Annotated in this window: 105 protein-coding genes, 1 tRNA gene, 1 other RNA gene and 2 pseudogenes (1 of these 109 running past the window's edge); 67 read left to right on the forward strand and 42 right to left on the reverse strand. The window is 65.0% G+C overall.

All coding sequences use genetic code 11. The features are described 5' to 3' along the window. Nucleotides 1–204: 204 nt before the first annotated feature. From JQ621_RS19730 to JQ621_RS19750, 5 genes are all read right to left on the reverse strand, one after another. Nucleotides 205–1,143: a dihydrodipicolinate synthase family protein gene (locus tag JQ621_RS19730; RefSeq protein WP_212236339.1), complete on the reverse strand. Its 939-nt coding sequence runs from the start codon at nt 1,141–1,143 to the stop codon at nt 205–207. A 130-nt stretch (nt 1,144–1,273) separates the two neighbouring features. Continuing rightward, entirely contained in the window at nt 1,274–3,355 is a 2,082-nt protein-coding gene (locus JQ621_RS19735) for a methyl-accepting chemotaxis protein (protein WP_212236340.1), read from the reverse strand. A gap of 122 nt (nt 3,356–3,477) precedes the next feature. Further along, a complete protein-coding gene (locus tag JQ621_RS19740; RefSeq protein ID WP_212236341.1) occupies nt 3,478–4,248 on the reverse strand; it encodes an enoyl-CoA hydratase in 771 nt (256 codons plus the stop codon). Next, a complete protein-coding gene (locus tag JQ621_RS19745) occupies nt 4,245–4,736 on the reverse strand; it encodes a MarR family winged helix-turn-helix transcriptional regulator (protein WP_212236342.1) in 492 nt (163 codons plus the stop codon). Before JQ621_RS19745 ends, JQ621_RS19740 begins: the two co-directional genes overlap by 4 nt. 303 nt (nt 4,737–5,039) lie before the next feature. Further along, nucleotides 5,040–6,710 (reverse strand): tannase/feruloyl esterase family alpha/beta hydrolase, encoded by a 1,671-nt coding sequence (locus tag JQ621_RS19750; protein ID WP_212236615.1) that lies wholly within the window; start codon nt 6,708–6,710, stop codon nt 5,040–5,042. 292 nt (nt 6,711–7,002) lie between these two features. On the opposite strand from JQ621_RS19750, the gene JQ621_RS19755 reads away from it, so the two are divergent. From JQ621_RS19755 to JQ621_RS19770, 4 genes are read left to right on the forward strand one after another with little or no spacing between them, the layout of a single operon-like run. After that, complete coding sequence (locus tag JQ621_RS19755; protein ID WP_212236343.1) at nt 7,003–8,061, forward strand: toxic anion resistance protein; 1,059 nt, start codon at nt 7,003–7,005, stop codon at nt 8,059–8,061. Nucleotides 8,062–8,116: 55 nt separating this feature from the next. Continuing rightward, nucleotides 8,117–9,703: a substrate-binding domain-containing protein gene (locus JQ621_RS19760; protein WP_249125409.1), complete on the forward strand. Its 1,587-nt coding sequence runs from the start codon at nt 8,117–8,119 to the stop codon at nt 9,701–9,703. After that, entirely contained in the window at nt 9,704–10,360 is a 657-nt protein-coding gene (locus tag JQ621_RS19765; RefSeq protein WP_212236344.1) for a 5-bromo-4-chloroindolyl phosphate hydrolysis family protein, read from the forward strand. Beyond that, on the forward strand, nt 10,360–11,469 hold the full coding sequence (locus JQ621_RS19770) for a hypothetical protein (protein ID WP_212236345.1): 1,110 nt from the start codon (nt 10,360–10,362) through the stop codon (nt 11,467–11,469). The genes JQ621_RS19765 and JQ621_RS19770 overlap by 1 nt, the downstream gene beginning before the upstream one ends. Before the next feature lie 80 nt (nt 11,470–11,549). Here the strand turns inward: JQ621_RS19770 and serA are convergent, their stop codons facing one another. Further along, the gene (gene serA, locus JQ621_RS19775; RefSeq protein ID WP_212236346.1) at nt 11,550–12,794 is read right to left on the reverse strand and encodes a phosphoglycerate dehydrogenase; all 1,245 of its coding nucleotides are present in this window, start codon (nt 12,792–12,794) and stop codon (nt 11,550–11,552) included. Between the two features lie 9 nt (nt 12,795–12,803). On the opposite strand from serA, the gene JQ621_RS19780 reads away from it, so the two are divergent. The 3 genes from JQ621_RS19780 to JQ621_RS19790 all read left to right on the forward strand — a co-directional run bounded on the left by JQ621_RS19780 (nt 12,804) and on the right by JQ621_RS19790 (nt 16,003). Beyond that, the gene (locus JQ621_RS19780; protein ID WP_212236347.1) at nt 12,804–13,547 is read left to right on the forward strand and encodes a D-glycero-alpha-D-manno-heptose-1,7-bisphosphate 7-phosphatase; all 744 of its coding nucleotides are present in this window, start codon (nt 12,804–12,806) and stop codon (nt 13,545–13,547) included. A gap of 95 nt (nt 13,548–13,642) precedes the next feature. Beyond that, on the forward strand, nt 13,643–14,794 hold the full coding sequence (locus tag JQ621_RS19785) for an FAD-dependent oxidoreductase (RefSeq protein WP_212236348.1): 1,152 nt from the start codon (nt 13,643–13,645) through the stop codon (nt 14,792–14,794). Further along, nucleotides 14,795–16,003, forward strand: a complete 1,209-nt coding sequence (locus JQ621_RS19790) for a class I SAM-dependent methyltransferase (RefSeq protein ID WP_212236349.1) — start codon at nt 14,795–14,797, stop codon at nt 16,001–16,003. A gap of 6 nt (nt 16,004–16,009) precedes the next feature. On the opposite strand, the gene JQ621_RS19795 is transcribed toward JQ621_RS19790, so the two are convergent. Next, nucleotides 16,010–16,792, reverse strand: a complete 783-nt coding sequence (locus JQ621_RS19795; RefSeq protein ID WP_212236350.1) for a TylF/MycF/NovP-related O-methyltransferase — start codon at nt 16,790–16,792, stop codon at nt 16,010–16,012. Between the two features lie 379 nt (nt 16,793–17,171). Between JQ621_RS19795 and JQ621_RS19800 the strand changes: the two genes are divergently transcribed. The 11 genes from JQ621_RS19800 to JQ621_RS19850 all read left to right on the forward strand — a co-directional run bounded on the left by JQ621_RS19800 (nt 17,172) and on the right by JQ621_RS19850 (nt 27,774). Next, complete coding sequence (locus tag JQ621_RS19800) at nt 17,172–17,756, forward strand: SIS domain-containing protein (protein WP_312015427.1); 585 nt, start codon at nt 17,172–17,174, stop codon at nt 17,754–17,756. 165 nt (nt 17,757–17,921) lie between these two features. Then, entirely contained in the window at nt 17,922–18,692 is a 771-nt protein-coding gene (locus JQ621_RS19805) for a transaldolase (protein ID WP_212236352.1), read from the forward strand. Nucleotides 18,693–18,707: 15 nt separating this feature from the next. After that, the gene (locus tag JQ621_RS19810) at nt 18,708–19,700 is read left to right on the forward strand and encodes an NAD-dependent epimerase/dehydratase family protein (protein WP_212236353.1); all 993 of its coding nucleotides are present in this window, start codon (nt 18,708–18,710) and stop codon (nt 19,698–19,700) included. Beyond that, a complete protein-coding gene (locus JQ621_RS19815) occupies nt 19,697–20,707 on the forward strand; it encodes an NAD-dependent epimerase/dehydratase family protein (RefSeq protein ID WP_212236354.1) in 1,011 nt (336 codons plus the stop codon). The genes JQ621_RS19810 and JQ621_RS19815 overlap by 4 nt, the downstream gene beginning before the upstream one ends. Next, nucleotides 20,704–22,263: a PfkB family carbohydrate kinase gene (locus JQ621_RS19820; RefSeq protein ID WP_212236355.1), complete on the forward strand. Its 1,560-nt coding sequence runs from the start codon at nt 20,704–20,706 to the stop codon at nt 22,261–22,263. Before JQ621_RS19815 ends, JQ621_RS19820 begins: the two co-directional genes overlap by 4 nt. 7 nt (nt 22,264–22,270) lie before the next feature. After that, on the forward strand, nt 22,271–23,200 hold the full coding sequence (locus JQ621_RS19825) for a Gfo/Idh/MocA family protein (RefSeq protein ID WP_212236356.1): 930 nt from the start codon (nt 22,271–22,273) through the stop codon (nt 23,198–23,200). Then, entirely contained in the window at nt 23,197–24,471 is a 1,275-nt protein-coding gene (locus JQ621_RS19830) for a nucleotide sugar dehydrogenase (protein ID WP_212236357.1), read from the forward strand. The genes JQ621_RS19825 and JQ621_RS19830 overlap by 4 nt, the downstream gene beginning before the upstream one ends. A 19-nt stretch (nt 24,472–24,490) precedes the next feature. After that, on the forward strand, nt 24,491–25,147 hold the full coding sequence (locus JQ621_RS19835; protein WP_212236358.1) for a class I SAM-dependent methyltransferase: 657 nt from the start codon (nt 24,491–24,493) through the stop codon (nt 25,145–25,147). A 15-nt stretch (nt 25,148–25,162) separates the two neighbouring features. Next, the gene (locus JQ621_RS19840) at nt 25,163–25,978 is read left to right on the forward strand and encodes a transketolase (RefSeq protein ID WP_212236359.1); all 816 of its coding nucleotides are present in this window, start codon (nt 25,163–25,165) and stop codon (nt 25,976–25,978) included. Beyond that, nucleotides 25,975–26,886, forward strand: coding sequence for a transketolase family protein (locus JQ621_RS19845; protein WP_212236360.1), 912 nt, complete (start codon nt 25,975–25,977; stop codon nt 26,884–26,886). The genes JQ621_RS19840 and JQ621_RS19845 overlap by 4 nt, the downstream gene beginning before the upstream one ends. 9 nt (nt 26,887–26,895) lie before the next feature. Beyond that, the gene (locus JQ621_RS19850) at nt 26,896–27,774 is read left to right on the forward strand and encodes an NAD-dependent epimerase/dehydratase family protein (protein WP_212236361.1); all 879 of its coding nucleotides are present in this window, start codon (nt 26,896–26,898) and stop codon (nt 27,772–27,774) included. Nucleotides 27,775–27,860: 86 nt separating this feature from the next. Here JQ621_RS19850 and JQ621_RS19855 read toward each other — a convergent pair whose 3' ends face one another. From JQ621_RS19855 to JQ621_RS19870, 4 genes are all read right to left on the reverse strand, one after another. Continuing rightward, nucleotides 27,861–29,006, reverse strand: coding sequence for a radical SAM protein (locus tag JQ621_RS19855; protein ID WP_212236362.1), 1,146 nt, complete (start codon nt 29,004–29,006; stop codon nt 27,861–27,863). A 164-nt stretch (nt 29,007–29,170) separates the two neighbouring features. Beyond that, nucleotides 29,171–30,403, reverse strand: a complete 1,233-nt coding sequence (locus tag JQ621_RS19860; protein ID WP_212236363.1) for a rhodanese-like domain-containing protein — start codon at nt 30,401–30,403, stop codon at nt 29,171–29,173. A 77-nt stretch (nt 30,404–30,480) separates the two neighbouring features. Then, complete coding sequence (locus JQ621_RS19865) at nt 30,481–31,701, reverse strand: PepSY-associated TM helix domain-containing protein (RefSeq protein ID WP_249125410.1); 1,221 nt, start codon at nt 31,699–31,701, stop codon at nt 30,481–30,483. A gap of 2 nt (nt 31,702–31,703) precedes the next feature. Further along, on the reverse strand, nt 31,704–34,034 hold the full coding sequence (locus JQ621_RS19870; protein ID WP_212236364.1) for a TonB-dependent siderophore receptor: 2,331 nt from the start codon (nt 34,032–34,034) through the stop codon (nt 31,704–31,706). Between the two features lie 403 nt (nt 34,035–34,437). On the opposite strand from JQ621_RS19870, the gene JQ621_RS19875 reads away from it, so the two are divergent. The 4 genes from JQ621_RS19875 to JQ621_RS19890 are packed head-to-tail and all read left to right on the forward strand — an operon-like array spanning nt 34,438 to nt 37,053. Next, a complete protein-coding gene (locus JQ621_RS19875; RefSeq protein WP_212236365.1) occupies nt 34,438–34,890 on the forward strand; it encodes a MarR family winged helix-turn-helix transcriptional regulator in 453 nt (150 codons plus the stop codon). A gap of 29 nt (nt 34,891–34,919) precedes the next feature. Continuing rightward, nucleotides 34,920–35,489: an isochorismatase family protein gene (locus JQ621_RS19880; RefSeq protein WP_212236366.1), complete on the forward strand. Its 570-nt coding sequence runs from the start codon at nt 34,920–34,922 to the stop codon at nt 35,487–35,489. Then, nucleotides 35,486–35,815 carry a hypothetical protein gene (locus JQ621_RS19885; RefSeq protein ID WP_212236367.1) on the forward strand — a complete coding sequence of 110 codons (330 nt, stop codon included), beginning with the start codon at nt 35,486–35,488 and terminating at the stop codon, nt 35,813–35,815. Before JQ621_RS19880 ends, JQ621_RS19885 begins: the two co-directional genes overlap by 4 nt. Then, nucleotides 35,812–37,053: an MFS transporter gene (locus tag JQ621_RS19890; protein WP_212236368.1), complete on the forward strand. Its 1,242-nt coding sequence runs from the start codon at nt 35,812–35,814 to the stop codon at nt 37,051–37,053. The genes JQ621_RS19885 and JQ621_RS19890 overlap by 4 nt, the downstream gene beginning before the upstream one ends. On the opposite strand, the gene JQ621_RS19895 is transcribed toward JQ621_RS19890, so the two are convergent. Continuing rightward, nucleotides 37,050–37,934, reverse strand: a complete 885-nt coding sequence (locus JQ621_RS19895; protein ID WP_212236369.1) for a dihydrodipicolinate synthase family protein — start codon at nt 37,932–37,934, stop codon at nt 37,050–37,052. The two genes, JQ621_RS19890 and JQ621_RS19895, sit on opposite strands and share 4 nt — an antisense overlap. 176 nt (nt 37,935–38,110) lie before the next feature. Here JQ621_RS19895 and JQ621_RS19900 point away from each other — a divergent pair, with 176 nt between their 5' ends. Both JQ621_RS19900 and JQ621_RS19905 read left to right on the forward strand, forming a co-directional pair. Further along, entirely contained in the window at nt 38,111–39,523 is a 1,413-nt protein-coding gene (locus JQ621_RS19900) for an FAD-binding oxidoreductase (RefSeq protein ID WP_212236370.1), read from the forward strand. Nucleotides 39,524–39,531: 8 nt separating this feature from the next. Then, nucleotides 39,532–40,197 (forward strand): GntR family transcriptional regulator, encoded by a 666-nt coding sequence (locus JQ621_RS19905; protein ID WP_212236371.1) that lies wholly within the window; start codon nt 39,532–39,534, stop codon nt 40,195–40,197. Nucleotides 40,198–40,203: 6 nt separating this feature from the next. Here JQ621_RS19905 and JQ621_RS19910 read toward each other — a convergent pair whose 3' ends face one another. Continuing rightward, nucleotides 40,204–40,404, reverse strand: a complete 201-nt coding sequence (locus JQ621_RS19910; RefSeq protein WP_212236632.1) for a hypothetical protein — start codon at nt 40,402–40,404, stop codon at nt 40,204–40,206. A gap of 200 nt (nt 40,405–40,604) precedes the next feature. Here JQ621_RS19910 and JQ621_RS19915 point away from each other — a divergent pair, with 200 nt between their 5' ends. Next, nucleotides 40,605–42,626, forward strand: coding sequence for a YgiQ family radical SAM protein (locus tag JQ621_RS19915; protein ID WP_212236372.1), 2,022 nt, complete (start codon nt 40,605–40,607; stop codon nt 42,624–42,626). Between the two features lie 330 nt (nt 42,627–42,956). On the opposite strand, the gene JQ621_RS19920 is transcribed toward JQ621_RS19915, so the two are convergent. From JQ621_RS19920 to JQ621_RS19930, 3 genes are all read right to left on the reverse strand, one after another. Further along, nucleotides 42,957–43,172, reverse strand: coding sequence for a ferredoxin (locus JQ621_RS19920; protein ID WP_212236373.1), 216 nt, complete (start codon nt 43,170–43,172; stop codon nt 42,957–42,959). A gap of 76 nt (nt 43,173–43,248) precedes the next feature. Further along, the gene (locus JQ621_RS19925; protein WP_212236374.1) at nt 43,249–43,713 is read right to left on the reverse strand and encodes an SRPBCC family protein; all 465 of its coding nucleotides are present in this window, start codon (nt 43,711–43,713) and stop codon (nt 43,249–43,251) included. A gap of 28 nt (nt 43,714–43,741) precedes the next feature. Then, entirely contained in the window at nt 43,742–44,929 is a 1,188-nt protein-coding gene (locus JQ621_RS19930) for a cytochrome P450 (RefSeq protein ID WP_212236375.1), read from the reverse strand. A 66-nt stretch (nt 44,930–44,995) separates the two neighbouring features. On the opposite strand from JQ621_RS19930, the gene JQ621_RS19935 reads away from it, so the two are divergent. Beyond that, nucleotides 44,996–45,688, forward strand: a complete 693-nt coding sequence (locus tag JQ621_RS19935; RefSeq protein ID WP_283813203.1) for a GntR family transcriptional regulator — start codon at nt 44,996–44,998, stop codon at nt 45,686–45,688. A 104-nt stretch (nt 45,689–45,792) separates the two neighbouring features. Here JQ621_RS19935 and styB read toward each other — a convergent pair whose 3' ends face one another. From styB to styA, 3 genes are read right to left on the reverse strand one after another with little or no spacing between them, the layout of a single operon-like run. Further along, nucleotides 45,793–46,278 carry a styrene monooxygenase NADH-dependent flavin reductase subunit StyB gene (gene styB / locus JQ621_RS19940; protein WP_212236377.1) on the reverse strand — a complete coding sequence of 162 codons (486 nt, stop codon included), beginning with the start codon at nt 46,276–46,278 and terminating at the stop codon, nt 45,793–45,795. Nucleotides 46,279–46,280: 2 nt separating this feature from the next. Then, nucleotides 46,281–46,580, reverse strand: a complete 300-nt coding sequence (locus tag JQ621_RS19945) for an EthD family reductase (protein ID WP_212236378.1) — start codon at nt 46,578–46,580, stop codon at nt 46,281–46,283. 10 nt (nt 46,581–46,590) lie between these two features. Further along, complete coding sequence (gene styA / locus JQ621_RS19950; protein WP_212236379.1) at nt 46,591–47,841, reverse strand: styrene monooxygenase subunit StyA; 1,251 nt, start codon at nt 47,839–47,841, stop codon at nt 46,591–46,593. A gap of 106 nt (nt 47,842–47,947) precedes the next feature. Between styA and JQ621_RS19955 the strand changes: the two genes are divergently transcribed. Continuing rightward, nucleotides 47,948–48,877 carry a LysR family transcriptional regulator gene (locus tag JQ621_RS19955; protein WP_212236380.1) on the forward strand — a complete coding sequence of 310 codons (930 nt, stop codon included), beginning with the start codon at nt 47,948–47,950 and terminating at the stop codon, nt 48,875–48,877. Nucleotides 48,878–48,907: 30 nt separating this feature from the next. Then, nucleotides 48,908–49,930 carry an LLM class flavin-dependent oxidoreductase gene (locus JQ621_RS19960; RefSeq protein WP_212236381.1) on the forward strand — a complete coding sequence of 341 codons (1,023 nt, stop codon included), beginning with the start codon at nt 48,908–48,910 and terminating at the stop codon, nt 49,928–49,930. 373 nt (nt 49,931–50,303) lie between these two features. Here the strand turns inward: JQ621_RS19960 and JQ621_RS19965 are convergent, their stop codons facing one another. Both JQ621_RS19965 and JQ621_RS19970 read right to left on the reverse strand, forming a co-directional pair. Further along, entirely contained in the window at nt 50,304–50,765 is a 462-nt protein-coding gene (locus JQ621_RS19965) for a hypothetical protein (protein ID WP_212236382.1), read from the reverse strand. A 7-nt stretch (nt 50,766–50,772) separates the two neighbouring features. Beyond that, nucleotides 50,773–50,991 (reverse strand): hypothetical protein, encoded by a 219-nt coding sequence (locus JQ621_RS19970; RefSeq protein ID WP_212236383.1) that lies wholly within the window; start codon nt 50,989–50,991, stop codon nt 50,773–50,775. Nucleotides 50,992–51,143: 152 nt separating this feature from the next. Between JQ621_RS19970 and JQ621_RS19975 the strand changes: the two genes are divergently transcribed. Then, nucleotides 51,144–52,229 (forward strand): AraC family transcriptional regulator, encoded by a 1,086-nt coding sequence (locus tag JQ621_RS19975; RefSeq protein WP_212236384.1) that lies wholly within the window; start codon nt 51,144–51,146, stop codon nt 52,227–52,229. 130 nt (nt 52,230–52,359) lie between these two features. Continuing rightward, nucleotides 52,360–53,235, forward strand: a complete 876-nt coding sequence (locus JQ621_RS19980) for a sterol desaturase family protein (RefSeq protein ID WP_212236385.1) — start codon at nt 52,360–52,362, stop codon at nt 53,233–53,235. A 33-nt stretch (nt 53,236–53,268) separates the two neighbouring features. Here JQ621_RS19980 and JQ621_RS19985 read toward each other — a convergent pair whose 3' ends face one another. Next, entirely contained in the window at nt 53,269–54,588 is a 1,320-nt protein-coding gene (locus JQ621_RS19985; protein ID WP_212236386.1) for an aminotransferase class V-fold PLP-dependent enzyme, read from the reverse strand. A gap of 262 nt (nt 54,589–54,850) precedes the next feature. Here JQ621_RS19985 and JQ621_RS19990 point away from each other — a divergent pair, with 262 nt between their 5' ends. The 7 genes and pseudogenes from JQ621_RS19990 to JQ621_RS20015 all read left to right on the forward strand — a co-directional run bounded on the left by JQ621_RS19990 (nt 54,851) and on the right by JQ621_RS20015 (nt 66,663). Next, nucleotides 54,851–55,948, forward strand: a complete 1,098-nt coding sequence (locus JQ621_RS19990; protein WP_212236387.1) for a glycoside hydrolase family 3 protein — start codon at nt 54,851–54,853, stop codon at nt 55,946–55,948. 203 nt (nt 55,949–56,151) lie between these two features. Next, nucleotides 56,152–57,387, forward strand: a complete 1,236-nt coding sequence (locus JQ621_RS19995) for an efflux RND transporter periplasmic adaptor subunit (protein ID WP_312015430.1) — start codon at nt 56,152–56,154, stop codon at nt 57,385–57,387. A gap of 8 nt (nt 57,388–57,395) precedes the next feature. Then, nucleotides 57,396–60,581: an efflux RND transporter permease subunit gene (locus JQ621_RS20000; RefSeq protein WP_212236389.1), complete on the forward strand. Its 3,186-nt coding sequence runs from the start codon at nt 57,396–57,398 to the stop codon at nt 60,579–60,581. Beyond that, on the forward strand, nt 60,518–63,685 hold the full coding sequence (locus JQ621_RS20005) for an efflux RND transporter permease subunit (RefSeq protein ID WP_212236390.1): 3,168 nt from the start codon (nt 60,518–60,520) through the stop codon (nt 63,683–63,685). Before JQ621_RS20000 ends, JQ621_RS20005 begins: the two co-directional genes overlap by 64 nt. 115 nt (nt 63,686–63,800) lie before the next feature. After that, nucleotides 63,801–64,277 (forward strand): annotated as a pseudogene (locus JQ621_RS35490) (tetratricopeptide repeat protein); the annotation flags it as partial. A 48-nt stretch (nt 64,278–64,325) separates the two neighbouring features. Continuing rightward, on the forward strand, nt 64,326–65,567 hold the full coding sequence (locus JQ621_RS20010) for a tetratricopeptide repeat protein (RefSeq protein ID WP_249125431.1): 1,242 nt from the start codon (nt 64,326–64,328) through the stop codon (nt 65,565–65,567). Between the two features lie 154 nt (nt 65,568–65,721). Then, nucleotides 65,722–66,663 (forward strand): sensor domain-containing diguanylate cyclase, encoded by a 942-nt coding sequence (locus JQ621_RS20015; protein ID WP_212236392.1) that lies wholly within the window; start codon nt 65,722–65,724, stop codon nt 66,661–66,663. Nucleotides 66,664–66,716: 53 nt separating this feature from the next. Here the strand turns inward: JQ621_RS20015 and JQ621_RS20020 are convergent, their stop codons facing one another. The 5 genes from JQ621_RS20020 to JQ621_RS20040 form a co-directional block, all read right to left on the reverse strand. Next, complete coding sequence (locus JQ621_RS20020; protein WP_212236393.1) at nt 66,717–67,220, reverse strand: methyltransferase family protein; 504 nt, start codon at nt 67,218–67,220, stop codon at nt 66,717–66,719. Nucleotides 67,221–67,347: 127 nt separating this feature from the next. Continuing rightward, complete coding sequence (locus JQ621_RS20025; RefSeq protein ID WP_212236394.1) at nt 67,348–67,611, reverse strand: hypothetical protein; 264 nt, start codon at nt 67,609–67,611, stop codon at nt 67,348–67,350. Then, a complete protein-coding gene (locus JQ621_RS20030; protein ID WP_212236395.1) occupies nt 67,608–68,153 on the reverse strand; it encodes an RNA polymerase sigma factor in 546 nt (181 codons plus the stop codon). Before JQ621_RS20030 ends, JQ621_RS20025 begins: the two co-directional genes overlap by 4 nt. A gap of 5 nt (nt 68,154–68,158) precedes the next feature. Then, entirely contained in the window at nt 68,159–68,365 is a 207-nt protein-coding gene (locus JQ621_RS20035; RefSeq protein WP_212236396.1) for a YgaP family membrane protein, read from the reverse strand. Nucleotides 68,366–68,733: 368 nt separating this feature from the next. Beyond that, the gene (locus JQ621_RS20040; protein WP_212236397.1) at nt 68,734–69,627 is read right to left on the reverse strand and encodes a LysR family transcriptional regulator; all 894 of its coding nucleotides are present in this window, start codon (nt 69,625–69,627) and stop codon (nt 68,734–68,736) included. Nucleotides 69,628–69,735: 108 nt separating this feature from the next. Between JQ621_RS20040 and JQ621_RS20045 the strand changes: the two genes are divergently transcribed. Both JQ621_RS20045 and JQ621_RS20050 read left to right on the forward strand, forming a co-directional pair. Beyond that, nucleotides 69,736–70,401 (forward strand): peroxiredoxin-like family protein, encoded by a 666-nt coding sequence (locus tag JQ621_RS20045; RefSeq protein ID WP_212236398.1) that lies wholly within the window; start codon nt 69,736–69,738, stop codon nt 70,399–70,401. A gap of 38 nt (nt 70,402–70,439) precedes the next feature. Next, complete coding sequence (locus tag JQ621_RS20050) at nt 70,440–70,718, forward strand: Rossmann-fold NAD(P)-binding domain-containing protein (protein WP_212236399.1); 279 nt, start codon at nt 70,440–70,442, stop codon at nt 70,716–70,718. 15 nt (nt 70,719–70,733) lie between these two features. On the opposite strand, the gene JQ621_RS20055 is transcribed toward JQ621_RS20050, so the two are convergent. Together JQ621_RS20055 and JQ621_RS20060 are read right to left on the reverse strand one after the other, a co-directional pair. Beyond that, nucleotides 70,734–70,810: transfer RNA gene (locus tag JQ621_RS20055), tRNA-Arg, on the reverse strand. 256 nt (nt 70,811–71,066) lie between these two features. Then, complete coding sequence (locus JQ621_RS20060) at nt 71,067–72,533, reverse strand: sensor histidine kinase (protein WP_212236400.1); 1,467 nt, start codon at nt 72,531–72,533, stop codon at nt 71,067–71,069. Nucleotides 72,534–72,940: 407 nt separating this feature from the next. Here JQ621_RS20060 and rpmH point away from each other — a divergent pair, with 407 nt between their 5' ends. The 11 genes from rpmH to dapE all read left to right on the forward strand — a co-directional run bounded on the left by rpmH (nt 72,941) and on the right by dapE (nt 82,733). After that, nucleotides 72,941–73,075, forward strand: a complete 135-nt coding sequence (rpmH, locus tag JQ621_RS20065) for a 50S ribosomal protein L34 (protein ID WP_008542748.1) — start codon at nt 72,941–72,943, stop codon at nt 73,073–73,075. A gap of 27 nt (nt 73,076–73,102) precedes the next feature. Then, nucleotides 73,103–73,480, forward strand: a complete 378-nt coding sequence (gene rnpA, locus JQ621_RS20070) for a ribonuclease P protein component (protein ID WP_212236401.1) — start codon at nt 73,103–73,105, stop codon at nt 73,478–73,480. 15 nt (nt 73,481–73,495) lie between these two features. Beyond that, on the forward strand, nt 73,496–75,340 hold the full coding sequence (gene yidC, locus JQ621_RS20075) for a membrane protein insertase YidC (RefSeq protein ID WP_212236402.1): 1,845 nt from the start codon (nt 73,496–73,498) through the stop codon (nt 75,338–75,340). A 151-nt stretch (nt 75,341–75,491) separates the two neighbouring features. Continuing rightward, nucleotides 75,492–76,145 (forward strand): ribosome biogenesis GTP-binding protein YihA/YsxC, encoded by a 654-nt coding sequence (yihA, locus tag JQ621_RS20080; protein ID WP_212236403.1) that lies wholly within the window; start codon nt 75,492–75,494, stop codon nt 76,143–76,145. Continuing rightward, nucleotides 76,145–76,504, forward strand: coding sequence for a DUF423 domain-containing protein (locus JQ621_RS20085; protein WP_212236404.1), 360 nt, complete (start codon nt 76,145–76,147; stop codon nt 76,502–76,504). Before yihA ends, JQ621_RS20085 begins: the two co-directional genes overlap by 1 nt. A 255-nt stretch (nt 76,505–76,759) precedes the next feature. Beyond that, entirely contained in the window at nt 76,760–77,647 is an 888-nt protein-coding gene (gene argB, locus JQ621_RS20090) for an acetylglutamate kinase (RefSeq protein WP_212236405.1), read from the forward strand. 155 nt (nt 77,648–77,802) lie between these two features. Next, nucleotides 77,803–78,789 (forward strand): DUF1036 domain-containing protein, encoded by a 987-nt coding sequence (locus tag JQ621_RS20095; RefSeq protein ID WP_212236618.1) that lies wholly within the window; start codon nt 77,803–77,805, stop codon nt 78,787–78,789. Between the two features lie 156 nt (nt 78,790–78,945). Next, on the forward strand, nt 78,946–79,635 hold the full coding sequence (locus JQ621_RS20100) for a pyrimidine 5'-nucleotidase (RefSeq protein WP_212236406.1): 690 nt from the start codon (nt 78,946–78,948) through the stop codon (nt 79,633–79,635). 201 nt (nt 79,636–79,836) lie between these two features. Beyond that, the gene (gene dapD / locus JQ621_RS20105; RefSeq protein ID WP_212236407.1) at nt 79,837–80,682 is read left to right on the forward strand and encodes a 2,3,4,5-tetrahydropyridine-2,6-dicarboxylate N-succinyltransferase; all 846 of its coding nucleotides are present in this window, start codon (nt 79,837–79,839) and stop codon (nt 80,680–80,682) included. A 243-nt stretch (nt 80,683–80,925) separates the two neighbouring features. Next, nucleotides 80,926–81,570, forward strand: coding sequence for a DUF805 domain-containing protein (locus JQ621_RS20110; RefSeq protein ID WP_212236408.1), 645 nt, complete (start codon nt 80,926–80,928; stop codon nt 81,568–81,570). Continuing rightward, nucleotides 81,567–82,733, forward strand: coding sequence for a succinyl-diaminopimelate desuccinylase (dapE, locus tag JQ621_RS20115; RefSeq protein WP_212236409.1), 1,167 nt, complete (start codon nt 81,567–81,569; stop codon nt 82,731–82,733). Before JQ621_RS20110 ends, dapE begins: the two co-directional genes overlap by 4 nt. A gap of 174 nt (nt 82,734–82,907) precedes the next feature. Here dapE and truA read toward each other — a convergent pair whose 3' ends face one another. The 3 genes from truA to def form a co-directional block, all read right to left on the reverse strand. Beyond that, a complete protein-coding gene (gene truA / locus JQ621_RS20120) occupies nt 82,908–83,645 on the reverse strand; it encodes a tRNA pseudouridine(38-40) synthase TruA (RefSeq protein WP_212236410.1) in 738 nt (245 codons plus the stop codon). Then, nucleotides 83,645–84,580 carry a methionyl-tRNA formyltransferase gene (gene fmt / locus JQ621_RS20125; RefSeq protein ID WP_212236411.1) on the reverse strand — a complete coding sequence of 312 codons (936 nt, stop codon included), beginning with the start codon at nt 84,578–84,580 and terminating at the stop codon, nt 83,645–83,647. The genes truA and fmt overlap by 1 nt, the downstream gene beginning before the upstream one ends. A gap of 139 nt (nt 84,581–84,719) precedes the next feature. Then, entirely contained in the window at nt 84,720–85,244 is a 525-nt protein-coding gene (def, locus tag JQ621_RS20130) for a peptide deformylase (RefSeq protein ID WP_212236412.1), read from the reverse strand. A gap of 171 nt (nt 85,245–85,415) precedes the next feature. On the opposite strand from def, the gene JQ621_RS20135 reads away from it, so the two are divergent. After that, nucleotides 85,416–86,615, forward strand: coding sequence for a DNA recombination protein RmuC (locus JQ621_RS20135; RefSeq protein ID WP_212236413.1), 1,200 nt, complete (start codon nt 85,416–85,418; stop codon nt 86,613–86,615). A 142-nt stretch (nt 86,616–86,757) separates the two neighbouring features. Continuing rightward, nucleotides 86,758–88,122: an AmpG family muropeptide MFS transporter gene (locus tag JQ621_RS20140; protein WP_212236414.1), complete on the forward strand. Its 1,365-nt coding sequence runs from the start codon at nt 86,758–86,760 to the stop codon at nt 88,120–88,122. A 129-nt stretch (nt 88,123–88,251) separates the two neighbouring features. Here JQ621_RS20140 and JQ621_RS20145 read toward each other — a convergent pair whose 3' ends face one another. From JQ621_RS20145 to ffs, 5 genes are all read right to left on the reverse strand, one after another. Beyond that, nucleotides 88,252–88,689 (reverse strand): hypothetical protein, encoded by a 438-nt coding sequence (locus JQ621_RS20145; protein ID WP_212236415.1) that lies wholly within the window; start codon nt 88,687–88,689, stop codon nt 88,252–88,254. Between the two features lie 86 nt (nt 88,690–88,775). Beyond that, complete coding sequence (gene recR / locus JQ621_RS20150; protein WP_212236416.1) at nt 88,776–89,378, reverse strand: recombination mediator RecR; 603 nt, start codon at nt 89,376–89,378, stop codon at nt 88,776–88,778. 1 nt (nt 89,379) lies between these two features. Further along, the gene (locus JQ621_RS20155; RefSeq protein ID WP_092226848.1) at nt 89,380–89,700 is read right to left on the reverse strand and encodes a YbaB/EbfC family nucleoid-associated protein; all 321 of its coding nucleotides are present in this window, start codon (nt 89,698–89,700) and stop codon (nt 89,380–89,382) included. Between the two features lie 23 nt (nt 89,701–89,723). Beyond that, nucleotides 89,724–91,565, reverse strand: a complete 1,842-nt coding sequence (locus tag JQ621_RS20160; RefSeq protein WP_212236417.1) for a DNA polymerase III subunit gamma/tau — start codon at nt 91,563–91,565, stop codon at nt 89,724–89,726. A 95-nt stretch (nt 91,566–91,660) separates the two neighbouring features. After that, nucleotides 91,661–91,757, reverse strand: an RNA gene (gene ffs / locus JQ621_RS20165) — signal recognition particle sRNA small type. A 184-nt stretch (nt 91,758–91,941) separates the two neighbouring features. Here ffs and JQ621_RS20170 point away from each other — a divergent pair. The 10 genes from JQ621_RS20170 (at nt 91,942) to JQ621_RS20215 (ending at nt 101,451) form a co-directional block, all read left to right on the forward strand. Then, a complete protein-coding gene (locus JQ621_RS20170) occupies nt 91,942–92,796 on the forward strand; it encodes a transporter substrate-binding domain-containing protein (protein WP_212236418.1) in 855 nt (284 codons plus the stop codon). A gap of 151 nt (nt 92,797–92,947) precedes the next feature. Further along, nucleotides 92,948–93,610 (forward strand): amino acid ABC transporter permease, encoded by a 663-nt coding sequence (locus JQ621_RS20175; protein ID WP_212236419.1) that lies wholly within the window; start codon nt 92,948–92,950, stop codon nt 93,608–93,610. Next, nucleotides 93,607–94,401 carry an amino acid ABC transporter ATP-binding protein gene (locus JQ621_RS20180; RefSeq protein WP_212236420.1) on the forward strand — a complete coding sequence of 265 codons (795 nt, stop codon included), beginning with the start codon at nt 93,607–93,609 and terminating at the stop codon, nt 94,399–94,401. The genes JQ621_RS20175 and JQ621_RS20180 overlap by 4 nt, the downstream gene beginning before the upstream one ends. Continuing rightward, nucleotides 94,401–95,156 carry an SDR family NAD(P)-dependent oxidoreductase gene (locus JQ621_RS20185; RefSeq protein ID WP_212236421.1) on the forward strand — a complete coding sequence of 252 codons (756 nt, stop codon included), beginning with the start codon at nt 94,401–94,403 and terminating at the stop codon, nt 95,154–95,156. Before JQ621_RS20180 ends, JQ621_RS20185 begins: the two co-directional genes overlap by 1 nt. Next, entirely contained in the window at nt 95,153–96,280 is a 1,128-nt protein-coding gene (locus tag JQ621_RS20190; RefSeq protein ID WP_212236422.1) for a muconate cycloisomerase family protein, read from the forward strand. Before JQ621_RS20185 ends, JQ621_RS20190 begins: the two co-directional genes overlap by 4 nt. Nucleotides 96,281–96,555: 275 nt before the next feature. Continuing rightward, a complete protein-coding gene (locus tag JQ621_RS20195) occupies nt 96,556–96,975 on the forward strand; it encodes an HIT domain-containing protein (protein ID WP_212236423.1) in 420 nt (139 codons plus the stop codon). An 11-nt stretch (nt 96,976–96,986) separates the two neighbouring features. After that, complete coding sequence (gene nudC / locus JQ621_RS20200; RefSeq protein WP_212236424.1) at nt 96,987–97,925, forward strand: NAD(+) diphosphatase; 939 nt, start codon at nt 96,987–96,989, stop codon at nt 97,923–97,925. 6 nt (nt 97,926–97,931) lie between these two features. Next, on the forward strand, nt 97,932–98,855 hold the full coding sequence (locus tag JQ621_RS20205; protein ID WP_212236425.1) for a sugar kinase: 924 nt from the start codon (nt 97,932–97,934) through the stop codon (nt 98,853–98,855). Nucleotides 98,856–98,952: 97 nt separating this feature from the next. After that, a complete protein-coding gene (locus tag JQ621_RS20210; protein ID WP_212236426.1) occupies nt 98,953–99,462 on the forward strand; it encodes an Lrp/AsnC family transcriptional regulator in 510 nt (169 codons plus the stop codon). Between the two features lie 519 nt (nt 99,463–99,981). Beyond that, nucleotides 99,982–101,451 carry a methyl-accepting chemotaxis protein gene (locus tag JQ621_RS20215; protein ID WP_212236427.1) on the forward strand — a complete coding sequence of 490 codons (1,470 nt, stop codon included), beginning with the start codon at nt 99,982–99,984 and terminating at the stop codon, nt 101,449–101,451. A 175-nt stretch (nt 101,452–101,626) separates the two neighbouring features. Here JQ621_RS20215 and JQ621_RS20220 read toward each other — a convergent pair whose 3' ends face one another. The 4 genes from JQ621_RS20220 to JQ621_RS20235 all read right to left on the reverse strand — a co-directional run bounded on the left by JQ621_RS20220 (nt 101,627) and on the right by JQ621_RS20235 (nt 107,791). Continuing rightward, on the reverse strand, nt 101,627–103,126 hold the full coding sequence (locus tag JQ621_RS20220; protein WP_212236428.1) for a phosphomannomutase/phosphoglucomutase: 1,500 nt from the start codon (nt 103,124–103,126) through the stop codon (nt 101,627–101,629). A gap of 180 nt (nt 103,127–103,306) precedes the next feature. Beyond that, a complete protein-coding gene (locus tag JQ621_RS20225; RefSeq protein WP_212236429.1) occupies nt 103,307–103,819 on the reverse strand; it encodes a TIGR02281 family clan AA aspartic protease in 513 nt (170 codons plus the stop codon). A 128-nt stretch (nt 103,820–103,947) separates the two neighbouring features. Further along, nucleotides 103,948–106,422, reverse strand: coding sequence for an ATP-dependent helicase HrpB (gene hrpB / locus JQ621_RS20230; protein ID WP_212236430.1), 2,475 nt, complete (start codon nt 106,420–106,422; stop codon nt 103,948–103,950). Nucleotides 106,423–106,474: 52 nt separating this feature from the next. Further along, on the reverse strand, nt 106,475–107,791 hold the full coding sequence (locus tag JQ621_RS20235) for a UDP-glucose dehydrogenase family protein (protein WP_212236431.1): 1,317 nt from the start codon (nt 107,789–107,791) through the stop codon (nt 106,475–106,477). 207 nt (nt 107,792–107,998) lie between these two features. Here JQ621_RS20235 and JQ621_RS20240 point away from each other — a divergent pair, with 207 nt between their 5' ends. The 3 genes and pseudogenes from JQ621_RS20240 to JQ621_RS20250 all read left to right on the forward strand — a co-directional run. Further along, nucleotides 107,999–109,069: an acyltransferase family protein gene (locus tag JQ621_RS20240; protein ID WP_212236432.1), complete on the forward strand. Its 1,071-nt coding sequence runs from the start codon at nt 107,999–108,001 to the stop codon at nt 109,067–109,069. Between the two features lie 202 nt (nt 109,070–109,271). Then, a complete protein-coding gene (gene polA, locus JQ621_RS20245; RefSeq protein ID WP_212236433.1) occupies nt 109,272–112,307 on the forward strand; it encodes a DNA polymerase I in 3,036 nt (1,011 codons plus the stop codon). Nucleotides 112,308–112,313: 6 nt separating this feature from the next. Then, a pseudogene (locus JQ621_RS20250) lies at nt 112,314–112,481 on the forward strand (LysE family translocator); the annotation flags it as partial. A 115-nt stretch (nt 112,482–112,596) separates the two neighbouring features. Here JQ621_RS20250 and JQ621_RS20255 read toward each other — a convergent pair. Continuing rightward, on the reverse strand, nt 112,597–113,223 hold the full coding sequence (locus JQ621_RS20255) for a glutathione S-transferase family protein (protein ID WP_212236434.1): 627 nt from the start codon (nt 113,221–113,223) through the stop codon (nt 112,597–112,599). Nucleotides 113,224–113,421: 198 nt separating this feature from the next. On the opposite strand from JQ621_RS20255, the gene pyrE reads away from it, so the two are divergent. Both pyrE and JQ621_RS20265 read left to right on the forward strand, forming a co-directional pair. Then, complete coding sequence (pyrE, locus tag JQ621_RS20260) at nt 113,422–113,985, forward strand: orotate phosphoribosyltransferase (protein WP_212236435.1); 564 nt, start codon at nt 113,422–113,424, stop codon at nt 113,983–113,985. 209 nt (nt 113,986–114,194) lie between these two features. Further along, nucleotides 114,195–114,782 carry the 5' portion of a DUF2865 domain-containing protein gene (locus tag JQ621_RS20265; protein WP_212236436.1) on the forward strand. Its footprint extends 186 nt past the window's final position, so only the first 588 of its 774 coding nucleotides appear in the window; its start codon is at nt 114,195–114,197; its stop codon lies off the right edge, out of view.

The raw sequence follows: 114,782 nt of genomic DNA on the forward strand, positions 1-114,782 counted from the left end.
CTCACGGCGTCAAGCGCCAAGGACCCAACGGCTTCCCGCCCACTCTCATCATGACAGACTTTCCAGACACAGGGACCCATGACCACAGCGAGAGGTTGTTGGGCGAAGCTGGTAACTCGGAGTCTTCGCAAAACTATTACTACGGCGTATGGATCCCGGATCTGCGCGCGCTTAGGGCGCGCTTGTCCGGGATGACTTTGAGCCCTACTTCCCCCACCGCAGCGCCAGTGCATCGCGCTCCCTGGCGAGTTCCAGCAGCCCCGCGCGCGTCGCTGGATGCAGCGGCTGCAACGGATGGCGGACCGCGTCCGACTTGATCACGCCACCGGCCTGCATCATCGCCTTGCAGGCGATCAGCCCGCATTGGCGGTTCTCGTAGTTGATCAGCGGCAGCCAGCGCTCATAGGCGGCCTTCGCCTTCTCGCGATCTCCCGCGAAATAGGGATCGATGATCTGGCGGATGCCGTCGGGATAGCCGCCGCCGGTCATCGCACCGGTCGCGCCCGCGTCGAGATCGGCCATCAGCGTGATGGCTTCCTCGCCGTCCCAGGGGCCCTCGATGTCCTTGCCGCCCGCCTCGATCAGGCTGCGGAGCTTGGAGGCCGCGCCCGCGACCTCGATCTTGAAATAGCGGATGTTGGAGAGCTCACGCGCCAGGCGCGCCAGCAGCTCGACCGACAGCGGCGTGCCCGCGACCGGCGCATCCTGGATCATGATCGGGATGTTGATCGCGCCGGAGAGCACCTTGAAGAATTCGACGATGCCCTTCTCCGGCACGCGGAAGGTGGCGCCGTGATAGGGCGGCATCACCATGACCATGGCCGCACCGGCGGCCTCGGCCTGCTGGCTGCGCGCGGCGCACACCGCCGAGCTGAAATGGGTGGTGGTCACGATCACGGGCACGCGGCCGGCGACGTGTTCCAGCACCGCATGCATCACGCTCTCACGCTCGGCATCCGTCAGCACGAACTGCTCGGAGAAATTGGCGAGGATGCAGATGCCGTGCGAGCCGGCATCGATCATGAAATCGATGCAGCGGCGCTGCCCCTCGAGATCGAGCTGGCCGTGCTCGTCGAAGATGGTCGGCGCGACCGGAAACACGCCGCGATAGGGGCGCTGGGCCTTGTGTGGGGTAACCGGCATCGCAATGATCTCCCTGTCGTCCTGCCGCTCGTTTTGCTCAACCTGTTAGAGCATGGTACCGCTACCATCTACAGGCCGCACGGACGTGCGGCAATGCCCATCCGCGCACCGTGAAACAGGGAATTAAGGCTCAGGCCGTCTTTACCGCGCCCAGGAAGCCCTCAACCGCGACGCGGAGGCGATCGGCGTCGGCCGACATCTTCGTCACGGACTGGAACAGCACCGTGCCGGCATTGCCGGTCTCCTGGTTGAGCTTGGCGACGCTGCCGATGGTGTCGGTGACCTCGCGGGTGCCCTGGGCGGCATGCTGGAAGTTACGCGAGATCTCGGTCGTGGCCGCGCGCTGCTGTTCGACCGCGGCGGCAATCGCAGTCATCTTCTCGTCGATGCCGCTGATGGCAGCCCCGATCGAACGGATGGCCGCGACCGCCTGACCGGTTGCCCCCTGGATCTCCTCGACCTGGCGCGAGATCTCTTCCGTCGCGGTCGCGGTCTGCGACGCAAGGCTCTTGACCTCACCGGCAACCACCGCGAAGCCGCGGCCGGCTTCGCCGGCGCGGGCCGCCTCGATGGTGGCATTCAAGGCGAGCAGATTGGTCTGGCCGGCAATGGCGTGGATCATCTTCACGACTTCGCCGATGCGGCCCGCGGTCTGGTCGAGGATCTCGACGGTGGCGTTGGTCTGCTCGACCTGCGACACCGCTTCGCGCGCATCGCGTGCGCTGGACTGCACCTGCGCGGAGATTTCGCCGACAGAGGCCGAGAGCTCCTCGGTCGCGGCCGCGATGCTTTCGAGATTGTTGGTGGCCTGCTCGGCCGCGGACGAAACCGCGGCCGTCTGGCTGCTCGATTCCGAAACCAGCGTGCGCACGTCCGTCGCGGTCGCATCGAGCTCTCTGGTTGACGCCGCGACGCTCTGGATCACCGCCTGCACCGTGTCGTCAAAGGTGCGGCACGCCTCGTCGACGGTACCGGAGCGGGCGAGCTGCAACGCCTGCTGCGATTCGCGTTCCTGGCCGAGACGCTCGGCGGTCGCCGCACTCTCACGCAGGCTTTCGAGCGCAGCCGCCATGGTCCCGAATTCGTCGGGATGGCGGGATTGCGGAACCGGCGTCGCGTAGTCGCGCGCGCTGATCTTCGCGATGGCGTCGAGAATCGCGCGCACGGGGCGCATGAGGCGATTGCGCACGACGTACACGCCGGCCAAGGTCACAGCGAGCGCCAGCAGAAAGGCCAGCGACTGCACGACGAGATTGGTCAGCGCCTTCGTCTGAATGGTCTCGGCGCGCGCGATCGACTGGTCGAGCGCCTTCGTCGCGACCCCGACGATGAGCGGGAACGGCGACTGGCAGAGGGTATTCCAATCCGCCGCCGCCATCGCGGGCTTGCCGCTGCCGTCGAAATTCCTGGTGAGATCTCCGATCTGCTTGAGCACGCCGTCGGTCTTGGCCTGCGCCTCTCTTGCGGCGGTGGCCAGTTCCGCGGTCACATCGGGCGCCGCCAGCAACTCTGCCATCCCGGCCCAGCCGGAGGCGATGGTGCCGTCCCATTGCGCCAACGAGCGCTTCTGGGTGTCGTCGAGCGGCTTGCCGCTGTTGACGTTCGAGCGGAGCGCCGAGCAATGGATGCCATAGCGGTCGCGCACCTGCCAGGCGAGGCGGCGGACCTGGATCATGCGGGCGATGAAGGGATCGTTCATCCACGCGCGGTTCGACACTGCGGTGGAGGCGAGATTCGCCGTGTCGATGACCTTGGTGACGGCATCGTACCAGGAATTGGTCCGCTCGATCTTGCGCTCGGCGCGCGGACGCTTGGCCTCGTCGTAGAACAATTGGAACTGCGGTGCGGCATCGGTCCAGCGCTGCTTCAACGTGCTGGCAAGTTCGTCACGCCGGGCGAAGTCGACGCTGGCCATGGCGGCGCTGACGCCTTCATAGCCGCCCTGCTCGGCCTTCTCGGCCTCAGCGAGCTTGGCGCGCGGATCATCCTCGCCAAGGATCGCGCTCTGGGCGTCGCCGCGATTGTTGCGGAGCGCGAGCACACCGTGGAAGATCGCCTTGTCGGCGGCGGCAAGCCGCGCGGTCTCAAGACTGTCATTGTAGCGGCCAAAGGCGCCGACCATCTGGATCGCCGTCGAGGCGAGCGCGCCGGCCGCCAGCAAGGCCATCAACACCAGGAGAAGCGAACTTACCGATTTCTTAAACATTGCCATGAGTCGCGGAGCCTACTCTCTCGGAGAGCCCACCTTGCCCGCGACATGCCAATGTTCCGTTAAGGTTTTAGTCAAATGCCGGGAGTTCCCTGTTTGCCAAGCCCTTAGCCGGACCTCGGACATCACGAAACCTTCGTGAAATCCGGCGGGCGGCGCTCGGCAAATGCCGTGAAGGCCTCGCGCGCCTCGGCGGTGCGCAGACGCTGCGCGAACTGCTCGCCTTCCGCATTCATCTGCGCAACAAGTGCCTCGCCATTGCGCATCAGCTTCTTGGTCGCAGTCAGTGCGCCCGCCGGCTGCCGGGCAAGGCGCTGGGCGAGCGCGAGCGCCTCGGAATCGAGCTTGTCGAGCGGCACCACGCGGTTGGCGAGGCCCCATTCCAGCGCCGACTTGGCCGGCACGGTCTCGCCGAGCGCGAACATCTCATAGGCGCGGGCATAGCCGATGCGCGCCGGCATCAGCAGGCTGGAGGCGGCCTCGGGCACCAGCGCGAGGCTGACGAAGGGCGTCGACAATTGGGTGTTTTCGGCAAGCACGACGAGATCGCAATGCAGGAGCATCGTGGTCCCGACGCCGACGGCGCGGCCCTGCACGGCTGCAACGAGAGGTCGCGTGCAACGCGCCAGCGACTGGATGAAACGTCCGACATTGCGGCTGCCTTCGGACTTGCCTGACGCGACCGCGGCGAATTCGCCGACATCGTTGCCGGCGGTGAACATGTCGCCCTCGCCACGGATCAGCAGCACGCGCACGGACGGATCGGACTCGGCAGATTCGATGGTGTCGGCGAGCTTGCGATACATCGCATCCGTCAGCGCATTCTTCTTGTCGGGACGCGCCAGCGTGATGGTGAGAATTCCGCCGTTGTTCTCGATCCGGACATGCTCGGTCATGGCTCTCTCCTGTTCGTCCTCTGGGTCTCTCGTTGATTCTCTTGTGTTGAATCTCTTGGAAACTTGTCCTGAATGCTCGTCAGCCAGCGCGCGACGATGTCGATCTCGGCGCTGGTAAATCCCGCCGTCAACGTCGCATTGATTTCAGCGGTGGCTGATTTCGCCTGCGCCAGCACAGCGCGCCCCTTCGGCGTCAGCCACACCCGCCAGGCGCGGCCGTCCTCGCGATCGGCGCGCCGCTCGACCAGCTTCGCAGCAGCACTGCGATCGACAAGGCCGGAAATGCCGGCCGGACCCAGATCGAGCGCCGCGCCCGCTTCGCCCATCAGGACGCCGTCCTGCTTGCCGAGGATGAACAGCAGGCCCGCTTGCGCCGGCGTCACGTCATTTTGCGGCTGCGCCGCCATCCAGCGCTGCAACCGCCGTTGCGCGACACTCAGCAGATAGATCAGCCGGTGACGTCTCTCCTCGGGTGATTTGTTTCGCATGCGAAATATATAACCGGACCGCCGCGGCTTGTCAAAGCCTGCCCGCGCAGCCAGCGCGTCACCGCGGTCCGTCGGTTTCCCGGCCAGATGCGAGCGGATGTCCAGGCTGCCATCGATCGACTATTCGCAGCGCTGGTTCGGTGACCCGGCCTCGCCGGGGATCGCCGCCACGAAACCCTACCGATGTCGCGACTGATGCAGGACGATGATCTTGATGCCGATTCCGACTTGCGCGCTCACCAGGCGGCGCACAGGCCATGGCGGCGGGGTGACACCCGCCATGGTGTTCGCGTAAGCGCGCCCCTACGGTGAGCAGGTAAAGCTCGCAGCCTCCGTCACCGGGCCGCTCTTGTAGTGCGGCCAAGTCGGCCAACGGCACAGTGGCATCGCGCGCGTGACAGCGAACGACGGCGCCTCGACCTTCTGCTCGACAACCTCGAGGTCTCCGGGCGCCGTACCCTTCTCGACCCAGTCGACCAGCGCGCTCAGCATGTCGACATTGGCAGGCGCGCCGGAGCCGACATGATCGACGCCGGGCGCGGTGTAGAGCCGCGCGAACTCCGCGGTCTCGGCCTTGCCGAGCTTGCGCTCGACGCTCTCGAAATAGCGGATGCCGGCGTACGGGCTCTGTGCATAGTCGGCCATGTGCTCGAGCATGATCAGCCGGCCGCCACGGGCGCGGAAGCGACTGAGATCGGGGTCGGTCGAATCCATCAGGCTGGAAACCTCCAGCAGCCGCGCCTTGTGGTCCTCCACCTTGTAGGTGGTGACGTCGAGCTTGGGATCGCGCGCGAACACATATTGAATGCCGCCGGCACCATAGACCCAGGCGATGCCGTTGTTGGGCGCAGGCGGCTGCGCCGGCGGAGCCGCGCCGAGCCACCATGCCATCCAGCCGCCGGTCGGCCCCATCGCCGGCGTGTCCTCGCCCGCCACGCCCCAGCCGGGATAGTCGTCGAGACCGTTGGCGAGCGTGAACGGGAATTTGTAGGTCGCGTGCAGCGTGTCGATTGCCTTGATCTGTGCGTCGCTGAGGCACTGATCGCCGCTCTTGCCGTCAGGGCAACGCAACGTCTCGACCTTGAACACCGCCTTGCAGCCCACGGGGTCCTGGACCAGCGCATCGTCGGATCCGTCGGCCTTGTCGCAGGCCGCGCGCACGGCATCACCGACGAGCTTGACCTGCGCCGGATTGATCCAGCCCTCGCCCATGGTGACGAGGCCGGAGCGGGTGCCGGCATGCTGCAAGCCGACCCAATTGATGACGGGGACGCGCGCGAAGATTCCGTCGAAATCGTCGGGATAGCGCTGCGCCATGGTGAGGGCTTCGCGGCCGCCTTCGGACGAACCCATGAAGTACATTTTGTCAGGCTTCCTGCCGTAGGCGCTTTGCATCAGCGCGACCGCAGCATCGCGCACCTTCTTGTAGGCCCGGTGAGCAAAATTCTCGAAAGCCTCGTCGTTGAGGGCGAACAATTGCGGCGGCTCGCCCGGCTTGGACTCATGACCGGAATCGGTGCCGTAGGTGACGAAGCCCCGGGCGAGCGGTGATGGCTTGTCGAAAGGATAGGCCGGCGGCAGTCCGAGGCCGGTGATCAGCACGCCATTGAAACCGCCGCCGCCATATTGCACCGAGCGCCCGTTCCATTCGACCGGCAGGTTGACCTCGAATTTGACCGGTGGCGCTTTCGGATCGGTGGGCTCGATATGGCCGAGCACCTTGCAGAACGCGGGATTGGCGGGCGTGATCCGTCCCGATGGCGTCGGTCCGCGCTCGGCGACCGCAAGCTGAGACGGTGACTGCAATGTCGCAGCGTCGATCTTGAAGGCATCTGCGCCACCGACAAGTCCTTTGCAGACCCTATCCGCGTCCTCCGCCAGCGTCGCGGCCGAGGCGGCACCCGCTCCCGTCGCCGCCGTAGCACCGACAAGCCACACACCCAGCGTCCAGACCTTGCGCGCCATCGTTTCCATCCCCATTGCTTAATTATCGTTCTGCCGACAGGTCGACCAATTCAATGCAACTGACCGCCCGCAGTCAATCGCGGCCCGCACCAAGCGCAAGGCGGCCCGCGCACGGGGCCGGTCCCGCATCTCCTCCGCAAACGACTGAAACTAATGTGAAATTTCATTCCCCCGCCGAACGCGGACGACCTGTCGGCCGACCAAGTCCACAGGCTGTCATCAGTCTGTCAGATGAGCCGGGCTTTCCTGCCTGAACGGCAGCAGAGCCATCGTGAATGCTGCGGGAACCAAGGAGCGAGCGGTGAGCGAAACCATCAATGTCCCGGCACTGCCAACGGATGCGTCGGTCGTCGCGCGTATCAAGTCCGAGATCGACATTTCGGATCGCTCGCGCCTCGTCACCTTCGGCGAACGGGCCCAGCGTTCGGTGGTCGAGTTCGCCGACCGCATCCTTGCCCAGACCCAGAACCGCGAGCTCGGCGCGACTGGAAAACTGCTGACGGACATCCTCGGCAAGGCGCGCGGGCTCGATCCGGCGGATCTCAACGACAAGGGCTTTCTCAGTCGCATGTTCTCGTCGGCGGAGGCGCGGGTGCGCCGCTTCACCGAACAGTTCAACGACGTCGCTTCGCAGATCGATCGCGTCTGCGTCGAGCTCGACCGCAACAAGGAAGTCCTGCGCCGCGACATCGCCCTGCTCGACGACCTCTACGAACAGACCCGGGGCGCGCTCGGCCAGCTGGACATGCACATTGCCGCCGGTAAAGCCTTCACCGAGGAATTCCGCGGCGGCAAGCTCATCGAGATGGAGCGGAACGCCAAGGCGCAGGGCGCGGGTAGCGACACGATGCTCGCCGCGCAGACCTATCAGGATGCACTCCAGGCGCTCGACCGGCTGGAGAAGCGCATCTTCTATCTCCAGCAGGCGCGCCAGATCGGCATCCAGCAACTGCCGCAGATCCGCATTGTACAGTCCGGCGACGAAACGCTGATCGAGAATTTGCAGGCCACGACCGAGCTCACGATACCCGTGTGGAAGCAGAAGATGATCCTGCTGCTCGGCCTTAACAGGCAGAAGTCGGCGCTGGAGCTGCAGAAGACCGTCACCGACGCAACCAACGAGATGATGCGCCAGGCGTCGGAAATGATGAAAACCCAGGCGATCGAGATCGAGAAGCAGTCGCAGCGCGGCATCGTCGATATCCAGACCCTGGAGAAGACCAACCGGGACCTGATCGACACCATCGCCGGCGTGCTGACGGTGCAGGAGCAGGGTCGCAACAAGCGCGCCGAGATCGAGCACCGGATGGCAGAGCTGACGGACGAGTTGAAGACCGCCATCTCCAAGGCCGCGCCCTGATGCGTGCTGCGTTCATGAAGCTTCGTCACAACAGGTTCTGCATGAAGGCTCGCGCATGAGGATCTTCCGTTTCGTGCACCGGATGGCGTTGCTTGCGGCGGTGCCGTTGATGGCCGCACTGCTGTCGGGCTGCAGCGGGCCCGGACCGCAATTCACCATTCTCTCGGGCTCAGAAAACGACGTTCTCGAACCGCTTGTGCAGGAGTTCTGCAAGTCGCGCAACGCAACCTGCACCATGCGCTATCAGGGCTCGCTCGACATCGCCCTGGCGCTGAAGGCCGGCGATCCCGGCGCCGACGCGGTGTGGCCTGCCGCCTCGATCTGGGTCGACATGTTCGACACGACACGGCGCGTGAAAATGGTCAAGTCGATCGTGCAGATGCCGGTCATCCTCGGCGTGCGCCGTTCCAAGGCGCAGGAGCTGGGCTGGATCGGCGCCAAAGTGATCGCGAAGGACATCCTTGCAGCCGTCGAGGGCGGCAAGCTCAAGTTCCTGATGACGTCGGCGACACAATCGAATTCGGGAGCCGCCGCTTATCTTGCGATGCTGGCGGCCGGCATCGGCAAGCCCGATCTGATCGAGGCCGGCGACCTCGACAAGCCCGAAGTGTTGGCAACGGCGCGCGGGTTGCTGAAGGGCGTTGAACGCAGCGCAGGCTCCAGTGGCTGGCTCGCCGATCTCTATCGCGACGGCGAGCGCAGCGGCGCGCACTACCAGGCGATCTGGAACTACGAAGCCGTCATCAAGGAAACCAACGACAAGCTGGTCGCCGACGACCGCGAGCCGCTCTACGCGATCTATCCCGCCGACGGCGTGGCGGTCGCCGACTCGCCGCTCGGCTTCGTGGATCGCGGCCGCGGCAAGGAGGTCGAGAGCTTCTTCACCGACCTGCAGACCTTCCTGCTCAGCGGCGATGCGCAAACCAGGATCGCCCAAACCGGCCGGCGGGTCGAGATCGGGCGCGCCACGCCGCTTGCCGCCGATCCAACGACCAATATTGATCCATCACGGCCGGTCATCGTGATCCGTCCCCCGGAACCCGCGGTGATCCAGAAGGCGCTGCTGATCTACCAGGAAGCGCTGCGCCGGCCCTCGCTGACCGCGCTCTGCCTCGACGTCTCCGGCAGCATGCAGGGCGCCGGGGAAAACCAGCTGCTCGACGCCATGCGCTTCCTGCTCACGCCGGCGCGCACGCGCGAGGTTCTGGTGCAATGGACCAGGTCGGACGAAATCCTCATCCTGCCGTTCAACGATCACGTGCTCTGGACGGCACGCGCCAGCGGCGACGAGAACGAGCAGACCGGCCTGCTCGCGCGCGCGCTTGAATTGCGTGCCGGCGGCGGCACCGACTTCTACACGTGTGGTGCCCAGGCGCTCGCCGCCATGAAGACCCAGCTTGCCGACGGCCAGCACCTGCCGGCCATCGTCATCATGACGGATGGCAAAAGCCAGGGAGCGATGTCGACATTCGAGAGCGCATGGCGTGCCGACGGACATCGCGTGCCGGTGTTCGGCGTGACATTCGGCGCCGAGGTGGATCGCGCTCAGCTGGACAATCTGGCAAAATTGACCGGAGGGCGCGTGTTCGACGGCAGCAAGAGTCTCACCGACGCGTTCCGCGCCGTACGAGGATACAACTGAATGGCCAGAACGCCGGCCGGGCTTGGCTGGATCGCGGGTGGAACGGCGGCAGCGGTGCTGTTGCCGTCGCTGGCGATCGGGCTCGCCATGCCGTTCTGGATCGCACTCGCGATCAGCGCGGCTGCGGGGGTCGGCATCGGCGTGGCGCTTGCGCCGAGAAACCGGTTCGCCGCGCTGGAGGCCAGCGGCATCGCGCGCGGCAAGATCGAATTTGCGAACGAACTGCTGGCCGAGGCCGAACCGCTCGCCGAGCGGATGGAATATACGGCCTCCGCAATCCGCAGCCGCGCGGTCGCCGACCGTATCCGTCACCTGGTGCAGATCGCCCGCGACATCTTTGCTGCCATCGAGAGTGATCCCTTGCGGCTCGACCGTGTTCGTCGGTTTCTGACTTACTACCTGCCGCGCGCAGCCGAGATCGCCGACGCCTACCGCGCGCTGGAAAAGAGCGCCGTGCCCGACACCGCGCGGCTGACCGCCACGGGTGATATGATCGAGCGGCTCGACGGCGCCTTCACCCGCTATGCCGCCAATCTCAGGGATGCCGACCTCGACAAGCTGGATATCGAACTCAAGCTGCTGAAGAGCTCGCTCGACGACGACATCGGCCCAACGTCGCCGGACACGCCGATCGAGACCAAGAGAGGAACATCCTGATGGCTATCTCGCGCCGCGCCTTCGGCATCGGCCTCGTCGCAGCGAGCGCGGCGGCGACCGGCGGCTATGTTTACCTGCGCGAGCATCCCGAGATCGCCGGCCGCTTCGGCGAGGCCAAGCGGCTGTTCGGCTTTGCGGGCGGCGAGAAGGAAGGCTTTCTCGCCAACGCCCGCGTCAAGAATACGCTGGAGCGCCGGTTCGGACTAATCCTCGACGGACGCCGCGCGGGCTCGGTCGAAATGGTTCGCGAGCGCGCGCTGCTGGATCAGAAGCCGCAATTCCTCTGGCCGTCGTCATCCGTGCTGGTCGAAGTGGCGCGGTCGTCGGGCGTCAGGATCTCGCGCGACCAGGTGATCTTCAACTCGCCGATCGTGCTCTATTCCTGGGATCGCATTGCCGACGGCCTGGTCAAGGGCGGCATCGCCCAGCCCGCCGGCGGGCCGCGCTACACCGTGGACCTGTCGAAACTGCTCAAGGCCATCATCGCCGGCGAGAACTGGTCGGCGATCGGCGTCTCCGATCTGTTCGGTCGCGCCCGCGTGGTCTCGACCGATCCGAACAAATCCAATTCCGGCTTCATGTTCGCCGGCCTCGCGGCAAGCTTGCTCTCGGGCGACGTTGTGATGCCGGAGACACTGGGCAAGATCGACGGCGATGTCGGCACCGTGTTTCGGCGCATGGGTTTCAAGCCGCCGTCGTCCGGCAAGCTGTTTGACGATTACGTCGCCGGCGGCGCAGGTGCGCAGCCGCTGATCGTCGGCTACGAGAATCAGCTCGTCGAATGGGTGCTCCAGGATGCGGATCGCTGGAAGAGATTGGAGGCGAGCGCACCGGCCAAGCCCGTGATCCTTTATCCCCAGCCGACAGTGTTCTCCGCCCATCCCCTCATCAGCATCGACCGCCAGGCCGACGATCTGATCGAGGCCCTGACGAGCGAAAGCCTGCTCGAAATGGCCTGGGAGGACCACGGCTTCCGCGGACCGCTCGGCACCATAGGCAAGGCGCGCAACGCGCTGTTGCAGTCGCGCCTGCTCGAACGGATCGACGCGGTGTTGCCCATGCCGGATGCCCCGGTCATGCTGGCCCTGCTCGACCGCCTTGCGACGTAGGCGGCACCGGCTCGCTCCTGCGGTCAGAACGAGCCAAACGCGCTGAGCCTTGGCGCGTGATCCAACCGGAACGTGGCGCTTCAGTGCTCGAACACCAGGCGCGCGCCGACGGTGCCTTCGAGCGCGCGAATCTGCGCCAGCAGCGCGCCTGAATCCGCGCCTCCGAGATCGGCGTCGAGCACGACGTAGCCGAGGTCACCCGCGGTCTCCAGATATTGCGCGGCGATGTTGATGTCGCGCTGGAGGAAGACCTCGTTCAGGCGGCGCAGCATGCCCGGCACGTTGCGATGGACGTGGCTGAAGCGCGCGCCGGAGGGACGCAAATGCAGCTGCACTTCCGGGAAATTGACCGCGCCCATCGTCGAACCTGTAATGAAATAATCGACCAGCTTGCGCGCGACCTCGCCGCCGATACGCTCCTGCGCCTCTTCCGTGGAACCACCGACATGCGGCGTGAGGATGACGTTGTTGAGGCCCTGCACCGGGCTCTTGAAGCGCTCCGAATTCGACGACGGCTCGACCGGGAACACGTCGATCGCGGCGCCTGCGATGTGGCCGTCGCGCAACGCGCCTGAGAGCGCATCGAGATCGACCACTGTGCCGCGGCTGTTGTTGATCAGGAACGAGCCTGGTTTCATCGCTCGCAGTTCCTTCTCGCCGATCATGCCCGCCGTCTCCGGCGTCTCCGGCACGTGCAGGCTGACGACGTCGCTCTGCGCCAGCAGTTCATCGAGCTTCTCGACCGGCTCGGTATTGCCGTGGCGGAGCTTGTCGGTGCGATCGTAATAGATCACCCGCATGCCCATCGCTTCGGCCAGCGTCGAGAGCTGCGAACCGATATTGCCATAGCCGATGATGCCCAGCGTACGGCCGCGCACCTCGCGGCTGCCAGCTGCGGACTTGTCCCAGCCGCCCTCGTGGGCCGATACCGAGCGCGGGAAGATCTGCCGCAGCAGCATCACGATCTCGCCGATCACGAGCTCGGCAACACTGCGGGTGTTGGAGAACGGCGCATTGAACACCGGGATGCCGCGCTTGCGCGCTGCCAGCAGATCCACCTGATTGGTGCCGACGCTGAAGCAGCCGACCGCGAGCAGCCCATCGGCGGCTTCCAGCACCTCGTCGGTGATCTGCGTGCGCGAACGAATGCCGAGCAGCGACACGCCCTTCAGCGCCTCGCGCAGCGCCTCGCCATCCAGCGCCTTGGTGAGGCGCTCGACATTGGTGAAGCCTGCGCCCTTGAACAGATTCACGGCGCTGTCGTTGACACCTTCAAGCAGCAGCGCCTTCGCGCTCCGCTCAGGGCTTTGGCCTGCGGCTGGCATAGAATCTCCATGAATGGCGGCTTTGCCGCAGCACATAGACCGTGGACGCGGGACAGCACAATAGGCATGAAACCCGGATTTCGCTTCGTTCCATCCGGCCTTCGCACTACAAGCATACCAAACCGGAATGTCCGCCCCATGCGCCCAGCCATCTTCTTCGACTGCGACGGCGTGCTGAACCAGGAACCGGGCGGCCACGGCGTGCTGGTGCCGGACGACATCCGCCTGATCCCGGGTGCGGGCGCGGCCGTGCGAGCGGCGCGCGAGGCCGGGTACCTCGCGATCATCGTGACCAACCGCGCCCAGGTTGCGAAGGGCTTTGTCTCACTCGCCGGCCTTGAGACGATTTTCGGACGGCTTCGCCAATTGCTTGCCGAAGATGGCGGCATCGTGGATGCCATCTATTTTTGTCCACACCATCCGGAGCGGACGTCCGGCGGCGCCCCGGACTTTCAGATCGCCTGCGAATGCCGCAAGCCGGGAACGTTGCTGTTGCGCCGGGCGATTGCCGATTTCGACATCGATGTCGCTCGCTCCGTGCTGATCGGCGACAGCTTGCGTGACATTGGCGCCGGGCGCGCGATGGGGCTGGCGAGCTATGGCGTGCGGACCGGCTTTGCCTGCCGCGATGTCGAGCGCTATCCGGATCGCGCGCCGCCGGTGCCCGAACGGATGTTTGCCGACGTCGGCGCGGCCGTCGCATTCTGCGTGACCCATCCGGCGAAACACGGACAAGCCGGCCTGCCCGATTGACGCGGTTCGGCCATTCGCCGATACCGGCATGAATTGTTTCGACACAATCTGCCGATTCGCATCTTGTCGATTCACATGGGGACTGGACCGGACGGATGAAAACAGCTCTGGTGATCGGCGGCGGCATTGCCGGCTGCGCGGCGACGCATCAGCTCATGAAGCTGGGCGGCTGGGACGTCACGATCGTGGAGGCGGCGCCCTTCCTCGGCGCCGGCGTGCGCACCTTCTGGTATGGCGGCCATCCCTACACCTTCGGCCCGCGCCACTTCCTGACCCAGAACCGCGCCGTCTACGACTACATGGACGCGATCGTTCCCTTACGCTCCTGCGCCGACCACCAGTTCATCACCTATGTCGAGCCCGACAACGCCTTTTACAATTATCCGATTCACGAGGACGACATTGCGCGGATGCCCGACCGCGACAAGATCGCCGCCGAACGGCAGTCGTCGCGCGGCGTCGCCGAGGCAAAGAACCTCGAGGAATATTGGGTCGGCTCGGTCGGCCGGACGCTCTATGACAAGCTGATCGACAAGTACAACAAGAAGATGTGGCTGGTCGACGACAACAAGCGCATCGACACGTTCAACTGGTCACCGAAGGGCGTCACCATCAAGAGTGGCTCACGCGCCGCGTGGGACACGGCATGGTCGGCCTATCCGCACGCGGAGGACGGCTACAACCGCTATTTCGATGTCGCGACCGAAGGCGCACGGGTGCTGCTGTCGACCCGCATCGAGCGCTACGATTTTCTGGCGCGCGCGGTGTGGTTCGGCGGCGAAAAGCACACATACGACGTCATCATCTCGACGATCTCGCCGGACGAGCCGTTCGGCCGCTGCCATGGCGAGCTCGCCTTCATCGGCCGCGACTTCCACAAGATCGTGCTGCCGACCGAGCACGTCTTCCCCGAACACGTCTACTTCCTTTACTACGCCAATGACGAAGCGTTCACGCGGCTCGTCGAATACAAGAAGTTCACTCACCACAAATCGCCGACGAGCCTTGTCGGCATGGAGATCCCCTCGCACAACGGCAAGCACTATCCGCTGCCGTTCAAATCCGAGCAGGAACTTGCGCGCAAATACTATGCGATGATGCCCGATCACGTCTATTCGATCGGCCGCGCCGGCAGCTATCGCTACGGCCTCGACATCGACGACTGCCTCGAACAGGCGATGGTTATGGCGCGCCAGATCGCCGAGGGCGGCCGTGACCATCCGGTGCCGATCGAGGCCTGGCGCTAGATGACCGGACCTGCCGCCACGCCGCACGCTTGCGTCGTCTGCGGATCGGGCGAAGCGGAGACGATTTGGTCGGTCGCGCGCACGCCAATGCACGCGGTGCGCCCAACCGGTATGGATGCAGCAAGCGGTTTCGGCCGTCTGGACATTGCCTCCTGCCGAGGCTGCGGACATCTCTCCAACCGCGCCTTCGACACCAGCGCTGCCGATGAGCTCTATGGCGCGCTGGTGCTGACGAACGAGCCGGTGAGCCCAGGCATGATCGCGGCCGTGGACGAGACCGCAGCGCTGATCATGCGGCAATTGAAGCAGACACCCGCCGTGCTCGAAGTCGGCGGCGGCGGCGGCGCGCTGTCCCTGGCGTTGGCACGACGCTCGGCGCGCGTCGATCTGGTCGAGCCCAGCCGCGCGCTTCAGTCCGAACGTTTCACCGGTTCGGGTGTCAGGCACCACCGCGCGATGTTCCCGGTCCCGGCGCTGGCGGGGCGCCGCTTCGATGCGGTGGTCTGCCGTCAGGTCATCGAGCATGTGCCCGCGCCCACGCCATTCCTGGCCGCGCTTCGCGCCAGCCTTGCCGATGACGGTGTCGCCTATCTCGAAATGCCGAGCGCCGACGACATCCTGCGCCGCCATTCGATCGTCGACTTTCACTATCCGCACGTGCACTATTATCGACGCGCGGAGATGGAACACCTGCTCGCGCGCGCGGGCTTCGCGCTCGCGGAGGTGTATGACATCAAGCAGGGGCACGACATGGGCTTCGTGCTGCGAGCAACCAAGCCGCTCGCGCGTGACCCCTGCACATCATCAGAACTCTCGCCCTCAATTCTTGCCACGGCCTTGGCCGAACGACGCGCGCGGGCTGCGCAGCGCCTCGCTGCGATCAACGGTCCGATCGCGCTCTACGGGGCCAACGCCTATGCGCAGGCTCTGCTCGGCCTCTATCAGGAAAGCACGCCTTTCGCCGCTGTTTTCGACGACACGGCCTCCTATGCGGGGCGCTGCGTCTATGGCCCTGCGGGCGAGATCACGATCGAATTACCGAGCACTGAACGCCTTGCCGGCATGGCGGCCGTCGTCATCGCGGCCTACCTGCACGATGCCGAGATCGCGCGAAAAATCGCCGCGACGGGATTCCGCCGGACCGTCTACACGCTGCGCGCGCCGGGCTCGGACGGACCGGGCCCGATCACAAGCCTGTTCGACCCGTAGAGCCGATCAGATCAGATCGGACTCGGTCTCCGAGGCGATGTAGGAGCGTCCCCACCAGCCGATGTCGAGATGGCGCACGAAGCGCCAGCGTGAGCGCTGGCGGTATTCGACAAAGGCTTTCGCGAGGCCGCGGCCGGGATTGCCGCGATTGCCGACAAAGAGATCGTCGATATAGAGCACCGATCCGGCCTGAAGCAGCGGCTCGATGAAATCGAACACGGGGATGGCGGACTCATAGAGATCGCAATCGATGTTCGCGAGCGCGACCTTGCGCCCGCTACTTGCGAATTGCTGCTTCAACGCAGGGGTGAGCGAATCGCCGTAGAGGCCCTTCACCGTGCGCACCTTGTCCGTGTAGACGCCGTGCTCGCCGATCAGGCGCAAAAACTCCTGCTCGGAAGTCGCAAGCGCGCCCTGCGTCCATTTGCCGACACTGGTCTCGGTCTCGGGCGCGGGCAGACCTGCAAAGCTGTCGAACGCCCAGAACGCCATGTCGTGGAGATTCTTGCGCCGCGCCTCGGTCAGCGCCATGCGGAAGGTGCGCGCGCGATGGCAGCCGAATTCGCAATAGTCTCCGGCGATCTCGTTCTCCTTGAGGAAATCGAAGACCTGACGGAAGAATTTCAGCTTCTCGCTCTGCCTGACCTGCTGGTTGTAGCGGATCTCGTCTTCCGCGGACCAGTTCGCAAGCGCAGCACCATCGGATATCTCGACCCAGGGCTCGCGGGCGAGCGGCCTCGTCCCTGTCACGGGACCCTCGGGAAAATCGTCGGCACGATGGCTGCTCATGGCGCTTCACCGGCTGGAGGTCTTTGGTGCGCCACCCCTCCGGTATGCGGCCGCGGGATGGAATCAGCGCGTGATAGCTTAAGCGAGCCGCTGATCAAGGCCAGCCACCGTTCGCGGCAGCCAATTGACGCCGAATGGAAGCGTTTCGCCGCACGACCTGTTGATAACTGCCCCCGGCCTATCGTCGGCAGCCCCGAATCGACTCAGAACACGAAAGATGGATCAGCAATGTGCGGACACACGTAAGACTACGGTGCCCCGAATTGCAGCGCTTTTGAACGTGCGTCGGGATTCGCAGCGGGATAACCAGATCAGCGGTGATTCGCCGGCTGGCCCGCACACCGGGCTCGACGAAGCACAAACGAGGCCGGTCGCTCAGGTGGAACACGTCGCCCAATATTTGCGGGAGGTCTGCGACATCGCACAGGCCTTGCCGGCAGGCGAGATCGAGGCGCTCTGCGACGAGCTCGTGGCCTTGCGCGAGCGCGGCGGCCGGCTGTTCGTCCTCGGGGTCGGCGGCAGCGCCGCGAATGCGAGTCACGCCGTCAACGACTTCCGCAAGCTCTGCGGTATCGAAGCCTACGCACCAACCGACAACGTCTCGGAACTCTCCGCCCGTACCAATGACGAGGGCTGGCCGAGTGTGTTCGTGGAATGGCTGCGGGTCAGCCGCATCGGACCACGCGATGCCATTCTCGTTCTCTCGGTCGGCGGCGGCAATCTCGAGCGCAATGTCAGCCCCAACATCGTCGCGGCGGTCAAAGCGGCGAAGGCGAAGGACGCGCGCGTGCTTGGCATCGTCGGGCGCGACGGCGGCTATGCGAAGCAGGCCGGCGACGTCGTCGTCGTGATTCCCACTGCGGCAGAGCAGCGTGTCACGCCGCATGCCGAAGCGTTCCAGGCCGTGGTCTGGCATTGCCTGGTCTCGCATCCGAAGCTGCAGCGCAGCGCCACCAAATGGTGAGGCGCTGGCTTGGGGACTCCGGGAGGGGTAGTGTTGCGTCGTGCGTGAGTCGTCTGTTTGCGCGAAGCGGAATAGATCCGGCGCAATTGCAGATGGGTGTGACTTGGAGCGCTGGGCCGCGTGAGATGGATCCAGCGGGCAACAGGCTGAAGGGGCTTACGCAACATGAACGCACCGAGCATCGACGCGCTCAACATCAAGATCTTCGGTGATGGCGCGGATCTCGCAACGATCCAGCGCACGTCGCTCGATCCGCGGATCAAGGGTTTCACCACCAATCCCTCGCTGATGCGTGCGGCGGGCGTTGGCGACTACCGCACCTTCGGTTGCGCGGCGCTGCGCATGGTACGCGACCGGCCGATCTGCTTCGAGGTGCTGGGCGACGACCTCGCCACCATCACCCACGAAGCCCGTGAGATCGCCTCCTGGGGCCCAAATGTTTATGTGAAGCTTCCGGTGACGACCACCCGCGGCGAGTTCTGCGGCCCGGCCATCGCCGATCTGGCGCACGAAGGCGTAAAGGTCAACGTCACTGCCATTCTGACGCTGAGCCAGATCGAACGGGTTCGCGACGTGCTCGACGCCACTACGCCGGCGATCGTCTCGGTGTTCGCCGGGCGCATCGCCGACACCGGACGCGATCCCGTCGCGATGATGTCGGAGGCGCTCGATATCCTGTCGGATCGCCCGGCCGCGCAGCTGCTCTGGGCCAGCCCGCGCGAGCTGCTCAATCTTTTCCAGGCCGACGCGATCGGCTGCCACATCATCACGCTCTCCGCGGACCTGCTGAAGAAGTTCGACCTGATCGGCAAGGACCTCGACCTCTATTCGCGCGAGACCGTTGCCATGTTCCGCAATGACGCGCTGGCGGCAGGCTACGAGCTGTCGCCGCGCAAGCCGGCCCGGAAGCGCGTGGTCGGCCGTATCGATCGCTAACGACACCGGATTGCAATGCTCAAGAACGTCCTCGTCACCGGCGGTGCTGGCTATGTCGGCCATGTCCTGGTCCCGCGCCTGCTTGCCGACGGCTACAACGTCACCGTCTACGACCTGCTGTTCTTCGGTTCGCGCTTGCCGAACCATCCGAACCTGCGCGTCGAGCAGGGCGACATCCGCGACACGGCCAAGCTTGCGACCTGCCTCAAAGGGCAGGATGCGGTGCTGCATCTTGCCTGCATCTCCAACGATGCAAGCTTCGAGCTCGACGAGAACCTCTCCAAGACCATCAACTACGACTGCTTCGAGCCGATGGTGGTCGCCGCACGCAAGGCAGGCGTGAAGCGCTTCGTCTATTGCTCGACGAGCTCGGTCTACGGTGTCAGCGACGCGCCCAACGTGACTGAAGACCATCCCTTGGTGCCGTTGACGCTCTACAACAAGTTCAAGGGCATGTGCGAGCCGCTGCTGTGGAAGCACAAGGCTGATGACTTCACCTGCGTGACGGTGCGGCCCGCGACGATCTGCGGCTACAGCCCGCGCACCCGGCTCGACCTCTCCGTCAACATCCTCACCAACCATGCCGTGAACAAAGGTGTCATCACCGTGTTCGGCGGCAAACAGATGCGGCCCAACCTCCACATCGAGGACATGGTCGACGCCTACCGGCTGATGCTGACCGCGCCGCACGACAAGATCCACGGCGAAACCTTCAATATCGGCTTTGAAAACCATTCGATCGCCGATCTCGCCAGCATGGTGAAATCCGTCGTCGAGACCAACGGACGCCGCGACATCGGCATCGTCACCACGCCGTCGGATGACAACCGCTCCTACCACGTAAACTCCGACAAGATCCGTCGCGTACTCGGCTATGCACCCGCGCGGACGATCGAGGACGCGATGCGCGACCTCGCCCGCGCATTCGTCAATCACCTGTTGCCGAACAGCTTTGACGACGACTGGTACTACAACGTCCGCACCATGAAGAAGCTCGGGGCCAGATGAGTGCGCGTCCGACCGCACTGGTGACAGGTGGCGCCGGCTTCATTGGCAGCCACATGGTCGAGCTGTTGCTGGCACGGGGCTACCGGGTGCGGGTGATCGACAATCTCGTCGGCGGCCGCGAGGCCAATCTCGCCGCGCATGCCGGCAATTCCGATCTCACCTTCGAACGCGCTGACATCCGCGATATGCAGCCGGGCAGCGCGCTGTTCCGCGATGTTACCCGTGTATTCCACTTCGCCGGCATTGGCGACATCGTGCCCTCGATCGAGTCCCCGCTCGACTATATGTCGGTGAACGTGCAGGGCACGGCGCAGGTGCTGGAATGTGCGCGCCAAGCCCATGTGCGCAAGCTCGTCTACGCGGCGTCGTCGTCCTGCTACGGGCTGGCAGCGACACCGACCCGCGAAGACCATCCGATCTCGCCGCAATATCCGTACGCATTGAGCAAGTACCAGGGTGAGCAGGCGGTGCTGCACTGGCACGCCGTGTACAAGCTCCCGGTCAATGTCATCCGCATCTTCAATGCCTACGGCACACGCTCGCGCACCTCGGGCGCTTATGGTGCAGTGTTCGGCGTATTCCTGCGGCAGAAGCTCGCCGGAAAGCCCTTTACGGTCGTCGGCGACGGCAGCCAGACGCGCGACTTTGTCTATGCCAGTGACGTCGCGGACGCCTTTTTGCGCGCCGGCGAAACGGAGCGGAGCGGCGAAATCTGGAACCTCGGCGCTGGCAATCCGCAATCGGTCAATCATCTGGTCGCCCTGCTCGGCGGCCCGGTGATCCATATCCCGAAGCGACCGGGCGAGCCGGATTGCACCTTTGCCGATATCGGAAAAATCCGCCGCGGGCTCGGCTGGGAGCCGAAGGTGAGCTTCGAAGAAGGCGTCCGCCGGATCCTCGCCGAGATCGACTATTGGCGCGATGCGCCGCTCTGGAACCCGGAGACCATTGCCGCCGCGACATCGGCGTGGTTCAACGCTCTGGCGGCCAAGGGAGCGCCGGCATGATGGACGATGCGACGCATCGCATGGTGAGCCACAAGCTGAAGAGCGCGGCCGAGATTGCCGCGCTGATCGGCCGCCGTCCGCGTGCCCGCAAGGTCATCATGTGCCACGGCACGTTCGACGTCGTCCATCCCGGCCATGTCCGCCATCTGCTGTACGCCAAGAGCAAGGGCGACATCCTGATCGCCAGCCTGACGGCGGACGCGCATATCTTGAAAGCCAATTTTCGGCCGTTCGTGCCGCAGGAGCTTCGCGCTTTCAATCTCGCGGCGCTCGAGGCCGTCGATTACGTGATGATCGACCCGAAGCCGACGCCGATCGACAACATCCGCCTGATCGAGCCCGACATCTTCGCCAAGGGGTACGAGTACACTGCGGCCGGCCTGCATCCGCGTACCGCCGAGGAGAAGGAAACGGTTGAGGCCTATGGCGGCGAGCTGATCTTCACGCCCGGCGATATCGTGTTCTCGTCCTCGCAGATCATCGAGACGTCACCGCCTTCGATCGCGACCGAAAAGCTCCTGACGCTGCTCTATGCCGAGCATCTCGATTTCGACAGCCTGCGCGGCGTGCTCGACCGCTTCCACGACCTGCGCGTTCACGTGATTGGCGACACCATCGTCGACACCTACACGCGATGCGCCGTGATCGGTGGCGGCACAAAGACGCCGACCATGAGCGTGCGCTTCGAGGAGAAGCAGGACTTCGTCGGCGGCGCCGGCATCGTCGCCAAGCATCTCGCCAGCGCCGGCACGCAGGTGACCTTCTCCACCGTGCTCGGCGACGACGTGACCGGCGAATTCGTCAAGCGCGACCTCGGCGCCACCAATATCGATTTCCACGCGATCGTCGATCCGAACCGGCCGACGACCAACAAGGACGTCATCGTCGCCGCGGGCCATCACCTCCTCAAGGTCGACCGCGTCGACAACCGGCCGATCGCCGAGCGCATCCTCCGCACGCTGGTCGATCGTATCGCGTCGGTGCCCGCCGACATCGTCGTGTTTACGGATTTCCGCCACGGCATCTTCAACCGCGATACGATTCCGCACCTGGTCAAGGCGATCCCGAAGACCGCATTCCGGGTCGCCGATTCACAGGTCGCGAGCCGTTGGGGCAACATCCTCGAATTCCAAGGGTTTGACCTCATAACGCCGAACGAACGCGAGGCGCGTTTCGCGCTCGGCGACCAGGATTCGGTGGTGCGCCCGCTCGGCACCGAGCTGTACCGCCAGGCGCATTGCAAGACGCTGCTGCTCAAGCTCGGACCACGCGGCCTGATGGCCTTCCGGGGCGAGCCCAAGAGCGACGAGGACGTCCGCTCCTTCTTCGTGGTTGACAGCTTTGCCGACAATGTCGTCGATGCGGTCGGCTCCGGCGATGCGCTGCTTGCCTATGCTGCACCGGCCATGTATCTCACCGGTAACGCGGTCGTCGCGGCCGTGCTCGGCTCGCTCTCCGCCGCGGTCGCCTGCGAACACCAGGGCAACGTGCCGACCGCGCCGAACGACATCCTCGACAAGATCGACCGTCTCGAGCGCCAAGCGCAGTACCGCTGAGGACGCGATGAAAGTCATCGTCGTCGGGTACGGGGTTCAGGGCCACAAGCGGTTCAAGGTCGCAAGCGAAGATGCCGTCGGCATCGTTGATCCCGTCGCGCCGGAGGCGAACTGGCAGCGCCTTGAAGATGTCCCCGTCGACCGCTTCGACGCGGCCATCGTCTGCACGCCGGATGCGCCCAAGATCGAACTGCTGCGCTATCTTCTCGAACGCGGCAAGCACGCGCTGGTGGAGAAGCCGCTGTTTGCTGCAGATGGCGACGATCTTGGCGCGCTGGAAGCGCTCGCCCGCCGCACCGGCGTCCTGTGCGTCACCGCCTACAATCATCGTTTCGAGCCGCATTTCGTGCGGATGCGCGAACTGCTGCAGTCCGGCCGGCTCGGCGCCGTCTATCGCTGCCGCATGTTCTACGGCAACGGCACTGCGCGGCTGGTGCGCAACTCGGCCTGGCGCGACACCGGCGACGGTGTCCTCGGCGATCTCGGCTCGCATCTGCTCGACACCGTGCGCTTCTGGTTCGGCGACGTCGCCGATCACTTCCGCATCGTCTCGGCGGAGCGGTTCGAGAACCGCGCGCCGGACCACGTGGTGATCGCTGCCGCGGGGCGGCCGCAGATCGAGCTCGAGATGACACTGCTGTCGTGGCGCAACCATTTCACCTGCGACATCTTCGCCGAGAATGGCTCGGCGCACATCGAATCGCTTTGCAAATGGGGCCCGAGCAGCTTGATTCACCGCACCCGCGTGCTGCCGAGCGGCCGCCCGCCGGAAGTCACCGAGATCCTGGTGCAGGATGACCCGACCTGGGCGCTTGAATATTCCCACTTCAAACAGCTCTGCGCAGCACGCGCGGAGACCGACCTCTCAAATGACGTCTGGCTGCATCGCGCACTGACGCGACTCGGCCGGGCAATTCAGTCGGGGAGCGCCGCATGACCCGGCCACTTGTCGCCTATGCCGGCATGACCCATCTGGGCCTTTGCTCGGCGATCGCCGCTGCCGCTAAGGGCTTTGCGACACTTGGCTTCGATGCGGATGCGCGCATGGTTGGGCGCATCGCTGTAGGCGATCTGCCGGTGCGCGAGCCCGGGCTCGACGAGCTCCTGCGCACAAACCGCGATCACATCAATTTCTCCGCCGACGCCGCAGCGCTGCGTGCATGCGACCTCGTCTATGTCGCACCCGACGTGCCGACCGATGGCGCCGGCGTCAGCGACCTCAGCGGCATCGACGCGCTGCTCGACAACGTGCTCGCCAACACGCGTGACGATGCCGTCATCGTCATCCTCAGCCAGGTGCCGCCCGGCTTTACCCGGGCCCGGCAGCATCCCGGCCGCATCATTCTCTATCAGGTCGAGACGCTGGTGTTCGGCCGCGCCGTCGAGCGTGCGACGAAGCCCGAGCGCTTCATCCTCGGCTGCCTCGATCCGGATGCGCAATTGCCCGCCGCGTGGCGGAGCTTCCTCGAGTCGTTCGGCTGCCCATTGCTGCCGATGCGGCTTGAAAGCGCCGAGCTTGCCAAGATCTCCATCAACTGTGCTCTGGCGGCGTCGATCACGACCGCCAACACGCTCGCAGAGCTCTGCGAGCGTGTCGGCGCCGACTGGTCGGAGATCGCGCCGGCGTTGAAGCTCGACGCCCGTATTGGCCCCTCCGCCTATCTGGCTCCGGGACTTGGGCTTGCCGGGGGCAATATCGAGCGCGACCTCGCCACCGTGATGCGGCTATCCGACCAGCACGGCACCGATGCCGGCATGATCCGTGCCATCGTCGCAAACAGCGTCCATCGCAAGGACTGGGCGCTGCGGGAGTTGCATGAGGCGCTGCTGGCGAGAACATCGCATGCCCGGATCGGCGTGCTCGGCCTCGCCTACAAGGAGAACACCCACTCCGTGAAGAATTCGGCAGCACTGGCGCTGATCGCGCAGCTCGCGCCATGGCCGATGCGCGCGTTCGATCCGGCCGTTCCGGTCTCCGCCGCGCAGCATCCGAACCTGACGGCCGCATCCAGCGCACTCGAAGCCGCACGCGACGTCGATGCGCTCGCGATCATGACACCCTGGCCGGAATTCCGTGAACTCCTGCCCGCCGATCTTGCGCGCCTCATGCGCGGGCGGCTGATGCTCGACCCCTACCGCGTGCTCGATGCCACCGCCGCGCGCGCGGCCGGGCTGGATTATCGCACGCTTGGTGCGCGAGCGTGGTGACACGAACTGGATGATGCCGATGACCGAGGTAAACCTGCTCTCGAAACTGCCGCGCGGCAAGCGCAATCTCTCCGCGCGCGCCACTGCCAAGACCGAGGAGCATGTCCGCATCTCGCGCGAATATGGCGAGACCTATTTCGACGGCCCGCGCGAATATGGCTATGGCGGCTATCGCTATGACGGCCGCTGGGTGCCGGTGGCGCGGGACTTCATCGCGCATTTCTCCCTCGAGCCTGGCGACCGCGTGCTCGATATCGGTTGCGCCAAGGGTTTTCTGGTCAAGGATTTCATGATCGCATGTCCGGGACTGGAAGCGTTCGGCCTCGACATCTCCCGCTACGCCCTGATGCATTGCGAGGCGGAGACGATCGGCCGCCTTCACCTCGGCAACGCGCTCGAGCTGCCGTTCCCCGACAACAGCTTCAAGGCTGCCATCTCGCTCAACACGATTCACAATCTCGACCGCGCCGGCTGCCTTCAGGCGCTGAAGGAAATCCAGCGCGTTTCGGGCGGACGAGCCTTCGTGCAGGTCGATTCCTATCGCACGGCGGAGCAGAAGGCGGTCTTCGAGGAGTGGGTGCTGACCGCCCGCTTCCACGACTTTCCCCAGGGCTGGATCGCGCTGTTTGGCGAAGCCGGCTATACCGGCGATTATTTCTGGACGATTATCGAGTAGGACGAGGACGCTGTCATGACTCAAGCCAGCTTCGACCCAAAAGCGGCGCGATCCCGCTGCCAGGGCTACCGCCGGCGCATCCTCGACATCTCGCAGCGCGTCTCGGCCCTGCACATCGGCGGCGCCTTCTCCTGCACCGAGATCGTCGACGCCATCTACAATGATCTGATGCGCAAGCCCGGCCTGTCGTCGCCCGACACCTTCCTGATGTCGAAGGGCCATGGCTGCATGATCCAGTACGTCGTGCTGGAATCTCTCGGCGTGCTCACGCGGGCCGACCTCGACGCCTATTGCACGCCACACGGCCGCCTCGGCGTGCATCCCGATTACGGCAATCCCGGCATCGAGGCCTCGACCGGCTCGCTGGGCCATGGCCTTTCGATGGTGGTGGGCATGGCGCTCGCCGAGCGAGGCAAGCGTCGCGACGGCGTGATCTACACCGTGCTCAGCGACGGCGAGACCCAGGAAGGATCGACCTGGGAAGCGGTGCTGATGGCGTCCTCGCTGAAGCTGACCAACATCGTCGCCTTCATCGACAACAACGACTTCCAGAGTCTCGGACGCACGTCCGAGACTCACCCCTCGCTTTATCCGCTGGCTGCGAAGTTCGACGCCTTCGGCTGGGAGACCGCCGAGATCGACGGCCATGATTCGGCGGCGATCGTCCGCGCGGTGACGACACGCAAGGGCGACCGGCCGCTGATGGTTGTGGCGCGCACCACCAAGGGCAAGGGCGTCAGCTACATGGAAAACGCGCCGATCTGGCACTATCGGGCGCCGAACAAGGACGAGTACGCCCAGGCGCTTCGCGAGTTGGAGACACAGGCGTGAGAAATACCTTTTCCGAGACGCTTTACGCCGAGGCAACCGCCAACCCGGACATCTATATCGTCGTCGCCGACATCTCGCCGGCCGGCAGCATGGGAAAATTCTCGAGCGAATACCCCGAGCGCTTCATCAATGTCGGCGTCGCGGAGCAGTCCATGATCGGCATCGCCGCCGGTCTTGCGCTGAAGGGCTGCCAGCCCTTTGCCTACACGATCGCGACCTTCAGCCTGTATCGTCCCTTCGAGATGATCCGCGACGATCTCTGTTATCAGAACCTGCCGGTCACCGTGGTCGGCATGGGCGCCGGCGTGATCTATTCGACGCTGGGCGGCACGCACCACACCCAGGAGGACATCGCGATCGCCTCCGCGCTGCCCAACATGCAGGTGCTGGCCCCCTGCGATCCGCTCGAATGCATCGAGGCGACCCGCTGGTGCGCAAAGCAGAAGAACGGACCGGTGTATTTGCGTATCGGCAAGGCCGGCGAACCCGTGCTGACCGCGAACGCCGAGCCCTGGCAGTTCGGCAAGCTGCGCTACCTGCGGCGCGGCCGTGACGTCTGCATCCTCACCTATGGCGTGATCACGGCGATGGCGACCGACATCGCCGACAAGCTGGCGGCACAGGGACGCTCGGTCTCGCTGGTCTCGGCGCATACGCTCAAGCCACTCGATCGCGAGGGCGTCACGGCCGCCCTGCAGCGGCACGGCCACGTCGTGGTGATCGAGGAGCATGCGCCGCAAGGCGGCCTCGCCTCGCAGGTGAAGCAGATTGCGTGGGACGTCCGCGCCACCTGCCGGCTCGATACATTCACGCTGCAGGATGCGTTCATCCACAATTACGGCACGACCAGCGATCTGCTCGCGGCGCACGGCCTGTCGCCCGAGTTGATCCTGGCCAAGATCGGCTGAGGGCGGACGATGCGCGTGCTCGTGACCGGCGTCTCCGGCTTCTCGGGCAGCACGGTAGCACGCCGGCTCGCGAGCAGCGGCCACGATGTCGTCGCCACTTATCGCCGCGAGACGGATTTTCTCGCGCCGCTGCGCGACTTCGCACGGCTGAATTTGGTCCGGACGGACCTGATCGACGCCGGCAATCTTGTTGGCCCGTTCGACGCCATCGTGCATACCGCGGCGACCTCCCCGAGCCCGGGCGTCGACGTCGCAATGCTCGTTCGCGACAACATCGATGCGAGCTTCGCGCTGATCGAGGCTGCCCGGCGCTGGGGGACCCGCCGCGTCATCTTCTTCTCGTCGCTCTCCTACTATGGCCGGATTGCGCAGGACGTCGTCGATGAAGCCACGCCGGTGCGTGATCCCGACACCTATGGCGCATCGAAACGCATTGTCGAACAGCGGCTCGCCGAACTCGGTGGCACGTTTTCCACGCTGGCGCTGCGACTTCCGGGAATCGTTGGCCCAGGCGCGCATCGCAATTGGCTGTCAGGCGTCGCGTCGCGGCTGCGGGCTGGCGAGACGATACGCGCCTTCCATCTCGACCGCCCCTACAACAACGCAGCTCATATCGAAGACGTCGCCGCACTGGTCCAGGGTGTGCTCGCCCGCGAGTCCTGGCGTGGTTTCGACGCGGCAGTGCTGGGCGCCGCGGGATCGCTGACCGTGCGCGAAATCGTTGAACGCCTTGCGCTGGCGCTGGACGTGTCAGCCAAAATCGAACAGATCAGCCCCACCAACACGTCGTTTACACTGTCGAGCGCTCACGCCATCGCACGCTACGGCTATCAACCGATGGAAATCGGCGCGCTGATCGATCGTTACGGCCGCGAGATCGTCGGCTAAAGCATGATCCGGAAAAGTGTGACGCGGTTTTCCGGAGAGATCATCCGCAAACAACAATCCAAAGCGCGATGAAATCTCATCGCGCTTCAGGCGCGATCGCCCTCGCGATAGCATCCCTTGCACACTTCGGGAATGCGGCCCTCGCGGTGATCTCTGCGAAAGGTCTCGTAGGCCTCACCATGCCAGATCGCGACGAGATCCTCGGCATTGCCGAGATCGACGACCTCGGGGTTGGCGATGGTGCAGCAGGGAACGGTGCGCATGTCGGAGGAGACATAGAGCCGCTCGAACGGCCACGGACAAAGCTTTTCGGTCTTGCGCCAGCTATATTTGTCGGTGACGTTCCAGAATGCCACCCGCACGCCAAGCTCGCGGCCGCGCGCCATCAGCCGGTTACAGAGCTCCTCGGTGAAGGCGCCCTCCGCGACGATGTCGCGCAGCGCCGCACCCCATTTGTCCTGGCCCCAATTGGTCAGATCGAGCGAGAACGCGAGGCTGGTGAAGCCGGCCTCGGCCGCAAGCTCCACGAAATCAGGCAGCTGATGCCGGTTGGACTGCTGCACCACCACCCACATCTTGGTGCGATCGACACCGCGCTCGCGGGAATAGGCATTGATCAGCTTGCAATTGGCGACGACGCGTGAGAACACCGAGCCGCGGCGGATGCTTTCGAACGTCGCTTCGTCGGCACCATCGATTGAGATCTGCACCTCGTTCGGATCGGCGTCGATCAGCTTGCGGTAATTGTCGCGCAGATGCAGCAGCGAGGCATTGGTGGTGGTGCGCACCCAGATCTCGCGCTCGCGCGCGTGGCGGAGCATGGCGAGGTAAGGCTCGCCCTGCATCAGCGGCTCGCCCATGCCCTGGAGCTTGATCTCGATAAGGCCGTATTGCTGGTCGAGCAGCGCCTTGAAGCTCTCGAGCGGCATGTCGCCGGCGCGCTGGCCTTTGTGCCAGTCGCTGACCTGGCACATGGTGCAGCGAAAGTTGCAGCGGCTGACATTCTCGATGTCGAGCTTGATCGGGAGATAGTCGACGATCGTGCGATCGGTCCGCGCACGCAGATACTTCTCGTAATTCGCACGTCGGCGCGGATCGAAGGCCAGCGCGCGTTCGCGCTGGGCGGCATAGGCGGCCGCCCCCATCGACGGCTCCGGCGCCGGCAAATTGCCCAGGAACGCCGCGCCCTGCGCCAAGGCTGGTCGTTCGATCGTGTCGGCGTCGTGAGCCATTTGCGTCCATTGCGGCGGGGTCCCGGGGGACCGGAACGTCTAGGCAGAACGCAAAACTGATTCGGGTTAAAATCGACCATCATTCGTTCGGCGTGGCAAGGCCTGTCGTGCCAAGGCCTGGCCCGGCTGCTCCGTACAACTCCGGAGGATCGCCGCCAGCTTTCTCAGATCACATAGAACCCGTGCGTGCCGTCGCGCCGGAGCTGGTCAACGAGGCCGTATTCCCAGTCGAGATAGGCCTGCATCGCCTGCTCGTCGATGTCGGTTCCCTCGTAGGGGCGGCGGTAGCGATGCGCCGGGTCGGGCTTCGGCAGGACGAGCGGCGGGCCGACCTCCAGCGCGCCGGCATAGCCTCCTTCGAGCACGTAGACGTCCCAGCCCATCTGCGCGAGCCAGGATGCCGTCATGTCGGCGCGGACGCCCTTGTCATCGGTCAGCAGGATGCGCGCACCGCGCACGGGTGCTGCCATATCGGTCTCCTGCACGAGCTGCCCACCGGCATAATGGCGGAAGCCCGGGAGATGACCGGCGGTATACTCCTCGGCATCACGCACGTCGAAGCGATAGAGCGTGCGACCGGTCTCCGCGACCAGCGCGGCCATCTCTTTCGCGCCGATATGGCGGACGCCGGCGCGATAAGCGACATCGCGGGCATTGCCGGGGCCTCCCTCGAACGACCCGATGGCGCCGCGGCGGTCGGCGCCGTGCGCAAGGGGGTGCCGCGCCAACGTCCAGCCGATCGTGCCATTGCGCAGCGCCCGCACCTTGTTGGGCACACCGGCATTAATCAACGACTGGGTGCCGATGATCGAGCGGGTACGGCCGGCGCAGTTGACGATGATCGTCGTATCGGGATCGGGTGCGGCCTGGCCGGCCCGCAGCACGAGCTCGGCGCCGGGCACGCTGACCGAGCCCGGAATGTTCATGGTCGCATATTCGTCGAAGCGGCGAACATCGAGGATCGCGATGTTGGCCTTGTCCGCGATCAGCTTTGCGACCTCGTCGGCGCTGAGCGAAGGCGTGTGTCGCCGCGCCTCGACCAGCTCGCCAAAGGCCTTCGAATAGGAATTGACGTCCTCGAACACCTCGTAGCCTGCCGCGCGCCAGGCTCTCAGCCCGCCGTCGAGCGCACGAACATTGCCGTAGCCGAGGGCCGCCAGGCGTTCCGCGCCCGCCGCGACCAGCCCCTCGCCGTCATCGAAGAGCACGACCGGCACGTCCTTGCGCGGCAGCCTCACCGCAGCCTCGATCGCGATCCGGTCCACAGCCATGTTGGCGGCGAACAGCGGATGGCCTGTGGCAAAGGCCGCCTCATGCCTGAGATCGAGCAGAGCGATCTCCTCGCGCAGCAGCAGCGCGCGGCGGATATCGGCGGGGTTTACGGTCGAGAGCTTCATGGCATCAACCCTGGTCAGGACAAGCCATGGGCTTTTGAACGATTGTCGAGGTGTTGGCTAGCCTTTCCGGCGGCCACTCACTCGCCCGGAACGAGCCGCTCGAGCGGCGTCCGCAACGGACGCCGCAGCTTGCGGCGCGACAGGTACAAGAGCACGCCGGTGACCGCAAACAGCGGCATCAGCACCGCGGCGATCATGAACGCGAGCCTGCCGGGCCAGCCCAGGACGGCACCACGGTGAATGTCGAGGACGCTCGCAATCGCCTTCTCGCCCAGCGTCTTGTCCGCATAGCGCTCAGCGGAGATGACCTGGCCGCTTACGGCATCGATGCGAAATTCATCGCGCATGGACTCGAGCGTCGAGTCCTTCGGCCACGACCGGATCCGCATCACCGTACCCGGGCCGACAGGGAGCATCAGCTGGGCCCTGGCAAAACCGCCGCCCTCCTCCTGCTGGAGGGTTGACCACGCGCGATCGAATCCAATCGGCTGAACCGTCTCGCGGCCGCCCGCCGCGCGCGGTGCCTTGGGCTGCATCTTCGCCGCCGCCACATGCGGGCGCGACAGCAGCCAGACGACACCGTCCTTGTACCAATCGAACGAGTACCAGAGCCCGGTGAGCGTCATGACGAAGTAAATCGGCAGAACCCAGGTGCCAATGACGGCATGCAGCGAACGATATCGGCCGCGGCCGCTGAGCCCGAGATTTAGCTTCAGCCACACTTGCACGCTGCTTGACCGGCGCGGCCAGCGCAGCACGAGACCGGAGATCATCATCACGATCAGGCCAAGCGCGACAAGTCCGGTGATCTGGCGCCCCCACCCCCTGGCATCTCCCGGTATCAGCAGCCACCGGTGTAGGCGGCGCACCGTCGCAAAGAAGTCCTCGCCCCGCGGGACACCCAGCACGCTGCCGTCATAGGGATCGACATAGAGCGAGGACGGCCGCTCGCCCTGTTCGTCGCGGGCGAAGCGGATATGCACGGCGGCCGACGGATCGCTGGATAGCACGATGCCCGCGACCTTGCCGGCATCCGGTACGGCTCTCAGGCGCACCACCAGTTCGTCCGGCGTCAGCGCCGGTGTCGTCCGTGGCGCGACCTGCATGATGCCGGCATTCAAATGATCGACGATCTCGTCCTCGAAGCTCATGATCGCACCGGTCAGCGCAATCAGGCAGAGCAGCAGCGCGAGCGCAAGGCCGGCAATGGAATGGACTTGGAGCAACGCGGCCTTGATTGCGCGCCGATACTCACTCGCCATGACCGAGCCATATCTGCCTTGGTACCGCATCGCCATCGCTAGAACTTCACCGTCGCCGACAGCGAGATGCGCCGGCCGTCGCCCATCGCGACGTTAAGGGCATTACCGGTGGTGGAAGTGTAGTAGACCTTGTCGAACAGGTTCTTGACGTTGAACTGATAGGTCACGGGCACCTTGTCGATCTTGGTGTCATAGGTCGCGAAGATGTCCGCCACGGCGTAGGCCGGCAGCAAGAACGTGTTGGCGGAGTCCCCCGGGCGGTCGCCGACATAATGCGCGCCGCCGCCGAGCCGCAGCCGTCCTGGCAACCGATCGCCGAAATCATAGACGATATAGAGCGACGCCGTGTTCATCGCGGCGTTCAGCAGCTTTGCGTTGCCGACGACAGGATCGTTGATCAGGCGCGCATCCGTATAGCCGTAGCTGCCAATCATGCTCCATTCGTCCGTCAGCCTTCCGGTGACATCCAGTTCGACACCGCGAGATCGCGCCGCGCCGGAGGCGCGCCCCGTCGACTTGCCGCCGCCGAGATCATCCAGCACCAGCACATTCTTCTTCTGGATGTCGTAGACCGCCAAAGTGCCCGACAACCGCTTGTTGACGTCGAACTTCAGACCGGTCTCCCACTGCGTTCCCTGTTCGGGCGCGATGGTGGAGTCGACGACGAATCCACTGGTGAACGCCGCGATGGTGGAGGTCGGCTTCAGCGACTGCGTGTAGCTCACGTAGTAGGACAGCTCTTCGCTCAGCTTGACGATGACGCCGCCGAGCGGCAGCACCTTGTCGCCGGCCAGATTGGTGTTGGTGATGAAGACGGGCCGGCCTTTTCCGGCGAGCTGTTCGTATTGCAGCCAGCGCACGCCGCCAACGAAAGACAGCCAGTTCGTCAGATGGAAGGTGTCCTGGGCGAAGAAACCGCGGGAGCCGAGCTTGTCAGTCTGCTCGCTATCGGTTGCCGAAACGGTCGTGCCCGGTACCACCAGTCCGTAGACCGGGTTGTAGAAGTTGAAGCTCGGCGTTGCCTGTCGGATCAGGTCGCGGCGATCGATGGTCCGATACAGCGCCTCGCCGCCGAACAGGATCTCGTTGCGGAAACCACCGGCCCAGACGTCCCCCTGCATATAGGAAGTGCCGTAACTGGCGTTACTGAGCGAGTTCCGGGTGCCATCGTTGCTTCGCGTCTCGACGCCGGTCGTGGCGTTGACGCCGGTGATGCGAAGCTGGTTGGCGCTGTAAGTCTCGGTGTTGTAGCTGTAGGCCGCAGTGACCTTCCAGGTATCGTTCAGTTTCTGCTCGACCGAGCCCTGCACCAGGTCCGACGTGCCCCACATGTTATTGAAGGGCTCGTCGAGCCGGCGTGTCGCGGGGATCGCCAGCGGTGCACCCTTGACGAAGGCGGTGCCGCGGTCGAACGGATAGATGAATTCGCGGTGCTCATAGGTGAGCTGGACCGTTGTGCTCTCGCCGTACCAGGCGAGCGACGGGTTCACCAGCATTTCACGATGGCGGCCGAAATTGCGCCAATAGTCCTCGCTGACACCGTAGCCGATAAAGCGATAGGCGAGACCGCTATCGCCGATCGGACCGGTGATGTCGAGCGCGCCGTCGGCACCATTGCGATTGTTCGCGTAGGTGGACCCAAGCAGCGTCACCGAACCGTGCTGATAGAGCTCCGGACGCTTGCTGATCGTGTTGACGATACCGCCGGGGTCCATGATGCCGTAGAGCAGAGAGGCCGGGCCCTTCAGCACCTCGACGCTCTCGACTGCGGCATTCAGGCTGCGCCCCTGCACGAGCGGCATGCCGTTGCGCATGATCGAGCCGTCGCGATTGTCGCCGAAGCCGCGGCGGATCACCGCGTCTTGAGTCCCGGCGAGCGTGTTGGTCTGGGTGATGCCGCTGATGTTGACCAGCGCATCGTCGATGTTGCGCGGCAGCTGGTCCTTGATGACCTGAGCGGGGACGACGTTGACGGATTGTGAGGTGTCGAGCGGCGACATGCCTGAGCGCAGCGTGCTCGCGCTCGGCATCGCCCGATAGCCGAGCTTTGCGGCCTGTCGTGAGGCAGCGTCAGCCGCGGCGCGCTCCGACAGCGTCGGCGCCGCGAGCGGAACTGTAGCCGGGTTACGGCGCGCAACTGCCTCAGTTCGCGGTTGAGACTGCCGGGAGGCCCGCGACGGCTTCGGCCGCTGTGTCGGCGCATCCACATTCACCGGCGGCAATGCCGTTTGCGCCTGCGCGAAGGTGGCGCTGCAGGAATATTCGGCGAGCAGTACAGCCGCACCGATGAGAAGGCTTGCGCGGCTCTTGCCGGCGCGATTTCGATGACCTCTGACGCGAGGGCCATCCACAAGGGCACGCACTTTCAATTCACTTCCAAGTCACTGCATTCAGGTCGCTGCATTCTCGCAGGCGCATCTAGCAGCGGCGGCGAATGAAGAGAACCGGGCGTGAGCTTGAATAGCTCTAGTGTTGAATCGTTCTAGGAGAGTGCGCGATCGCATCGCGATCCGTCGAGCGCTGTCGCGACGCTTTCGTGAGCACGAAACGCAACATCGCCAATGGACTTAGCGCGAAATGAGCGCATCTGCTCATTGCCGATGTTGACGACGCGTCATCGACGCGACGCCGTGTCGCAGTGGCACCTCGCGTGCTGAAACGCTTGTGCCGGTTCCCAAGCCGTGGCGGCAGAGGCCTGCTCACGTCTTTTTGTTCAGGCTGACTACGCAGTTAATCTTTACAGTCTAACTGTAGATCTATACTGAGTTCGCCATGATCAACTCATCGGACCAACGTGCATCCGCGCGCGCCGGAGCGCTTGCAGAAGATCTCCGTTCGCTGGTCGGAAAGCTGAAACGCCGACTTCGCGAACAGACCGGCCCGGAGGAACTGACGCCGTCCCAGGTCTCCGTCCTGCTTCGCCTGGAAAAGGACGGCCCTGCGACGGTGTCGAGCCTGGCGCGATCGGAAAAGATGCGTCCGCAATCGATGAGCACCGCGGTCGCCGTTCTTCTGGATGCGGGCCTCGTCAGTGGCGCCCCCGATCCGGCGGATGGCCGTCAAACCATTCTGTCGCTGACCAAGGCGTGCCGCGAGCGGATCCGGGTCGGTCGCGCCGCCCGGCAGGACTGGCTCTCGCGCACCATTTCGGCACGGCTTTCACCGCGGGAGCAGGACGAACTCGCCGCCGCCGTCTCCCTGCTCAAACGGCTCGTCGACGACTGACGCAGGCGCACTGCCTGAAGGATATCATCATGGCTCTCACGACGCTCGACCCGGTCACCGCGCTCATCATCGTCGACCTGCAACGCGGCATCGTCGCTCTCCCTTCCGTTCACCCGATCGGCGACGTCGTGGCGCATGCCAGCGCGCTTGCTGCAGCGTTTCGGCAACATCGCCAGCCGGTCGCGTTGGTCAATGTCGCCGGTGGGGCGCCCGGTCGCACCGAGCGGCCCCGTCCTGGCGGTCCGTTCCCCGACGGATGGACCGATCTCATTCCCGAGCTGGATCGACAGCCCGACGATATCGCGGTGACCAAGCGGACTTGGGGCGCATTCGCCAGCACTGATCTCGAGAGCCAGTTGCGGCAGCGGGGCGTCACGCAGGTCGTCGTCGCCGGCGTTGCCACCGGCACCGGCGTCGAGTCCACCGCGCGGCAAGCTTACGAGGCGGGCTTTAACGTCACCCTTGCCACCGACGCCATGACCGATCCGCGTTCAGAAGCTCACGATTACAGCATCGCAAACGTATTTCCACGGCTCGGCGAGAGCGGCTCGGCGCAGGCGATCATCGATCTATTGGCCGCACGGAGCGCGCAGACATGAACTGGCTTCATCTGGTTTCCTATTTCTTTGGCGGCGCCTTCCTGGCGAACGCCATTCCGCATCTCGTCAGCGGCCTGCGCGGAGAACCTTTCCAGAGTCCATTCGCGCAGCCGCGAGGAGAGGGGCTGTCCTCATCGACGGTCAACGTGCTCTGGGGCTTCTTCAATCTGATTGTCGGATATCTCCTCGTCTGTCGTGTCGGGAAGTTCGCGCTGATGCAAACGCGCGATGTCGCCGCACTCGGACTCGGCGCCCTGCTGCTGAGCCTGTTTTGTGCGCGACACTTCGGTCGGTTCCACGGCGGCAACACGCCGACAGGTTCGTGAGCGTGGCGCTCGCGGGTACATTTCGCTCACTGCGGAACTACAATTACCGTATCTGGGCCGCGGGCACGCTGGTCTCCAACACCGGAACCTGGATCCAGCGTGCCGCGCAGGACTGGCTCGTTCTGACCGAGCTCACTCGGCACAACGCGTCGGCCGTGGGCATCGTGATGGCCCTCCAATTCGGACCACAGCTGCTGCTCATGCCGTGGACCGGCTTTGCCGCCGATCATTTCAACCAGCGACGGTTGCTGGTCGCGACCCAGGCGACGATGGGCGTGCTTGCGCTGGCCCTCGGCCTTCTCACGGTCACCGGCCTGGTACAGCTCTGGCACGTCTATGCATTCGCCTTCCTGTTCGGCTGCGCTGCAGCCTTCGACGCGCCGGTGCGCCAGACATTCGTGGCCGAGCTCGTCGGCGACGGCGAGCTCTCGAATGCGATCGCGCTGAACTCGACGTCCTTCAATGCGGCGCGGATGATCGGCCCGGCGGTTGCAGGCATCGTCATCGCCTCGATCGGCACCGGCTGGGCTTTCCTGCTGAACGCCGCATCCTTCATGGCGGTGCTCTGCTCGCTCGCCTTGCTGCGCACCTCGGAGCTTCGCCCGAATGCCCGGGCACACCGGGCGCCGGGCGGCATGACCGAGGGATTTCGCTACGTCTGGTCGCGCAGGGATCTGAGGGCGATCATGATCATGCTGTTCCTGATCGGCACGTTCGGACTGAATTTTCCGATTTTCATCTCGACCATGGCGGTCAGCGTCTTCCACACCGACGCGCGCGGCTTTGGGCTTTTGTCGTCGACAATGGCGGTTGGTACGATCTCTGGCGCGCTGCTGGCCGCAGGGCGCGCCCAGCCGCGGTTCGTCTCGCTGCTGCTCGGCGCGGCAACGTTCGGTACGGGATGCACACTCGCCGCACTCGCTCCCAGCTACTGGCTGTTCGCCGGCACGCTTGTGCTGATTGGCATCGCGGCGCTGACGGTCACCAATACCTCGAACGCCATGATGCAGCTCTCCACCGAGCCGCGGATGCGGGGTCGCGTGATGGCCTTGCGCCTCGGCGTCGCGCTCGGCGGCACACCGATCGGCGCACCGATCGTCGGATGGGTAGCGGACAATCTGGGTCCGCGCTGGGCACTCGGCGTGGGTGCGGCAGCAGGCTTCGCTGCCGCACTTGTCGCGATGCGCGCCATGTCGGCGCGCACCGCGGACGAACCCAGCGATGAGGCGCCCGCTTAAGCGATCGCGGGGCTGGTCAGCTCGTCGAGCTTCGCCTTGAGTGCGGCTCCGTCGGTCAACGCACGCAGCGGCGGCCGTACACGCAACCAGCCGGCATCCCCGGTCTGCGCGGCGAGAATAGCCTTGAGCGTCGTGAGGAAGGATGGCGATTTCACCACAATGTCGACCGCCGCCTGCATGCGCGCTTCGACATCCTTGCCGTCGATCATCGCCTTGACCAGCTCCGGCGCGATGTTGGCCATGCCACAGATGGTGCCGGCGCCGCCGCCGGCGATCGCACGGGCGATATCGGTTTCGTTGCCGACCGTGATGGCAAGCTCGGGCGCCGCTGCACGGAACGCCTGGAACTGCTTGAAATCGCCACTCGAGTCTTTCAGGCCCGCAACCACCTTGCCGTAGCGCTTGCGCAAATTCGCAGCGACGCCGGTCGGGATCGCGACACCCGAGACCTGCGGGATGTGATAGAGATAGGCGCGCAGGCGATCGTCAGCGACACCATCGATGATCGCCCCAAACGCGTCCTCGATGCCTTCAGCAGTGACGCTTCGATCGAAATAGGGCGGCAGGTACAGCACGTGGCGCAGGCCGAGGCCGAGCACCGCGCGCGTCAACGCAATGCTGTCGCTGATCGCGGGGAAACCGCCGCCAATGCCGATCCGCTCCGCCGGCACGCCGGCCTTGAGGACGGCTTCGATGGTCGCGACGCGTTCTCCGACATTGAACGAGGTACCCTCGCCGGTCGTGCCGAACAGCACGACGCCGTTGACGCCCTTGCCGAACAACTGCTTGGCATGAGCGGCGAGCTTGACGGAGTCCACACGACCGTCCGACGCGATCGGCGTTGCCGAAGCCACCCAGTACCCGCGAATTGCCTCCGTCATAGCACCACCCATTGCTGCCGGCTCCCGAACTAGACCTGATCCATCAAGGATCCTAGCGGCCAATCGAGCCTTGTTTTTACTTTACTTTTTATCTTGTACCTTACATACAAGATCAACGCAAATGCTTTTGGTGCTCACGGCACGCATGAGGCGCAGCCAAAATCACGAGGTCTCGCATGAACATGGTGACCCCCGTCGGGCATCCCGAGCCATTGCTTGCGGCGTTGCGCGACAAGCTCGGCGCGCCCGCCGTGCTGACCGGCAGCGATGTCCCCGCGCGCAATTGCAACGACTGGAGCGCGAGCCTTCCGCAATCGCCGCTGGCGGTGATCCGCCCGCTCGATGCGCAAGGTGTTGCCGATGCGATCCTGACTTGCCGGCAGGCGCGCCTGGCCTTCGTGCCGCAGGGCGGCTTGACCGGGCTCTGCCGCGGCGCCGCACCTGAAGCGGGATGGGTCGCAATCTCGCTGGAGCGCATGACCGGCATCGAGGAAATCGACCGCGCCTCGATGACGATGACGGTCAAGGCAGGCACGCCGCTCGAGACGATTCAGAAGGCGGCGGACGAAGCCGGCCTCTTCTTTCCGCTCGATCTCGGCTCGCGCGGCTCCTGCGCGATCGGCGGCAATCTCTCCACCAATGCCGGCGGCAACCGCGTGATCCGCTACGGCATGACGCGCGAGCTGGTGCTCGGCCTGGAGGTCGTGCTGCCCGACGGAACCATCATCACCAGCCTCAACAAGCTGATGAAGAACAACGCCGGCTACGATCTGAAGCATCTCTTCATCGGTTCGGAGGGCACGCTCGGCGTCATCACCCGCGTGGTGCTGAAACTGTTTCCGAAGCCGCGCTCGACCATGGCCGCGCTCTGCGCGCTGAAAGACTATGCGGCGGTGATCGACTTGCTTGGTGCCGCACGTGGCGGACTTGGCCCGCTGCTGTCGGCCTTCGAGGTCATGTGGCCGGATTATTGGGACGTGATCACGACACGCGCCGGCGTGAAGCCGCCGGTCGCTGCAGGTCAGGGTCTCTACGTGCTGGTCGAGGCGCAGGGCACCGACGAGAGCGTCGATGCGCCGCGCTTCCAGACCTGGCTCGAAGAGCTGATGGAGCGCGGCCTGCTGGCAGACGCGGCCGTGGCACAATCGCTGGCGCAAACACAGGCATTCTGGCGGGTGCGGGACATCTGCGCCGAATTCGGCCAGGTGCTGGGGCCGCACATCTCCTACGACATCGGCCTTGCGGTGGCGCGGATGGACGAGTTCGCCGCGCGCTGCAAGGCGGCGCTCGCCGATGGCATCGCCGGCTGCGAGAGCGTCTATTACGGCCATATCGGCGACGGCAATCTGCACCTCGTGTCCTGGGTCACCGGCCTTCCCGTCGAGCGGCAGCCCAAGGAGGAGATGGACGCGATCGTCTACGGCCTCGTGCGCGAGCTCAGTGGCAGCGTCTCGGCCGAGCACGGCATCGGCACGCTGAAGAAGAAGTGGCTCGGCCACGCCCGCAGCGAAGCGGAGATCGCGCTGATGCGGACGCTGAAGGCCGCGCTCGATCCCGATCATCTGCTCAACCCCGGCAAGGTCATCTGAGGGACCCGATGCGATCGCTGAAGCTCGATGCGCCGAAATCGCTCTCGCAGCGGGTGATGCTGCGGCTGCGGCAGGCCATCATTGACGGCGAATTCGCGCTTGGCGCCGCGATCTCCGAGGAGATGGTGGCCAATTCCTTCGGCGTCAGCCGTACGCCGGTGCGCGAAGCGATGGGTCAGCTCCAGGCGCAAGGCCTCGTGGTGATCCGGCCACAGGTCGGCAGCTTCGTGTTCACGCCGAGCGCCGAGGACATCACCGCGCTCTGCACGTTCAGAATCGCGCTCGAACCCAAGGCCGCCGAGCTCGCCTTCCGCCACGACCGCATTGGTGCGATCGCGACGTTGAGCGGCGCGATCGCGGCGATGGAGCCGGCGGTCGCGGCGCGCGACAACATTGTCTATGGGCGCGCCGACGCGGCTTTTCACGAGGGCCTGTTCGCCCATTGCGGCAATCGCTATCTCGCCGAATCCTATCAGCTCGCATCTAGCCGGGTGGCTGCGCTCCGCACCAACCTCACCTCGCCGATCGACGTGCGCACCCGCTCGTCATTCGACGAACATCGCAAGCTGCTCGATCTGTTCGCGCGCGGCGAGTTCGCGGCGTTCGAAGCTGCGATGACGACGCACATCACCAATTCGGGCGTGGTTTACGCCAAGGCCTTGAAGGTGGACTGAGACGCTCTATCGCGCGTCGTCCGAACCCGGCCTGTCCAGAAAATCCAGCGCTGTGTTGATCTGCTCGAGCTGGTGCTCGATTTTGTCGCGGTCCTCGACCGACTGCGCCTTTTCCAGCTCTTCCACCAGCTTCTGCTTTCGCAGCAGCAAATTCTCAATGACTGTACTCACGGCTCCCCCATCGCCCGAGGCGAACATCGAGGTCATCAGGATCCTGGACACGGGGCGCATGGGAGCAGGGCTCTCCGCTAACCCTCCCATCAGAATGTCCTGAGTGGCACATGGTTCCTGTGCATGGACCGGCGACCAGCGGCTGGCCTCAGGCGGCCCCGTAGCCTCACGGAACCCCAATCTTTCACGCGTCCGTCGGTTGTATTCGCAGGCCCGCAGTCCTATGCCTGTGCGCCATGGACACCCAGATCATCACCGCCGAAAGACCCCTGATGGCACAGGCACGCCCGCGCAAGCCGGCGCCGTTCCTGCCCATGAGCCGCGCCGAGATGGACGCGCTCGGCTGGGATGCCTGCGACATCGTTCTGGTGACCGGGGACGCCTATGTCGACCACCCGAGCTTCGGCATGGCCATCATCGGTCGGCTGCTCGAGGCGCAGGGTTTTCGGGTCGGCATCATCTCGCAGCCGGACTGGCATTCGGCCGATCCGTTCAAGGTGCTGGGCAAGCCAAAGGTGTTTTTCGGCGTCACCGGCGGCAACATGGACTCCATGGTGAACCGCTACACCGCCGACCGCCGCATCCGCAGCGACGATGCCTATACGGCGGGCGGCGAAGGCGGCAAGCGGCCGGACCGCTGCACCATCGTCTACGCCCAGCGCTGCCGCGAGGCGTTCAAGGACGCGCCGGTCGTGCTCGGCGGCATCGAGGCCTCGCTGCGCCGGATCGCGCATTACGATTACTGGTCCGACAAGGTGCGGCGTTCGGTGCTGGCGGATGCCAAGGCCGACCTCCTGCTCTATGGCAATGCCGAGCGCGCCGTCGTCGAAGTGGCGCATCGTCTGGCCGCCGGGCAAGCGCCACGCGAGCTCGACGACATCAGGGGCGTCGCGCTGTTCCGCAAGGTCCCTGCGGACTACACCGAGCTGCACGCCGACGATCTCGATTCCGCCGACGAGGGCGCAACGCGCGCGAAAGGGCCGACCGTGATCCGGCTGCCGGCGCTGGAGCAGGTCGAGCATGACAAGGAAGCCTATGCGCGCGCCTCGCGCGTGCTGCATCGTGAGAGCAATCCCGGCAATGCACGGCCGCTGGTGCAGCGCCACGGCGACCGCGATCTCTGGCTGAACCCGCCGCCGATCCCGCTGACCTCCGAAGAGATGGACGCGGTCTACGACCTGCCCTACGCGCGGGCGCCGCATCCCTCCTACGGCGATGCCAAGATCCCCGCCTGGGACATGATCAAGTTCTCGGTCACCATCATGCGCGGCTGCTTCGGCGGCTGCACCTTCTGCTCGATCACCGAGCATGAAGGCCGCATCATCCAGAACCGCTCGGAAGGGTCTATCCTGCGCGAGATCGAACTGATCCGCGACAAGACGCCGGGCTTCACCGGCGTGATCTCCGACATCGGCGGCCCGACCGCCAACATGTACCGGATGGCCTGCAAGGACCCGAAGGTCGAAGCGGCGTGCCGGCGGCCGTCCTGCGTCTTCCCCGAGATCTGCCCGAACCTCAACACCTCGCATGACGATCTCATCAGGCTCTATCGCAAGGTGCGCGAGACCCGCGGCATCAAGAAGGTGATGGTCGCCTCGGGCGTGCGCTATGATCTCGCGGTGGAAAGCCCCGAATACATCAAGGAGCTCGTCACCCATCACGTCGGCGGCTACCTGAAGATCGCGCCTGAACATACCGAGCGCGGGCCGCTCGACAAGATGATGAAGCCGGGCATCGGCGCCTACGACAAGTTCAAGCGGATGTTCGATGCTGCGGCCGAACAGGCCGGCAAGAAATACTACCTGATCCCGTACTTCATCGCAGCGCATCCGGGCACGACCGACGAGGACATGATGAACCTCGCGCTGTGGCTCAAGAAGAACCGCTATCGCGCCGATCAGGTGCAGACCTTCCTGCCCTCGCCGATGGCGACGGCGACCGCGATGTACCACACCGGTGTCAATCCGCTGCGCGGCGTGCGCCACGGCGGCAGCGACAAGGTCGAGGCGATCAAGGGCCTGCGCCAGCGCCGCCTGCACAAGGCGTTCCTGCGCTACCACGACCCTGACAATTGGCCGGTGCTGCGCGAGGCCCTGATCGAGATGGGCCGCCGCGACCTGATCGGCTCGCAGCCGCACCAGCTGGTCCCCGCGCACCAGCCGCCCGGCACCGGCAAGGCCGCCGGCACCAGGCGCCCCGTTCGATCCGGCGCCAAGACGCAGAAGTTCACGACCAAGGGCATCCGGCTGATGAAGTAGCGGCCGAGCGAAAAATCTCGCCGGACGTCCCAGTCTTTCGAACCAGACGCCGAAAACAACCCCATGCACAGTAGCGGGGGTTAGCGAAATCAAGGGATTGGAGCGCAGCGAGACGAGGTGACGCGTCATCGCGCCTACGCTTGTCGGCTGAGCATGTTTTTTCTGAAAAACAGCAATTGACTTGACCCGTCGGGCAAAACAGGCGCATGATGGCATCGTCCCGAGCAGGTTGAATCGAGCCGACAGCGGGTCGCGTCCCGTAGTGACGGCCGACGACAAGAATCGATCGACGGGGCGACGGCATTCCGTCGATCACCTTCCGCGGCGGCATCAAGATTGGCTTGCGGCCCCAATGACGATGGCTTCCTCCGGACAGTTGGCCTGGGCGACGTAAGCCTTGTCGACGAGTTCCGGCGGAACGCAGCCCCTCTCGGCCTCCCTGGCATTGCCGAACTCGTCAAGCTCGAACAATTCGGGAGCCAGCGCCTTGCAGCGCGCGTGTCCCTGACATTTTTCGGAATCGACGTGAATGAAGATTGAGGTCATGTCTCGTCCTTGTTCAACGGTTTGCCTGCCTCGACCCACGCTGGATATCGCGCATCAGGTCGCGACCGCGTGTGCTTCAGCACGGATATGGACTGACGTAAGGAGCCACGAAGCGTCGTTCGACCAGCTTCTTGATGTTTCCGAGTCCGATCAGGGCCTCCTCGTCCATCCGCGCGAGCTGTTCAACCGTCGGCTGCGACGGACGATCCGGATTGGTCAGCTCGCGCGTGTAGCGCGTGCGTCCGTCTTCGGCGGCAAAAGTGTAGCGGATCACGATCGGGCCCATGAAGTCGGTATCGGCCTTGCAGGCCCAGACGCTCGGTCGCGCGCTCTCGATCACGGTCCATCGCAGCTCGATCATGCCGCGGCGGATCTGCCATTCCTCGCGAAAGGTCTGCCCGAGCTTCAAGGGTTCGTTCGGTCCCTCGATCTTGTGCGAGGCGGCCAGCCATTCCGGCCAGGAATGCGGATTGCAGACATAGTCGAACACCGCCTCGGGCGGCGCGTCGATGAAAATGTCGTGTTTGCGGACGAAGAGCATCGGGTCTCCAGATGTCGGGGAATGTTGGTCAGCGGGCCGCCAGCATGAGCGGAAGCAGGCGAGGGCCGCGCACGGCGCCTTCGGACCACGTCATCGGACGCATCGGATCGAGGGTGAAATCCGGAACCCGCTTCAGCCACTCTTCGAGCGCGATCCGCATCTCCATTCGCGCCAGATTGGAGCCGATACAACGATGAATGCCGAGCCCGAAGGCCACGTGCGGATTCTCCGCCCGGTCGATCCTGACGGTGTCGGGATCGGGGAACTTCTCTGGATCGCGATTGGCCGCTGGAAACGACACCATGACCATCTCGCTCTTGCGCATCGGACAGCCGCCGAGTTCGGTGTCCTCGACGACCTCGCGCGCCATGGTGACCGGGGCATAGGCGCGCAGAAACTCCTCGATCGCGCTTTCCAGCAGCGCAGGCTCGCGCACCAGACGCTCGCGGTCGGCCGGATGGGTCGCGAGGTGCCAGAGCGAGGAGCCGATGGCGCTCCAGGTGGTATCGATGCCGGCCACCAGGAGCAGCCGGAGGGCTCCGAGGACCTGACTGTCCGAGAACAGCTGTCCGCCCGGACGGCGCGCGTTGATCAGGAAGCTGACGAGGTCGTCCCCTGGCGTTGTGCGCCGCGCGGCGATCTGCCTCGCGAAATAGTCCGCGATTTCCTGCTCGGCCTGCTTCAAGGCGGCCTGGTTGGTGACGCCCTCCTGCAAAGCCATGGTGATCCAGCAGCGGAATTGATCGCCGTCCTCGGCCGGTATCCCCAACATGTGAGCGATGATCCGGACCGGAATATGCTGGGCGTAGTCGACCGCTCCGTCGCAGCGGTCCTGCGAGCCGATGCGATCGATGAGCTCGTTGCAGACCCGTCGCGTCTGAGGCTCGAGGTTCGCCACCGCCTGGGGCGTGAAGGGAGCGATCAGAGCCATGCGCATCGGCCGATGCTCGGGCGGGTCTGACGTGATGGGCGGCGCGTTCACCCGATACTCGCCTTCGCGAACGACGACCCGCCGCGAGGAAAAGCGGTCGGGGTGATAGGCGACCTCACGAATGTCGGCGTAGCGGGTCGGGAAATAGACGCCGCCGTACCGCGCGGTATGGGCAACCGGACAACGATCGCGCAAGGTCTGCCAAATCGGATAGGGATTGCCGACCCAGGCGGGATCGAGGTGATCCCAATCGCTGGTCCAATCGGTCACAGGAGCTCGCGCCATGACTCCCCTTCCTCCCAGAACACGGCCATTTCCACGACCTTGATGCACTGATATATGAGCTGATATATGAATACGCGTCAACCCAAATCTCGGCGCTCCGCCGCGCGCAAGCGGGCCCAGGCCAGTTCCGCCAGCCTGACCGAGCAGGCCTATACGCAGCTCGAGCAGATGATCGCGACGCTCCAATTGCGGCCGGGCGCCTTCGTCTCCGAAAGCGAATTGTGCGAGCGCCTTGGCATCGGGCGAACGCCGGTTCGCGAGGCGATGCAGCGATTGGCGCGCGAGCACCTGCTCCAGATCATGCCCCGCAAGGGCTGCGTGGTTTCCGACTGCCGCTTCGACGACGAGTTCAGCGTGATCGAAGTCCGCAAGCCACTCGAACGCGTGGTCGCGCGCGGCGCGGCACAACGCGCCAAGCCCGAACAGCGCCGACGTTTAGCGGAGATCGCCGACGAAATGGCCGCGGCACTGGCTGGCAACGACTTCGACGCCTTCGCGCGGCTGGACCTGGAATTCAACCAGCTGTGCCTCGCGGCATGCGGCAACGCCACCGCCACCTCGATGATGCGCCTGATCGGCACGCAGAACCGCCGGTTCTGGTTCATGCATCATGGCCGAACGCTGCCTCGCGAGGGCGTGGAGAGCCATGTCGACATGGCGCGCGCCATCGCGGACGGCGACGCCGACCGGGCCGCAGCGGCCACCGAGCGCCTGCTCGCCTATGTGGAGCAACTTGCGCTGCGATCGAGGCCGCTGTGATCGAGGACCGTCGGGTTTTCCGACACGACAGACGTCTCAACCGGGAATCCCCGTCGCGCCGCTGGAGCGGCGCGCGGCAGGCCCAAGGGAATGACGCCGTCCCCTCACCTCTCCACCGGCACTCCCGCCCCGCGATGATACCGGCTGGAAAAGAACACCAGCGGCGTCGTGTCGCGATGGTCGCAGTTCGAGACTTCCGCGATGATCAGTGTGTGGTCGCTGACGTCGATTTGGCGCGTGACCTCGCAGGCGAACCAGGCGATGCAGCCGGCGAGGCGCGGCAGGCCATCGACGATCTCGTAATCCGGCGTTGCGCCGTTGTTCGGCTGGCTGGCGAAATGCCGCGACAGGTCGCGGCCGTGGTCCGGCAGGACGTTGACGCAGTAGCGGCCGGTCGCGGAGATCGCGCGGTGCATGCGGCCGGGCATGACAGAGACCAGCACGGTCGGCGGCGCCAGGCTGACGGTGACGAAGCTGTTCGCGGTCATGCCGCAGACGTCGCCATGTTCATCCAGCGCCGTCAGCACCGTGACGCCGGTGACGAAACGCGATGCGGCCTCGCGGAACGCGGCCGGATTGGCGCGCTGCATCTTTAGTCTCCGCCGGCAAAATGAAACAGCGTGGCGCCGTCGGGAGAATAGTTCGGCACGTCGGCGGCAACCTTCGCGCCGATTCCGGATTGCAGCGCCGCGCCCATCGCTGCGGCATCGGCAAACCAGGCCTGAAAAATGCAGAACGGCGCGGCGCCCGGACCCAGCGACTCGGGATAGGCAAAGACGCAGGAGATCAGGCCCGGCAGTTGCTTCGCCAGCGGAACGTGGGTCTGCTCGTAATAGGCCTTGAAGCGTGCCGGATCGGACGGGCGGGGATAGAGCACGGTCAGACAATGCATCGATCGATCCTCACGCAATCGCCCTGACGGGCTCTGATGGCGCCGACATGCGTTCGATCCAGGCCTGGATACGTTGCGGCGTCGAGATGCGGTCCCACTGGCGGTCCGGATAATTGAAGTTCTCGGTGAACTCGTTGGCCAGCGCCGGGTTCTGGCTCATCGCGCCGATCAACATGCCCAGTGCTTCCGAGGGCGGTTGCAACATCACATTGGTCCAGCGCGACGCCGCCAGCACGCGATCCTGCCGCTTCAAGTCGATCTTTTCACACAAGCGCGCATCGAGTGCATCGGCGTTGACGATCTCCTCGCCGAGCACGAAGGCCGCATAGGAAGCGACATTGGCGCCCTGGCCCATCATCGGATCGACGATGGCATGGACATCGCCGAGCGCGATCGCGCATTTTCCGTCGTCGAACTCAACTACGGTGTTGCGCACGGTCGGAACCACGCCGCCTTGCAGCAGGTCCTGTGGCTGCGCGAGATCGAAGCGTGCGGTGTCGATGCGATCGTAGGTCGTGGGGTGGTGCTTCTCCAGCTTGCCCAACAGCACCTTCAAATAGTGCTTCGGGTTGTCGTCGTAGCTGAGCGTCGCCAGCTCCTCCATGTCGCCGCCCGGCACGTTCTCCATCAGCAGCGCGTTGGCGATGCCGCCGAAGGTGATGGTCGGGATCACGATCATCTCGCCATGGCCGGGAGAGACCGAGAGCGTGACGTTCATGGGATCGGGCTGCCGCACCCCGGTGTAAAGCCCGACGCACAGCCGCCGTTGCGGCTGCTGATAGGGCGAGTGCTCCGGCCGGTAATTGAAGAGCTGGCCGAGCGGTCCCTTGCCGGTCGAGACCACCAGCAGATCGAAACGCGCGACCAGTGGGCGAATGTCGTGCTCTTCGATGCGGCGATATTCGATCTTGCCGCCGCGATTGACGAAGTCCTGCATCAACGCGGGGAGATAGATCCGGTAGTCGACCGCGCGGCTCGCTTTCGTGAAGTCGCCACGGAAGCTCAGCGGCTGCGGAAAATTGAAGACGTGGTCGTGATAGTAATAATGGTCCTTCGGATCGGTCCAGTGATTGACGCCGAGATAGTCCTCGCGCGCGATCGTCACGTGGTGATGCGCGACCGTGTTGAGCAGCCTGATGTCGCGGTACTCCTCAGGCGGCCGGTCCGTGATAACAGTGGCGTCCACGCCATGCTTTTGCAGGTAAAGCGCGAGATGCAGGCCGGCGATCCCGGCGCCGACAATTCCGACGTTGCGTGCCACGTGACTTCCTCCCCTGTGATTGCTTGTTTTGAGGAAGCCTATCGGCCGATCGGGTTGCGCACTACGGAATAAATAGGATATAATTTATTCCAGATCGGAATGAATTATGGACCGGATCGATTGCCTCCGCGCGTTCGTTCGCACCCTCGAGGGCGGCAGCTTTTCGGTTGCGGCGAAGGAGCTCGGCATCGGCCAGCCCGCCATCAGCAAGCGCATTGCGATGCTTGAGAGCGAGTTCGGCGCGCAGCTGTTCTCGCGCACGACACGAACGTTGAAACCGACGGCCGAGGCGCACCGCATCTACGATCTCGCGCGCCAGATCCTCGATCGTTTCGACATGGCGCGGGCGAGTGCAGTGGAAGCGGCACCCCGCCCCACAGGCACGCTGAGGATCGGCGTACCCTCGTCATTCGGTCGCCGCTACATGATGCCTGTGATCGCCGAATATGTGCGGAATTATCCGGAGGTGCGGGTCGACATCCGCTTTAGCGAGCGGTTCGTCAACCTGGTAGAAGAAGGCATCGAGCTGGCACTGCGGATCGGAAACCTGGAGGCAAGCACGCTGGTCGCCCGACGACTCGGCACCGTGCAACGGCACCTCGTCGCAACACCCACCTATCTGCACGGCCGTCCGCTGCCGCGAACGCCTGACGATCTCGGCGCGCACCAGTGCATCGTCTATTCCAGGATGTCGCCGGCGCAGCAATGGGCCTTCGAATCCGAGCATGGCCGTCACGTCGCATCGATCAACGGCCCCATCCACGTTGACGACGCCGATGCGATGCAGGAGGCGACAATGCAGCATCTCGGCATTGCGATCCTGCCTGACTGGAATGCCGCGGAGGGCCTTCGCAGCGGCGAGCTCGAGCATGTGCTGCCAGATTACAGCATCGCGGCGTTGCCCCTCCATGCGGTGTACCCCGAGACGCAGTGGATGTCGCTGCGTGCACGAAGCTTTCTGGATCTGCTGGTCGAGCGCTCCGGACATTTTGCGCCTGCTGCATCGCATACCCCCGCCGCTGGTTCAGCCGGTTGACGCGGCCCCCGCCATCGTTAAATGACGCCCATGAAAAAACTCGGATTCCTGTCCTTCGGACATTGGACACCCTCGCCGCAATCGCAGACCCGCTCGGCCGCGGACACGCTGCTGCAATCGATCGAGCTTGCGGTCGCGGCGGAGCAGCTCGGCCTGGACGGCGCCTATTACCGCGTGCATCACTTCGCGCGGCAGCTCGCTTCGCCCTTTCCGTTGCTCGCGGCGGTCGGTGCCAGGACCAGCAAGATCGAGATCGGCACGGCCGTGATCGACATGCGTTACGAAAACCCGCTTTACATGGTCGAGGATGCGGGAAGCGCCGATCTTATCGCGGGCGGCAGGCTCCAGCTCGGCATCAGCCGCGGCTCGCCCGAGCAGGTGATCGACGGCTGGCGCTATTTTGGCTATCGCCTGGCCGAGGGCGCGAGCGATGCCGACATGGGCCGGCGCCATGCCGAGGTCTTCCTCGACCTGCTGCGCGGCGAGGGATTTGCAGAGCCCAATCCGCGGCCGATGTTTCCGAACCCGCCGGGCCTGCTGCGCCTCGAGCCGCATTCGCAGGGCCTGCGCGAACGGATCTGGTGGGGCGCCGGCTCGAACGCGACCGCGGTGTGGGCCGCCAAGCTCGGCATGAACCTGCAGAGCTCGACGCTGAAGAACGACGAGACCGGCGAAGCCTTTCACGTGCAGCAGGCCGCCCAGATCCGCGCCTACCGCGCGGCGTGGAAGGAAGCCGGCCACGTCAGAGAGCCCCGCGTGTCCGTCAGCCGCAGCATCTTCGCGCTGATGGACGATCGCGACCGCGCCTATTTCGGCGGCGAACGCGGCGGCGAAGACCAGATCGGCTTCATCGACCCGCGCACCCGCGCGATCTTCGGCCGCTCCTATGCGGCCGAGCCCGACGTGCTGATCGAGCAGCTCAGGCAGGATGAAGCCATCGCCGAAGCTGATACGCTGCTGCTGACGATCCCCAACCAGCTCGGCGTCGACTATTGCGCGCATGCGATCGAGGCGATCCTCAAGCACGTCGCGCCGGCGCTGGGGTGGCGGTGAGGCCGAGACTGCCGCCTTACGATGCGAGTCAGGGCTGACCGGCGCCGCTCTTCCGGCGTGATCTCGATATCGCCGACCACTGCTCGGTCGAGAAAAGACCGAGACCGGAAGACGGCGCCGCAGATCGGAATCATGAACCAGCATATGTCCCTCGTCAGCCTCGTGGTCGCGGACTATGACGAAGCAAGCGCCTTCTTCACGTGCGCCCAATCGCATATGGCGTGTACGATGCGGCTGCATGGGCAGTCGGCTCCCGCTCCCGCTTGCGAGGGCATTGCGCAATGCCCTCGCAAGCGGGCGAGGCCGAGCAAACCCGCGGTCCTCGCCAAATCCATATGCGATTACCCTGCCTCGGGGAGAGACCGTGCTCCGTTCAGCCGCCGCTGAGGCTATGGCTGATGCGCGTCACGACCTCGTCCCATCGCCGCTTCTCGGCCGCGGGATAATTGATCAGCACGCAATGCACATAGCGGCGCGAGAAGTTGCAGCGGTCGTACCAGATCTTGTCGCGCCTGATGCTGGACACCACGAAGAAGCCGGGCGTGATCCGTTTGTAGACGATCCCCGGCGGCGGCTGCTTCGCGGCCAGGAAGGCGGCGGGCGAAATTCCCTGGGTGCGGGGAACGGCCTGCACCGTGAGATCGGCGCTACCGTCCGACGTACGAAATTGCTGGCCATATCCGTCAGGCTTCCCGGCCTGTTCGGTGAAGATCGAGCTGGGAATGTCGACCGAGGTTCCGGCCTCGGGGATGTGATAGGTGGTCCAGCTATCTGCCTTCGCAGGCAGCGCCGGCGCGGCACCCAGTGCAATGACAACAGCGGCTATCGTCTTCATGTCGGCCTCATCTGCGCGGCGCCAGTTGCAGCTCCAGCAAGGCGATCCTCTGTAAATTCGTCACATCACGCTCGCCTGTGCTCGCCGTACGCAGGATCGACTCGGCGAGTGCGTTGACGTGCGAGGAATGTACGGGCTCCGGCAGGGTCGCGACCGCAGCTTCCAGGGCGGTGGTCATGAGCTCGATCACCTCGGGGGAAAATTCCGCGTTGGAAAAGTTCTTCATCTCACGGGCCGGCCGCTGCTGCGTGCCGGCGGTCTAACGTCGGGAAAAAGTGGAAGTTCCTGCGCGCGACCAGCGCGTGTCCCTGTTGACACGGCCACCCCTGATGCAATTCTTGCCTACGGACGACGATCCCAGCCGGACCCCTGAACTGCATGACGACTCTGGAAGCTGCACTGCGTGGAGGAGCGGTCGTCATCCTCCTTCTGCGCGCGGCGGTCGCCGCCCGGAGCGCGGGACGCGATGCCGTGAGCCGCTACACCGCGCCGCTGGCGGCGAGCATCGCGGGGGCGATCGTCGAATCCGCGCCCGGCTTCGGTACGCTGGATCTGGGCCTGCGCCTTCCGGTCGCAATCGTCAGCGCCGGCGTGCCGGCCGCGTTCTGGATGACCATGGGCGCGATATTCAACGACGCGTTCCGGGCGCGCTGGTACCATGGGCTCGGCTGGCTGACGCTGGTGGCGCTCGCCTTGATGGACCAGTTCAGGCATCCGATGGCGGTCGACGTTGCGCGCACCGGCCTCTCGGCGGCTTTCCTGCTGCTCGGCGCCTGGCACGCCTTGTCGGGACGCGCGGTCGACCTCGTGGAAGGACGGCGGCGGCTTCGCGTCGGATACGCAGCCTTCATCGTGCTCTACGCGTTGGTCGCGATCGCGTCGGACTGGCTCTGGCCCGGCGGGCTCTCGGCGCCATCGATCAGCCTCGCCAACGCCGCCACCCTGACGGCGGTGATCTTCCTGTTCTCGATGCTGAGTTCGACCGTTTCGGCCGAGACGCCGCTGGCCCAGGGAGCGGTCCGGGCAACGCCCTTGCCGCGTCCATCCGATTCTCAGCCGGAGACGCCGTCTGCCGGGGTCGAAGCGGCGCAACTCGTCGCGCTTCGGCATCTGCTCGATCATGACAAGGTCTTTCGCGAGCCGGACCTGAGCATCGCATCCCTGTCGCAGAAGCTCGGGATTCCCGCGTACCGGCTCCGTCATCTGATCAACCGACAGCTCGGCCATCGCAATTTCAACGCCTTCGTCAACGGCTACCGGCTGGCAGACGCCGAAGCCGCGCTGAGCGATCCCGCGCAGGCCAGCGTCCCGATCCTGACCATCGCACTCGATGCGGGCTTCGGCTCGATCGGCCCGTTCAATCGCGCCTTCAAGGCCCAGACCGGAGTGACGCCGTCCGAGTACCGGCGGGCGCGTCTTGCCGGCGCGGCAGCAGCCGCCGGGCCGGGCGCGGCCGAGACCTGACCGATTTCTGATTGCGGGCGGCCGTTTGCGGGAATCGGCCAATCCGCCTGGAGGAATCGGCGCGCCGCCGCGTCCTGGCAATGCCAGCCTTGCTCCGGGCAGGCCACGCGCCTGCGATGCGGAGGTTGCCGTGACGCTGCTGTTCCAGGTGCTCAAGTTCGCTCTTCCCGCCCTGATCGTGATTGCGACGCTGGAAGGGCTGGTCCTGGCGCTGGTGATGCGGCGCGCGTACGACTGGCGCGCTTATCTCGCCTCGCTCGCCGACGCGCTCGGCCGGGAATATGTCGTCTACGCGATCGTGCCGCTCAGCCTGGCGCAGCCGCTGGTCGAGCTGGCCTGGAAGCATCGGCTGTTCACGGTCCCGCTGAACGGTCCGCTGGCCGTGGCCGTGCTCGTGGTTGCCCAGGATTTCAGCTATTACTGGTTCCATCGCTGCAGCCATCGCGTGCGCTGGTTCTGGGCGACGCATGCGATCCACCATTCCTCGAACGAGTTCAACCTGGCGGCGTCCTACCGCTTCGGCTGGACCGGGCGGCTTACGGGCACGGCGATCTTCTTCGTGCCGATGATCTGGCTCGGCTTCGCCCCCGGCCCGGTCTTCACCGCCGCCGCCGTCAATTTGCTTTACCAGTTCTGGCTGCACGCGGAGTGGATTCCGAAGCTCGGCTGGCTGGAATATCTGCTCAACACGCCCTCGCATCATCGCGTGCACCACGCCTGCAACGCGGAATATCTCGATCGCAATTATGGCGGCATCTTCATCGTGTTCGACCGGATGTTCGGCACTTTCGTCGCGGAGCGCGACGATTTGCCGTGCCGCTACGGGCTCGTGAGGCCGCTGCGCTCCAACAATCCGCTCGTCATTGCGTTTCACGAATGGGCGGCCCTGGCGCGCGATCTCTGGTGCTCGCAGTCCTGGCGTGACCGGCTCGCCTGCCTGGTCGGTCCGCCCCGCGGCGAGGCATCGCCCCTCGCGACGCGGACGGCGCACGATGCGAACCAATGAAGCACCCGGCGATGCGCAGCGGCCGCGCGCGGGCTACCCCGTTTTCGTCCCGGTGACGACGGCGAGCGCCTCGACGAGGCGGTCGAGGTCCGCTTCATCGGTGAACAGCGCCGGCGTCACGCGGATGCACTGGCCCTTGGCGACGCCGGCGCGGCGGACCGTCATGATCCTGTGGGTGTCGCGGAGCTTCGCCACGATCGCCTCATTGTCGGCCTTGCTGGTCTTGCCGGCGAGACGGAAGGACGTGATCGCGCCGTATGAACCTGCTTCGTCCGGCGTCAGGATCTCGATGTCCTTGAAGCCGCGGGCGCGGCTCACCCAATAGTCGCGCAAATAGCGCAGGCGCGCCTGCTTTGCGGCAGCGCCGATCTCGAGATGCAGCGCGACCGCCGTGGGAACCGTCAGCACCGTGGCGAAATTGACCGTGCCGGTGTGGACCCGCGAGCGGATATCGGTTTCAGCATAGTCCTCGTCGCCCATGGCGCGATCGATGTCGGCGAGGCGATCCTTCCTGATGTAGAGGAAGCCCACGCCGAGCGGCGCGCCGATCCATTTGTGCAGGTTGAAGCCGACGAAATCGGATTCGAGATCGGTGACGCGGAAGTCGATCTGTCCCCAGGAATGCGCGGCGTCGACGATGGTGTCGATGCCTTTGGCTTTTGCCATGCGGGCGATCTCGGTCACAGGCATGACGAAGCCGGTACGATGGCTGACATGGGTCAGCAGCAGCAGCCGCGTCTTCGGGTTGGCCTCGATGGCACGGGCATAGGCATCCAGCACCGCCTGGCGGGTGGCGGGCTCCGGGATATCAAACTTGACCACGTCGACGCCGCGGCGGGCCTTGAGCGCGTTCATCGCGTACTGCATCGAATCATAGTCGAGATCAGCATAAAGCACGCCATCGCCAGGCTTCAGCCTGTTGTAGCCGCCGATGAGGAGTTGCAACGCCTCCGTCGCGCCGCGGGTGAGCGCGATTTCCTCGGGCGCGGCACCCACGGCCGCGGCCACCTTCGCGCGCACGGCCTCGAAGTCGGCCCCGACGCGCTGCCGCGCGTAAAACGTGTTCTGGAAATTGACCATGTCGGACTGGCGGATGAACTCACGCCTGACCGGCTCGGGCATGATGCCCCAATAGCCGTTCTCGAAATTGACGATGTCGGGCGTGACGGCATAGAGGCCCTTCACGGCAGTCCAGTAAGCCTTGTCAGTCGCGACTGCGGCGGCCGAACCGGTCGGCGGCGGCGGCAGGCTCTCGGCTGCCGTCGCGGGCGACGCCAGCGGGACCATTGCTGCGGCCGCGAGGCCTTGCAGGATCGACCGGCGGTTGGACGAGATCGTATCAATCGGATTCATATCGGCCTCTACGGATGCACGGCGAAAGAGCCGCAATCAACAGAGCGCGGATGACAGGGACGTGACAACAGGCGGAAGACAGCACAGGCCTGGGTCGCGGTCGGCGGATCATCGCGCAGGACTTGCAGATTGATTCCGTTAAGAGATTTGAAATATCATGGCCGCGAAGCAGGCCTCTCGACGGCCCGTCTCCGGAGCTGAGAGTTCGCGTTGCGTCCAGCTCCATCTCAATCAACCGAAACGAATTGTGGCGGCCCGGCGAATGAGCGATTCCCTCCTTGCAACGGTCGGCGACCATTTCTTCATTGGCCTGCGGCCGACCAGCGTGCTCGACGACCGCGATCGCGCGCTGCTGCGGGATCTCAAGCCCGCCGGCGTCATCCTCTACAAGAGCAATTTCCGCCACGACCTGCCTTATCGGGACTGGCTCGCGATGCACCGCGATCTGATCGCCGCGATCCGCGATTCCTCGCAGCGCGACAAGCAGTTCATCGCCATCGACCATGAGGGCGGACGCGTTTGCCGCACGCCGCCGCCGATCACGCGCTTTTCCTATGCGGCGCGCTGGGCTTCGACCTCGGAGCAGGTCGGCGACGCCATGGGCGCCGAGCTCGCCTCGCTCGGCTGCAATCTGAATTTCGCGCCTGATCTCGACATCCACAGCAACCCGGCCAATCCCGTCATCGGCGAGCGCGCCTTCGGACGCACCGCCGACGAAGTCATCAAGTCGATGCTGCCCTTCACAAGGGCGATGGAGCGCCGCGGCGTGCGGGCCTGCGGCAAGCATTTCCCGGGGCACGGCGACACCCAGGTGGATTCGCATCACGAATTGCCGGTGCTCGATCTCACGCTCGACCAGATCAAGGCGCGCGAGCTGAAGCCGTTTGCCGCCGCGATCGAGGGCGGCATCGAAATGATGATGACGTCGCACATCCTGTACCGCAAGCTCGACGCCAACGATCCCGTGACGCTGTCGCGCACGATCACGCAAGGACTGCTGCGCGAGGCCATGAATTTCCGCGGCGTGATCGTGTCCGACGACGTCGGCATGCGCGCCATGGCCGGCCGGCTAGATGCGCCTGACGCCGGCGCGCGCTTCATGGCTGCAGGCAACGACATGCTGATGATCTGCTCGCATCTGACCGACACCGAGCGCGCGCGCTTCCTTGCCCAGTCGATCATCAACGGCGTCGATTCCGGCAAGCTCGATGCGGCGGTGCTGAAGGCCTCAGCCAGGCGCGTCCACGCGATGCTTGACGGCACCGCGCAAAACGCGGTTACGGAGCTGCCGGCCGAAATGTTCGCCCGTCATCGCAGCGCCGGCACCCAGTTCGACGCCGCGACCGTCGAGGTCGTGTAGGACATCCATCGCCAAGCCCGACATCCCAAGCCCGACATCCATCGACGGCAGCGCCGTTGATCTCGATGTGCTACGCGTGCTAGTGTTACGTGCCGTAGCATATCCGCTGCCGATATCAACGTCAGGTTGCTTCGTGCTAAGGAGTTTCCGCTCCGGGACAACAGGCGCGGCATCGGCGGCCGGCTCAGGTGATGGGTTTGAACGTGAAACGCGCAGCAAAACTCCTCATCGGCGCGCTGGTGGTGCTACCGGCGGGCACTGCGGCCTATTATTTCAGGAATGACCTCAAGGACCTCAAGCTTCCCTTCCCGCTGCCCTTCATGCGGGCGGCGGAAGCCGAGCGCGGTGTCGCGCCCGCGCCTGCGCCAAGGCCGCCGGTCGCGGTGAAGGTTGCCGCCGCGAAGGCGGAGGACGTGCCGATCTATCTGACAGGCATCGGCACGATCCAGGCCTACAACACCGTGAACGTGCAGAGCCGGGTCGACGGCGAGATCGTCCAGATCCTTTTCCAGGAAGGACAGGACGTCAAACAGGGCGACATTCTTGCGGTGATCGATCCGCGCCCGTTCCAGGCCCAGCTCGACCAGCAGATCGCGGTGCGGCAGAAGGATCAGGCGCTGCTCGACGGCGCGCAGATCGACATGGAGCGCTACGACGCGCTGATCCAGAAGGCCGCCGCGATCTCGCGGCAGGTGGTGGACCAGCAGCATGCGCTGGTCGAACAGTACAAGGCGCAGGTCCGGAACGACGACGCCCAGATCGAATATGCGCGCACGCAGCTCGGCTTCACCAATGTCCGCGCGCCGATCAGCGGACGGCTCGGCATCCGCCAGGTCGACCAGGGCAATTACGTCCGCGCCGTGTCGCCCGCCACCATCGTCACCGTCACGCAATTGCAGCCGATCTCGGTGATCTACACCCTCGCCGCGGTCGCGGTGGGCCAGACCCGGCTCAGCCTCGGCCAGGCCGAGGCGCCGGTGGTCGCGCTGACCGCCGACAACAGCGCCGAGCTCGACATGGGCACGATCACGCTGGTCGACAACCAGGTCGATCAGGCCAGCGGCACGATCAAGCTGAAGGCGATGTTTCCCAACAAGGCGATGAAGCTCTGGCCCGGCAATTTCGCCAATGGGCGCATCACGGTCGACACACGCAAGAACGCCATCACTGCGCCGGCGATCGCCGTGCGCCACGGGCCACGCGGCGACTTCGTCTGGGTCGCGAAGGCGGACGATACGGCCGCCTTCCGCCCGGTCGTGGTCGGACAGATCTTCGACGGACGCGCGCTGATCGACAAGGGCCTCGCCAAGGGCGAGCGCGTCGTCACCGACGGTTACTACCGGCTCGAGAACGGCGCGCGCATCACGATCGAAGGGCAGACGCCGACCCCCAAGGCGCAGCCCACCGTTCAGCCGCGCCCCGAGCCGCGCGTCGACTGAGGTCCGCCATGTCCGCGCCCTTCATCCTCCGGCCGATCGCAACGACGCTGATGATCGTCGCGGTCGTGCTGCTGGGCATGCTCGGCTATCGTGAGCTGCCGATTGCGCCGCTGCCGAATGTCGACTTTCCCACCATCCAGGTGGTGACGCGCTATCCCGGCGCCTCCGCGACCGTCGTCGCAACCTCGATCACCGCGCCGCTGGAGCATTATTTCGGCACGATCTCCGGGCTGACGGACATGAGCTCGACCAGCTCCTATGGTTACAGCCAGATCACCCTGCAATTCGACCTGTCGCGCAAGATCGACGCGGCCGCGCAGGACGTGCAGGCGCGGATCAACGCGGCGGCGGGGTGGATTCCCGTCGAGCTGCTGCCGAGCCCGCCGACCTATCGCATGGTCAATCCCGCCGATACGCCGGTGCTGATCCTCGCGCTGACCTCGAAGACGATGCCGCTGCACGAGGCCAACGATCACGCCGCGACGATTCTCGTGCCGAAGCTCTCGCAGATCCCGGGCGTCGGCGCCGTCAGCATCGAGGGCGGGCAGACCCGCGCTGTGCGGCTGCAGATGAACCCGACCCGGCTCGCGGGGCTCGGCATGTCGCTCGACGACGTGCGCCGCGGTATCGCCGCCACCACCGCAGACAACCCGAAGGGCTCGCTCGACGGTCCGCGGCAGGCGTTTCACGTCGACACCAACGACCAGCTCTTCACGGCGGAGGCCTACCGGGATGCGGTGATCGCCTATCGCAACGGCGCGCCGGTGCTGCTGCGCGATGTCGGCACCGCCATCGACGGCGTCGAGGATTCCGAGCAGGCGGCATGGTTCCAGGGCGAGCGCGCCGTGCTGCTGGACATCCAGCGCCAGCCGGGCGCGAATACGATCGAGGTCGTCGATGCCATCAAGAGCATCCTGCCGAAGCTGCAGGATTCGCTGCCCGCGGCGCTGAAGATCTCCGTCGTCAGCGACCGCACCACGACGATCCGGGCCGCGATCCACGATGTGCAGTTCACGCTGGTGCTGACGGTCGCGCTGGTGGTGCTCGTGATCTTCATTTTCCTGCGCAAGCTGTGGGCGACCGTGATCCCGAGCGTCACGCTGCCGGTGTCGCTGATCGCGACCTTCGGCGTCATGGCGCTGTGCGGTTTCAGCCTCGACAACCTTTCGCTGATGGCGCTGACGATCGCCTCCGGCTTCGTCGTCGACGACGCCATCGTCATGATCGAGAACATCGCGCGCTATGTCGAGGACGGCGAGGATCCGCTTCAAGCGGCCCTGAAGGGCGCCCGGCAAATCGGCTTTACCATCGTCTCGCTGACGATCTCCCTGATCGCCGTCTTCATCCCGCTGCTGCTGATGGGCGGCGTGGTCGGCCGGCTGTTCCGGGAATTTGCCATCACGCTGTCCTTTGCCGTCGTGATCTCCGGTCTGGTCTCGCTGACGCTCACGCCGATGATGTGCGCGCATCTGCTGCAACGCGAGGACCCCGACGCGCGGCACGGCTTTCTGTTCCGCATCAGCGAGCGCGGCTTCGACGCCTCCGCCAGCTTCTATCTGTGGGGGCTGGACTGGGTGCTGAGGCACCGCAACCTCACGCTGGCGTTCACCATGCTCACATTGGTCGCGACCGGGATCCTGTACGTCGCGATCCCCAAGGGATTCCTGCCCCTGCAGGACACGGGCCTGCTGATCGGCACGACCGATGCGGCCCAGGACATCTCCTTTGCCGCGATGGCCGAGCGGCAGCAGCAGCTCGCCGCAATTGTCGCGCGCGACGGCGATGTCGTCACGGTCGGCAGCTTCGTCGGCATCGGCTCCGTCAACACGACGCTGAACAGCGGCCGGCTCTATATCGATATCGGCAGCCCCGACGCGCGGACATCGTCCGCGGCCGCCGTGATGGCGCGGCTGCAGCACGCGGTCGAGGGCGTCCATGGCATCACGCTGCACCTGCAGCCGGCGCAGGATCTGCAGATCGAATCGCGCGTCGCGCGCACGCAATACCAATATGCACTGCAGGATCTCGACGAGGACGAGCTTCGGCTCTGGAGCCGACGCCTGGTCGAGGCGCTGCGCCAGCGGCGGGAGCTTGCCGACGTCGCCGACGATCGCCAGGACGAAGGCCTGCAGATGTCCGTCACCGTGGACCGGCAGCTCGCGGCCAGCTACGGCGTCAGCCTGAACACGATCGACCAGACGCTGTATGACGCATTCGGACAGCGCCAGATCGCAACGGTGTTCGGCCCCCTCACCCAGTATCACGTGATCCTCGAGGTCGATCCGGCCTTGCGCAACGACCCTGATATCCTCGGCAAGATCTATCTGACCGCGGCAGCCGCCCAGGCCAGCAGCATCGATCAGCAGACCAGCGGCTTCAGCGGCGCCTTCAGCAAGGCCTCCGCGCCGGTGCCGCTGTCGGCCTTCGCCAGGATCGAGCGCCAGCACGCGCCCCTTCTGATCTCGCACCAGGGCCTGTTCCCGGCCACGACGATCTCGTTCAACCTGGCGGACGGCGTTTCGCTGAGCCAGGCGACGGAGGCGCTGCGCCAGACCGAACGCGACATCGGACTGCCCGACGCGGTCACGACCAAACTGGTTGGCACGGCCGCCGAATTCGCCAACTCTCTCACAGACGAGAAGTGGCTGCTGCTGGCCGCGATCGTGACCGTCTACCTGATCCTCGGCATGCTCTATGAGAGCTACATCCACCCGATCACGATCCTGTCGACATTGCCATCAGCCGGCATCGGCGCGCTATTGGCGCTGATGCTGTACCGGCTGGATCTCAACCTGATCTCGCTGATCGGCATCATCCTCCTGATCGGCATCGTCAAGAAGAACGCCATCATGATGGTGGACTTTGCACTTGCGGCCGAGCGCGAGGACGGCGCCTCCTCGTTCGACGCCATCAGGCAGGCCTGCATCCTTCGCTTCCGTCCGATCATGATGACGACGATGGCCGCGCTGTTCGGCGCGCTGCCGCTTGCGATCGGCGCAGGCACGGGTTCCGAGCTGCGCCAGCCGCTCGGCATCTCCATCGTCGGCGGCCTGGTCGTCTCCCAGGTGCTCACGCTCTATACGACGCCCGTCGTCTATCTGGCGTTTGCCTCGCTGCGCACGCGGTTCGGATGGCGATCCGCATCAACAGGCGATCCGGCGGCGATGCCGCAGGCCGAGCGGCCGGCACCGTGAGCATCACCGCGCAATTCGTGCTGCGGCCGGTGGCGACGACGCTGCTGATGATCGGCGTGTTCCTGCTCGGTTGCGTCGCCTATGTCCGTCTGCCGATCGCCTCGGTGCCGGCGGTGGAACGGCCCACGATCGGAATTTACGCGCCTTTCCCGGGCGCAAGCCCGGCAACAGTCGCCAATGCGCTATCGCAGCCACTCGAGACCACGCTGGCGTTGATCCCGGGCGTGACGGAAATTACCTCCTTCAGCGCCATGGGCGGCACCAGCATCACGGTGCAGTTCGAGCTCTCCGTGGATGTCGATGCCGCCGCCGGCGCGGTGCAGGCCGCCATCAACTCGGCTGGGCCGAACCTGCCGAAAGGCCCTTGGCCGCCGACCTATTGGAAGGCGAACCCGGCGGGCTTCGCAGTCGTGGCGCTCGCCCTGACCAGCGACGTGTTCACCCCAGGCGAGGTCTACAGCCTGGCCGACGGCGTGATCGCGCCAAAACTGTCGCAATTGCCCGGCGTCGCGCGGATCAACGTGACGGGCGCAGAGCGAAGCGCGGTGCGCATCCAGGTCTCTCCGGCCCGACTCGCCGCGATGAACCTGTCGCTGGAGGCGGCGCGCGTCGCCGTCCTCAATGCATCGCAGAACCTGCCCAAGGGCGCGGTTTCGGTCGACGGTCAGCGCCTCACCATCGAAGCCAACGACCAGCTGCTCCAGGCGGTCGACTATCGCGGTATCGTGCTGGCCTGGCGTAACGGCGCCCCGGTTCGTCTGGGCGACGTCGCTGACGTCACCGACAGCGTCATCAACAACCGGCTTGCCGGCTGGTACGGCACCGAGCGCGGCGTCGTGTTGTTCATCTACAAGCAATCGGACGCCAACATCGTCGAGACGGTCGATGCCATCAAGTCCGAGTTGCCGGAAATCCAGCGCTGGCTGCCGCCCGGCATCAAGCTGCATACGATCTATGACCGCACCACGCTGATCCGGGCTGCCGTGAACGACGTCAAGCTCACCCTTGTGATCGCCTCCGCGCTCGTCGTGCTCGTCATCGCGCTGTTCCTCAGGCGGTTCTGGGCCACCATGATCCCGAGTGTCACCATTCCCGTCTCGCTGGCCGCGACGCTGTTCGTGATGAATTTGTGCGGCTTCAGCCTCGACAATCTGTCGCTGATGGCGCTCACCATCGCCGCCGGTTTCGTCGTCGACGACGCCATCGTCATGATCGAGAACATCATCCGCCGCATGTCCGAAGGCGAGCCGGCGCTGCAGGCCGCGATCAACGGTAGCAGGCAGATGGCATTCACGGTCGTCGCCATCACCGTCGCCCTGATCGCGGCGCTGATCCCGATCCTGTTCATGCCAGATGTGGTCGGGCGTTATTTCCGCGAATTCGGCGTGACGCTGGTGGTCGCCATCGTATCCTCGGCGGCGATCTCGCTGACGCTGACGCCGATGATGTGCGGGCATCTGCTCGATCGCGGCCGGCAGCGGTTGCATAATCCCGACGCGGACGGCGGACACCGCAGCTTTTACGCCCGCAGTCTCGACTGGACGCTGCGCCGCCGCTTTCTCACCGTCCTGATGATAACGGCCCTGACGGGGGCCAGCGTCTGGCTCTATCTGAAACTGCCGAAGGGTTTCATGCCGACCCAGGATACCGGCGTGATGTTCGTGCGGACCGTAGCACCCTCGAACATCTCGTTCCTGTCCATGGAAGACCGGCAGCGGGCCGTCGGCGAAGCGATCCTGCAGGATCCCGCGATCTCGGGCCTGACGTCCTATATCGGCGAAGGCAATGGCAACGCCCTCAGCGTCGGGCAGATGCTGGTCGCGCTGAAGCCGCCGGAGGTTCGCAAGCTGTCGATCCAGCAGGTCATTGCACGATTGCGCGAGCGCATGAACCAGATTGACGGCGTCCGGGTGTTCTTCGTGCCGCTGCAGGATCTCAATCTCGGCGTCCAGTCCGGCGGATCGCGTTTTCAATATACGCTTTGGGGCATCGACGAGGAGGCGGTGATACGCGCCGCCGAAAGCATGATCCGGCGCGTCCGCGGCATTCCCGACATCATCGACGTCATCGCGAGCTGGGAGACCGGGGGCCTGCAGGCCGGCCTCACCATCGACCGCGTTCGCGCCGCGATGCTCGGCGTCACGCCCGTTGCGGTCGACAATACGCTCAACGACGCCTTCGGCCAGCGTCAGATCAATCTTCTCTATTTGCCGACCAACTTCGCCCGCGTGATCTTCGAGGTCGAACCGCAGGCCGCGAGCGGCCCCGACTCCATGAGCCAGATCTACGTCCCGAGCGCCAGCGGCAAAGCCGTGCCGCTCGCCGCCCTGACCAAGCCGCAGCGCGCGCACGCCGCGATGTGGGTCCGTCACAGCGCCCAGTTTCCGGCCGCGACGATCTTCTTCGACATCAAGCCCGGCACGTCGATCGGCGACGCCATCGCCTCGATCCGCAAGGAGGAGGCCGACGCAAAGCTGCCCGACGACATCAAGGCGGAATTTCGCGGCGAGGCCAAGGAAGCCGACAGGTCGATCGTCAAGCAGGCGGCCCTGTTCGGAGCGGCCCTGATCGCGATCTACCTCGCGCTCGGCATGCTCTACGAGAGCTACGTCCATCCGTTGACGATTCTCTCGACCCTGCCGCCGACCGCCTTCGGCGCGCTGGTTGCGCTGTGGGCGACGGGAACGCAGTTCACGCTGGTCACCACCATCGCCTGCATCCTGCTGGTCGGCATGGTGATGAAGAACGCCATCATGATGGTCGACTATGCCCTCGATGCCGAGCGGCATCGCGGCATCAGTGCCCGCGACGCCATCCTGCTCGCGGCACGGCTGCGGGCGCGGCCGATCACCATGACGATGCTGGCGGCATTCCTGAGCGCGGTCCCGATCGCCTTCGGCACCGGCCCCGGCTTCGAGATCCGCCAGCCGCTCGGCATCACCATCATGGGCGGCCTCGTCGTCGCGCAGCTGTTCACGCTGTATTCGACGCCGGCGATGTACCTGGTCCTGGACAGGCTGCGGCGGCGGAAGCGGGTGGTCGCGGGTCCGGCACGCGCAACCGGCATCTCCCCGGCTTCGCCACTTCCGGATCTCAACGGCTGAGACACCAACGCTTTTTCGGAGCGCCGCAAGCCCCGCGCAATCTCGCGCTGCTGAGGTCGAATCATCGGCTGCCGCGTTTCGGGCGGCCACTCGCCATTGATGGGACCGGGCAGCGATGAGCACAGCAGCCGCCTTTTGCGAAGCGGGTCTTGCGCATTTCCGGGCGGGGCGGCATCTCGACGCGCGTGCCTGCTGCCAGCAGGCCCTCGGAATCGATGCTTATAATACCGACGCCCAGCATCTCATCGGGCTGCTGCATCTCGAGGCCGGGCAATACAGCGACGCCCTGGAATGGATCGTCCGCGCGATCCAGCGCGCACCCAAGCCCGAATATCTGGCGAGCTTCGCAAAAGTCCTGCAGCGGCATGGGCGCTGCGAGGAGGCGCTCAATGTCATCGACAAGGCAATCCAGCTTCGGCATGACGACTCCGGCTTGTGGTGCCAACGCGGTGAGATCTTCGTCCAACTTGCGCGCCTCGACCAGGCTCTGCAAAGCTATCAGCAAGCGCTCAAGCGCGATCCGCAGCATCACGACGCGCTTTTTGGATGCGGGATTCTCCTCCACAAGCTTGGGCGAAACGAGGAGGCTCTCGCGCGCCTCGATCACAGCAACAGGCTGTTCCCGGACCATGCCCACACCTTGCGGACACGCGCTTGGGTTCTCTACTGTCTGAAGCGGTTCGAGGAGTCCGCTGACGACGGACTGCGGGCGCACCAGCTCGATCCCTACAATGCCGAGATATGCAACAATCTGGGTCTTGCGCTGAGGCGGCTCCGCCGGAACGACGAGGCGCTGGCGTGGTTCGAAAAGGCCATCGAGATCGAGCCGCGCTTTGCCGATGCCTTCGACAACAGGCTGGTCGCGCTGTTCCACCTGCATCGCTTCGACGAACTGTTCGCGCTGTCCGATCGCATGAGGTCGCTGGGGCTCAGCAATGAGGTGACGGCGTGGAACGTGTCGCTGGCGCATCTGCTGACCGGCAATTTCGGCGCCGGCTGGCGCGGACACCAGACCCGGTCGAAACTGCCCTCGTCGAGATATCCGCGGTTTCAGCAGCCGATGTGGCTCGGTGAGGAAAGCGTCGCGGGACGGACAATCCTGATCGCGGCAGACGAGGGATTGGGCGACACCATTCACTTCGCCCGCTACATCCCGAAGCTGGCCGAGCAAGGTGCGCGCGTTCTCCTTGCCGTTCAGGATCCGCTGCACCTGTTGATGTCGAACTTGAGCGGAGCCTCTCGCTGCGTGCCGATGTCGGCCATGGGCACACTGCCGGCGTTCGATCTGCACTGCCCGATCTCCAGCCTTCCGCTCGCCTTCAAGACCCGGCTCGATACGATTCCGTCGGAACCCTATCTGCCCTCGCCTCCCGGCAGCCTTGTTCAGGCCTGGGAGACCAGGCTTGGTCCTCGCACCAGGCTCCGGGTCGGCCTCGCCTGGTCGGGCGATCCTTCCCACGTGAATGACGAGACGCGCTCGATTCCGCTGCGGACGCTGTCCCGCATCCTCGACGTCGATGCCGACTTTGTCAGCCTGCAGAAGGCCCCGCGACCGCATGACGCGGCCGTGCGGGAGAGAAGCGACATCGTCGACCTGACCGCCGAGCTCACCGACTTCACCGATACCGCCGCCTTGATCGGCTGCCTCGACCTCGTGATCACCGTCGACACCAGCGTGGCCCATCTCGCCGGCGCCCTTGGCCGCCCGACCTGGATCCTGCTGCCCTGGACGCCCGACTACCGCTGGCTGCTCGACCGCACCGACAGCCCCTGGTATCCGAGCGTGCGCCTGTTCCGCCAAACCGAGACGCGCGAGTATGAGAGCGTGCTGGACCGCATCCGCGACGAATTGCGGGCGCTGGCCGCCGGCTTCGGACATTGACGTCGAGCGGGGCGAAGATCGCCCGCCGCGGCCAAATTTACCGTTCAGTGCGCCTGTTCCTCCCCGAATATAGAATTCGTTAACGCAGCAGCCCTAGCCTTTAAGTGCTTCTTCACGTCTTTGGGCAAAATCGGGACATGCTGCCGGACCGTCGATGACAGAACACCATGCTGCCTCGGCTTTGCCGGACGAGGTTCGCGTACGGCTCTATGATCAGGCCCTGACTGGCGCGCGCATCGGCGCGTGGGAATGTGAGCTCGAGACCGAGCGCCTGAGCTGGACCCAGGGTGTCTACGACATCTTCGGTTATCCCGAGAGCAACCCGTTGCGGCGCGCCAACATCGTCGACCTCTACATCGACGAATCCCGGCGCCACATGGAGCTCGCGCGTGCCGAGGTGATCCGGAGCGGCGCGCCGGTCACGCTCGACACCGAGATCAGAACCTGGCGCGGCGAAAGCCGCTGGATGCGGCTTTCGATCAACGCGGTGCGCGACGGCGGAAGACCGCTGCGGATCTTCGGGTCCAAACAGGACATCACCTCCGACCGACGGGCTCTCGATAACCTGCGCCTGCAAGCCGAGACCGATCCGCTCACGGGGCTGGCCAATCGCTCGATCTTTCAGGCCCGCTACCGCGACGTCATCAACGACAGCCTGAATCATGGCTTCGCGTCGGCGCTCGTGCTGATCGACCTCGACGGCTTCAAGCAGCTCAACGACACGTTCGGTCATCTCGCCGGAGACGCATGCCTGTGCGAGGTCGCCCAGCGCTTGCGCCGGGCCTTCCACAATGCCGGCCTGGTCGGCCGGCTCGGCGGCGATGAATTCGCGATCATCCTGCGCGCCCCGACCGAGCCTGCGCGGATCGCACGCGTGCTGCAAAAGACCGTCATGATGTTGAGCCGCCCGCTGTTCTGGAACGGTCTTCGCCTCGAAGTCAGCGCCTCGATCGGCGCTGCCCTGATCGGCCGCCCGCACCGCCGCCGGATCGTCGAACTGTTCGCCGAGGCCGACATCGCGCTCTATGACGCGAAGGCCGCCGGCCGCAACCGCGTTCGCCTGATCGGCGACGAGAAGCAGGACCTTGCGGCCTAGCGCAGGTGGCGCCGTTTGTTGCAGTCCGCATCGAGCCGCTTGCAGCGATTCCTCTATGCGGCTCGCCATGGCGTCAACCGCGGAATCCAGCGCGGCACATTGGTTCGAAAGCTCTCATACGCCGTGCCGAAGGTTTGCTCGAGCGCCGGCTCTTCGATCATCACCACCCAGACATGAAAGAAAAGCCAAAGCGCCGTGCCGTACCACAGCAGACGCCGGTCACCAAACAAGACAGCCTGACCGAGAATGACTGCGACGACCGCGATGTAGATCGGATTTCGCACGTAGCGATAAAGGCCAGTCGCGACGAGCTTTTGTGGCGGCGCGATCGGGGCCGGCGTCCCCAGCCCCTCCAGCGCAAAACGGGCAAATGAATCCACCACTCCGGGCACTCCGGCGATGATCAATATTCCGCCGAGGATGCGGGTGAGATCGACACCGAAAAAAGCCGGCCGGAATTCCCACTGCGTGACCCACCATGGGATGATGCCTGCCAGCACCAGCGGCGCCACGACGAAGAACAGCGCGGAGCCCAAGACGGCAATTGCCTTCGACATTGCGTGCTCCCTGCGATCCGACAAGAACAGGTTGGCAATCACTTTCTGCTGCGAGCATTGAACGCGGCTCTGGAACGAGCTGTCGTCGACTTCTCTTTACCTCGGCCCTTCCAATACTGTCGCAATGTTAACGCAGCCATGTCCGGTCAGCCCGTTCAACGGTTGAATCGCGAACGCCTTGCGAAAGCGTCTCGATGAGGCCCATTGTCCAGCACATCGGGCATCCGCGTAGCGCGACGAGGGCGGCAACGCCCGCGCCCAGGGACAGCCAAGGGAGGGCGGTCTGGTGGACGATGGCCCAAGCCAGGAGCGCCGCCGCAGACAGCCCGCGTATCAGGTGTGCGCCGAGGTAGGAGCTGCCGAACATGCCCACGCCACGAAAGTAATTCATGTGCTCTCTCGTCCGTTGTCCGTTGTGCCAAGCAGATATTCGCGCACCAATGCGCGGGCGCGGCGCAGGCGGCTTTTGGCCGCTTCCCGCGTCACGCCGAGCCGCCCGGCGATTTCCCCAATCGTCAGATCCTCGAGATCTCGCAGCAGCACCACTTCGCGATCGGATGGCGAAAGCGACTCGATGGCGTTGACCAGGTCCATGCGCAACTCGTCCGGCGGGACTTTTGCGAGCTCGCGTGACTCTTCCAGGCTGGTGAGTTCCTCGACCCCGCGCATCAGCATGAGCGCCGGCAACATGCAAAGGCGCGCGATGACAGTCACCAGCCAGCCGGCGAGCGCGGCCGGACTGCGGACCGTGCCCACGCGCCGGTACACGACGATGAGCGCTTCCTGCACCACATCTTCGATGATCGAGGTGCGATGGCATTGGCGCCGGGCGTAGCGTCGAATGTCCGGCTGCAGCGCCACCAATAGCTGTGTCAGCGCGTGCCGGTCACCCGACTGTGCCGCGAGCAAGAGATCGTCTGAGACGCGCGCCACAGCAGTCACCCCCTCGGTGGCTCGCGCCCGGCGACGGCGCAGGCAGGGCAGTAGCCGAACACGCCGGTGGCCAGCGTCGCGACACCCACGCCGCTGAGCAGTAGCCCGAGCGGCGAAGCGTGCAGCGCAACCACGCCGCAGATGAGCATCAAACCCCCGCCGATCAGCCTGGCCGCGCGCTCCCGCCCGCCGACGTTCTTCCTATACCACATGGTTCTGCCCTCCGTTTCGTGACGCGCCACTACGGCGCATTCACTTAGACAAGAGGGCCCGAACGTCGCGCCGGGGTCGCGGCAAGAAAAATAATTTGAGGGGGTGGCCACTTCGGATTGGGGGCCATCGCTGAGCTGAAAGCCACGCGCGACCAGGCCCGCCTTGACGCAGAGAGGGCGGTGGATGCGATCGAACGGGGCCGACGATTACGTCACAGACCCTCAAAACCTTCCAAGCGCAACAACGGCAGGTTTTGGAGTGCCCAGTTCTGGACCGAAATGGCGCGCCATTCAGAATAAAAGCGCGAACTCTTATACTGTTGAAATTTTGCTGTAATTCCAGGAAGGCAAGGGACGTGGGTGCCAGCCTAGGCAGCCGACCATTTGGCGGATTCGGCGACAAGGAAATCGGCGAAGGTCCTTGCGGAGGGTTTGGCGCCTCTGCCGTCGGGAAACACGGCATGCAGTTCAACCGACCCCATATCCCAGTCGGCTAACACCCGAACGAGGGAGCCGTTCTCGATCTCGCCTCTGCAACCGACGCTCGCCATCGAGGTCAGGCCGAGGCCGGCAACTGCTGCTGCTGTGGCGACTTCATTGACGGTCGCCGTCAGCCGGCCACCCACTCGCACCGACGTCGCCTTGCCGTTCTTGCGGAACGTCCAGGCGGGACCGAGGCGCGACGGTCCCACGATGACGGAATGTGCTGCGAGGTCGGCGGGCGTCTGGGGAACGCCGAACCGTTCGAGATAGGCCGGCGAGGCGACAATCACGCGTGGCCATGCCGCGATACGACGCGCCACTGCCGTCGAATCCGGAAGCGACCCGAATCTCAGCCCGATATCGATGCTTTCGCTCACGAAGTTCTGCCGCATGTCGTCGGCCAAGAGCTCGACGCGCAGCGCCGGATGCTTGTCCATGAAAACTGGAAGGCGCGGCGCGATCTCCCGGATCGCGAAGGTGGATGAAAGGCCGACCCGTAAAATGCCGCGCAATTCGCCGGTCCCGCGCACCGCGTATTCGGCTTCGTCGAGCGCGCTGAGGATCGGTTCGACCCGCGCCAGAAAGTCGGCGCCGGCCTCGGTCAGGGTGACGGCCCGCGTCGTGCGTGTGAACAGAGGCGCGCCCATCTTGCGCTCGAGGGCCGCAATCGTGCGGGACACCGTCGGCTGAGGGATGTTCAGTTCGCGGCCTCCGGCCGAGAAGCTCCCCCGCCGGGCAACGCGAACGAACAGACGCAACGATGAGAGATGATCATTCATGGCCCTGATGAATAACTCAAAGCCATATTCTTCGTCTATCGCGTTCGATTTGAATAAAGCACTTTCCCCGTCGCCGGACGCAGATGCGTCCCAACCGAGGAAAATGCGATGTCCCTTCAAGACAAACTGGATGCCCTCAAGACAAAATTCGAAACCGAAATGGCACCGCCTGACGTCGTGGCGATCATGCACCGCGTCACCGACGAACTGATCGCCTCAGGTCAGGCTGGCCGTGCGCTGCATGCCGGCGACCGCGCTCCGGTGTTTGCGCTGCCCGATCCAGACGGCAAGCTCGTATCCTCGCAGGACTTGCTGGCCAGAGGTCCGCTGGTCCTGACATTCTACCGCGGCGCCTGGTGCCCGTTCTGCAACCTCGATCTTCAGGCGCTCGAGGAGGTTCGGGCGGACATAGAAGCGCGCGGTGCGGTGCTTTTGGCCGTGTCCCAACAGACGGCTGCCAACAGCCGCAAGTCTCAGCGCAGCAACAAGCTCGGATTCCCCATTGTCGGCGACAAGGGCGGCGAACTGGCGGCGAAATTCGGCATCCGTTGGTACCTGCCCGAAGACCTGCAGGCGATCCACAAGCAGCTCGGCGCCGACCTCGTCGCCTTCAATGGTGAGGAGAGTTGGACGCTGCCGATGCCGGCGCGCTACGTGATCGGGCAGGACGGTGTCATCGCCTATGCGGAAATCAATCCGGACTATACGCGCCGGCCGGAGCCATCGGACGTGTTGCCCGTCCTCTATCGACTGAAGCGTTCGAGCGCGGCTTGACGCAGCCTTCCTCGAGCCTCAATCGGGGAACGAGTCGGATGTCCGGCTTTGCCGCAGATTGCATCCCCAGGCGACGACCGATCCTTGAGTGGCCGGCGCCTGGGGAACTCGCGCCCAAAGGAATCCACGTCTCGCATATCGTCATCGATGGAGGCGTGCGTAAGGCGACGGCCGGAAGTGTCGAAGGCGGCGATGCGGCGGATGACAGCTACCTCGATCCCGACGCGATCGCCCAGAGCAACATGCATGTCGTCAACCAACACCGCAGCGCGTGGACCTGGGAAATTGAGTTGAGGTCTTGGGTCGAGAAGTTCTAGACCCTCGTACCGAAATGGCGCGCCCGGAACGATTCGAACGTCCGACCCTCAGATTCGTAGTCTGATGCTCTATCCAGCTGAGCTACGGGCGCGTGTTTCGCAGACAGCGCGGGCCAAAGCCCGCAGGCAGCCTCCGGACAGCGCCGGAGGGGTGCGAAAGAGCGCTCTGACTAACCGCTCTTGCCGGCGTTGGCAAGGTCTGCGTCGGCGGTATTTTGGGACATTTCCGCCTCATAGGCCGTCATTCCGGGGCGCGACGAAGTCGCGGGCCCGGAATCCAGAACCACCAGCCGGACATGGATTCCGGGCCCGGCCCATTCGGGCCGTCCCGGAACGACGAAAGAAGACTTAAGCCCTTGCCCGCTCATTGCGGATGGAGAGGAGTTCCACGGGGCGATCGGGGATCACAATCCGGAAAGTGGCGCCGATGGTGCCTTCGACCAGATGGATGTCGCCGCCATGGGCGCGAACCAGTTCGGCGGCAATGGCAAGGCCGAGCCCACTGCCGCCGGGGCGGCCGGAGGTCTGGAATGCCTCGAACAAATGCGCCCGGGTCTGCTCCGGCACGCCGGGGCCGGTATCCGAGACCTCCAGGATCGCGACCGCGCCTTCGCGCTTTCCGGTGATCCTGATCTGCTGCGGGCCGCCGTCGCCGGAGGCGTGGCTCTCGAGCGCCTGGGCGGCGTTGCGCACGAGGTTGAGCAGCACGCGGAACAGCTGGTCGGGATCCGCATCCACCGCAAGGCCGCGCTCGATCGCGGCGACCCAGGCGATCGAAGCGTCGTTGGCGAGGCCCGCGGTCTCGCGCACCTCGAGCACGATGGGCTCGATCAGCATCATGCGGCGGTCGGGCGCAGCCTCCTGCGCGCGACCGTAGGACAGCGTCGACTGGCAGAACGCGATGGCGCGCTCGAGCGAGCGCACCAGCTTCGGTGCAAAGCGCTGCACCCTGGGATCGGGCACGCTGGCGAGTTGATCCGACAAGAGCTGCGCCGAGGCCAGAAGGTTGCGCAGATCGTGGTTGATCTTGGAGACGGCAAGGCCGAGCGCGGCAAGCCGGCTCTTCTGGTGCAGCATCGACATCAGGTCGCGCTGCATGTCCGACAATTCGCGCTCGGCGACGCCGATTTCGTCACTGCGCTGGCTCGGCACGATGATCCGCGCCGAACTCTCGGGATTCTCGTGGAAGCCGATCAGGCTTGCGGTCAGCCGCCGCATCGGCCGCACGAAGAGATAGTGCAGCGCCAGATAGACGAGGCCCGCGGTCAACACGCCGATGATCAGCGCAACCACCACGACGTTGCGGGAGAAGCGGTACATCGACTGCCGCAGCGGCAGCTCGTCGGTGACGATCTCGATGAACTGGGCACTGCCGACGCCGGGGCCGACGATGCGGATCGGCTGATTGCCGGTCTCCAGCATCATCTGGAACGAGCCGGTGATGGCGTGCCACACCGTCATGTCGCGCAGATCGACGTCGTGCTCGATCGTCGCAGGCAGATTGTCACTGGCAAGCAGGCGGCGCTGCTGGCCCATCTTGATCGCGACCGCGCGCGCATTGATGCTTTTCAGGATCTGCCGCGACAGCGATTCCGGCACCATGCCGAGCGGCGCCGCATCGAGCACCAGCGCCGCCGTGTTGGCGGCGGCGACGCGGTCATTGAGCCGGTTGACCCAGAAGTTGGCGATCGCGGGCACGTAAAGCAGGATGGCCGCGATCATCACGAGGGGAACGGTCAGCAGCAACAGCTTGCCGGACAGGCCAAGCCCGCCCGGCCCACGGGTCCGCGTCACCGGCCCGTCCGGCTGGTCCATTGACCGATCCGGATCCTGATCGGGATTCCGGGTCGACTGGAGGTCTGTCGCTGCCACGAAACGAGCCCCTGCTGGCTTTGGCTTTCGGAGGATGCGATCCGCCCCGGAGGCCGGTCAAATTACGGATCGCTAATCTGCCAATGTGTGATGTAAGTGCCGATCCGGCGAGTCGCCAGCTCAAGGGTTAAAAACCCCAAGGAAACAGCGATATTCACCGGACCTGTGCGGTCTTGCGGCGTTGACGAGCACGAGACGCTCGCATATAAGCCGCGCAAATTGTCCGCGATGACCCGGTGCGACACCGGGAGCGGCTCTTCTGGGGCCGTAAATGGCCCGTTTTGGGCCGCATCTTCCGGACTTTACCATCAATTCTACAGGCAAATTGCCCGGTCAGCGGAGAAAAACCCGTGAAGCGGACTTATCAACCCAGCAAACTGGTGCGCAAGCGCCGCCACGGCTTCCGGGCCCGTCTTGCGACCGCAGGCGGTCGCAAGGTTCTGGCTGCCCGCCGCGCGCGCGGCCGCAAGCGTCTGAGCGCCTGAGCCGGACCCCCTTTTTGGGATTTCATCATGGATCGGCTGAGGCAGCGGGCGGATTTCCTCGCCGTTGCCAATGGCGCGCGGGTGAATAGTCCCGCGTTCGTCCTGCAAAGCCGCCGTCGCGATGACAGCGGCCCGATCCGGATCGGCTTCACCGTTACCAAAAAGAACGGCAACGCCCCCGAACGCAATCGTATCCGGCGCCGGCTTCGCGAATTGGTGAAGCGGCTCGATCCGGTGTCGATGCAACCCCATCATGATTATGTGCTGGTCGGTCGCAGGGACGCGCTTTCGCGCGACTTCGCGATCATGCTCGACGACCTTCGCACGGCGTTCACGAGGCCCACGCGGCGGGCGAAGGGACGCGGGCCGGAGCCCGCCCCTGCCGCCAGCCGCAAACCGGATTGATGACGAGACCCAGTGATGACTGACAATCGCAATACCATCCTCGCCGTCATTCTGTCCGGCCTGGTGCTGATCGCCTGGCAGTACTTCTACAACGTCCCGGCGATGGAGAAGCAGCGCGCCCAGCAGCAGGCCCAGGCCGAGCTGCAAAAGACCAATCCGCAGCCGACGGCGTCCGCGACGCCGGGCGCCACGCCGCAGGCCGGCAACACGACGCCGACCACAGCGCCCGGCGCGACCCAGCAGGCCCAGCCGACCGTCAGCCGCGACACCGCGATTGCCGCGAGCCCGCGCGTCAAGATCGACACCCCGCGCCTCGTCGGCAGCATCTCGCTGAAGGGCGGCCGGATCGACGACCTCGCGCTGCTGCAGTTCCGCGAGACGGTCGACCCGAAGTCGCCGCCGATCATTCTCTATTCGCCCTCGGGCACGGCTGAGCCCTATTACGCCGAGTTCGGCTGGGTGGCCGCGACAGGCGTCACGTCGAAGATGCCTGACGCGCAGACCGTCTGGCAGCAGGACGGCAACGGCAGCCTGACGCCGACAACGCCGGTGGTGCTGAAGTGGGACAACGGCGAAGGCCTCAGCTTCCGCCGCACCATCGCGATCGACGATCATTATCTCTTCACCGTCAAGGACGACGTCAGCAATGTCGGCAATTCGCCTGTTACGCTCTACCCGTTCGCGCTGATCTCGCGTCACGGCACACCGCAGGTCTCCGGCTATTACATCCTGCATGAAGGCCTGATCGGCTATCTCGATGGCCTGCAGGAATACGCCTACAAGAAGATCGACGAAGCCAAGTCGGTGAGCTTCAAGGCCACCAATGGCTGGCTCGGCATGACCGACAAGTACTGGGCCTCGGCGCTGCTGCCCGACACCAGCGCGCAGCTGCAGGCGCGGTTCTCCTCGAACCTCACCGGCAACGTCCACACCTATCAGACCGACTATCTGCTCGATCCCGTCACCGTCGCGATCGGCGGCACCGCGACCGCAAACGCTCGGCTGTTCGCCGGCGCCAAGGAAGCCGGCGTCGTCGGCGTGTTCCCGTTCGCCGGGCTCGGCGGCTACAACAAGGAGCTCGGCCTCAACCATTTCGATCTGCTGATCGACTGGGGCTGGTTCTACTTCATCACCAAGCCGATGTTCCTCGGTCTCGACTTCTTCTACCGCTTCTTCGGCAATTTCGGCATCTCGATCCTGCTCGTGACCGTGATCGTGAAGCTGCTGTTCTTCCCGCTGGCGAACAAGTCGTACGCCTCGATGGCGAAGATGAAGTCGATCCAGCCGCAGCTTCAGGCGCTCAAGGAGCGCTACCCTGACGACAAGGTGAAGCAGCAGCAGGAGATGATGGAGATCTACCGCAAGGAGAAGATCAATCCGGTCGCCGGCTGTCTTCCCGTGGTGATCCAGATTCCGGTGTTCTTCTCGCTCTACAAGGTGCTGTTCGTCACCATCGAAATGCGGCACGCGCCGTTCTTCGGCTGGATCAAGGACCTCTCGGCGCCCGATCCGACCAATCTGTTCACGCTGTTCGGGCTGATCCCGTTCGATCCCACGCAGCTTCCGCTGTTCGGCCATTACCTCGCGCTCGGCATCTGGCCGATCATCATGGGCATCACGATGTGGTTCCAGATGAAGCTGAACCCGACGCCGCCGGATCCGACGCAGCAGCTCATCTTCAACTGGATGCCGCTGATCTTCACCTTCATGCTGGCGGGCTTCCCGGCGGGCCTCGTGATCTACTGGGCCTGGAACAACACGCTCTCGGTGCTCCAGCAGAGCTTCATCATGCGCCGCAACGGCGTGAAGGTGGAGCTGTTCGACAATCTCAAGGCGACGTTCGCGAAGAAGGCGACGTAGCTTTTTGTAGAATTTGCTCCGCTGAAGTGGGCACAAATGCTTCCAAGTCGTCATGCCCGGGCTTGTCCCGGGCATCCACGTTTTGGACACTAGCTCTGAGGATAGACGATGGCCGGGACAAGCCCGGCCATGACGAGGATGGAATCTTCGCATGACCGACGACACAGATGCGAAGCTGATCGAGGCCGGACGAAAGCTGTTCGCGCGCGACTGGCAGTTCATCTGGGCTTCGCCCTCGATCCAGACGCTGCCGCCGATGGCGGGGCTCGAGATCGCCTTTGCCGGCCGCTCCAATGTCGGCAAGTCGAGCCTGATCAACGCGCTCACGGGGCGCAACGCGCTGGCGCGGACCTCGCATACGCCGGGCCGCACGCAGGAGCTGATCTTCTTCGAGGTGCCGGGAAAGGGCGACCTGCGCCTCGTCGACATGCCAGGCTATGGCTATGCCAAGGCGCCCAAGAGCCAGGTCGCGTCCTGGACCGAGCTGATCCACACATTCCTGCTGGGCCGCGCCTCGCTCGCGCGCGTCTATGTCCTCATCGACGCGCGGCACGGGCTCAAGGACGTCGATCAGGAGATCCTCGGGACGCTCGACCGCTCCGCCGTCAGCTACCAGGTCGTGCTGACCAAGGCCGACCAGGTGAAGGCGACCGAGCTTCAGACCTGCATTGCCGAAACCGAGGCCGCGCTCGCCAAACATCCGGCCGCGTTCCCGAACGTGATCGCGACCTCCTCGCGCAGCGCGACCGGCATGGAGAGCTTGCGCGCCGCGATGGCGAAATTGCTGGAAGAGCGGACCAAGTGATGACCCGCCTGCTGATCTCGCTCGCCGGCTTGATAGGCGCCGCAGGTGTCGCGCTGGCCGCCGCCTCCGCTCACGGCGCGGACGCCAGCCGGCTTGCCTCGGCAAGCGCCATGCTGCTGTTTCATGCAACTGCCGTATTGGCCTGTGTCGCCCTGCTCGCGCGCGGCCTTTTGCATGGCGGAATTGGCCTGGTGGCCGCATTCGGCTTCGTGATCGGCGCCGCGTTGTTCGCGGGCGACCTCACCTTGCGGCAATATGCCGGACATTCGCTGTTTCCATATGCGGCGCCGACGGGTGGAACGCTGATGATTGCAAGCTGGCTGGCGCTGACGCTGGCGGCGGTGGTGGCGCGGAAATAGCGGCTCTTTCTTACCCTCCCCTGGCGGGGGAGGGTCGGCTCATATTGAGCGCAGCGAAATGTGAGACGGGGTGGGGTGATCTCTCCACGCGGGCACCGCTTCAATGGTTAGACTGTCACCCCATCCCGCTACGCATTTCGCTTCGCTGCATGCGTAGCGACCCTCCCCCTCCAGGGGAGGGTAAGAGACCACTTTGCGCCTCGCCCGCCAATCGGATAGAACGCGCACCGACCGCCCCGCCAGCGAGACCGTGACATGACCGAAATCTCCCCGCTCGACCAGGCCCGCATCCTGTCCGAAGCGCTGCCGCACATGCAGCAGTACGACGAAGAAACCATCGTCATCAAATATGGCGGCCATGCCATGGGCGATGAGGAAACCGCCAAGAATTTCGCCCGCGACATCGTGCTGCTGGAGCAGACCGCGATCAATCCGGTCGTGGTGCATGGCGGCGGGCCGCAGATCGCGACCATGCTCAAGCGCCTCGGCATCGTCTCGGAATTCGCGGCGGGCCTGCGCATCACCGACGCCGCGACCATCGAGATCGTCGAGATGGTGCTCGCCGGCTCCGTCAACAAGCAGATCGTCGGCTACATCAACGAAGCCGGCGGCAAGGCCGTGGGCCTGTCGGGCAAGGACGCCAACATGGTGAAGGCGACCAAGACGACGCGCACCATCATCGATCCGGACTCGCATATCGAGAAAGCGGTCGATCTCGGCTACGTCGGCGACCCCGAAAAGGTCGATCTCACGCTGCTGAACCAGCTGATCGGCTACGAGCTGATCCCGGTGCTGGCGCCGCTGGCGACCTCCAGGGAAGGCCAGACGCTCAACGTCAACGCCGACACCTTTGCCGGCGCCGTCGCCGGTGCGCTGAAGGCCAAGCGCCTGCTGCTGCTCACCGACGTGCCCGGCGTGCTCGACAAGTCGAAGAAGCTGATCCCGCAGCTCTCGGTGAAGGACGCCCGCAAGCTGATCGCCGACGGCACCATCTCCGGCGGCATGATCCCGAAGGTCGAGACCTGCATCTACGCGCTCGAACAAGGCGTCGAGGGCGTCGTCATCATCGACGGCAAGATGCAGCACGCGGTGCTGCTCGAGCTCTTCACCAACACGGGCACGGGGACGCTGATCCATAAGTGATGAGGAGTGGACCAAGGAAAGCCGTCATGGCCGGGCTTGTCCCGGCCATCCACGACCTTTGGACCCGCACCAAGAATGTGGATGCCCGGGACAAGCCCGGGCATGACGAAAGGAGAGAGTCGAGGCGCCGCCGCTCTCCGCTCACCCGCTTCCTGATGACGCTGCCGGCCGCAGCCGTCTCGTTCTTCTTCTCCTCCGCACCGGCCTTTGCTGATCTGAAGATCTGCAACCGCATGTCCTATGTCGTCGAGGCCGCGATCGGCATCGACGACAAGTCGGCGACCGCGACGCGCGGCTGGTTCAGGATCGATCCTGCGACCTGCCGCGTCGTCGTGCAGGGCACGCTGACCGCCGACCGCATCCTGCTCAACGCGCGCGCGCTCGGCGTCTATGGTGCCTCCCCGATCCCGCAGAATGGCAACGACATGCTGTGCGTGGCGCAGGAGAATTTCGTCATCGCGGCCGCGCGGCAGTGCCGCAGCGGCCAGACGCAGGCCCCCTTCACCCAGATCACGCCGACGCAGGGTGACGACGGCAATCTCGTCGCCTATCTCGCCGAAGATTCCGAATATGACGACGAGCAGGCGCGGCTTGCCGGCATCCAGCGGCTTCTGGTGATCGCGGGCTACGATGTCGGCGCGATCGACGGCGTCGACGGCCCGAAGACGCAGGCCGCGCTCGCTGCGTTCCTGAAGAGCCGGGGGCTGCCCGCCGACGTGGTCTCCTCGCCGAATCTCTTCAAGACCATGGTCGAGGCGGCGCAAGCGCCCTCCCCGAATGGGCTCACCTGGTGCAACGACACGCCGCACAAGGTGATGGCCGCGGTCGCCACCGACGACGGCAAGTCCGTAACCAGCCGCGGCTGGTACCGTATCGATCCCAAGACGTGCCTGCACCCTGACGTAACAGGGCAACCCAAGCAGATCTTCAGCTTCGCCGAGGCTGTCGACAGCGACAACCGCGCCATCAAGCTGAAGGACAAGCCGCTGAACTGGGGCGGCGACAAGCAACTCTGCACCCGCGACACCAAGTTCGAAACCAACGAGCAAACCGATTGCGGCGCGCGCGGATTCGCGGCGACGGGATTTGGGGCGGTGGACATGAGCAGTGGCGGCAAGACGCTGCGGTTTGCGGTGCCGTGATGATGGCGCCTCTCTTTCCGCCGTCGTCCTGGCGAAAGCCAGGACCCATTACCCCAGGATCAGGTTTGGCGAAGAACGATGACCAGAGGGCCCCATTGATGGGCCGCGGAGTATGGGTCCTGGCTTTCGCCAGGACGACGAGCTGAGAGAAATCTGATGAACCAACCCCGCGCCTTCGACCACATCGACACCTGGGTGTTCGACCTCGACAACACGCTCTATCCGCATCACGTCAATCTGTGGCAACAGGTCGACGCGCGGATCGGCGAGTTCGTGTGCAACTGGCTGAGTGTCACTCCCGCGGAGGCGCGCAACATCCAGAAGGATTATTACCGGCGCTTCGGCACCACCATGCGCGGCATGATGACCCTGCACGGCGTGCACGCCGACGATTATCTCGCCTACGTGCACAGGATCGACCATTCGCCGCTGGAGCCGAACCCGGCGCTCGGCGCGGCCATCGCCGGGCTGCCGGGCCGCAAGCTGATTTTGACCAACGGCTCGGTCGACCATGTCGATGCGGTGCTGGAACGACTGGGCCTGGCCACGCATTTCGACGGCGTGTTCGACATCATTGCCGCCGAGTTCGAGCCCAAACCCGCAAAGCAGACCTACGAAAAATTCCTCGGGCTGCATGCGGTCGATCCAGCACGCGCTGCCATGTTCGAAGATCTCGCCCGCAACCTGACCGTTCCGCATCAGCTCGGCATGACCACCGTGCTGGTCGTGCCCGACGGCACCAAAGACGTGGTGCGCGAGGATTGGGAGCTGGAGGGCCGCGATGCGGCCCATGTCGACCACGTCACCGACGATCTGGCGGGCTTTTTGGCGGGGCTGTCTCGGTAGGCCGTAGCCCGGATGGAGCGCAAGCGCAATCCGGGGCCTCTCGCCGCGGAAAGACTTCCCGGATTGCGCTGCGCTCCATCCGGGCTACGGGGCTATGCTTATCCGGGACGACGGTGGGCTATGCCTTGACTCCGCCCCTGCAAATCCCGAAAAAGCCCCCCAATCCCATCATAATTCCCGTCTGCTCCTGAGGAAATCCCGATGTCCCTGTCCGCCCTGGAATCCACCATCAACAGCGCCTTCGAGGCGCGTGACGGCATCTCGACCTCGACCACGGGCGAGGTCCGCGAGGCCGTGAACCAGTCGCTGGAGATTCTGGACAAGGGCGAGGCACGCGTTGCCGAGCGCGGGGCTGATGGCAAGTGGAAGGTCAATCAGTGGCTGAAGAAGGCCGTGCTGCTGTCCTTCCGCCTCAACGACATGGACGTCATTCCCGGCGGCCCGGGCCAGGCGAACTGGTGGGACAAGGTGCCCTCGAAGTTCGAGGGCTGGGGCCCCAACCGTTTTCGCGACGCGGGTTTCCGCGCGGTGCCGGGCGCTATCGTCCGCCGCTCGGCCTTCATCGCGAGGAACGTCGTGCTGATGCCGTCCTTCGTCAATCTCGGTGCTTACGTCGATGAGAGCACCATGGTCGACACCTGGGCCACCGTCGGCTCCTGCGCGCAGATCGGCAAGCGCGTGCACATCTCGGGCGGCGCCGGCATCGGCGGCGTGCTCGAGCCGCTGCAGGCCGAGCCCGTGATCATCGAGGACGATTGCTTCATCGGCGCGCGCTCGGAGGTCGCCGAAGGCGTCATCGTCCGCAGGGGCGCGGTGCTGGCGATGGGCGTGTTCCTGGGCGCTTCGACCAAGATCGTCGATCGCGAGACCGGCGAAGTCTTCATGGGCGAGGTGCCCGAGTATTCGGTGGTGGTGCCCGGCGCGCTACCCGGCAAGCCGATGAAGAACGGCCAGATCGGCCCGAGCACCGCCTGCGCCGTGATCGTCAAGCGCGTCGACGAGCGCACGCGCTCGAAGACCAGCATCAACGAGCTGCTGCGGGATTGATCTGCGCCAAAGGCGCGAACCTGTCACCGTCATCCTGAGGCGGCCGCCCGTTCGGCGGCCCTCGAAGGGCGACGGCCCGGCTGACGGCCGCAGTTCGGCGGTTCATCCTTCGAGGCTCCCGACGCGATGCTTTGCATCGCGTCACTCGCACCTCAAGATGACGGGCCTAGCACCGCATCGAACCCTCTTTCCCTCCATCGCGACCAACAACCGGGCGGCCATCTCCGCCCGGAGCTCTTTCGCATGGACTGGACCTGGTACCTCTTCCGCTTCGACGGCCGCATCAACCGCGCCCTGCTGTGGCAGGCGCTGCTGATCGTCGCCGTCCTGGCTGCGTTGCTGGAGAACATCAGTCCGCTCGTCGGGCTTCTCGACGGGAGCAGGTCCGCAGCCAAGCTCGACATCGAGTTCGATTTCGACTTCGGTCTCGACGACCTGTTTCGCGTCGTCGAGCCCAATGCCTGGCGTCTGCTCGCGTCCATCGACCGCCTGACGCTGATCCTGAAGGGCTTCGGCACGCCCTTATTCCTCTGGATTTATCTGGCGACCGCGATCAAGCGGTTGCACGACCGCGACAGGAGCGGGTGGTGGACGATCCCTTTCTTCTTTGCTCCCAATCTGCTGCTGCATCTCTCGGACCGCCTGCTTCACTGGCCTGCGCCGCTCGACTGGGCCTCCTACGCATTTTGGGTGTGGGGCCTCGTCGAGATGTTCATCGTGCCCGGCACCTCGGGCGCCAACCGGTTCGGCCCCGATCCGCTGGCTGTCCCAGAGGACGATGCCCCGGCAGCGCCTGAGGCGAAAAGCTGGGACCAGCAAAGCGAGATCGAAATTGTCCCGCCCAGCGCTAGCCCACCCGGCGGCATGCATGTTAAGCGGGGCGCATGACCGATGCCCTGTCCATTGCCCGCGAGCTCATCCGCTGCCCGTCCGTCACCCCTGAAGACGCCGGTGCGCTGGGCGTGCTTGAAAAAGCCCTCGGCGCAGCCGGCTTCACCTGCCACCGCGTGACCTTCAGCGAGGCAGGCATCGCGGACGTCGACAACCTCTATGCGCGGATCGGCACTGAAGGCCCGCACATCACTTTCGCCGGCCATACCGACGTGGTGCCGCCCGGCGACGAAAGCGCCTGGAGCGTCGGCGCGTTCTCCGGCGAGGTGAAGGACGGTTTTCTGCACGGCCGCGGCGCGGTCGACATGAAGGGCGGCATCGCCTGCTCGGTCGCCGCAGTGCTCGACCATCTCGCCGCCAATGGCGGAAAGCCGCGCGCCGATGGAACGGGCTCGATCTCGTTCCTGATCACCGGCGACGAGGAAGACGTCTCCATCAACGGCACCATCAAGCTGTTGAAATGGGCCGCCGAGCGCGGCGAAAAATTCGATCACTGCGTGCTTGGCGAGCCCTCCAATGTCGAGACGCTCGGCGACACCATCAAAGTCGGCCGCCGCGGCTCGCAGTCAGGAACGCTCGTCGTCGACGGCGTGCAGGGCCACGTCGCCTATCCGCATCGCGCGGCCAATCCGGTGCCGGATATTTCGCGGTTGATCGTGGCGATCTCCGACGAGCCGCTCGATCATGGCAGCGCGCAGTTCCAGGCGTCGAATCTCGAATTCGTCTCGGTCGACGTCGGCAACAAGGCCTTCAACGTCATTCCAGGCGAGGCTCGCGCCAGGTTCAACATCCGCTACAACGACAATCACACGCAGGCATCCTTGCGCGAGCTGGTCGAGACGCGGCTCGCAAAAGCCTGCGGCAACCGCATCAAGGCCCGCATCGTCTGGGAGCCGTCGAACTCCAACGTGTTCGTGACCAAGCCCGGCCCGTTCACCGATCTCGCGGTGTCGGCGATCGAGGAAGTCACCGGACGCAAGCCGGAGCTGTCGACATCAGGCGGTACTTCGGATGCACGCTTCATCTCGAGCTATTGCCCGGTGATCGAGTTCGGCCTGGTCGGCCAGACCATGCACCAGGTCGACGAGCGGGTGCCGGTGACGGATCTGGAGAAGCTGACGAAGGTGTATCGCGGGATTCTGACGCGGTATTTTGGGTGAAGGGCAACTGCCTTCATAAACACTGCTGTCATCGCCCGGCTTGACCGGGCGATCCAGTATTCCAGAGACATAAGCGATTGAGCCGAGAAGCCGCGGCGTACTGGATGCCCCGGTCAAGCCGGGGCATGACACCGAGAGTGTGGCGATGGCCCGCCCTCCCTCTGCGCCTCTGCTCTAATAATCCACCTTTACCAGATACAGCCCCTCCGGCGGCGCGACGATGCCGCAGGCGGCGCGGTTGCGCGCGGCGAGCGCTGCGGAGAGATCGTCGGCTGTCCAGCGGCCTTCGCCGACCCAGACCAGGGATCCCACCATCGAGCGCACCTGGCTGTGCAGGAACGAGCGTGCCGAGGTGACGATGACGATCTCACGGCCGTCGCGCAGTACGTCGAGCTGGTCGAGCGTCTTCTCCGGCGATTTGGCCTGACACTCGGTGTCGCGAAACGTGGTGAAATCGTGCTTGCCGAGCAGGCGCTGGGCTGCCGCATGCATCGCGTCGCTGTCGAGCCGGCGCGGCACGCGCCAGGCATGGCCAATGTCGAGCGCGAGATTGGCGCGGGTGTTGATGACGCGGTAGCGGTAGTGGCGCTTCACGGCCGAGAAACGCGCCTCGAACGTATCAGGCACGATCTCGGCTTCGAGCACCGCGATCGGATGCGGGCGCAGATGCGCGTTCAAGCCATCGCGAAAGCGACCGGGCGGGAACGGCTTCTCGATATCGACATGCGCGACCTGGCCGCGCGCATGCACGCCGGCATCTGTGCGGCCGGCGCCATGGACCCGCAGATCCGCGCCGGTCATCGCCTTCACCGCCGCTTCCAGCGCGCCCTGCACCGAGGGCAGCGTGTCCTGGATCTGCCAGCCGAAGAACGGCGCGCCGTCATATTCGATGGTGAGCTTGTAGCGGGGCATCAGGAGAGCCGCGTCGGCGGCTCGACCTTTACGCCGCGCAAGAAGTCCGCCGCCTGCATCCGGCCCTTGCCCTCACGCTGCAGCTCGAGAATGCGGATCGCGCCCTCGCCGCAGGCGATGGTGAGCTGGTCGTCGAGCACCTCGCCCGGCGCGCCCGACCCCTCGGCGAGTTCGCACCGCAGGATTTTTACGCGCGCATTGTCGCTGACGCCTGATAGCTCCGCCCAGGCGCCGGGAAACGGCGACAGGCCGTGGATGTGGCGCAGCACCGCATGCGCGGGCTTGCTCCAGTCGATCCGCGCCTCGGCCTTGTCGATCTTGGCAGCGTAAGTGACGCCATCCTCGCTCTGCTTCTTCAGTTGAAGGGCGCCGCGATCGAGCGCCGCCATCGCGCGCACCATCAGGTCAGCCCCGAGCCGGGACAGGCGATCATGCAGATCCAGAGCCGTCATGTTGTCGGTGATCGGAAGCCGTTCGGCCATGGCGACGTCGCCGGTATCCAGGCCGACATCCATCTTCATGACCATCACGCCGCTCTCGGCATCGCCGGCCATGATGGCGCGGTTGATCGGCGCGGCGCCGCGCCAGCGCGGCAGCAGCGAGGCGTGCAGGTTGTAGCAGCCGAGCCTGGGCGCATCGAGGATTGCCTGCGGCAAGATCATGCCGTAGGCAACGACGACGGCGGCGTCGGCCTCAAACGCGCTGAATTCGTCGAGCGCTTCCTGCGTCTTCAGCGTCTTCGGCGTCAGCACGGGAATGCCGAGTTTTCGTGCAGCTTCTTCCACCGGCGTCGGCTGCATCTGCAGCCCGCGCCGCCCGCCCGGCTTCGGCGCACGCGTGTACACAGCCGCGATCTCGTGGCCATGCGCGACGAGCTCGAGCAGCGTCGGCACGGAGAAATCGGGCGTGCCCATGAAGATCAGGCGGAGGGGCATGTGGCGCGGTAATCCTCGGAAGCGAGCAAGGTACTCGTCATGGCCGGGCTTGTCCCGGCCATCCACGTTCTTCCTGCCCGCGGCGACAAAGAACGTGGATGCCCGGCACAAGGCCGGGCATGACGGCGGAGGACGTAACTTACTCCGCGCGCTTGGCGGCTTTCTCGAACTTCTTGATGACGCGGTCGCGCTTGAGCTTCGACAGATAGTCGACGAACAGCACGCCGTTGAGATGGTCGATCTCATGCTGGATGCAGGTGGCGAAGAGACCTTCGGCGTCCTCTTCGTGCACCTTGCCGTCCAGATCCGTGAAGCGCACGCGCACTTTCGCCGGCCGTTCGACCTCCTCGTAATATTCGGGGATCGACAGGCAGCCCTCCTCGTAAGTGGACAGTTCCTCGGAGGACGCGATGATCTCCGGGTTGATGAAGACGCGCGGCTCCGGCTTGGTCTCGCCGTCCTGATTGGGCTTGGCGAGGTCCATGGTGATCAGCCGAAGCGGCTGCGCGATCTGGATCGCCGCAAGCCCGATCCCGGGCGCGTCGTACATGGTCTCGAACATGTCGTCGGCAAGCTTGCGGATCTCCGGTGTGACCTTTTCGATCGGCTTGGAGACCAGACGCAGCTGCTTGTCGGGCAGGATGATGATTTCTCTGAGGGCCATGGCGGGCGATTTAAGCCGCGCGCGACAAGCGGTCAATGCGGCCGGGAACGCGTTAACGGTCTGCTAACCATAAAACTTCAGCTTTCGTTAACCATGAAAATTAACCCGGCCTTCACCTGAAATGTTCGCTATTCGTTCGTGTGACCGGGCGAATCGGGTAGAAGGACGGGCATGAACGAGATCATTTTCATGCTGGGCGACTGGCCGGTGCGCGGAATCGACGCGCTGATCGGCTTCGGCGTCCTGGTGCTCATCCTGCTGGTGGTGATTGCGGTCGTGATCGCCAGATCCGGTCGGCGCGGCGCGGAACTCGCGATGGCGAACGCGATCCGGGCCGACGAGCTGGAGGAGCGGCTCGCCCAAGTCCTCCACGCCCAGAGCGAGGCCGCCGGCCGCGCCGACGCCATGACCCAGGCGCTGGCCGGCCGCCAGGCCGAGATGGCGCGGGCGGTCAACGAGCGGCTGGATTCGGTGACCCACCGGGTCGGCCAGTCCATGGAGCACGCGACGCGCAACACCATGGAAAGCCTGCGCGCGCTGCACGAGCGGCTCGGCATCATCGACAGCGCCCACAAGAACCTCACCGATCTCACCACGCAGGTGACGACCCTGCGCGACGTGCTCGCCAACAAGCAGGCGCGCGGCGCCTTCGGACAGGCGCGGATGGAGGCGATCGTTCAGGACGGTCTGCCCAAGGGGGCCTACGAATTCCAGTTCACGCTCTCGACGGGAAAACGGCCCGACTGCGTCGTGTTCCTGCCCGACCAGCGCCCGCTCTGCATCGACGCGAAATTCCCGCTGGAAGCGATGACCGCGCTGCACGACGCCCGCACCGACGAGGGGAAGCGCCTCGCCACGCAGCGGCTGCGCGGCGACGTGATGAAGCATGTCAGCGACATCGCCGAGAAATATCTCGTCACCGGCGAGACCCAGGAGATGGCGCTGATGTTCGTGCCGTCTGAATCGGTCTACGCCGAGATCCATGACGGCTTTGACGACGTGATCCAGAAGGCCTACCGGGCCAAGGTCGTGCTGGTGTCGCCCTCGCTCTTGATGCTCGCGATCCAGGTGATGCAGCAGATCATGCGGGACGCGCGTATGCGCGATGCCGCCGACCAGATCCAGACCGAAGTGATCAAGCTCGGCGACGACCTCGGCCGCCTGCGCGACCGCGTGCTGAAACTGCAGAAGCATTTTGCCGATGCGAACGAGGACGTCCGCCAGATCCTGATCTCCGCCGACAAGATCGAAAAGCGCGCCGGGCGGATCGAGGAACTCGATTTCAGCAAAACGGACGCACCGGCGGAGGGCCCGCGGCTGGTGGCAGGAGCGGGCGAGCTGTTTCCGAGGAAGCTCCAGGCGGGGGAGTGACGGCTTAGTCGTCATGGCCGGGCTTGTCCCGGCCATCCACGACCTTCTTCACCGCACCAAGAACGTGGATGCCCGGGACAAGCCCGGGCAGGACGAGTTTTGTGGCAGAGGCACCATGCCTAGAATCTGCTAACACCTCCTCATGACCGCACCCGACGCGACCTCCCCTGCCGAAACCTCCGCCCCCGCGACTTCCTGGCGCGACAGCCTGGCCGTCTATCTGCAGCCGCGGGTGCTGATCGTGCTGTTCCTCGGCTTCTCCTCGGGGCTGCCGCTGGCGTTGTCGGGTTCGACGCTGCTGGTGTGGATGCGCGAGGCCGGCGTCGACCTCAAGACCATCGGGCTGTTTGCGCTGGTCGGCACGCCCTACACGCTGAAGTTCCTGTGGGCGCCGCTGGTGGATGCGCTGCATGTGCCGCTGTTCACCCGCGCCTTCGGGCGGCGGCGCGGCTGGCTTTTGTTTTCGCAGCTGCTGCTGATCATCGCGATCCTGCTGCTGGCGATGACCGATCCGGCACGCTCGCCGTTCTATGTCGCGCTCGGCGCGCTGCTGGTGGCGACCACATCCTCGACGCAGGACATCGTGGTCGACGCCTTCCGCGTCGAGAGCCTGCCCGAGAGCGAGCAGGCCGCCGGCATGGCGGCCTATGTCGCCGCCTATCGCATCGGGATGCTGGTCTCGACTGCGGGCGCATTGTTCATGGTCTCGGGCTTCGAGGGGACCGGCATTCCGCGCTCCTCGGCCTGGATGTGGGGCTACGTGGTGATGGCCGCGATGGTGCTGATCGGAACGATCACGGCGCTCGCCGCAACAGAGCCCGAGCAATCGGTGCGGGCAGAAGCCGCGACGCACACCGAGACCGCGTTTACGCGCGTGCTGCACGCAGCGATCGGCGCATTCTCCGAATTCCTGTCGCGCAAGGACGCGCTCGCTGCGCTCGCCTTCGTCGTGCTGTTCAAATTCACTGACGCGTTCTCGGGCACCATGACGGCGCCGTTCGTGGTCGACCTCGGCTTCACCCGCAACGACTATGCGGCAATCGTCAAAGGCGTCGGCCTCGCGGCCACCCTGATCGGCGGCTTCGCCGGCGGTTTTGTCGCACGGCGTTATTCACTGGCAAATTCGCTCTGGATGGGCGGCGTTGTGCAGGCACTGGCCAATCTCACCTTCGCCTGGCTCGCCGTGGTCGGCACCAATCAATGGGCTCTGGCGCTTGCCATCTGCGCCGAGAACTTCACCAGCGCGATCGGCACGGTGATCTTCGTCGCGTATCTCTCGGCGCTGTGCCAGAACCCGCTGCACACGGCCACGCAATATGCCCTGCTGACGGCGCTTGCGGCCGTAGGGCGGACCTACCTGTCATCCGGCGCAGGCTACGTCGCAAGCGCGACCGGCTGGCCACTGTTCTTCGTGATCTGCGTGCTGGTGGCGATCCCGAGCCTGGTACTGTTGGCCTGGCTGCAGCGGCGCGGGCATTTTGAGGACCTGGCGCCGGTGAGGGTTTGACGGTGCCGTAGGGTGGGCAAAGGCGCACTTGCGCCGTGCCCACCATCTGTCCAGCAATTCGGCAAAGGTCGTGGGCACGCTTCGCTTTGCCCACCCTACGGCAGCTCGTCGTGAGGCGACGTCCCCCTCCTACTTCTTCACCAAACTCCACTTCGTCACCACCGCCTCGCTCATCTGGCCGGGATCGCTGGCGCAGGCGATCTCGTCGACCTTGATCGAGATCTCCTTGCCGACGAAGGACTTCAGCTGCGAGGCCTGCGCGTCGCTGGAGGTGACGAGCTGGAAGGTCTCGGGTCCCGTCTCCAGATCGCACAGCCCGCCCGGCGCCGGCAGGCGGCGCGGCTCGGAGGTGATCTGGTACATCGCGATCCGCTTGCCGGCGTTCCTGGCGTCGCGGATCTTCATGGCGTTCAGCTCGCCCGAGAGCACCTCGCCGGCGCTGATCGGCTTGCCGGGCTTCGAGGGCGGCGGCGCACCATCGTCCTCCTGCGCGGCGGCGATGGCCGGTGTCACCAGCAGCAGCATCGTCGTCACCAAAGCCGATCGTGTGGCGAATCGTTTCGTCATGTCGTCCGTTCCGTAGGTCTGGATGGAGAGTCTTGTTTTGACGCGTTTCTTCACGCGAACCGGTATCCACTTCGCTCGAAGACGCTTTAGAACAGGGTCCGCTGCCGCATGGCGGCCGATAGCGTACCCTCGTCGAGATAATCAAGCTCGCCACCGACAGGCACACCGTGCGCGAGCCGGGTGACCTTGACGTTGGCGTCCTGAAGCAGGTCGGTGATGTAATGCGCCGTGGTCTGGCCGTCGACCGTCGCGTTCAGCGCAAGAATGATCTCGTGCACCTCGGCCGCATGCGCACGCGCCACCAGCGCGTCGATGGTGAGGTCCTGTGGACCGACGCCGTCGAGCGGCGACAGGGTCGCGCCCAGCACGTGATAGCGCCCCTGCGTCGCATTGGCCCGCTCCAGCGCCCAGAGATCGGCAACGTCGGCGACGACGACGATGATGGCGGGATCGCGTTTCGGATCGGTGCAGACCGTGCAGGGATTTTGCGTGTCGATGTTGCCGCAGGTCTTGCAGACCTGGACCTTGTCCAGCGCGATCTGCAAGGCGGAGGACAGCGGCATCATCAGCGCTTCGCGCTTCTTGATCAGATGCAGCGCCGCACGCCGCGCGGAGCGCGGACCGAGGCCCGGCAGCCGTGCGAGAAGCTGGACCAGCCGCTCGATTTCGGGACCTGCAACCGCGCCCATATTATTGGCCGAACAGCCCCGGCGGCAGGCCGAGCCCGCCGGTGAGCGACTGCATCTTTTCCTGCATCGCCGTCTCCGCCTTGCGGCGGGCATCGCCGAGCGCGGTGACCAGCAGATCTTCCAGCACCTCGCGCTCCTCGGCCTTCATCAGCGAAGGATCGATCTTGATGCCCTTGACGTCCATCTTGGCGGTCATGCGCACGGCAACGAGACCGCCGCCGGAGATGCCCTCGACCTCCACATTGGCGAGAGATTCCTGCATCTCCTGCATCTTGGATTGCAGCTGGGCTGCCTGCTTCATCATGCCGAGAAAATCAGCCATGGGTGTCTGTCCTTGAATCTGGCTCAGAGATCGTCGTCGGCGTCGGAACCGTCGGGCGGATCATCGGAGCCGTAGTCGGCGTTATCATTGGATTCCGGCGTCTCGGGGGCAAGCTTGCGGACCTCGACGACCTTGGCGCCGGGGAAGCGCGACAGCACCTCCTGCACGCGCGGATCGGCCTCGGCGCTGCGCGCATGTTCTTGCTTGGCCGCCTGGTTGACCGAACGCAGCGTCGGCTGGCCCTGCTCGTTGGAAACGACGATGGTCCAGCGCCGGCCGGTCCACAGCTCGAATTTGCGCGCGAGCTCGGAGATCATCGTTTTCGACGCGTTCGGCTCGAGCGCGACTTCCAGCCGGCCCTCCTCGAAACGGACGAGACGCATGTCGCCTTCGAGCGCGGCCTTGGTCATGAGATCACGCTTCTGCCCGGCCAATGCGACAAGCTGGGTGAAACTCGTGATGCGCAGCTGGGGCGCCGCGCCTTGCGGATCCGGCGCAGGCGCCGCCATTTGCGGCCGGGCGCCACCGCCGAATGCAGTCGGTGATGATGTCGGCATCCGAACCGGGGCAGCAGAGGTCGCGGACACAGCGGAGGCCATCGGCGCGGACGGCGCGCTGCTGCGCGCGCCACTTCCGCCGCTCGCGACCGGCGAGCCGCCGCCGTTCTGCCCCAGCATCCGGATCGCTTCGTCCGGCGTCGGCAGGTCGGCGACATAGGCGATACGCACCAGCACCATCTCGGCGGCTATGACGGGCCGTGTCGCGCCCTGCACCTCGGTGATGCCCTTGAGCAACATCTGAAACATCCGCGACAGCACGCGATGCGAGACCTTCGCGGCGAAATCCTTCGCGCGCACCCGTTCGGTCTCGCCGTAGGCGACGTTCTCGGCGAGCGCCGGAATGACTTTCACGCGGGTGACGAAATTGACGAACTCGGCAAGGTCCGAGAGCACGACGACCGGATCGGCGCCGACATCATACTGATCGCGGAATTCCTTGAACGCCGCGGCGATGTCGCCGCGCGCCAGCGATTCGAAGAGGTCGATGACGCGGGTGCGGTCGGCAAGGCCCAGCATCTGCCTGACCGCGTCGGCCTTCACGGTGCCAGCCGCATGCGCGATCGCCTGGTCGAGCAGCGACAGCGAATCGCGCACCGAGCCTTCGGCCGCGCGCGCGATGATGCCGAGCGCCTCCGGCTCGATCTCGACATTTTCCTTCGCGGCAATGCCGGCGAGGTGTTTCATCAGCACGTCGGCCTCGACGCGGCGGAGGTCGAAGCGCTGGCAGCGCGACAGCACGGTGACCGGAACCTTGCGGATCTCGGTCGTGGCGAACACGAATTTGGCGTGCTCCGGCGGTTCCTCCAGCGTCTTCAGGAAGGCGTTGAACGCCGCCGTCGACAGCATGTGGACTTCGTCGATGATGTAGACCTTGTAGCGGGCGCTGGCCGGCGCATAGCGCACGCTGTCATTGATCTGGCGGACGTCATCGACACCGGTATGGGAGGCCGCGTCCATCTCCAGCACGTCCATGTGCCGGCTTTCCATGATCGCCTGGCAATGCACGCCCAAAGTCGGCATGTGGATGGTCGGGCCCTTCACCGAACCATCCGGCATCTCGTAGTTGAGCGCACGGGCGAGGATACGCGCTGTGGTCGTCTTGCCGACGCCGCGAACGCCGGTGAGGATCCAGGCCTGCGGAATGCGCCCGGTCTCGAATGCATTCGAGACGGTGCGGACCACGGCCTCCTGGCCGATCAGATCGTCGAACGAAGACGGGCGGTATTTGCGCGCGAGCACCCGGTAGGGCGCATCGCCGGCCGGGCCGGCGCGATCAGGAGGTGGAGGGGCGCCAGCGTCGGTCATGGGTCAATCCGCAATGGAATGTCTCTCGGCTGGCTTTTGCGGACAGGCGCGCGCCAGCGGGAGGCCCGCCAGCGCAATTTCGCTCGAAAAAACAAGTAGGAGACTGACGAGCGACCCGATCCGGACCTCGTTAGGGCTGCTTCCTTCCGGACCTGACCCGGTTGGCGAGTGGCTCGTCCACCGCCAATCTCCCGACCCCTATTTGGGGCCAAAAAGTCGGGAACGCAAGCGGGTATCACATTGACCAGCTTGATCTTGCCCAGCATCCGGGCAATTGCGGACCTGCCCAGCCGATAGGCTGTGCTTTCGCTACCAGGGCCGCCTTGGTAAGAACGCTGCCGGAACTCCACTTCAACCAGAAAAGCGATTGATCCCAATGGTTACACGTCGTGACGTAGCATCGATTGTCGGACTTGGCGCGATCGGGGCAGCCGCGGCTGGCGCGCTGGCCTCGCCGGCCGTGGCCCAGGCGGCCGATCCCAACGAATCGACCTTTGCCCGCATCCGCCGCACCAAGAAGATGCGGATCGGCGCGGTCGGCGGCGGCGCGCCCTATTACATGAAGGACCTCGCCAGCGGCCAATGGAAGGGCTTCTACGTCGACATCTCCAAGGCGCTCGCCGACGACATGGAGGCCGAGCTGGAGATCACCGAGACCACCTGGGGCAATTCGGTGCTCGATCTGCAGTCCAACAAGATCGACATCTTCTTCGGCCTCAACCCGACGCCGAAGCGCGCCCTGGTGATCGACTTCTCGGTGCCGGTGTTCAACAACGCCTTCGGCATCCTCTGCAAGAAGGACTTCAAGCCAAAGAGCTGGGCCGAATTGAACTCGCCCGACATCAAGATCGCGGTCGACCAGGGCTCCTCGCACGACCAGGTCGTCAGCCGCCTGACGCCGAAGGCGCAGATATCGCGGCTCAAGACCGCCGATGATGCCACCGCGGCGCTGCAGACCGGCCGCGTCGACGCGCAGTGCCTGATCACCATGCTGTCGCTGACCGTCCTGAAGAAGAACCCCTCGCTCGGCCAGTTCGTGCTGCCGACGCCGATCTTCGCCACGACGTCGAATGCCGGCTTCCGCCGCGAGAACGACAAGACCTGGCGCGACTACGTCAACACCTGGATCGACTTCAACAAGGGTCTCGGCTTCATCCGCAACGCGATCATCACCAACATGGAGCTGGTGGGCGTGACCGAAGCAGACATTCCGCCGGGCGTTTCGCTGTAAGTGATGAGCGACTAAAGTATCCACATCGTCATGGCCGGGCTTGTCCCGGCCATCCACGTCTGACCCGCGGCACCAAGAACGTGGATGCCCGGGACAAGCCCGGGCATGACGGCAAGTTTCTGGACCGACATCGGGTACGAGCAAAGCACGCATGTATCAGTGGGACTTCGGCATCCTCTGGAGCTATCGCTGGCTCTTTCTCAACGGGCTTGGCGTCACCGTCGGCTTCACCGTGGTGATCGTGATACTCGGCCTCGTCTTCGGCCTGTTCGGGGCGTTCGGCAGCCTGGCGCGCTTCAAGCCGGTGCGGCTCGTCGCGCTCACCTTCATCGAAGCGTTTCGCTGCACACCGATCCTGGTCCAGCTGATCTGGTTCTATTACGCGCTGCCGATCCTTGCCGGCGTCGAGATGACGCCGATCACGGCCTCGGCGCTGGCGCTCTCGCTGTATGGCGGCTCGTTCTATTCGGAGATCATCCGAGGCGGCATCATTTCGATCGACAAGGGCCAGTCGGAAGCCGGCGCCGCGCTCGGCATGACGCCTGTCCAGAGCATGCGGCGCATCGTGCTGCCGCAGGCGATCAAGCGCATGATCCCGGCGCTGATGAACCAGTCGATCATCCAGTTCAAGAACACCTCGCTGGTCTCGGTGCTGGCCGTGCCCGACCTCGTCTATCAGAGCCAGGTCGCCGCCCATGACAGCTACCGGCCGCTGGAGACCTATACGGCCGTTGCGGTCGCCTATGCGGCGATCCTGATCCCCCTGACCATCCTCGCCCGGCGCGGCGAGAAGCGACTGGCGGTCAGCGAATGAGCGACACCTCCAAGATCGAGATTCGCAGCCTTCGCAAGAGCTTTGGCAGTAACGAGGTCCTGAAGAACATCAATCTCGACGTGCCCAAGGGCGGCGTCGTGGCGCTGATCGGGCCGTCTGGCTCGGGCAAATCGACGCTGCTCCGCTGCATCAATCTGCTGGTCGTGCCCGACGGCGGCAGCGTCCGCGTCGGCGATATCAGCTTCACGTTCGGCGGCGGTTCGAAATTGCCCGACGTAAGGACGCTGGCAAACTTCCGCGCCACCACCGGCATGGTGTTCCAGCACTTCAACCTGTTCCCGCACATGACGACGCTGCAGAACGTCATGGAGGGACCGGTCACGGTGCGCCGCATAGCCAAGGCGGACGCCGAAAAGCTCGCGCGGGCGCAGCTTGCCAAAGTGGGCCTCGCCGAGAAGGCCGACCAGTATCCAGCCACGCTCTCCGGCGGCCAGAAGCAGCGCGTGGCGATCGCGCGGGCGCTGGCGATGGAGCCTGACGTAATGCTGTTCGACGAGGCGACCTCGGCGCTCGACCCCGAGCTCGTCGGCGAGGTGCTGAACGTGATCCAGCAACTGGCCTCCGAGGGCATGACCATGGTGATCGTGACCCACGAGATCGCCTTCGCGCGCGAGGTCGCCGACCGCCTCATCTTCATGCGCGACGGTGTCGTCGTGGAAGAAGGTCCTGCGCGGCAGGTGATCGACAACCCAAGGGAAGCCGCAACGCGTGCCTTCCTCAGCCATTTCCACCGCACCGGCGCGTTGCCGCCGGCCAATGCAGCATCCTGATGCCTGATATCGACCGCGTCTATCTCGTCACCGGTGCCGCCAGCGGCATCGGCCGCGCCACCGCAAAACTGCTCGCGGCGCCCGGCAATGCGCTCCTCTTGCACACGCGCTCGAACGCGGAGGGTCTCGATGTCACCGCGGCGGAAGCTGAAGCGAAGGGCGCTGTTGTCGCAAAATGCCTCGGCGATCTTGCCGAGGAGGCAGCCGTCGCAGACGCCATTGCGGCCACGCAAGCGGCTTTCGGCCGGCTTGATGGACTGGTCCTCGTCGGCGGCCACGCCCGCCGCGGCAGCGCCATCGGCACACCGGCGGATCAATTCCGTCAGGCAATGGACGAGTCCGCGCTGGCCTTCACACGAATGGTCGACGCCGCGCTGCCGCTGCTGCGCGCCGGGCAGGACGCTCGGATCGTCGCGGTGTCGTCCTTCGTGACTCATGCAATCCGGCCAGAATTCGCGCCCTTCGCGGCGACGGCAGCCAGCCGCGCCGCACTGGAAGCGCTGGTGCGCCTCACCGCCGTCGAGCTCGCGAAAGACGGCATCACCGTCAATGCGGTGGCACCCGGCCTCATCGTCAAGGACAGGCCGGGCGAGAGCCGGCTGTCGGCCGAGCAGATTGCCGCGACCGAAGCACTGATCCCGATGGGCCGCCGCGGGCGGCCGGAGGAGGTCGCCGACATCATCGCCTTTCTGGCGTCCCGATCCGCATCCTACGTCACCGGCCAGGTCTGGCACGTCAATGGAGGCCTGACATGACCGAAGCAACCGTCGAGCGCATCAGGCTGTTCCTGATCGAAAGCCCGATCAGGATGGCGCGCCTGCAGGGCGTCGGCAACGTCAAGGGCACTGTGAAGCGCGTGCTCATCGAGCTGACGTCGAGTGACGGCGTGATCGGCTGGGGCGAGGCCGCGCCGTGGGAAGTATTCACGGGAACGCCGGAAGCCGCGTTCTCGGCGCTCGACATCTACTTGCGGCCGATCCTGCTCGGCAAATCCGTGCGCCGCATCCGCGCGCTGATGGCAGAGCTCGACCGCGCGCTGGTCGGACATGCCGAAGCAAAAGTCGCGATCGAGATGGCGCTGCTCGACATCGTCGGTCGATCGTCTGGGCTGTCGGTCGCCGACCTGCTCGGCGGCCGCGTGCGCGACACGATCCCGCTGTCTTTCTCGATCGCCGATCCGGACTTTGCAGCAGACCTCGAACGCATGCGAAAAATGGTTCCTGAAGGCAACATCATCTACAAGGTCAAGACCGGCGTGAAGCCGCATCGCGAGGACCTCGATCATCTCGAGGCGATCCGGAAAGAATTCGGCGGCAAGGTCGACCTCCGCGTCGACTACAACCAGGCCTTGGCGCCGTTCGGCGCCATCAAGATCCTGCGCGATGTCGAGGCGTTCGCGCCGACCTTCATCGAGCAGCCGGTGCCACGCAAATTTCTCGACGTGATGGCGCAGTTGACTGCGGCGCTGGAAACGCCCGTGCTCGCCGACGAAAGCTGCTTTGATCGCCGCGACATGATGGAGGTGGTGCGGCGCGAGGCGGCCGACGCCGTCTCGATCAAGCTGATGAAGGCCGGTGGGCTGTTCGAGGCGCAGGCGATCATGGCGATCGCCGACATCGCCGGCCTGCCCGGCTATGGCGGCACGCTGTGGGAGGGCGGCATTGGGCTGGCCGCCGGCACCCAGCTGATCGCGGCGACACCAGGCATCTCGCTCGGCTGCGAATTCTACATGCCGCATCATGTGCTGACCGAGGACGTGCTCGAAGAGCGCGTTGCCAACCGTTCCGGTCATGTCGTGGTGCCGGATGGGCCGGGCCTCGGGATTCGCGTCAGCGAAGCCTCGATTCGCGCCAATGCGCGGGTGCTGGCGGAGGCGTAGGCTCATCGTCGTCCTGGCGAAAGCCGGACCCATTACCCCGAATGTCAGTTGTGTGGCACGCTGGAGCCATCAGCGTGCTACTTCCCACCTCCTGTGATCATGGGTCCTGGATCAGCGCTCCGCTTCGCTACGCTTGTTCAGGACGACGATCGAGTATGCAGAAGCCGCGGAGCCCTAACCTTCCCCTCGCCAACTCCCTATCGTATGGTCGGGCCGAATATTTAGGGGCTCCGCCCCGTCAAGCCCGTCCCCGCGCGGGCCATCCGGAAACACATATGTCCGATCCCGCCTGGTCGCTACACTCCCGCCTGAAAGAGGACACCATCGACATCGGCGACCTTCCGCTGTCGAAGGTGCTGGTCATCAAGGACGCGCATTATCCCTGGCTGCTGCTGGTGCCGCGGCGCACCGACGCGGTCGAGATCATCGATCTCGACGAGGTCCAGCAGGCGCAGCTGATGACGGAGATTTCCCGCGTCTCGCGCGCGCTGAAGGAGATCACCAGATGCGACAAGCTCAATGTCGCAGCGCTCGGCAATCTGGTGCCGCAGCTTCACGTCCACATCATCGCTCGCCGCACCAGTGATGCCGCCTGGCCGCGACCGGTCTGGGGCGTGATGCAGCCCCTGGCGCACGATGCCACCGAAGTGCAGAATTTCATCAGCGCGCTTCGCAAGAAAATCTGGTTGGGTTGAAAGAACAAGAAATGTCAACATTCGACTCGTTTCCGCTGGGGCAACCGGCCTTCGTCAGCAACATCCTCGACCGCGCCGCACATCTTCGCCGCGATGACGAAAAACTGTTTGCGCTGGAACAGAAGTCCACGTCGCGCGCCTATGTCGTCTACCGCGACTCGCTGCTGGTGAAGCGCGACGGCGACAGGGTGCGTGCGTTGCTGGGAATCGATGAGGCGCTGAAATGTGGCGCCAATCCCGGCACCATCTTCCTCGGGCTTCGCGACGGCGCCGCAATATTCGGCATGGGCCTGCCGCAGGCCGCCGCAGAGACGTTGATCGGCCGCGAGGACTACACCGTCACCGAGCTGCGCGGCATGGCGATGCAGGGCGCGATCCCGCCCGACGAGCTCTCGGCGATCGCGATGGCGAAGTCGATGGTCGGTTGGCACCAGCGCCACGGCTATTGCGCCAATTGCGGCGCCCGCAGCGCGATGAAGGAAGGCGGCTGGAAGCGCGAATGCCCGGCCTGCAAGGCCGAGCACTTTCCGCGCACCGATCCCGTCGTGATCATGCTGGTCGCTTCCGGCGACAAGTGCCTGCTCGGCCGCCAGAAGCAGTTTCCGCCGGGCATGTATTCCTGCCTCGCCGGCTTCGTCGAGGCCGCTGAGACCATCGAGGACGCGGTACGCCGCGAGATCTTCGAGGAAGCAGGCATTCGCTGCACCGACGTCAAGTATTACATGACGCAGCCATGGCCCTACCCGTCGTCCCTGATGATCGGCTGCAGCTCCCGGGCGCTGAACGAGGACATTGTCGTCGATCACTCCGAGCTCGAGGACGCGCGCTGGTTTACGCGCGAGGAGGCGGCCCTGATGCTGAAGCGCACGCATCCCGACGGGCTCGCCGGCCCGCATCCCTTTGCGATCGCGCATCATCTGCTCGGCCGCTGGGTGCACGACAAGAGCTGAGACCCGATGGCGCTATTCGAGGCCGCGCCGCGCATTCTCTGTATCGGCATTCCCGTGCGCGACCTCACCTTCCGGGTCGAGGCCGTGCCGGAGCGCGGCAGCAAGGCGAACGCGACGCATCTTGCCGAGATCTGCGGCGGCAACGCGCTCAATGCCGCGATCGCCATCGCCAGGCTTGGCGGCCGCGTCGCGTTTGCGGGTCCGATGGGCGACGCACGGGAGACGTCAAGCGGCTTCATTCTCGAGCGGATGACAGCCGAGGGCATCGATAGCAGTCATATCGTGCGCATGCCTGACGCGGCCACGCCCGTTTCTGCGATCATCATCGACGCGTCGGGCGAACGCACGCTGACGATCTACCGCGATCCCGCGCTGTGGAGCGTGAAGCTGCCAGATGCCGACGAGTTGCTCGCCGATTGCCAGGCCCTGCTCGTCGAGAGCCGCTGCGCCGCCTTCTGCATCGATCTCTGCCTCGAGGCGCGCCGGCGCAACATTCCCGTCATCGCCGGCGTCGACCGTGCGATGGCACTGTCGGATGACCTGCTTACGGCCGCCTCGCATCTGTTGTTCTCCAGCGAGCAGGTGCAGGAGACGGCAGGCATCGACGACGACGGCGAGGCGCTGAAGCGCCTGGCAGGGCTCACCCGCGCCTTCCTCGCCGCCACCCGCGGCCCACGCGGCACGATCTGGCTGAACGAGGCGGCCACCCTGGAGGAGACGCCGGCCTTTCCGGTCGAGGCTGTCGATACGCTCGGTGCCGGCGACGTCTTCCACGGCGCCTTCACGCTTCGGCTCGCCGAGGGTGGCGGGCTGCCGGAGGCGCTGCGATTCGCCGCGGCTGCCGCAGCGTTGAAATGCACCCGCCATGGCGGCGGCCTTGCTGCGCCGCAACGTATTGAAGTTGAAGCACTTTTACAAAGCAGGCTTTAGAACCCGTCCGGGAGCACGCTGAGATTATGGGCTTGTCATAGAATGATTTTCTCTATATCAGGGAAATCAACCCTTTATATGGAACAAAGTTCTTCAAATGACTGATGTCGTTGTCCAGATCCCCGAGACCAGCCGCCGCCTCGACGCCATCGACCGCAAGATCCTGATGGTGCTCCAGGAGGATGCCTCCCTCTCCGTTGCCGAAATCGGCGACCGGGTCGGACTGTCCTCGACCCCCTGCTGGAAGCGCATCCAGCGCCTGGAGGCGGACGGTGTGATCCTGAAGCGGGTGGCGCTGGTCGACCAGAACAAGATCGGGCTCGGCATCTCCGTGTTCGTCTCGGTGGAAAGCTCGGATCATTCCGACGCCTGGCTGAAGAAGTTCGCCGAAGCCGTCAGCGCCATGCCCGAGGTGATGGAGTTTTACCGGATGGCCGGCGACGTCGATTACATGCTGCGCGTCGTGGTCGCGGACATGCAGGCCTATGACATCTTCTACAAGAAGCTGATCAGCGCCGTGCCGCTGAAGAACGTCACCTCGCGTTTCGCGATGGAGAAGATCAAGTCGGTCACGGCGCTGCCGATCCCGGCGGTCGTGGCGGCCTGACGGCATCAGGCCGGTTGTCGCCTACTCGCGGTTGAGCTGTCGTTCTCAAACCGACAGTCGCGGGTAAAACTGTGGTCGCACGGAGCCGATCCCAACCTGACGTTTACGGAGGATTAGCTCCACTCCCCTATCGTTGCGCCATGGAGGGGAGAACGGCGATTCCGTCCCGGCAGTGGCCTGCCTGGACGAATGCGACTGCGCTACTGGTCGCAGGCTGGATCGCGCTCGCAATCCTCACCTTACAGGTTCGTCCGGGCGCGACCGTTGTCGCGGTTGCGTTTCCGCCGTGGTGGAGCACGCAGCAGGTTTTTCAGGGTGCGGGATCGGCGCGCGCGTCGATCGTGAGGGCAACCGCCCTTCCCACTCTCCTCGTCGTCCGCCCGGATGACCATGACGGACTGCGCCGCCTGCATGAGGCCGGCGCATGGTTCGTCATGGACGCGCAAGCGGTTTCAGCATGTTTTGGCAGATAGCCTTGTGGCGTGGAGCCATCCGGCGCGTAGTCCTGGGGAGGATGAAATGATTGTCGAGAACGACGGACTTGAATCGCTGCGGCAGACCACAAGCAAGATTCTGGTCGTGATGCTCTGGCTGCACGTACCGATCAGCATGACGATCGGGCTCGCGCGGGGCAACGGATGGATCATTCCGACGATCTTCATGGCCGCTTTCGCGCTCGCCGCGACCTTATCCTGGAGCATGTCGGGCAACGGTCTCTCCACACGCCTGGTCTTCGCTGTCGCCCTGATGAGCGGCGTGTCGATGTTCACCTACCAGTTCGAAGGACACGCCTGGCAGATCGACATGCACATGTACTTTTTCGCGGCGCTGGCGTGTATCGTCGCCTATTGCGATTACCGGCCGATCGTCGCCGCGACAGTCGCGGTCGCGCTGCATCACGTCGCACTGAACTTCCTGCTGCCCGCGGCGATCTATCCCGGCGGCTCCGATTTCGGCCGGGTCGTGCTGCATGCGGTGATCCTGCTGATCGAGGCCGGCGTGCTGGTCGCGCTGGCGTTCAAGCTTCAGGAACTGTTCGAGACCACGGCGGTCAAGACCGCCGAGGCGCAGACCGCGATGGCGGCGGAAGCGCGCGCCAACAGCGAGCGCCACGACGTCGAGCAGCGCGCCAAGAACGAGCGCGAGGCAGCCAAGCAGCGGCTCGCAACCGATTTCGAGCGCAGCATCGGCGGCATCGTGCAGGCCGTGGCGATCGCTGCGGGAGAAGTGCAGCAACTGTCGTCGACGATGAGCAGCAGCAGCGCAGACACCGCACGTCAGACCAGCGCTGCTGCCGCAGCCTCGAACCGCGCCTCGGGCAATGTCGAGACGGTCGCGGCTGCGACCGAGGAACTCACCGCGTCGGTTACCAGCATCACGCAACAGGTTGCGCGTTCCGCCGAGATCGCGGCACGTGCCGCAGACGAGGCTCGCCGCACCAACGAGGTCGTCGAGGGCCTTGCCAGCGGCACGCAGAAGATCGGCGAGGTCGTCACGCTGATCCAGAACATCGCCAGCCAGACCAATCTCCTGGCCCTGAACGCCACCATCGAGGCGGCACGCGCCGGCGAACATGGCAAGGGATTTGCGGTGGTCGCGAGCGAAGTGAAGGCGCTGGCGAACCAGACCGCAAAGGCAACCGAGGAAATCTCGGCGCAGGTGCAGACCATCCAGAGCGCCACGGGCGATGCCGTCAACGCCATCCAGGCGATCGGCGCGACGATCGCCGAGATCGATGAGATCTCCGGCCAGATATCGAGCGCCGTCGATCAGCAAGGTCATGCAACCCGCGAGATCGCCGGCAGCCTGCAGCAGGCCGCCACCGGCACGCGCGAGGTAAATGACAATATCGCGAGCGTCAGCAAAGCTTCCGACGAGGCGGGTGCTGCCGCCTCGAAGATGCACCAGGCGGCCGCCGGACTGTCCTCGCAGTCCGAGCGTCTCAAGGCCGAGGTGGATGGCTTCCTGGGGTCGCTGCGAACGGCGTGAGCGACCACACACATCCTGTCGTCGCCCGGCTTCACCGGGCGATCCAGTACCGCGACCTCTCCGTATCCCTGCACTTCTCTGGAGCATTGGCATCCCCGCTCCCGTGCGCAAGTGCGCACAGGGCAGGTGATGACAGCGGAGGATGCGGCAAACGCGGGCGCTTCCAGCCCGCAGCTCAGATCGTCTGATTGTACGCGCCGACTTCGGGATGCGTGCGCAGCACGCTGTTCACCATCTCGAACATGTCGTGCATGCGCTGCTCGGAGACCGGGCTCTCGACCACGACCACGAGCTCCGGCTTGTTCGAGGACGCGCGCACGAGGCCCCAGCTGCCATCCTCGACGGTCACGCGCACGCCATTGACGGTGACGAGATCGCGGATCGACTGATCGCCGATCCTGGCGCCCTTGGCCTGCAGGCCCTCGAAGTGCTTCACGACCTTGTCGATGACGCCGTACTTCACCTCGTCGGCGCAATGCGGCGACATAGTCGGTGACGACCAGGTTTTTGGCAGCGCGTTCTTGAGGTCAGCCATCGACTTGCCCGGTGCGCGGTCGAGCATGTCGCAGATCGCGATCGCCGAGACCAGCCCGTCGTCATAGCCGCGGCCATACGGCTTGTTGAAGAAGAAGTGACCGGACTTCTCGAAGCCCGCCAGCGCGCCGGTCTCGTGGGTACGACGCTTCATGTAGGAGTGGCCGGTCTTCCAATAGGCGGTCTTGGCACCCTGCTTCTGCAGCACCGGATCGGTGATGAACAGGCCTGTCGACTTCACGTCGACGATGAAATGTGCGTCCTTGTGGATCGCCGACATGTCGCGCGCGAGCATGACGCCGACCTTGTCGGCGAAAATCTCCTCGCCGGTGTTGTCGACGACGCCGCAGCGGTCGCCGTCACCGTCGAAGCCGAGGCCGACATCGGCCTTGTGATGCAGCACCGCGTCGCGGATCGCGTGCAGCATCTCCATGTCTTCCGGATTCGGATTGTATTTCGGGAAGGTGTGGTCGAGCTCGGTGTCGAGCGGGATCACCTCGCAGCCGATCGCCTCCAGCACCTGCGGCGCGAACGCGCCCGCCGTGCCGTTGCCGCAGGCCGCGACGACCTTGAGTTTGCGCTTGAGCTTCGGGCGGTTGGTGAGGTCGGCGATATAGCGCGCCGGATAATTCTCGTGGAACTGGTAGGAGCCGCCGGCCTTGTTCTTGAAATCGGCGTTGAGCACGATCTCCTTCAGCCGCGTCATCTCGTCCGGACCGAACGTCAGCGGACGGTTGGCGCCCATCTTCACGCCGGTCCAGCCGTTGTCGTTGTGCGAGGCCGTCACCATCGCGACAGCGGGCACGTCGAGATCGAATTGCGCGAAATAGGCCATCGGCGTCACCGCAAGGCCAATGTCATGCACCTTGCACCCCGCAGCCATCAGGCCCGAGATCAGTGCATATTTGATCGAGGCCGAATAGCCGCGGAAATCATGGCCGGTGACGATCTCCTGGCTGACGCCGAGTTCCGCGATCAGCGCACCCAGCCCCATGCCGAGCGCCTGCACACCCATGAGGTTGATTTCCTTCTGAAACAGCCAGCGCGCGTCGTATTCGCGAAATCCCGTGGGCTTCACCATCGGCTCGGATTCGAAGGCGTAGGTGTTGGGCGAAAGCGCGGATTTCGGCTTTGGAAACATTGAGGCGGTCTCGCGGAAAGGCAGGAAATGATGCAGCCTTAGCGAATGCCAGGCCGCAGCGGAAGGCAGGAATGCCAGCTTATGGCTTATAATTGCGGCAGTTTGGTAACGATGAAGGGTTACCGGCCGCGGGCCCGATCAGAGCAATATTGAGCCCATCCGGGACCGGGCGGCCCGAACTTACTGCTCCAACACCATCTGGCCGTTGGCGTACTCGAAACGCTTCAGCCGGGACAGGAACGACAGCCCGAGCAGGTTCTCCGACAGCGCCGCGTCGGGCAGCACCATGGCGTCGACGTCGCGCACGATGAGACCGCCGACATCGAGCATGGCGATGCGGGTCCGCGCGGCCTTGATGGTACCGTTCGCGGTGGTGACGGTGGCGTTGTACTCGCCGCGCGAGGGACGGAGGCCAAAGCGGGCGGCCGAGGTCTCGTTCAGCGCCACCACCGAGGCGCCGGTGTCGACCATGAAACCGATGCGCTGGCCATCGATCCGACCTTCGGTCTGGAAATGGCCGCGGCCGTCATGGGGGATGTTGAGGCTGCGGCCACCGGCTGGCGTCGTGGCCGCAGCCGCGACGGTGGTGCGCGGCGCCGAGGTGGCGGACGCGGAGCTCATCTTGTCCGCCATCTGCGCCATGAATGTACCGAGGCCAATCATCACGGCCGCGAAGATCAGAATGTTACGCATCACACCACTTCCGAGCCGAAAGCCCGATTTCACCACGCGGCGCGCCCCTCCGCGAGCGACGCCGCGACGGGGCCGGTGTCATTTTGACGAAAAGGATGAGCGAACGGTTAATTTGCCGCCGTGATCCGTCACGTTCCGCGCGGCTTCGTGCGCCGGGTCGGCAGCGCGGTTGCCGGATCGTCGGGCCAGGGATGGCGTGGATAGCGGCCACGCAGGTCGGAGCGGACCGCGGCGTAGCTGCCGCGCCAGAAGCCGGGGAGATCGCGCGTCACCTGGACAGGTCGCTGCGCCGGCGACAGCAATTCCAGCACCAGCGGCACCTTGCCGGCGGCGATCGACGGATGGGTGTTGAGGCCGAACAATTCCTGCAGCCGCACTGCGATGGTCGGCCCCTGCTCGGCCTCGTAGTCGATGGCAAGCACGCTTCCGGTTGGTGCTTCGAAATGGGTAGGCGCCTCGCGGTCGAGCCGCGCGCGCATCTCCCACGGCAACAGCGCCATCAGCGCGTCGGAGAGATCGCCGGCGGAAATGTCCTTCAGCGCGATCTTGTCGTAGAGCGCCGGCACCAGCCAATCGTCCCGTCGCGCGATCAGCCCGTCATCGGATAAATCGGGCCAGCCATCGCCCTCCGCCTTGCGCAAGAACATCACGCGATCTCGCCACTGTTTTGCGGCCTTCGACCAGGGCAGCCGGTCGAGGCCGGCGGCGATCAGCCCGTCGGCGAAGATGCGCGCGGTGTCCTCCGACGGCGAGACGGCAAGCGTGGCCTCGGACAGCGTGATCGCGTGCAGCACACGCTTGCGCCGCGCGCGCAGCGCCATCGCGCCGCGATCGAACGAGATCTCGTCGGTCGTGTCGATATGCTCTGCAAAATGCCGCTCGATGTCGGCTTCGGCGATTTGCGCGGCGAGCAGAATGCGGCCGCTTGCGGCCGTGCCCGTCATCTCGCCGATCGCGATATAGGGCGCGCGGGCGAGCGAGGAGGTTTGCTCCACAGCGGCGCCGCGGCCGTTGGCGAGCACAAAGCTTCCGTTGCCACGGTTGCGCGCGACGCGATCCGGGAAGGCCATAGCCAGCATCAGCCCCGTCGACAGCTCTTCCTGCTGCCCCGGCTTCCCGGATGCCGCGACCTGCGACGCCCATCGTCGCGCCAGGTCGCGCGCGCTCGCCGCCCGCGGCGATCGGTCGCGGCGGAACTGGTCGCGCCGGTGCTCGAGATCGGCGCTGTCGCCGCCGAGCCCGCGCTCGGTGAGGATGGCGGCAATCTCGGCCGCCTCTTCGCCGCGGCCTGCGCGATGCGAATCCACGATCATGCGCGCCAGCCGCGGCGGCAGCGCCAGCGCGCGCAAGCTCTTGCCCTCGGCCGTGATGCGGCCGTCATCATCGAGCGCATTGAGTTCGCACAGCAGACTTTTTGCCTCCTTCCAGGCCGGCGCCGGCGGCGGATCGAGGAACGACAACGCCGAGGGATCAGCGACGCCCCACTGCGCGAGGTCGAGCACCAGCGACGACAAATCGGCGCTGAGAATTTCTGGCTGAGTGTAGGGCGCAAGCGATGCCGTCTGCGGCTCGTCCCAGAGGCGGTAGCAGACGCCGGGCTCGGTACGGCCGGCGCGGCCGCGGCGCTGGTCGACGGCGGCGCGCGCGGCGCGCACGGTCTCGAGGCGAGTCAGGCCGATATCGGGCTCGTAGCGCGGTACGCGAGCAAGGCCGGAATCGACGACGATGCGCACGCCTTCAATGGTCAGAGAGGTCTCCGCGATCGAGGTGGCCAGCACCACCTTGCGCATGCCCTTGGGCGCCGGCGAGATGGCGCGGTCCTGCACGGCCGCATCGAGCGCGCCGAACAGCGGCACGATCTCGATGCTGGCATCGTGGATGCGCTCGGCCAGAAAATTCTGGGTGCGGCGGATTTCGGCGGCGCCCGGCAGGAACGCGAGCACCGAGCCGCTGTCGGCACGCAAAGCCGAGGCAATCGCCTCCGCCATCTGCCGTTCGATCGGCGCATCCGCCTTGCGGCCGAGATAGCGGGTCTCGACCGGAAAGGCGCGGCCCTCACTCTCGACCACGGGCGCTTCGCCGAGCAGCTTTGCGACGCGCGCGCCGTCGAGCGTGGCCGACATCACCAGGATGCGCAGGTCTTCGCGTAAGCCCAGTTGCGCATCGCGCGCCAGCGCCAGGCCCATGTCGGCGTCGAGCGAGCGCTCGTGGAACTCGTCGAACAGGATGGCGGCCACGCCTGACAGTTCAGGGTCGTCGAGGATCTGGCGGGTAAAAATGCCTTCGGTCACGACCTCGATGCGGGTCGCGCGCGATATCTTTGATCCGAAGCGGACGCGATAGCCGACGGTTTCGCCGGCGCGCTCCCCCAGCGACTTGGCCATCCGGTCGGCGCTGGCCCGCGCGGCGATGCGGCGCGGCTCAAGGACAATGATCTTCTTGCCCTCGGCCCAGGGCGCGTCGAGCAGCGCCAGCGGCACGCGCGTGGTCTTGCCGGCGCCCGGAGGGGCGACCAGCACAGCCGCGTTGTGCTGGTCCAGCGTGCGTGACAAATCGTCAAGCACGGCATCGATCGGCAAGGGTGTGTCGAAGGTGCGAGGCAAGAAATCATCCGGTCGTCATGCCCGGCCATGACGGTTTTAGCTCGACAATCGATCAGCCCTGTACCGGCGGCCGGCCGACGCTTTCATAGGTGAAGCCCGCGGCAGCCATGTCTTCGGGCCGGAAGATGTTGCGGAGGTCGACGACGACAGGCTGCGCCATGATGCTCTTCAGCCGGTCGAGATCGAGGCCGCGGAACTGGGTCCATTCGGTCACGACGACGAGCGCATCGGCACCTTCGGCGCAGGAATAGGCATCCTCGCAATAGGTGATGTTGGGCAGCTCGCCCTTGGCCTGCTCCATGCCGACAGGATCGAACGCCTTCACCTTCGCGCCCATGTCGAGCAGACCGGTGACGAGCGGGATCGACGGCGCATCGCGCATGTCGTCGGTATCGGGCTTGAAGGTGAGGCCGAGCACCGCGATGGTCTTGCCGCGCAACGAGCCGCCGAGTGCCTGGCTCACTTTGCGCGCCATCGCCCGCTTGCGGTTCTCGTTGACCGCCAGCACGGATTCGACGATGCGCAGGGAGACATCATAATCCTGCGCGATCTTGATCAGCGCCTTGGTGTCCTTCGGAAAGCAGGAGCCGCCGAAGCCGGGACCGGCATGCAGGAATTTTGTGCCGATGCGGTTGTCCAGGCCGATGCCGCGCGCGACTTCCTGCACGTTGGCGCCGACCTTCTCGGAGAGGTCAGCGATCTCGTTGATGAAGGTGATCTTGGTCGCGAGGAAGGCGTTCGCGGCGTATTTGATCATCTCGGCGGTGCGGCGCGCGGTGAACATCAGCGGCGCCTGGTTCAGCGACAGCGGGCGATAGATGTCGCCCATCACCTTGCGACCGCGCTCGTCGGAGGTACCGACGACCACACGATCGGGGAATTTGAAGTCGCGGATCGCGGCGCCCTCGCGCAGGAACTCGGGGTTGGAGGCAACGACGACGTCAGCCTTGGGATTGGCCTCGCGGATGATGCGTTCAACCTCATCGCCGGTGCCGACAGGCACGGTCGACTTCGTCACCACGACGGTGAAGCCGGACAGCGACTGCGCGATCTCCTTCGCGGCGGCGTAGACATAGGAGAGATCGGCGTGGCCGTCGCCGCGGCGCGAGGGCGTTCCGACCGCGATGAACACGGCATCGGCGTCGGCGACCGGCTTAGACAGATCGGTGGTGAAATCGAGCCGCTTGGCCCTGACGTTGTTCGCGACCAGCTCGTCCAGGCCCGGCTCGTAGATCGGGATCTCGCCGCGATGCAGGGCCGCAATCTTCTTCTCGTCCTTGTCGACGCAGGTGACGTCGTGACCGAAATCCGCAAAGCAGGCTCCGGATACCAGTCCGACATAACCCGTGCCGATCATCGCGATGCGCATGAATATTCCTGTTTTGGCTTGGTTAACGAAACCCCAACTCCGGGGCGGTTTAGCATTTTCCCGTCGGGAAGGAACAGCCCGCGGTCAGAAACCGGCACGCGATTTGTACAGGTAAAGAAGTCGGAAACCACTGGGCGCCACACTGCCCCATGGTCGCACAGGACCGGGCGGAACCCGCCTCGAAAAGAGACACTCGAAAACAGACATATGGCACCATCAGGTACATCGGCTGCGAGCGGGGGGCTTCCCAAAGCCTCCAGTGCCGCGCGTGTCGACTGGGTCGACTATGCCAAGGGCATCTGCATCGTGATGGTGGTGATGATGCATTCGGTGCTGGGGGTCGAGCTTGCCGCCGGCAAGACCGGTTTCATGCATGTCCTGGTGGCCTTCGCAAAGCCGTTCCGGATGCCGGACTTCTTCCTGATTTCGGGCCTGTTCCTGTCGCTGGTGATCGATCGGGACTGGCGAACCTATCTCGACCGTAAGGTGGTGCATTTCGCTTATTTTTATGTCGTCTGGGTGACAATCCAGTTCGGCTTCAAGGCGCCCGCCTTCGCGGCCGAAACCAGCTGGCGCGACGCCGGCCTGCTCTATCTGGAATCCTTCATCGAGCCATTCGGCACGCTCTGGTTCATCTACCTGCTGCCGGTCTTTTTCGTCGTCACAAAACTGACACGACGAATTCCCGCGCCGGCGATCTGGCTGGTCGCGGCAGCGCTGGAGACGGCGCGCGTGACGACCGGTTGGACTGCGATCGACGAGTTCTGCGCGCGCTTCGTCTATTTCTATTCAGGCTATCTGTTCGCGCCTTACGTATTCGCGCTGTCGGACCGCGCACGAAATCATCGCGCGCTTGCGCTCGCAGCGCTTGCCGGCTGGACGATGGTCAATGCCGGCCTTGTTGCATCCGGCGTCAGCGATTGGAAACTCGTCTCGCTGTTGCTCGGCTTCGCCGGCGCTTGTGCCATCATTACCATCGGCACGCTGCTCGCGCGCGCGCATCGGGGCAACTTCCTGCGCTTCTGCGGCGAGCATTCGATCGTGATCTATCTCGCCTTCTTCCTGCCGATGGCCGCGACGCGCACGCTGCTACTGCGCACCGGCATCATCCCCGATATCGGCGCGGTGTCACTGGTCGTGACCATCGTCGGGGTGATCGGAGCACTCGCGATCTGGCAACTGGCTTTGCGTCTCGGCGGCAATTTCCTGTTCGAGCGGCCGGCGGCGTTCCGGATCGCACCGAAGAAGGCCGGCCCGGTGTTGCAGGCGGCGGAATAGCTGTCATGCCCGCAAAGGCGGGACATCCAGCCTTCCAGAGACAGTCATTGTTGATCGACAGGCCGCGGCGCTCGGGATTCCCCGCTTTCGCGGGGAATGACCGCGGGATGCGGGGAATGAACAGTGGGGGATAGGTACGCCCGCGGCCCGAAAACTCCCTCCCGAGGCTGTCTTTTGCCGCAAAAATTCATACATTGCGGCCATGCCAAAAACCTCCCCGAAGGCCTCCGCCAAAGCCGACACCAAACCCGCGGCGACAGCTGCTGCCAAACCGGTCGCGGCCAAGGCCGCCGGCAAGGGCGATCACATCTTCCTGGTCGACGGTTCCGGCTACATCTTCCGCGCTTATCACGCGCTGCCGCCGCTGAACCGCAAATCCGACGGCTTGCAGGTCAATGCCGTGCTCGGCTTCTGCAACATGCTGTGGAAGCTGCTCCGCGAGATGCCCGCCGACAACCGGCCCACTCATCTCGCCATCGTGTTCGACAAATCGGAAGTCACCTTCCGCAACAAGATCTATCCCGAGTACAAGGCGCACCGGCCGCCGGCGCCTGACGATCTCATCCCGCAATTCGCGTTGATCCGCGAGGCCGTGCGCGCCTTCGACCTGCCTTGCCTGGAGCAAGGCGGCTTCGAGGCCGACGATCTGATCGCGACCTATGCGCGGCAGGCCAGCGAACGCGGCGCCACCACGACCATCGTATCCTCCGACAAGGATCTGATGCAGCTCGTGAACGACAAGATCACGATGTACGACACCATGAAGGATCGCCGCATCGGCATCCCTGAAGTGATCGAGAAATTCGGCGTGCCTCCGGAGAAGGTGGTCGAGGTGCAGGCGCTGGCCGGCGATTCCACCGACAACGTGCCTGGCGTGCCGGGCATCGGCATCAAGACCGCGGCGCAGCTGATCGTCGAATATGGCGACCTCGAACAACTCCTGTTCCGCGCCACCGAGATCAAGCAGCCCAAGCGCCGCGAGGCGCTGCTCGAGAACGCCGAAAAGGCGCGAATCTCGCGCCAGCTCGTGCTGCTCAACGACAAGGTCGATCTGGACGTGCCGCTGGACGATCTCGCCGTCCACGAGCCCGATCCGCGCAGGCTGATCGCCTTCCTGAAGGCGATGGAATTTTCCACGCTGACGCGCCGCGTCGCCGACTATGCGCAGATCGATCCCGCCAATGTCGACGCCGATGCGAGCAACAGCAGCGGCGCGAGAGGCGGCGACGGTGCGAAAGCAAAACCGAGCGAAACCTCCGGCGACCTCTTCGCGGCTGCTCCGACAGCCGCAAAGGGCGCTGACAAGAGCGACAAGTCGGCAAGCCTCAAGGGCGCGCCGATCTCGCTCGCGGCGGCGCGCGAGGAAGCGTTGCGAAACCTTCCCGTCGACCGTGCCAAATACCAGACGATCAAGACGCTGAAGGAACTCGACGGCTTCATCTCACGCATCCACGATGCCGGCCATGCGGCGATCGAGATCAAGGCGAACAGCATCGATCCGATGCAGGCAGATCTCTGCGGCTTGGCGCTGGCGCTCGCGCCGAACGATGCCTGCTACGTTCCGCTGGCGCACAAGCAATCCGGCGGCGACGGCGGGCTGTTCGACGCCGGCCTCGCCCCCGATCAGGTCAAACATGCCGATGCGATCGAGGCGCTCCGTCCGGTGCTGGAATCCGCCGGCATCCTGAAGATCGGCTTCGACGTCAAATTCGCCGCCGTGATGCTCGCCCAGCACGGCATCACCTTGCGCAACGCCGACGATGCCAAGCTGATTTCCTATGTGCTCGACGCCGGCCGTGGCTCGCATGAGCTGGACTCCCTGTCCGAGCGCTGGTTCGGCCACGCCATGCTGAAGGAGAACGAACTGCTCGGCAGCGGCAAGGGCAAGATCACCTTCGACCAGGTACCGATCGACAAGGCCGCGCCGCTGTCGGCCGAGAGCGCCGACATCGCGCTGCGGGTCTGGCGCGTGCTGAAGCCGCGCCTCGTCGCCGAGCACATGACCACCGTCTACGAGACGCTGGAGCGGCCGCTGGTGTCGGTGCTCGCGCGGATGGAGCGGCGCGGCATCTCGATCGACCGCCAGGTGCTGTCGCGCCTCTCGGGCGAGTTCGCCCAGACCGCCGCGCGCGTCGAGGCCGAGATCCAGGAAATTGCCGGCGAGCCCGTCAATGTCGGCAGCCCCAAGCAGATCGGCGACATCCTGTTCGGCAAGATGGGACTGCCGGGAGGCACCAAGACCAAGACGGGCGCCTGGTCGACCACCGCGCAGGTGCTCGATGAGCTCGCCGAGCAGGGGCACGATTTTCCGCGGAAAATCCTGGAGTGGCGCCAGGTCTCGAAGCTGAGATCGACCTACACCGACGCGCTGCCTGAATACGTCAATCCGCAGACCCATCGCGTGCACACGACCTACGCGCTCGCCGCGACCACCACGGGCCGGCTGTCCTCGAACGAGCCGAATTTGCAGAACATCCCTGTGCGTACCGAGGACGGCCGGAAAATCCGCCGCGCCTTCATTGCGACATCAGGTCACAAGCTCGTCTCCGCGGACTATTCGCAGATCGAACTGCGGCTGCTGGCGGAGATCGCCGATATTCCCGTGCTGAAGCAGGCGTTCCGCGATGGCCTCGACATTCACGCGATGACCGCGTCGGAGATGTTCGGCGTGCCGGTCAAGGGCATGCCGAGCGAAATCCGCCGCCGCGCCAAGGCGATCAATTTCGGCATCATCTACGGGATCTCCGCGTTCGGCCTCGCCAACCAGCTCGGTATCGGCCGTGAAGAGGCCTCAGCCTACATCAAGAAATACTTCGAGCGCTTCCCCGGCATCCGCGCCTATATGGACGAGACGCGCGATTTCTGCCGACAACACGGCTATGTCACCACGCTGTTCGGCCGCAAGATGCACTATCCGGACATCAAGGCGTCGAACGCCTCCGTGCGCGCCTTCAACGAACGCGCCGCGATCAACGCGCGTCTGCAGGGCACCGCCGCCGACATCATCCGCCGCGCCATGACGCGGGTGGAGGATGCGCTCTCCCATAAGAAGCTCTCGGCGCAGATGCTGCTGCAGGTGCATGACGAACTGATCTTCGAGGTGCCGGACGCCGAGGTCGAGGCGACGCTGCCCGTCGTGCAGCATGTGATGCAGGACGCGCCGTTCCCGGCCGTGCTGCTGTCGGTGCCGCTGCATGTCGATGCGCGGGCAGCGAACAATTGGGACGAGGCGCATTAAATTCGCCAGATCGCGTTCAGTGTCAGCGTCAATGCGATGATCGCACTCGCGGCCGGATCGATCGCGTTGTTCCTGGCGAGCGGGCCGAACTGGATGCTGATGCAGCGCTGGCTGATGGGCACGGTGTTGGCGGGCCTTGCCGTGCGGATGGCCGTGGAAGCGCGGAAGGTGTGAGGTACACGGTCATGCCCCGGCTTGACCGGGGGCATCCAGTACGCCGAGGCCTCTCGCCACCGCCACCTCTGAAATACTGGGTCGCGCGGTCAAGCCCGGCGACGACAACGTCCAATCAATCCAGCTTCGCCTCCATGCCGCGCTTGGTGGCCGGACGGGCCATCAGGGCATCGTACCAGCGCTTGACGTTGGGGAAGTCGGCCAGATCCACCTTGTGGCGCGGGTGGCGCCAGGCCCAGCCGAGAATGGCGAAATCGGCGACCGAAAGATCGCCGGCGACGAACTCGCGGCCGTCCAGGCGGCGGTCGAGCACACCATAGAGCCGGCGCGTCTCCGCCATGTAGCGCTTGAGGCCATAGGCGCGGTCCTGCTCGTTCTCCAGCGCGATGAAATGGTGGACCTGGCCGGGCATCGGGCCGAAGCCGCCCATCTGCCACATCAGCCATTCGTAGACGGGAATCCGCCCCGCCAGCGATTTTGGCAGGAATTTACCGGTCTTTTCGCCGAGATAGAGCAGGATAGCGCCGGATTCGAAGATGCTGACGGGCTTGCCGTCCGGGCCCTCGGGGTCGAGAATGGCGGGAATCTTGTTGTTCGGGGAGAGTTTCAGGAACCCGGGGGCCATCTGCTCACCCTTGGTGATGTTCACCGGCACCACCTTGTAGGGCAGCCCCATTTCCTCCAGCGCGACCGAGATCTTGCGGCCGTTTGGCGTATTCCAGGTGTGCAGCTCGATGGTCATGTTCTGGTTTCCTTGCCCAGTTTCTTGCCCAGTTTCTTTGCCCGAGATATCGGGCATCCACCTACTCCAGAAGGTTGCGCCCCCACAACCGGCGGACCAGGATGGCCGATCCCTGTTGACGGGGGGCGCCCCCTCTGGAATGTGGCGGCCGTCGCGGATAAATTCCGCCACCTCTCAAAACGCTCCCGAGGGACTGCCGTGTCGAAATCAGCCTCCCGCGCCCGCCTGTTCGAAATCATCCGCCGCCGCTCGTTCGGCCGGGGCGAGGTGACGCTCGCGTCGGGCCGCAAGAGCGATTTCTATTTCAACCTCAAGCCGACCATGCTGGACCCGGAAGGCGCGACGCTGCTCGCCGAGCTGACCTATGAGACGCTGAAGGATGATCAGCTCGATTTCATCGGCGGCCTCGAGATGGGCGCGGTGCCGCTGGCCGGCGCGCTGGCGCAGATTTCCTGGATCAAGGGCCATCCGATCGCGGCCTTCTTCGTGCGCAAGAAGCCGAAGGAGCATGGCGCCAAGCTCGCGATTGAAGGTCTGCCGAAAGGCGAGACGCTGGCTGGCAAGCGCGTCGTCATCGTCGAGGACGTCACCACCACAGGCGGCTCGGCGATGAAGGCCGTGGAATCCGTGCGCGAGACCGGTGCCGAGGTGGTGCTGGTGCTGACCATGGTCGATCGCGAGGAAGGCGCCACCGACACCTTCGGTGCGGCCGGCCTGCCGTTCCGCTCGCTGTACAAGGCGTCGGAATTCTTGAAGGCGTGACGCGGCGAGACTTTCTCCGCCATCCTGCCGGGGGCTGTCCCGGCCGTCACGAGTTCGTGGGATCGGGCCACCCTCAACCGCTCATTTACCATCCGGCCTTATGGTGAATCATGTGCTGAGATCCCAACAGGTCCCGGCCGGTTCGCTAGCGTCGGGTGGAGTAAGCGTTGCGTACGATTGTGTCCCATGCGCGCCGGCGGCGTCGCGCGATGCTTGTGGCCGCCACCCTGGCAGTACCGCTGCTTGCGACCCCGGCCCCGGTTGCGGCCGAAGGCCTGTTCGACTTCTTCTTCGGCGGAATGCAGCAGCGGCCTCAGCGCGACGTGCCGCAACAGGCGAGTCCTTTCGTCGATCCCTTCGCCAGTCAGCAGAACCCCGCGGCTCAGCCGCAAAATGTGCCACCGACGCGTTCAGCCAATGCCTCCGGCCCGGCCTTCTGTGTGCGCAGTTGCGACGGCAAATATTTTCCGTTGATGCGCGGCCTCGCCTCGCCGGCGCAGATGTGTCAGGCCTTCTGTCCTGCCAGCGCGACAAAAGTGTATTTCGGCTCCTCGATCGACGGCGCCTATAGCCAGACCGGGGAGCGCTACGCCGACAGCGAGAACGCGTTCGCCTATCGCAAGGCGCTGCGCGCAGACTGCACCTGCAACGGCCGCGAGCCGGCCGGGCTCTCGCCGGTTGACCTGTCGCTGGACAATTCGCTGAAAGCCGGCGACGTGATCGCCACGACCGACGGCCTCGTTGCCTATACCGGCGTCCGCCTCGGCCAGGAGCAGAGCGCAGAGTTCACGCCCGTT

The organism is Bradyrhizobium manausense, from assembly GCF_018129685.1.
GTDB lineage: Bacteria > Pseudomonadota > Alphaproteobacteria > Rhizobiales > Xanthobacteraceae > Bradyrhizobium > Bradyrhizobium manausense_D.

Coding starts and splice junctions, on each gene's coding strand:
- JQ621_RS19920 (WP_212236373.1), bottom strand. CDS start 43,172: ATGACCTCAATCTTCATTCACGTCGATTCCGAAAAATGTCAGGGACAC.
- JQ621_RS19735 (WP_212236340.1), bottom strand. CDS start 3,355: ATGGCAATGTTTAAGAAATCGGTAAGTTCGCTTCTCCTGGTGTTGATG.
- JQ621_RS20110 (WP_212236408.1), top strand. CDS start 80,926: ATGGACTGGACCTGGTACCTCTTCCGCTTCGACGGCCGCATCAACCGC.
- JQ621_RS20100 (WP_212236406.1), top strand. CDS start 78,946: ATGAACCAACCCCGCGCCTTCGACCACATCGACACCTGGGTGTTCGAC.
- JQ621_RS19765 (WP_212236344.1), top strand. CDS start 9,704: ATGGCCAGAACGCCGGCCGGGCTTGGCTGGATCGCGGGTGGAACGGCG.
- JQ621_RS19830 (WP_212236357.1), top strand. CDS start 23,197: ATGACCCGGCCACTTGTCGCCTATGCCGGCATGACCCATCTGGGCCTT.
- JQ621_RS19860 (WP_212236363.1), bottom strand. CDS start 30,403: ATGAAGCTCTCGACCGTAAACCCCGCCGATATCCGCCGCGCGCTGCTG.
- JQ621_RS20170 (WP_212236418.1), top strand. CDS start 91,942: ATGGTTACACGTCGTGACGTAGCATCGATTGTCGGACTTGGCGCGATC.
- JQ621_RS19955 (WP_212236380.1), top strand. CDS start 47,948: ATGGACCGGATCGATTGCCTCCGCGCGTTCGTTCGCACCCTCGAGGGC.
- JQ621_RS20240 (WP_212236432.1), top strand. CDS start 107,999: ATGGCACCATCAGGTACATCGGCTGCGAGCGGGGGGCTTCCCAAAGCC.
- JQ621_RS19990 (WP_212236387.1), top strand. CDS start 54,851: ATGAGCGATTCCCTCCTTGCAACGGTCGGCGACCATTTCTTCATTGGC.
- JQ621_RS20135 (WP_212236413.1), top strand. CDS start 85,416: ATGAACGAGATCATTTTCATGCTGGGCGACTGGCCGGTGCGCGGAATC.
- JQ621_RS20085 (WP_212236404.1), top strand. CDS start 76,145: ATGACCCGCCTGCTGATCTCGCTCGCCGGCTTGATAGGCGCCGCAGGT.
- rnpA (WP_212236401.1), top strand. CDS start 73,103: ATGGATCGGCTGAGGCAGCGGGCGGATTTCCTCGCCGTTGCCAATGGC.
- JQ621_RS19790 (WP_212236349.1), top strand. CDS start 14,795: ATGACCGGACCTGCCGCCACGCCGCACGCTTGCGTCGTCTGCGGATCG.
- JQ621_RS20255 (WP_212236434.1), bottom strand. CDS start 113,223: ATGACCATCGAGCTGCACACCTGGAATACGCCAAACGGCCGCAAGATC.
- JQ621_RS19840 (WP_212236359.1), top strand. CDS start 25,163: ATGACTCAAGCCAGCTTCGACCCAAAAGCGGCGCGATCCCGCTGCCAG.
- JQ621_RS19820 (WP_212236355.1), top strand. CDS start 20,704: ATGATGGACGATGCGACGCATCGCATGGTGAGCCACAAGCTGAAGAGC.
- JQ621_RS19730 (WP_212236339.1), bottom strand. CDS start 1,143: ATGCCGGTTACCCCACACAAGGCCCAGCGCCCCTATCGCGGCGTGTTT.
- JQ621_RS19895 (WP_212236369.1), bottom strand. CDS start 37,934: ATGACGGAGGCAATTCGCGGGTACTGGGTGGCTTCGGCAACGCCGATC.
- JQ621_RS19985 (WP_212236386.1), bottom strand. CDS start 54,588: ATGAATCCGATTGATACGATCTCGTCCAACCGCCGGTCGATCCTGCAA.
- JQ621_RS19875 (WP_212236365.1), top strand. CDS start 34,438: ATGATCAACTCATCGGACCAACGTGCATCCGCGCGCGCCGGAGCGCTT.
- JQ621_RS20195 (WP_212236423.1), top strand. CDS start 96,556: ATGTCCGATCCCGCCTGGTCGCTACACTCCCGCCTGAAAGAGGACACC.
- recR (WP_212236416.1), bottom strand. CDS start 89,378: ATGGGCGCGGTTGCAGGTCCCGAAATCGAGCGGCTGGTCCAGCTTCTC.
- JQ621_RS19975 (WP_212236384.1), top strand. CDS start 51,144: ATGACGACTCTGGAAGCTGCACTGCGTGGAGGAGCGGTCGTCATCCTC.
- JQ621_RS20000 (WP_212236389.1), top strand. CDS start 57,396: ATGTCCGCGCCCTTCATCCTCCGGCCGATCGCAACGACGCTGATGATC.
- fmt (WP_212236411.1), bottom strand. CDS start 84,580: ATGCCCCTCCGCCTGATCTTCATGGGCACGCCCGATTTCTCCGTGCCG.
- argB (WP_212236405.1), top strand. CDS start 76,760: ATGACCGAAATCTCCCCGCTCGACCAGGCCCGCATCCTGTCCGAAGCG.
- JQ621_RS20225 (WP_212236429.1), bottom strand. CDS start 103,819: ATGCGTAACATTCTGATCTTCGCGGCCGTGATGATTGGCCTCGGTACA.
- JQ621_RS20155 (WP_092226848.1), bottom strand. CDS start 89,700: ATGGCTGATTTTCTCGGCATGATGAAGCAGGCAGCCCAGCTGCAATCC.
- JQ621_RS20215 (WP_212236427.1), top strand. CDS start 99,982: ATGATTGTCGAGAACGACGGACTTGAATCGCTGCGGCAGACCACAAGC.
- JQ621_RS20045 (WP_212236398.1), top strand. CDS start 69,736: ATGTCCCTTCAAGACAAACTGGATGCCCTCAAGACAAAATTCGAAACC.
- dapE (WP_212236409.1), top strand. CDS start 81,567: ATGACCGATGCCCTGTCCATTGCCCGCGAGCTCATCCGCTGCCCGTCC.
- JQ621_RS20035 (WP_212236396.1), bottom strand. CDS start 68,365: ATGTGGTATAGGAAGAACGTCGGCGGGCGGGAGCGCGCGGCCAGGCTG.
- JQ621_RS20235 (WP_212236431.1), bottom strand. CDS start 107,791: ATGCGCATCGCGATGATCGGCACGGGTTATGTCGGACTGGTATCCGGA.
- JQ621_RS19930 (WP_212236375.1), bottom strand. CDS start 44,929: ATGGCGCGAGCTCCTGTGACCGATTGGACCAGCGATTGGGATCACCTC.
- JQ621_RS19900 (WP_212236370.1), top strand. CDS start 38,111: ATGAACATGGTGACCCCCGTCGGGCATCCCGAGCCATTGCTTGCGGCG.
- JQ621_RS19850 (WP_212236361.1), top strand. CDS start 26,896: ATGCGCGTGCTCGTGACCGGCGTCTCCGGCTTCTCGGGCAGCACGGTA.
- JQ621_RS20020 (WP_212236393.1), bottom strand. CDS start 67,220: ATGTCGAAGGCAATTGCCGTCTTGGGCTCCGCGCTGTTCTTCGTCGTG.
- JQ621_RS19795 (WP_212236350.1), bottom strand. CDS start 16,792: ATGAGCAGCCATCGTGCCGACGATTTTCCCGAGGGTCCCGTGACAGGG.
- JQ621_RS20175 (WP_212236419.1), top strand. CDS start 92,948: ATGTATCAGTGGGACTTCGGCATCCTCTGGAGCTATCGCTGGCTCTTT.
- JQ621_RS19770 (WP_212236345.1), top strand. CDS start 10,360: ATGGCTATCTCGCGCCGCGCCTTCGGCATCGGCCTCGTCGCAGCGAGC.
- JQ621_RS20095 (WP_212236618.1), top strand. CDS start 77,803: ATGACGCTGCCGGCCGCAGCCGTCTCGTTCTTCTTCTCCTCCGCACCG.
- polA (WP_212236433.1), top strand. CDS start 109,272: ATGCCAAAAACCTCCCCGAAGGCCTCCGCCAAAGCCGACACCAAACCC.
- JQ621_RS19740 (WP_212236341.1), bottom strand. CDS start 4,248: ATGACCGAGCATGTCCGGATCGAGAACAACGGCGGAATTCTCACCATC.
- JQ621_RS19815 (WP_212236354.1), top strand. CDS start 19,697: ATGAGTGCGCGTCCGACCGCACTGGTGACAGGTGGCGCCGGCTTCATT.
- JQ621_RS19965 (WP_212236382.1), bottom strand. CDS start 50,765: ATGAAGACGATAGCCGCTGTTGTCATTGCACTGGGTGCCGCGCCGGCG.
- JQ621_RS19915 (WP_212236372.1), top strand. CDS start 40,605: ATGGACACCCAGATCATCACCGCCGAAAGACCCCTGATGGCACAGGCA.
- JQ621_RS19750 (WP_212236615.1), bottom strand. CDS start 6,710: ATGGAAACGATGGCGCGCAAGGTCTGGACGCTGGGTGTGTGGCTTGTC.
- styB (WP_212236377.1), bottom strand. CDS start 46,278: ATGCAGCGCGCCAATCCGGCCGCGTTCCGCGAGGCCGCATCGCGTTTC.
- JQ621_RS19855 (WP_212236362.1), bottom strand. CDS start 29,006: ATGGCTCACGACGCCGACACGATCGAACGACCAGCCTTGGCGCAGGGC.
- yidC (WP_212236402.1), top strand. CDS start 73,496: ATGACTGACAATCGCAATACCATCCTCGCCGTCATTCTGTCCGGCCTG.
- JQ621_RS20145 (WP_212236415.1), bottom strand. CDS start 88,689: ATGACGAAACGATTCGCCACACGATCGGCTTTGGTGACGACGATGCTG.
- serA (WP_212236346.1), bottom strand. CDS start 12,794: ATGCCAGCCGCAGGCCAAAGCCCTGAGCGGAGCGCGAAGGCGCTGCTG.
- JQ621_RS20220 (WP_212236428.1), bottom strand. CDS start 103,126: ATGTTTCCAAAGCCGAAATCCGCGCTTTCGCCCAACACCTACGCCTTC.
- JQ621_RS19785 (WP_212236348.1), top strand. CDS start 13,643: ATGAAAACAGCTCTGGTGATCGGCGGCGGCATTGCCGGCTGCGCGGCG.
- JQ621_RS19835 (WP_212236358.1), top strand. CDS start 24,491: ATGACCGAGGTAAACCTGCTCTCGAAACTGCCGCGCGGCAAGCGCAAT.
- JQ621_RS19745 (WP_212236342.1), bottom strand. CDS start 4,736: ATGCGAAACAAATCACCCGAGGAGAGACGTCACCGGCTGATCTATCTG.
- JQ621_RS20060 (WP_212236400.1), bottom strand. CDS start 72,533: ATGGACCAGCCGGACGGGCCGGTGACGCGGACCCGTGGGCCGGGCGGG.
- JQ621_RS20050 (WP_212236399.1), top strand. CDS start 70,440: ATGTCCGGCTTTGCCGCAGATTGCATCCCCAGGCGACGACCGATCCTT.
- truA (WP_212236410.1), bottom strand. CDS start 83,645: ATGCCCCGCTACAAGCTCACCATCGAATATGACGGCGCGCCGTTCTTC.
- JQ621_RS20140 (WP_212236414.1), top strand. CDS start 86,758: ATGACCGCACCCGACGCGACCTCCCCTGCCGAAACCTCCGCCCCCGCG.
- JQ621_RS19760 (WP_249125409.1), top strand. CDS start 8,117: ATGAGGATCTTCCGTTTCGTGCACCGGATGGCGTTGCTTGCGGCGGTG.
- JQ621_RS19805 (WP_212236352.1), top strand. CDS start 17,922: ATGAACGCACCGAGCATCGACGCGCTCAACATCAAGATCTTCGGTGAT.
- JQ621_RS19810 (WP_212236353.1), top strand. CDS start 18,708: ATGCTCAAGAACGTCCTCGTCACCGGCGGTGCTGGCTATGTCGGCCAT.
- JQ621_RS20205 (WP_212236425.1), top strand. CDS start 97,932: ATGGCGCTATTCGAGGCCGCGCCGCGCATTCTCTGTATCGGCATTCCC.
- JQ621_RS19865 (WP_249125410.1), bottom strand. CDS start 31,701: ATGGCGATGCGGTACCAAGGCAGATATGGCTCGGTCATGGCGAGTGAG.
- JQ621_RS20180 (WP_212236420.1), top strand. CDS start 93,607: ATGAGCGACACCTCCAAGATCGAGATTCGCAGCCTTCGCAAGAGCTTT.
- JQ621_RS19925 (WP_212236374.1), bottom strand. CDS start 43,713: ATGCTCTTCGTCCGCAAACACGACATTTTCATCGACGCGCCGCCCGAG.
- JQ621_RS20185 (WP_212236421.1), top strand. CDS start 94,401: ATGCCTGATATCGACCGCGTCTATCTCGTCACCGGTGCCGCCAGCGGC.
- JQ621_RS20190 (WP_212236422.1), top strand. CDS start 95,153: ATGACCGAAGCAACCGTCGAGCGCATCAGGCTGTTCCTGATCGAAAGC.
- JQ621_RS20015 (WP_212236392.1), top strand. CDS start 65,722: ATGACAGAACACCATGCTGCCTCGGCTTTGCCGGACGAGGTTCGCGTA.
- JQ621_RS19880 (WP_212236366.1), top strand. CDS start 34,920: ATGGCTCTCACGACGCTCGACCCGGTCACCGCGCTCATCATCGTCGAC.
- JQ621_RS20160 (WP_212236417.1), bottom strand. CDS start 91,565: ATGACCGACGCTGGCGCCCCTCCACCTCCTGATCGCGCCGGCCCGGCC.
- JQ621_RS19885 (WP_212236367.1), top strand. CDS start 35,486: ATGAACTGGCTTCATCTGGTTTCCTATTTCTTTGGCGGCGCCTTCCTG.
- JQ621_RS19945 (WP_212236378.1), bottom strand. CDS start 46,580: ATGCATTGTCTGACCGTGCTCTATCCCCGCCCGTCCGATCCGGCACGC.
- dapD (WP_212236407.1), top strand. CDS start 79,837: ATGTCCCTGTCCGCCCTGGAATCCACCATCAACAGCGCCTTCGAGGCG.
- JQ621_RS19970 (WP_212236383.1), bottom strand. CDS start 50,991: ATGAAGAACTTTTCCAACGCGGAATTTTCCCCCGAGGTGATCGAGCTC.
- JQ621_RS20005 (WP_212236390.1), top strand. CDS start 60,518: ATGGCGATCCGCATCAACAGGCGATCCGGCGGCGATGCCGCAGGCCGA.
- yihA (WP_212236403.1), top strand. CDS start 75,492: ATGACCGACGACACAGATGCGAAGCTGATCGAGGCCGGACGAAAGCTG.
- def (WP_212236412.1), bottom strand. CDS start 85,244: ATGGCCCTCAGAGAAATCATCATCCTGCCCGACAAGCAGCTGCGTCTG.
- JQ621_RS20040 (WP_212236397.1), bottom strand. CDS start 69,627: ATGAATGATCATCTCTCATCGTTGCGTCTGTTCGTTCGCGTTGCCCGG.
- JQ621_RS20025 (WP_212236394.1), bottom strand. CDS start 67,611: ATGAATTACTTTCGTGGCGTGGGCATGTTCGGCAGCTCCTACCTCGGC.
- JQ621_RS19910 (WP_212236632.1), bottom strand. CDS start 40,404: ATGACCTCGATGTTCGCCTCGGGCGATGGGGGAGCCGTGAGTACAGTC.
- nudC (WP_212236424.1), top strand. CDS start 96,987: ATGTCAACATTCGACTCGTTTCCGCTGGGGCAACCGGCCTTCGTCAGC.
- JQ621_RS19935 (WP_283813203.1), top strand. CDS start 44,996: ATGAATACGCGTCAACCCAAATCTCGGCGCTCCGCCGCGCGCAAGCGG.
- JQ621_RS19780 (WP_212236347.1), top strand. CDS start 12,804: ATGAATGGCGGCTTTGCCGCAGCACATAGACCGTGGACGCGGGACAGC.
- JQ621_RS19960 (WP_212236381.1), top strand. CDS start 48,908: ATGAAAAAACTCGGATTCCTGTCCTTCGGACATTGGACACCCTCGCCG.
- JQ621_RS19905 (WP_212236371.1), top strand. CDS start 39,532: ATGCGATCGCTGAAGCTCGATGCGCCGAAATCGCTCTCGCAGCGGGTG.
- JQ621_RS20210 (WP_212236426.1), top strand. CDS start 98,953: ATGACTGATGTCGTTGTCCAGATCCCCGAGACCAGCCGCCGCCTCGAC.
- JQ621_RS19825 (WP_212236356.1), top strand. CDS start 22,271: ATGAAAGTCATCGTCGTCGGGTACGGGGTTCAGGGCCACAAGCGGTTC.